The organism is Janthinobacterium foliorum (assembly GCF_978021625.1).
Window position 1 is genome coordinate 170,928 of record NZ_CDXDQE010000008.1, and the last position, 110,523, is coordinate 281,450.

Below are 110,523 nucleotides of genomic sequence, written 5' to 3' on the forward strand. Positions count from 1 at the left end.
GTTCGGACAAGCCGCAAAGTAGCTTATACTTTGACAATTGCGCAGGCAAATTCTGGTGTCAATTTAACATGAATGACCTTCTTGCCTGCTTCACGTCCGGACGTGCGCTCGTGGACGGCTGAAGCCACCTCAAATTCGATACCTGTTCTGAACAGCGGCCTCAAGCTCAGCCAGCGCCAAGCCTCCTCGCTGCCAAAACTCAAAAAAAATACTCTACTGTTTCGGCAGAAGGGCCACTATCCATGGGATGTAAGACGCAGATGGCAGTTCTTATTTTCAAAACGTCCGGCTCGTCCGATTGATCTCGCCCTTCAATTGCTCGCCAGAGGCGTACGCGCTCGCCAATGACTTCCTCAGCCGTCGCCGCGCCGTTGATGAAGCGATTCGCCACAGCTGCGACTGACTTGGCAGCCTCGGGCAATTGCGACGTCACTCGTCCTATCGCCTCAATCATGAATCGCTGAGCTGAAAATTGTTCTGCAGGATCATCCAGGTCCACCGCAGATGCAATAGCATCAAAACGTCTCTTATTTACCATTTGCATTCAGTTTCAGTGATTGCTCGCTGCCCACATCGGGACCCCGTTGCAGGCAATGAGGCCTATCGTCAAAAGTCGGCGAATTTTGCCCACATCATGCCTAAATACCCAAGCGCAGCGCCAATAAGGCTTGCGAGCGCAGCGCCTTCAAGCGGCCAGCCCCACAAAGCGGACAATATTAACGAAGCTATCACTCCGAATGACATCCGACCGACTGCACTGGACTTGATCATCAAGTCCGAATCCGGATCGAAGGCGTATATCCCCCCGAGTAGGAATCCGAGGCAAGAGAAGGAACCGGCCAAAAGCGACGCTTGCCGCCACGATATGTCCGTCCACGGTGCCGCATATGACAGCGCTGCGCCAATGCTTGTCACCGCAAAAAAGATTGCCAGGATAATTGCTTTACGCAATGTGGTCATGATCGGCCTGTGCGAAATACTGGTTTGAGGAGCTGCTCAACAGACAGAATTGGCCGCCAGCGGCCTATGAGCATAACGAATTAGCAAGCGAGAAAAACCACGCATTGTCACAGCAACGTGAAAGTCTGCTTCTGGCCAATTGTGTTGAAAACGCGGGTACGTGGACATTTGGATAGAAATTCTGCCTGTCTGGACTGGCCAGAACCGCCGCTATTGAGCGATCACCGACTGCCGGGAAGTCTGAGAGCGCCGAAAATGTTGCCGGCCGACTTATTCAACATAATAGGCCGATAGCGAACGGCCATAAGGGCTCAGCATATGGCGTTGTTACTCCTGTGGCACGAAAATGACTGGGTGAAGCGTTTTAAGGCAGCTGTCTGATGAAGTGGATGCGCTCCCTGGCCGGATCGCCAAAGTGCTCCACCAGCCGGACCTGATAGCCATTGCGGATCAGCAAGCGCAGCATGGCGGGATAGCGGTTCATCGATTTCACCGTGATGGCGGGGAAACCCTGCCCGCGCGCCCACGCTTCCTGGGCTTCCAGCAGGCGCTGCGCCAGGCCCGTCTTGCGGTGCGCGGGCAGGACGCCGCCGAGCCAGCTGTACAAGGAGCCATCCTCGGCGGCATATCCCAGCTTGCAGCCGACGGGCTGGCCGTCCGCTTCCGCGATCAGGATCAGCGCATCGGCTGGCAGCCGGTCCTGCAGCTGCGCCAGGCTGCGCGGGCGGTCGAATTCCGGGATCGCCTGCAGCACCTGCCAGGCTTGCGCGATGCTGCCGCTGCGTATCATGCGACCGCTGGTTCCCGGCCGGACGGGCGGATGATCATGCAGGTCGCCGTCGCATGCGCATACACTTTACCGGCTTCATCGCGGATCGTGCCTTCGGAAATGACCAGGTTGCGGCCTGCATTGATGACCTTGCCTTCCGCGTAGAGCGTCGCGTGGAAGGGCAGGGGACGGCACATCTTGATGTTCAGGTCCGTCGTGCCGTAGCTTTCGCCTGCCGGCAAGACCGTGTGCGTGGCGCAGCCCGTGACAGTATCGAGCACCGTGGCGGCAAAGCCGCCATGCACGCCGCCCATGGGATTGGCGTGGTTTTCATTGGCCGTCGCCGTGAACATCACGCGGCCGTGCTCGACCGTCTGCGCATCCATGGGCATGGTTTTTGAAATGCCGGGGCGGGGGAACAGGCCCTGGGCGAACGCTTGCATCAGCTGCAAGCCGGTCATGTCGTTGGGGTGCATGGTAACTCCTGTGGGGTGAGGGTAGGGTTAAACGTCTTGCAGCTCAAACGTCTTGCTGGAAACGCAGGCGCGAAGCGTGCAGCAGGAAGCGGGCGACGACGGCCAGTTCTTCCTCGCTGAAACCTTGCTTCAGTTGTTCATTCAGGCTGTCGAGCAGGGGCAGGGCGGTGGCCAGCACCTCGGCGCCCCTGGACGACATGTGCAGGGCGCCGGCACGGGCATCCTTCGCCGACTGGCCGCGCACGATCAGGCCGTTTTCCTCCATGCGCGCCACCAGGCCCGTGACGGCGGAATTTTTCAGCTGCAATTGCCGCCCCAGATCCTTCAGCTGGCAGCCTTCCTCGTTCTGCAGGGCAAACAGGGCCACCACTTGCGTGCCGGAATAGCCCAGTTCGCTCGTAAATACGGCATCGGCAGAGCGGAACAAATTCTGGCGCGCCAGGCTGAGCAGGTTGAACAGACGTGGCGAACGTTCGCCCAGCGGGCAGGCGGCCGTCGTCTCGGGCATGTCTGGTGATAAGGAAGGTTTGGTACGCATGCGGAGTATACTACTACGTATGCGTATTAAATCAAGCGCTGTTTGTCAATCGCGCGGATGCCGCCCCACATAGCGGGCGCGGGGGCGTATCAGGGCCGCGCTGGCAGCTTGCTCGGCCGCGTGGGCGATCCAGCCTGCCGAACGGGCCAGGGCAAACAGGCTCATGCTTGCGTCGGGCGGCCAGCCGAACGCCAGTGCCATGGCCGCCAGCGCCAGGTCGGCGTTTGGCTTGGCGTCGAGCACCTGTTCCGCCGTGGAGCACGCGGCCAGGATGGCGGGCAGATGCGGGAGCGCGGGCGACAGCAGCGACAGGCGCTCCAGCAGAAACGCGGCGCGCGGGTCGCCGTGCGGATACAGCGGGTGGCCGAAGCCGGCGAATTCCGGCGCGGTGTTTGCGTAATAGCTGCCGATGGCTAGCCTGGCGTCTGGCGCGTCCAGCGCCATGGCCAGCATGCGGCGGGCCGCCGCCGCGCCGCCGCCGTGCCTGTGTCCGGACAGCGCCGCCAGCCCGGCACCGAGCGCGGCCGGCAGGCTGGCGCCCGTCGAGGCGACGCAGCGCACGGCAAAGGTGGAGGCATTCAGTTCATGATCGGCCAGCAACACGAGCGCGGCGCGGATCAATGCCGTTTCCTCCGGGCTGGCCTGCCACGCATCGGCCAGCTGCCGGTGCAGCGGCAAGGCGGATGGCGCCGTCTGCAGCAGGGCGGCAGCCAGCGCGCGCATCAGCAGGGGACCGGCGCGCAGCAGCGTTGCCGGTGCGGGCATGGCTGCCAGCATGGGCAGGATGGCCATGGCGCGCGCCAGCGGTGCCGCGTCCGGCATGCAGGCGCCTGCGCGTTCCAGCCAGCCGGGCGGCAGCGCGGCGGCATCGCCAGCAAAATAATCGGCCGCGCCATCGTCCCACAGCAGGCCGGCAACGGACTCCAGCGAGGCATGGCCGGCCAGCGCCGTGGCATCGCAGCCCCGGTACAGCAGCCGGCCATTGTCGATCTGGGAAATGCGCGTTTCCAGCACGGGCAAGCCCCAGTGCATGGCGGCCGCTGCCGCCTGGCCGCCGCGTTTGGCATCGTTCCTGCGCGCCGCCAGGCACAGCACCTCCTCGCGCGGATAGCGCTTGCCGCGCGATGTCGCGCTGCTGCGCGAGGACAGCAAGCCGCGGCTCACATAGGAATACAGGGTCGGCAGGCTGACGCCCAGCAGGCGCGCCGCATCAGGGGCAGACAGGTCATTGTGCATGGCCGCCATTGTAGCGCTTGCCTCTGCATTGCTTGTCTGTGCATCGCATGTCCGTTGATATTGATTGCGTGAATCAAGATTGACGGGAGCGGCCGCGCGTCCCTAGACTCATGCTTTCTTTACTCGGGCCGAGCCTTTACATGAGCACCTTGACGATACGCACGCTGCGCCCGGACGATGCCAGCCAGCTATTCACCTTCGAGCAAGGCAACCGCGCCTGGTTCGAACGCCATATCGAGCCGCGCCCCGATGACTTCTACAGCCCGGCAGGCATCGCCGCGCACATCGAACATTTCCTGCAGCAGCATGCGCAGGGCCGCATGCACCCCTGCGTGCTCCTCGACGAGCACGGCGCGCTGGCCGGGCGCGCGAACCTGAAGGATATCGACGTGGAATCGGGCACGGCCGAAGTGGGCTACCGCATCGGCCAGCGGCAAGCGGGCAAGGGCATGGCCACGGCTGCCCTGCGCCATTTGATCGACCTGGCGCGCGAGCAATGGCGACTGGCCCGCCTGCATGCCTACGCCATCGACGGCAATGCGGCATCCGTCCGCGTGCTGGAGCGTTGCGGTTTCACCCGCGGTGCGGCCGTGCCCGGGATTGCGGTGGTGGCAGGCAACACCGTGGACGGCCATGCGTTTGCGCGCGAATGCGCCGTCACGGCGTAGGCGGCGTACCCAGCAGCGGCAGCCTGGCCAGCATGTTTCGCAGGGCCAGGGCATGCACAATTGCCTCAGTTATGCTTACTATGGCAGCAAGCTGTGGCGATTTACTGCGGCGGGCGGCGATGTTGTCGTGCCCGTAACGGGCAACTTCAGCACCAATGAGGTCGCCGTGGTGGTGTGCGCCGCCCAAAATGGCACGGGCATCGCGCTGCTGCCGTGGTTTGCCGCGTCGCAAGCTGTCGCCGACGGCGCGCTGGTGCTCCTGCTGCCCGAGGTGCGCGCCCTGATTGAATTTCTGTCAGAACATATGCAGGCGCTGCGCATGGAAAGCGCGCCAGCATCGAATATATACCAAAGCAAAGGACCATAGACATGCAGCATGCAATACCCCGGCACATCATCGTCATCGGCGCCGGCATCGTCGGCGCATCGCTGGCCTACCACCTGGCAAGCAAGGGCGCCCGTGTCACCGTCGTCGAGGCGGACGGCATCGCGTCCGGCGTGACGGGCACTTCGTTTGCCTGGATTAATGCGTCGCATGCGGGGCCAGATCCCATCGCGTCCTTGCGCGGCGCGGCTATCGCGGCCTACCGCCGGCTGGAAACGCAAGTGCCCGGACTGGAAGTGCGCTGGACGGGGGCCTTGTCGTATGGCACGCAGGACGGACGCGTGTCGCCGTCGTCCCTGTGGCTGGACCGCTCCAGCATTGCACAGCTGGAACCCAATCTGAAGACACCGCCGGAACTGGCCGTGCACGAACCGGAGCAGGGCGCCCTCGATGCGGTGGCGGCCACGCACGCCTTGCTGGCGGCGGCCCGGGCGCATGGCGCAACCATCCGCACGCACACGCCGGTGCTGGGATTCAAGATGGCGGGCGCAACAGTGTCGGGCGTGGAAACGGCCACGGGCGTCGTCGATGCCGACCTGGTCGTGCTGGCGGCCGGCACGGGCACACAGGCGCTGGCGCGGCAGCTGGGCGTGCACCTGCCCATCCACGCCTCGCCCGCCATTTTCCTGCGCTACCAGGCGCCGCCGGGCCTCGTGCGCGGCATCATTTCCAGCCATGCCATGGAAGTGCGGCAAGCCGCGGACGGCAGCCTGCTGGCGGCGGAAGACTATGTGGACGACGCCCTGGAAAACCAGCCCGCCGCCATGGCGCGGCGCACGGCCAGCGCGATCCGGGAGGAGCTCGATGGCGTGGACTTTCTGGCGCCGGAGCTGGCCTGCGTCGGTCTGCGTCCCATGCCGCTGGACGGCGTGCCCGTCGTTGGGGTGCTGCCGCAGGTGGAAAACGTGTATGTGTGCGCCATGCATCCGGGCGTCGTGCTGGCGGCGATCGTAGGGCAGCTGGCCAGCGAAGAAATCATCGATGGCCAGGCGGCATCCGCCCTGGACGCTTGCCGGCCGGCGCGGTTCGTCGCGTAGATCGCCATGCCGGAGGGCACGGCGGCCCGGCCTGGCGCCGGCACTTACGGCAGCGGCACCACGAACACGGGCAGGATAAAGGGTTCCGGTTCCGAGGACGCCGTCTCCGGCGCGTTGTCGTCATCCTGCGGCGCCTGCATGACGTGTTCGTTGCGCCAGTCACCGTCCACCACGCGCGCGACGATCAGCGACAGGTCCTGCGTTGCGCGTATTTCGCGGCGAAACGGCAGGCGGCCATGCGCGCGCGAGACCAGGCTGAAGCGCAGCTGCCTGCATTGCGCATCGTGCCAGCAATAAAAAAGCATGTCCTTGCCCGTGACGGCACTGCCGCGGGCCGCGATCAGCTGGCGAATCAACGCGTCCACCGCGGCCGCATGGATCTGCGGCGTTTCCTCGTCCGTGGGCGAAAAGCACCACATATTGCTCACCGCTTCGTGATTGATGTCAGCTGGGTCGATCTCCACGGCATCATCTTTCGCCATGGCGAACCAGTCATTCAGGACGGTGGCGTGCATCACGTCTGTCTTTCTCTTCTCATGCATGGCGGCCCTTGGCGCTGATGGTGCCGGCGCAGCCATTCATCGGCAACGTCGCCCATGGTGTTGACGGCGCCATCGCGTATCCAGGCCATGAAATCACGGTCGAATGTGAACGACGGGCCACATTCTTCCAGCAGGAAGCGCCTGACGTTCTGCGTATTCTTGTAGCTTGCATCAACGACGGTGTGCCGGAAAATCGTGCCGCCGTGCCAATCGAACGCCATGCGGGTTCCCCTCAGGTCATCAGTAGCGTGCCATTCTAGAGGATGGCAGGCGGTTTGACGATTTTCCAGTCACCTCACCCCCTCGGCCCGTCGGCCAGCAACTCCGCCAGCCTGGTCGTCAGCCACAAGCTCGTTTCGCTGAGCTTCTTGCCATGGATGGCCAGGCGCCGCACGGGCAGCCTGGACAAGGCCAGCGCAGGGCAGGGCACTTCCTGCAGATAGCCCTTGTAGTTGTCGTAGTTGGCGATGTTCAGGGGCAAAATCGCCCAGCCCAGCTCGTCGGCGACCATTTCCGCGATACTGTAAAAACTGTCGGAAAACCACACGGCGGGACTGAACGCATGTTCGCGGTTCAGCTCGGAATCCATGATCAGCTGGCGGTAGCGGGTCAGCTCGTTGCGGGTGACTTCCTGGCCGTGGGCCATCGGATGGCCCTTGGCGACGAACACGCCTTGCGCCACGCTGCCGATATGCTGCTGCTCCAGCACGGGCGAGATGGGGCCGCGGTCGAAGTGAAACGCCACGTCCGCCTGCTGCTGCTCCACGTATTGCGCCACCTCGGATGCCGTGGCGTTGAGCATCACCAGTTCCAGCGCGGGGTAGCGCGCCGCCAGTTCCTTCACCAGGGTGCTGATGGCCAGGTAGGGCAGGGCTTCGTCCAGCGCCAGGGTCAGCTGCGCTTCGGGCGCGGCGCTCAAGAGCTGGGCGCGCAGCTGCAGGCGTTCGGCCTGGCGCAGCAGTTCGCATGCTTCCAGGTGCATGACCTTGCCCGCTTCCGTCAGCACGGCGCTGCGCCGCGAGCGGTCGAACAGCTCCACGCCGAATTCCGCTTCCAGCAAGCCGATCGAAGTGCTGACCACCGATTGCGCGCGGCCCAGCCGGCGCGCCGCGCCCGAGAAAGAACCGGCTTCGACCGCCGCCTCGAAGTAGCGCATTTGTTCCAAAGTCCATTGCATGGTATCCACCTATCTTTTTTACAGATGGATTTTAACTTGAATGCCATCCAGGGGCGACATAAAATGCATTTACATTTTCAACAACATGAGATCCGCCATGAAAAACGCTCAAGCCAGTACCCCCGCCATCCGCTTCAGCTGGTGCCACGACGCCACCGCCGAAGGCGCCCTGTGCAAGCTCTACCTTGACAACGTCAGCGCCGATTATATTTCCCATTCGGAACTGCAAGGCGAGCGCGCCGATGCGCCCGGCAATTGGCGCGCGGACTTGCCTGAGATCATACGTGGCGAAATCCGCGCCGCCCTGTCGCACGACTGGGAGCATGGCGATTCGACCCTGCTGGCCGTCGCCAGCGCCGGCGACGACATCGTCGGCATGGCCCTGGTCTCCATCGACACGCGCCAGCGCGCCTCGAAATCGTTCGCCGCGCTGGACGACCTGGTCCTGCTGCCTTCCGTGCGCGGCAGCGGCATCGGCAGCCTGCTGGTGGAATGGGTAGCAAGCGAGCTGCGCAGCCACGGCATCGCCCGCCTGTTCCTCGAGTGCGGCGCGCACAACCTGGCGGCACAGTCATTCTTCCAGGGCCGCGGCTTCAAGCAGGTATCCGTCGTCATGCTGCGCGAACTCGACGTGCCGGAAGTCACGGCCGCCGTGGATGACAAGGATGGCGACCGTGGCTGACGCCCGCCGCGCCCGCCCAGCCCAGGCCCGTGGCAGCCTGGAACGTAAATATTTGCGCAGCACTAAATTTATCCATACCGATAGTTGTTAAAAGTTACACTAAAATCCATGAGTTGTTTATGCATCCAATGAAAAAATGGCTGACGCTGGCCATCGTCTCCAGCGCCCTGTTCCTGATCGTGGTCGACATGACCGTGCTCTACACCGCCTTGCCCGCGCTGACGCGCGACCTGCAAGCTTCCGCTTCCGAAAAACTGTGGATCATCAACGTGTACGCGCTGGTCGTCTCCGGCCTGCTGCCCGGCCTCGGCACCCTCGGCGACCGCCTGGGCCACAAACCCGTATTCCTGTCCGGCCTGGCCGTATTCGGTATCGCCTCGCTGTGCGCCGCGTTTTCGCCGGCCGCCGAATGGCTGATCTTTGCCCGCGTGCTGCTGGCCATCGGCGCCGCCCTGATGATGCCGGCCACCTTGTCCATCATCCGCCTCACCTTCACCGACAACCGCGAGCGCTCCTTCGCCATCGGCGTGTGGGCCGCCATCGCCTCGGGCGGCGCAGCCTTCGGCCCCGTCCTGGGTGGTTTCCTGATGGAACACTACTGGTGGGGTTCCGTCTTCCTGATCAACGTGCCCATCGTCGTGCTGACCCTGGTGCTGGCCGCCGTCATCCTGCCGCAGCGGGCCGGCAACCGCGACAAGCCGTGGGATCTGAAGGGCTCCTTGCAAATCATGATGGGTCTGCTTGGCGGCGTGTATGCCATCAAGGAGCTGGGCAAGCCGCAACCGTCGTATGCGATTGCCGCCTTGGCCTTCGCCGTGGGCGCCATCTTCATGCTCGCTTTCGTGCGCCGCCAGAAGCGCCAGGCCAGGCCGCTGATCGACTTCGCCCTGTTCCGCGAACTGCCGTTTTCCAGCGCCGTGGCCGCAGCCATGGTGGCGTCCGCCGCGCTGATCGGCATGGAACTGGCGCTGAGCCAGCACATGCAGCTGGTGCGTGAACTGTCGCCGCTGGAAGCGGGCTTGCTGCTGCTGCCGCTGCCGCTGGCGTCCGTGTTTGCCGGTCCGCTGACGGGGTTCATGCTGCCGCGCGCCGACAAGGCCAAGGTCCTGTGGGGTTCGCTGCTGCTGTCGGGCATCGGCATGGCCAGTTACCTGCTGCTGCACGACGCCACCGTTCCGGCCCAAGTGGCCAGCCTGGTGATCCTGGGCCTGGGCCTGGGCGCCGTGATGACGGCCGCGTCCAGCGCCGTGATGCTCAACGTGGCGCCGCAGCAAGCCGGCATGGCCGCCTCGATCGAGGAAGTGTCCTATGAACTGGGCGCCGTGATCGGCGTGACGGTGCTGGGCACCATCCTGTCGGCCGTCTACAGCGCCACCCTGGTGATTCCGGAAAGCGCGGGCCTGCTGCCGAATGCCCATGACACCCTGGATGCGGCCCTGCTGGCCGCCGAGCAATTGCCGGCCGAACTGGGCCTGCAAGTGTCGGAACTGGCCCGTTCGGCCTTCGACAAGGCCTTTATCGTCGTGCTGGCCACGGCCTCGGGCATCCTGATGGCGGCCGCATTCGCCATCCGCCATCTGCACCTGAAGGCCCGTCGCGTCGCGTGATCGCCTTGCACCCACTGGCCGGCAAGCGCCGTTTCGCCGGACAGTGGGAGCATCTTGCGGATCGCCGCGACGACGACGTCCGGCGACGTCAGGGCCATCTGGTGGCTGGAATCGGCCGCCACCCTGATGGCCTGCGGGTACAGGCCGCGCACCGCATCGCGCGTAGCCTGGTCCATCCTGAAGGCGCCAAAGTCGACGGCAATCGCCGTCTTCGACACGGGCTTGCTTCCAGCAGCACGGGCATCTCGGCAAGCGTCGGTAGTGCGAGTGTCATCTCGCCCGTCGCGTCGATCCATTCGATTTCGCGCCATACCGTGCGCGAAAAGGCCAGCCGCCCCCCGGTCCCGGGAGGATGGCGGCCAGCGACAGCGCAACCAGCGCTCGGCCAGGCGCAGCGCGCCGAACAGGGTATGCACGATGCACAGGCAGATGCCGATGTTCGGCAGCAGCGAGGCCCACCACCAGCCGGGCCGCTCGACCCGGGCAAAGATGGCGACGATGGCCATCAGGCCAGCGCCAGGGCGATGCCGATCAGGGAAATGACCAGCAGGCGGGTCGGGAAGGGGGCGGGATGGCGGGCACGCCGCTCCCATAACGGGCGCCAGCCTTGCAACAGGGTTGTTTGTTGGATCATGGCCGTAGTGTACTGGCCCGTTGCCATCTTATCCATCGTGCAACTTGCCATTCGTCGGCCCCCCCTGTCGATTTGTCGCATGGGCACCGCAAGGGCCGGCCCGGCGGGCAATCCGTGCTGCCACCCGTCGATGGCCAGGAAGCTCCTGAACATGGGGCGGGCGGGCGCCCGGCGCCGGGCGTGCGGGCAGGCGCGCCTAGTCCATGACGATGAGTTTTCCGTTCATCTCCTCGTGGCCGCTGCCGCAGAAATTGTCGCACAAGAAGGCGTATTCACCGGCCTTGCCCGGTGTCAGCCGCACTTGCGTAAGCTGGCCCGGCATCAGGTCGGCGCGGATTTTCATGTCCGGTATGAAAAAACCATGCATGAAATCGATGGCCGTGAAGGCCAGCACGACCGGCACGCCTTTCTTCAAGGTGATCTCGTTCGGCGTATAGGCGAATTTCCGGGCCTGGATGGCGATGACCCTTTCCTTTGCAGTAAATTTTTTCACGCCCTGGGCGTCGATGGTGGCTACCGCGAGCAGCGTCCCGATGCCGCAGGCGCACCTGATGCAGAACTGTCGTCTGGCGCGGTGCATGGCTTATGTCCTCGTGACGGGAAATTCCGCCAGCTTGTAGTCCTTGCCCGCTTCCACCTCGCGGAAACCGAGTCCCTTGTTTGGCGCGGCCGGGTCCCACGGCAAGGGCGTGCGCTTGTCCTGCGAACCGGGCGCCGGCAAGGGAAAGATCAGCGACTTGGCGGCGTGGTGCGCGATGTGCCCCGTCATGTGGTGATGTTCCTGGTGGATATGGCCATAGAACACCGTGAGATTGCTGTATGGCATCAACAGGGCAATGGCCTTGTCGCCGTCGCGCGTGGCCCAGTCCCACTTGGGCACGAGGTCGAACAGGGGGCGGTGGGTGAAGACGACGATGCGAGCATCCTTCGCCTGCTGGTCCAGGTCATTCTTGAGCCATGCCAGCTGGGCGTCGCCGATGCGCGCGCCGGGGTCGGACACGTTATCGAGGGCGATGAAATGCACGCCCTTGTGCCCGAACGCGTAGTTGGACGGGCCGAAGTGTTCCTGGTAGGCGGCGCCATTGTCGAGCGAGGCATCATGCTCGCCGGGAATGAAATGCACGTTTTTCACGCGCAAGCCAGCCGCGATATCCTTGAACTCGGCCATGCGCTGGCGCCGCTCCTTCGGGTCGTCCGTCGTATGCGTCAGGTCCCCCGTGAAGATGATGAAGTCGGGCTGCGCCGCCAGCGCGTTCACGGTGGCGACAGCCTTTTTGAAGGTGTTGCGGGCATCGGGATTGGCGGCGCCGGTGTATCCCCAGTGCACGTCGGACAGCTGGACGAAATAGAAATCCTCGTAGGGAGCGGCCGTCTTGCCGGCCGCCATGGCCGGCGCATGTCCGTACAGCCCTGACATGAACACGGCGCCGCCGCCGATGGCGGTCAATTTCATGAAACTTCTGCGATCCATCATGATGAGTCTCCTTGAGTGCCTGGCATGGCTGGCAGGCGGTGGTACAACGGTCACTAACGGTCTCTATTTGGCGGCCGGGGCCGGGCCGGCGCGCGCGGCATCCTGCCGCAGGTAGGCGATCAGGTCGGCGCGCTCTTTCGCGTCCGGCACCATGTAGCCCATTTTTTGGCCGGGAATCAGCTTTTCCGGATTCGCCAGCCATCGGTCCAGCGTCTTCTCGTTCCACACGATGGCGGACGCCTTCACGGCGGGCGAATAGCTGTAGTTCGCGGCGCTGCCCGCCTTGCGGCCAAAGACGCCCTTGTGCGCGGGACCGACGCCGTTGTAGTCGATCGAGTGGCAGGACATGCACATGGTTTTGTAGAGCACCTGGCCATGAGCGGCGTCGCCGGCGCTGGCGGCGCCGCCGAACGCCATCAGCATGGCCGCCGCCAGGCAGGGGAGGGAGTGCGGGTGGTTCATGTCGAGTTCCTTTCGCTTTGCAGTGCCTGGCGCCGGTCCGATGCGATCGGCGCCAGCAAGTGCTATAACTCCGAACGAACAGAAAATATTCCCGGCCATGCCGCTGACATGGCTAAAAAAAAGTCCGGACAGCGGGAATAAAGGGCGGGCAAGACGAGTCTTACTAAAAGCGACGAGCGACACAGACGACAGACAGGCTGACGGGTGTTCATTTGAGTGACATCGATAAAACCGGGCGCTTTGAAAAAATGGCCTTGCCTCACCTGGACGCTGCCTACAACCTGGCACGGTGGCTCACGCGCAATGACCAGGATGCTCAGGATCTGGTGCAGGCGGCGTTCCTGCGGGCCTACCGTTTCATGGACGGCTACCATGGCGATGGCGCGCGCGCCTGGCTGCTGACCATCGTGCGCCACACGTATTACACGTCGCTGCGCGACAATCGCGCGGAACACGACGACGTCGGCTTTGACGAGGACATCCACGGGCAGGACGAGGCGGGAGGCGGCATGGCCGCTGCCACCGTCGGCAACCCGGAAGACATCCTGGCCCGCAGCGACGTGAAGGAAGTGGTCGATCACGCCCTGCAGGCACTGCCGCGCCATTTCAGGGAAGTGCTGGTGCTCAAGGAAATGGATGACTGCTCGTACAAGGAGATTGCGGACATCGTCGGCATTCCGCTCGGCACGGTGATGTCGCGCCTGGCGCGGGGACGCAAGCTGCTGCTCGATTATCTGAAACAACATACCGATGAGAAATGAAATGCAGTGCAAGGAATCCCACAGCAAGCTGTCCGCCTTTGCCGATGGCGAACTCGACGCCCCGGCGGCGGCGCAATTGACGCAGCATCTGGCCCAGTGCCCGGACTGCGCCAGAGCCTGCGCGCAGATGCTGGCCTTGCGCGCCGCCGTCAGGACGCAGGGCACGCGGCATGCGGCCCCAGCCGCCCTGCATCAGCGCCTGCGCGCGGCGTTGCAGGAAGAGGCGGGGGCGTCGAAAGCGGCGCGGCGGGCGCGGCGAGGCCGGCAATGGGGGCGGCTGCCGTGGGCGTGGATCAACTTCGGCGTGGCAAGCGCCAGCACGGCAGCCCTGGCCGTCACCTTGCTCCTGTACCTGTCCCAGCCTTCCGCAACGGAACGGCTCGACCAGGAAATCGTCGCCAGCCATTTCCGTTCGCTCATGCCCAATCACCTGGCCGACGTGGCATCATCCGACCAGCACACCGTCAAGCCCTGGTTCAATGGCAAACTCGACTTTTCACCGCCCGTCGTGGACCTGGCGCAGGAAGGCTATCCTCTGGTGGGCGGGCGCCTCGACTATATCAGCCAGCGTCCCGTCGCCGCCCTCGCGTACCGCCGGCACCAGCATGTGCTGAACCTGTACGTCTGGCCAGGCAGCGCAGCAAGCGACGCGCCGCCGCGCCTCAGCACGCGGCAGGGTTTTCACCTGATACGCTGGCGCCGCGCCGGCATGGATTATCAGCTCATCTCCGATCTCAACGCTGCGGAACTGCTGGACTTCGAGCGGCGGCTGGCGGCGCAGATCGACAAGGACGCCATGCCGTAAAATGGCGCCTGAAGCGGGCGCCGCCCGGCAGTCTACCCGGCAGTCTACTTGAGCAGGGGCGCCACCTGTTCGCGCAAGACCGTCCATTGCGCGTCGAGCACGGCCTGGTTCGGATCGTGCCCGGCCCGTTTCACGAGGGTAAAACCCTTCCGCGGCGCCGCGATGCCGTCGAAATAGGCGCGCGCGATGGCGGGCGACGTCAGCAAGTCCTCCTCGCCCATGATGAAGAAGACGGGCAGCTCGAAGCGCGTGCCCAGCGCGGGCAGATCCACGCTTGCAAACATGCCGTCGCCGTGCAGGCCGATGAACTGGAGATAGGAGTAATCGTCGGCCGCCTCGGCATCGGCCAGCGCCTGCGGCGTGGCATAGAACGGCGCCGCTTGCCACCAGTGCCGGGGCGGCGCATCCGTTGCCAGCGCCTCGTACTTGCGGTCGAAGCGGCGCAGGATGCCGAAATTGCGCGGGTCCGTCCATGGCGGCGCCCCCAGCGCCGTCAGCCTGTCGACGGTGGCGGTGTCGCCGGCCGCCTGCGCCAGCGCCATGACTTGCCGGTACATGCCCGCTTCGTTCTGGCGTGCATTGACCACCTGCGCCGTGCCGACATACGCGTGGAACAGGTCCGGCCGCAGCTTGGCCATGTGCACGCCCAGGATCGAGCCCCAGGAACTGCCCATCAAAATGACTTTATCCTGGCCCAGGTGCCGGTGCAGATAGCTGGCCACGGCGATGCCGTCGTCGCGCATCTGCGCCACGCTGAGCGTCTCATCATCGCCGGGCCGGTTCTTTGCATACGTCATGCCCGCGCCGCGCTGGTCCCACTGCACCAGCGTGTAGTCCTGCTGCCAGCTGGCATAGAGCGCGTCCGCAAACGGACTCAGCGCATTGCCCGGACCGCCATGGATGAACAGGACCACGGGATTGCCGCAACGGGCGCCCGTGATGGTGATCCATTGCGCGATGCCGTTGATGGGCACATAGCCTTGTTCCTGCACGGCTTGCCCGGGCGTGGCGCAGGCGGCGGCAGCAGCGGCCGCAGATGCTTGCAGGCATGTCAACGGCAGCAGCAGGGCGGACAGCAGGGTCAGGCGGAGCAAAGGAGGCATCGGCTACCTTGGGACGGTTGTGGACAGCCCACAAAGTAGCGTTTTTCATACGAATTGTCCAGATGGAAATATTTCCAAGCGGGACTATGTTTGTTTGCCCTTGCGCAGCAGCCTGAGCCCGTTCGCCACCACCAGCAGGCTGGCGCCCACGTCCGCGAAGACGGCCATCCACAGGGTGGCCATGCCGGCCAGCGCCAGGCCGAAGAAGACGGCCTTGATGCCGATGGCAAAGCTGATGTTTTGCACGAGGATGGCGCGCGTGCGCTGGCTCAGGCGTATGAATTCGGGCAATTTGCCCAGTTCATCATCCATCAGGGCCACGTCTGCCGTCTCGATGGCCGTGTCGCTGCCGGCCGCGCCCATGGCAAAGCCGATATCCGCCTGCGCCAGGGCCGGCGCATCGTTGACGCCGTCGCCCAGCATGGCGACCACGCCGAATTGCTGCTGCAAAGCCTTGATTTCATCGAGTTTATTTTCCGGCAGCAATTCCGCCTTGACCAGGCTGACGCCGACATCCTGCGCGATGCGCTGCGCCGTCAGCACATTATCGCCCGTCAGCATGACGGTGGTGACGCCCAGCGCATTCAGGCGGGCGATGGCGGACGCTGCCGTCGGGCGCAGCACGTCGGCCACGGCAATGACGCCCAAGGCACCCGTTTGCGTGGCCAGCACCATGGCCGTGTAGGCTTGCTGTTCCAGCCGCGCCAGGATGGCTTGCAGCGCCGGCGTCAGGACGTTCAAGTCCGTCATCAGGCGCGCATTGCCCAGGTAATACGTCTGGCCATCGATGCTGCCGCGCACGCCGCGTCCGTGCAGGGCGGCAAACTGCGTCACCGGCAAATGGCTGCCGGCGGGCGGCCCCGCCTTGACGATGGCGGCGGCCAGCGGGTGGGCTGAATTGGCGTCCAGGCTGGCGGCCAGCAGCAGGACGGCATCGCGGCCGGTGCCGTCCAGCGCCACCACGTCCGTGACAGCCGGCTTGCCCATGGTCAGGGTGCCCGTCTTGTCGACGGCGATGGCCTTGATGCGGTAGCCCGTTTCCAGGAATTGCCCGCCCTTGACCAGGATGCCGCGCCGCGCCGCCGCCGTCAGGCCGCTGACGACCGTGACGGGCGTGGAAATGACCAGCGCGCACGGGCAGGCGATCACCAGCATCACCAGCGCTTTATATAGCCAGGCCATGAAGGGCGCGCCCGTCAGCAGGGGCGGCAGCACGGCCACGAGGATGGCGAAGACGACGACGGCGGGCGTGTAGTAGCGGGCGAACTGATCGACGAAACGCTGCGTGGGCGCCTGCTTGCCCTGGGTTTCCTCGATGACCTTGACGATCTTGGCCAGGGTGCTGTTGCCGCTGTTGGCCGTCACGGTGACGTCCAGCACGCCCCGCTCATTGATGGTGCCCGCATACACGACATCGCCTATGGTCTTGTCCACGGGCATGCTTTCGCCCGTGATCGGCGCCTGGTTGACGGACGACTCGCCGCTTGCCACGATGCCGTCGAGCGCAATGCGCTCGCCCGGCTTCACGCGCAGGACGGCGCCGATGGCTACCGTGGCCACGGGCACTTGGCGCCATTCACCCTGCGCATCGGCGACGGTCGCCACGTCGGGTGCCAGCTGCATCAGGCTTTGCACGGCATTGCGCGCGCGGTTCAGCGACAGGCCTTCGATCAGTTCGGCGATGGCGAACAGGAAGATGACCATGGCCGCTTCCGGCCACTGGCCGATGGCGATGGCGCCGAAAACAGCCAGGCTCATCAGGAAATTGATGTTCAGGGTAAAGCTTTTCAGGGCGATCCAACCCTTTTTCAGGGTCGGCCAGCCGCCCGTGGCAATCGACAGCAGGGCCAGGGCGATCACCAGCGGCGCGCTGTCCTCGTGCGTCGTCCAGGCCAGCGCTTCTGCGCCCGCCGCGGCCAGGCCGGAGACGACCAGCAAGCCTTTTTGCAGGCCGGACAGGCTGCCTTCAGCGGAATCGCGCACGATGGCCGCGCCCGCTTCCATGGGCAAGGCTTGCATGCCGATGCCGTGCAGTGCCGCCTCCACCGCGGCCAGCGAGGGCAGGGTGTGGTGCACGTCCAGGACGCGGTTCATCAGGTTGAAATCCAGGCCCACCACGCCGGCCATGCCGCCCAGCTTGTTGCGGATCAGCCGTTCTTCCGTCGGACAATCCATGTTGGCGATGCGGTACTTGGCCGTGCTGGCGCCATCGATGGGCGCGCTGCGCAGGGAGGGCGCCGTGCCGGCGGCCGGCGTGGACGCGCAAGCGTGCTGGCCGGCGCAGCAACTGGCGGCCTTGGGCGCGGCAGCCGGTGCCGGGTCGTGGGCATGGTCGTGCTTGTGGTCGTGATCGTGGCTATCGTGCGGCATCGCATCATCCTTCAGGATTCGTGTATGCTTCCATTAGAAACCCTGTAGCCGCTACAGGGTCAAGCAGAATTTGCATGTTGGAATGAAAAGAGGATGCCATGCGTATCGGAGAACTGGCCAAACGGACCGATTGTGACGTGGAAACCGTGCGTTACTATGAAAAGGCGGGCTTGCTGCAAGAGCCGGGCCGCAACAGCGCCGGCTACCGCGAATACCGCGAAGAGCACCAGGAACGGCTGCAATTCATCCGCCATTGCCGTTCGCTGCAGATCGGCCTGACGGATATCCGCGCCTTGCTGGAGTTCAAGAACAACCCGGCGGAAGGCTGCCAAAGCGTCAATGAATTGCTCGACCACCATATCCTGCGCATTGCCGAGCAGATGGCGAACCTGCAGACCCTGCAGCAGCAGCTGGTGACCCTGCGCCACCAGTGCGACCAGCCGCAGCCGTCGCAAGACTGCGCCATTCTGCAAAACCTGTCCGAAGCGGCCAGCGGCCACGACTGCGCCTGCCATACCGACCTGCCGCATTGACAGCGCCGCAACTGCCATCCAGCAGGACGACGCGCTGGCAGCGGCGGACGCTGGCCAGCGCCAGGACGGTAAACACGCAAGGGCAGTCGTTGCGATGATGGGCAAGCGGCGCCAGCGACGCCTTACCAGTCTGCCGGGTCTTCCGCCGCCGCCCTGGCCAGGTCGTCGCGCCAGTCGTGCCGCGCCAGCTGATAGATATCCGCAAAAAAGGCGCGCGGATCGTGCATGTCATCCCACCGGGCGGGCAGGGCATGCGTGCTTTCCGGGTCATGCGCGAGGATGGCGGCAAAATCGTAGGCCGGGTCTTGCAGCGCCTGTTCCAGCACCTGCACCAGCATGTAGCGGTGGCGGTAGCTGAGTTCCTTGTATTGCGAGGTGATATCGCGGCGTATCAGGGCAGCGCGCCGGACGGCGTCATTCATGTCCCAGGTGTCCAGCTCCACGCCCAGGGTTTCTTCGCGGTCATAGACGTCGAAGGGACCGAGGAAATGGTGCAGGGTGGGGACGTAGGGCGCCTCGCTCCACGGCCCCCGCAAGCCTTTTTCTTTTTGCATGATTGGTACGCTCACGCTCATGCGCACTCGGGCAGGGTCCAGCCCTCGTAGCCCAGGTCGGTCGGGTAGATGGCGCGGTTCTCGGCCCAGCGGGCATAGTCGAGGATGCCGTCTTCATGCATGTCCAGCACCCATTCCGTGCTTTCCAGCAAGGTCCCATCCTTGTGGTACACGCGGAAGAAGGTGGATGTGCTGAAGGCGCGCACGATGTTCTGCGGCACGCCACTGCCGTAATGGGGCACGAAGGTCTTGATCACGCACGTGCCCTTGTCGTTCCATTGCTGCGCATACACGGTGGCATTGCGGGCGGCGGCCACCTTGATGAACAGCCAGGCGCCCAGCACGATGATGAACAGGATGGCGGCGGAAATCAGGCCGGTTTTCTTGAGTAGCTGCATGGAGTCATGGCGTCGCCAAAAACGAAGTTGCCGCATTGTATGCCAAGAGGGGACAGCTTGCCGTACAGCACGTACGGCAAGGATCTCGCTGGCTAATCAGCGCATTGTCGTCCTATTTGGCCAGCGCCGCATGCAGGGCCGTGGCCATTTCCAGGTGATGTTGCAATGCCGGCAAGGTCTTGGCCGCGAAGGCCTTGATGTCAGGATCGCTGGCTTTCTGGCTGGCATCCGTAAACAGCTTCACGGCATCCTTGTGCGCCGCCACGCCGATGGTCGATGCGTATTCCTTGTCGAACTGGGCCCCTTCCAGCCGGCTCAGCTTGTCGATCTGCGCCTTGTGCCTGGCGCCGGGCTGGTCGCTGACGTCGATCTGCTTGCTGCTGGCCAGCTGCTTCAGCTCATCGGCCACCTTGCCGTGGTCCGTCACCATGGAGTCGGCGAATTTCTTCACTTCCCCATTGCTGCTCTTGCTTTGCGCCACCTTGCTGGCGGCGATTTCCGTGCTGCCTGCATCGGCAGCCTTGCTGAGGAATTGCTTGTCGTAGGCGCCAGGCGCGGCGGCCGCGATGCTGTTGATGGCGATGCCGCTCAATAGCGCCACGGCGGCACCGATGGCAACGCTTTTCAGGGAAGGGCCACGGGAACTGGTGGTGGAAATAGGCATGGGAAATCCTTTCATGTCGTGAGTGGTGTTTTCTGCAAGCTGGTGACAATGTTAAGCCGCCAGCCAGCGCACACCCATAGGCCACGCACGATGCTTCCCGTAGGACTAGTCCTGTTCGCTAGCGTACAGTTGCACTTGTTTAAGCGCAAACAAGGCCGTGATGCCGGCATCCCGGCGCCAGTCCGGCATGCCGATATCGAGCCATTGCGCCATGGCCGCCAGGTGCGATGGCGCCGAGACGCCGTGTTCGAGTTCCTCGAGCACCGTGTCGCGGTCGATATACAGGCTGTCCAGCCAGGCATCGAACGATGGCGCCAGCTCGATGAAGCCATGGGCACGGCTGCCCGTCCAGCCCGGCAACTCCTGCACATAGCTCATGACCCGGCCGGCGCCTTCGGGCGTCAGGTCGAGAAAGACCATGGAATTGCCGCCATCGCGGGCAAACGGCAGGATGTTGACGGGCATGGCCATGTGCTGGCGCGCCGCGCGGATCTCGCCGACCAGGGTTTCATCGCAGAAATCGCCATCCTCAGCACTGAAAAAGGTATTGAAACCCATCTTTTCCACGCCACCTTCGCCATCGGGCACGTCGCAGACATAGTCAAGATAGGCGCCGTTGGCTACCTGCAAGAATGCCAGGAAGGCGGGCGGCAGGGGCGCTTCCAGCAAGGTTTCGATGGCGGCGATCTGCTGCGCCGTGGGCGGCGGCTTGGCGCCGTCGAGCGCCAGGTGACGGTACTGCGTATAGTAATTGCCGATGGCCTGGCCGATTGCATTGCGCGTTGAGTTGCTCGTTGAGTTGCTCATTGATTATCCTTGTCTCTGTCCTGGCGCCACGTCGTCGCAGCCCGTCTCCACCTTTGCCAGCGCATCGACGAGACCGGCGCGCAGCACGGCCATCGAGCGGGCCTTGTCATCGATCTGGGCAATTTTCGTTGCCAGCATGGCACGCTTGGTGTTACCGGCAAGGGCATTTTCCTGCCACACGGCAATCACTTCGGCGATTTCCTTCAAGGTGAAGCCCAATGCCTTGGCGTGCCCGATCAGCTCGATGCGCCGCAGGGCCTGCGCCGGGTACTCCTTGTAGTTGTTCGTCATGCCAGGCTGCGGCGCCGCATCCAGCAATCCCTGGCGCTCGTAGAAGCGCACCGTGTCCTTCGATACGCCCGCCAGGCGGGTGATTTCTCCGATGCGCATGATTTCCCCTTGACCGTGGACTAAGGTCGACAGTTTACAGTGAAATTCCTCTTCACTACGACACCGTTGCCATGCATCCATATAATTTTACCAAGCAAACCGTGCTGATCACGGGCGCCTCGTCCGGCATTGGCCGCGTCTTTGCGGAAACCCTGGCCGCGCGCGGCGCCCACTTGCTGCTGCTGGCCCGCTCGGGTGCCGTGCTGGCGCAACTGGTCAGCGACCTGGCGGGACGCCACGGCATCCGCGCCCACGCGCTGGTGGCGGACCTGGGCCGGCCCGGCGCCGCCGAGGCGGCCTACGCGCAGGCGTGCGCGCTGGGCATGGCGCCGGACGTCCTCATCAACAGTGCGGGCTTCGCCACGCATGGCAGGTTCGACGGCATCGAGCGCGCGCGCCAGTCGGCCGAAGTGGCCGTCAATTGCACGGCGCTCATGGAACTCGCGCATTGCGCCTTGCCGCACATGCTGGCGCAAGGACGTGGCGCCATCATCAACGTGGCGTCCACGGCCGCCCTGCAGCCCGATCCCTACATGGCCGTGTATGGCGCCAGCAAGGCCTTCGTGCTGTCGTTTTCGCAAGCCTTGTGGGCGGAAAACCGCCGGCGCGGCGTGCGCGTGCTGGCCCTGTGCCCGGGCGCGACGGATACGCCCTTCTTTGACGTGGTGGACGCCCCTGAAGCGGCCGTGGGCAGCCGCATGGCGCCGCAGGCCGTCGTCGGCGAAGCCTTGCGCGCGCTGGACCGGGGCCGCAGCTGCCATGTGGCGGGGCGGCAAAACCGCCTGCTGGCCTGGCTGCCGCGCCTGCTGCCCTGTGAAACCGTGCTGGGCATCGTGGCAAGGATGCTCCAGCCCGGGAAGGCGTAGGCGTCAGAAGGCCATCGTGGCAAACATCGCCAGCACGGCCGCGGCCATCACGCCCGTGCACAGCCAGCCCAGCCAGCGCAGGCGGCGCGAAATGGTCAAGGTGCCCATGATGGCGGGGCGCGAGGCCATGCTCATCATCAGGGCCATGATGGGCACGGAAATGACGCCGTTGATGACGGCGCTCCAGTACAGCGCCTGGATGGGATTGAGCGGCGTGAAGCACAGCGCCACGCCGATCAGGGTGGCCGTGATGATGATGCCGTAGAATTTCTTCGCGGCCCGTGGCGCCAGTTCCAGGCTGCTTTTCCAGTGGAAGGCGCCCGCCATGGCGTAGGCGGCCGAGCCGGCCAGCACGGGAATGGCCAGCAAGCCCGTGCCGATGATGCCCAGGCTGAACAGGGCGAAGGCGAAGTCGCCCGCGATGGGACGCAGGGCGGAGGCGGCCTGGGCCGATGTATCGATGTGCGTGATGCCTTGCGCGCCCAGGGTGACGGCCGTCGTCAGCATGATGAAAAAGGCGACGAGGTTGGAAAAGCCCATGCCGATGGCCGTGTCGGTCTTGATGCGCTGGAATTGCCGTGGCGCCTGTTCCGGCGTGCGGCGCAAGGCTTGCGCGCTGGCGTCGGCCTGCAAGTCTTCGACTTCCTGCGAGGCTTGCCAGAAAAACAGGTAGGGGCTGATCGTCGTGCCGAACACGGCCACGATCATGGTGACGGCGGCGGCCGACCAGGCCAGCTTAGGCCAGACGGTGCGCACGGCCACTTCGCCCCATGGAATGTGCACGGTCAGCACGGTGGCCACGTAGGCCAGCAAGCCCAGAGTCAGCCATTTCAGGATGCGCACGTACTGCTGATAGGGAATGAATACTTGCAGCAGCAGCGACAGCAGGCCGAAGCCCAGCGCATACAGGTGGGTGGGGCCGCCGATGATGAGGGCCAGCGCATCGCCCATGGCGGCCACGTCGGCGGCGATATTGATGACATTGGCCAGCATCAGCAGGCCGACAATGGCGTACAGCAAGGGGCGGGGATAGTGGCGGCGGATATTCGTCGCCAGCCCATGCCCGCTGACCCGCCCGATCTTGGCGCTGATCACCTGGATGCCCAGCATCAGCGGATATGTCAGGCACACCGTCCACAGCATGCCGAAGCCGAACTGGGCACCGGCCTGCGAATACGTGGCGATGCCGCTGGGGTCGTCGTCTGCCGCGCCCGTGATCAGGCCCGGCCCCAGCTTCCCCAGCCAGGTGTCGGAGGTGGCGGGCTTGCCGTCGGCGGGGGTGTCCTTGTCCATGGCGCTCAGTTCACGGGAAGGTCGTCCAGCGTGCCCGGCTCGCGCGCGACGTGGCCCGTGCGCTCGAAGCGGAAGCGGGCGGACATCGCATACGCGGCCTTGCGCACGCGCATGATGGAACCGAGGGGACGGTGTGCCAGCACGCCATGCCAGGGGCTGAACGCCATGCCGTCATCCACGGCGCGCGACAGGGCTTCGCTCCAGCCCGCCTGTGGCGGGGCCGTGATGCGCGCCACGGACAGGTATGGACTGTCTTCTTCCGGCCAGGGGACGGACGAGTCTTCCAGCGGCATAGTGTCGATGTCGCGGCACAGCTGGATGCGCACTTCCCAGGTGGCCGCATGGCGGGCAAAGAAGGCGACGACGGCGTCGCGCAAGCCATTCGGCTTGCCGTCGAGGTCCACATGGGCGCCCGTCAATGCCGCCAGTTCCGGCGAGACGGGCACCAGCGCCACCTTGGCCATGTAGGCGCCATATAAGATGGGCGCCTGGCTGTAGTAGGTTTCGCCCAGCACATGGGTTTCCGGATGGCCGCCCAGGCTTTTCAGCGTGCCGCTTTCGCCGCCCACGGCTTCGAGCGCCTTTTCCGCGCCCTGCAGCACGGTCGACAGCGCCTGCTTCAGGCGCGGCGCCTTGTCCGTGGTACTGGCCAGCAGCTTCAAGCTGCCAAGGAATTTTTTCGCCGTGGGCGCCAGAAAGGCGGGGCCGTTCACCAGCACGAAGTCCTGCGTGCTGGCGGGCGCTGCGCCATCGCCTGGCTCCAGGCTGGACAGCTGCGTGCCGGGCACGCCGATGACCTTGATGGCCATGCCACGCGGCACGGAGACATTATCGTCGAGCACGTCGCCGGGAATGGTCGAGATGCGCATCACCACGTCATAGCCGGCCGGCGTGCTGAATAAACCCTGCGCCAGCTCGGGTGCCAGGTTGTCGAGCACCTGCAGGCGGCCGCGCAGCAAGCCGTGGCTCTTGGCATGCACGCTGCGCGTGGCGTGGCCCGTATCCTCGTACGTGGTGGTGGAAATGCCGCGCAGGGTGTGCAGCAGCTGCGCGCACGTCTCCTGTTCGCCTTCCTCTTCAAATTCGTAGCGCGGTTCGTAGGGCAGGGGCGGGCGTGGAATGGCGGACATGGCTTTTCCTTATGATGGGTGAGTGTGCTCCATCATTGCCGCCAATGCCACATCCTTCTGTTTGCTGGCATACACTGCCGCACAAATAAGCGCTAGGCGAGCTTTTGCGCCACGAAGGCGGCCGTCGCGTAGGGCACGCTGATGGCGGAGCGGCCGCGCAAGGATGGCTCGGACGCGATCAGCCGGCCGATTTCCTCATCGATGCGCTGGCGTTCCTGCGGCGGCAGGGCGGCGATGAAGCTGGTGGAGCGCACGCGGTTGAACAGCACGTCCTCGGCCGTGCCCGTATGCGCGTGGGAAAAATGCGTTTCCTGCAAGTGCGTCAGGCCCGCATGGGGAAAGACCCGGCGCCAGGCGCCCGTGTAATAGCGGGGCGTGTCGCCTTCGGCCCGGTTGACGATGGCGTCCAGCCTGGCTACCCAGGGCACGCCGGCATCGCGCAAGTTCCACACCAGGCCCAGCTTGCCGCCGGGCTTGAGCACGCGCAGGATCTCGTCGAGCGCAGCGGCGGAGGCAAACCAGTGGAAGGCCTGGGCGCAGACGACGGCGTCGACGCTGGCATCGGGCAGGGGAATGGCGGTGGCCGTGCCCGCCACTGCCCGGACCTGCGGCAGGGCGGCGGCCAATTTCGCCAGCATGGCGGGCACGGGCTCCACGGCAATGACCGTGGCGCCCGTGTCGACCAGGCGGGGCGTGAACTTGCCCGTGCCTGCGCCCAGGTCCAGCACGGTTTTGCCCGGCCCCAGGCCCAGGGTCGCGCGCAGCCAGCTGGACACTTCAGGCGGATAATCGGGCCGGCCCTTGACGTAGGTATCGGCCGTTGCCGTGTAGCCAGTTGCTGCCGCGTGATGGATATTGCTGCTCATGCAAGACTCCTCGTATGCTCATGGCATGAGCGTAACAGATTGCGCCATCAGCGCAGGATCAGTAGCGCGCATCCTTGGGCTTGCCGCCGTGCGGCCAGTCCTTGACCTTGTCCGGGAAGTCCGGGCGCGGCATGTGGCTGAAGTACTCTGCCACGTCGACGGCATCCTGGTCGGACAGGCTGCCTTGTCCCAGCGGGAACTTCTGGCCGTGGCCCATCACCATATTGGCCTTGACGAAGCCGGCCGCCGTGTAGGTCCTGGCCATGCCGGCGCCGATATTGAAGGAGCGTTCTCCCCACAGCGGCGGGAAGGCCACCGCGCCGTCGGCACCCTTGATGCCTTCGCCATTCGCGCCGTGGCAGACGGAGCATTGCTCGGCATACACTTTCTTGCCATTCACGGGATTGGGCAGCAAGCTGCGGTCGATCTTCGCCACGCCGCGCCCGGGTACCTTGTCATGGGCTTGGGTGGCGCCCTTCATCCATTCGATGTAGGCGACCATGGCTTGCAGGTCGGGCCCGTCCGCGGGCAGGGGCTTGCCATGCATGGAGCGCCTGAAGCAGCCATTGATGCGCTCGCCCAGGTTGATCACCTTGCCCGCGCGCGGCGCTTCGGCCGGGAAAAATGCCGCGATGCCCAGGAACGGCGAGCCGTTGGCCACCGTGCCGCCATTCAAGTGACAGCTGCTGCAATTGAGGTCGTTGCCCACGTTGTTCGGCAGGCGCGTCCGCGTTTCCGTCATCAACTGCATGCCGTGGATCAATTGCTTGGCGTTGGGGGCGGCCATCAGGGCGGCGTAGCGCGGCGTTTTGAAGTCGGACTTCTGCGCGCCGGCCAGCTGGATATCCTTGCGTACCTTGGCGACCTGCGCGGGCGTGACCGGCGCGCCCTGGTTGCCCCACTTGCCGCGTACGAAAGTGAGGATGTCGGCCAGTTCGCCGTTCGACAGCTGGTCATAGGCGGGCATGCCGAAGGAACGGGGCGAATGCTGCGTGACGGCCGACTGCCAGCCCGTCAGCGCGATGTGGATGACGGTGGTGGGATCTTTCGACTGCACGGAGTCATTCTGTGCCAGCGTGGGAAAGATGTTGTCCACGCCACGGCCATCGCGGCGGTGGCAGGTGGCGCAGAACTGCAAATAGCCGAGGCCGCCGCGCGTGTTGTACAGCGCCTGGTCGCTGGCCGCCACCACGGGCGCCGGCGCCTTTTGCGTCACTTGCGCGCCAGGCTTGGCCGGCAGGCCATGCAGGTACTGGGCCAGGGCGTCCAGGTCGCCGTCCGTGAAATACTGCGTGCTGTGCGTGATGACTTCCGTCATGCTGCCGGCCGCCGTGCCGAAACTGTTGCGGCCCGTTTTCAGCAGGCGCACGATTTCCTCCGGCGTCCACAGGTTGCGCAAGTTCACCGCGTGCCATCCGTCAAAAGTGAAGCCGGACAAATACTGCTTGCCGCTGCTGCCGTCCTGGCCCATGGTTTTTTCCTGGAAGGCCACGCCGCGCGGCGTATGGCAGGAGCCGCAATGGCCCAGCCCCTGGGCGATGTAGCTGCCGCGGTTCCACACGGCCGATTTGCTGGCGTCCGGCTTGAATGGCGCGTCGTCGAGGAAGACGGCATTCCACAGCGACAGGCCCCAGCGCATGCTGAACGGCCATTTCATGTCCGTGTCGCGGTTTTTCTGCACCACGGGCGCCACGCCCCGCTGCAAATAGGCGTACAGGGCCTGCATGTCGGCGGGCGTGATCTTGGCGTAGGAAGGGTAGGGCATGGCCGGATACAGGTTGTGCCCGTCCGCCGCCACGCCCTTGCGCATGGCGCGGTCGAATTGCGCGAACGAGTATGTGCCCAGGCCGGTCTGCGCGTCCGGCGTGATATTCGTGCTGTAGATGGTGCCGAAAGGCGTCTTGAGTTCCAGCCCGCCGGCCATGGCGGCGCCGTTCGGGCTGGTATGGCAGGCAACGCAGTCGCCCAGGCGCGCGACATATTCGCCGCGCTTGATCAGCTCGGCTGACGTGGCCGGGACTGCGGCCAGGGCCGGCAGGGCGCCGAACAGCAGACTGGCCAGTAACAGCGATGCAAGGTGAAAGGAGAACAGGCGGCGCGCGCCGGCATGCAGGACGGATGTGAAATTGGCGTTCATGGTGACCCTTTATTATTGGGCCCAAGCATACGCATCCACCCGCGGCGCGGAAATTGGGAGTTTCTTTCGATCAACTAGGTAATCTTGCCTAGTGCAGCATGGCGCGGTTTCGTGTATGGCCCGCCGCGAGCCGCCGCATACCGGCCAGGATGGGGCCAGCAGGCGGTCCGCCACGGCGATGCCGGCCGGGTCAGGGGGCGGCGCGCGCCAGGCGCGCGTAGTCGGGCAGCGCGATGGCATCGGCCTTGGGCGTCAGGAACCTGGCCAGCAGCGGCTTGATGACGGGAAAATTACTCATGCGCAACATGGCATGGCCCACGGCGATGCCGGCGCGGGAGTGCGGGGAGGCCAGGCGCGGCGCGAACAGCGGCACATTTTGCGCCTGGTCTACATAGGGGCGCATGATCTTTTCATAGGCCGCAAATGCCTGCGCGTGATCGTCGTGCCGTCCCAGCTCGCCCGCCAGGACGTAGGCGCCGCACATGCCCAGGCTCGTGCCCATGCCGCTGATGGGCGAGGCGCAGTAGGCGGCATCGCCCACGAGGGCTATCCGGCCCTTCGACCAGCGGGGCATTTTTACCTGCGAAATCTGGTCGAAATACAGGTCGGGCGCGGCGTCCAGGGCAGCCAGAATGCGCGGCGTTTCCCAGCCGAGGCCACCGAATTTGTCCTTCAGCAGCTGCTTTTGCCGGGCCGGCGGGAGTTTTTCGTAGCCGCTGGGCGGTTCATGGAACGACAGCAGGGCGCGCGTGGTCCCCAGGTTATCGGGACGCAAGCAAACGCACAGGCCGCCAGGGACATTGAACCAGCGCATCTGGCCCGCGTCGCCGGGGGCGCGCGGGATGGTGAAATACGCCGTGTAGAGGTCGAACGCGCGGCGCTTGGCTTCGTCGCCGAACACCAGCTTGCGCGTATGCGAGCCGACGCCTTCGGCCCCGATGACAAGATCGTACAGTTCTTCGCCGCCCTGTTCGAAGCGCACCTTGACGCCATGCGGCAATTCCTCCAGCGCGGCAATGCTGTCGCCAAAGCGGTAGTCCACGCTTTCACGGCCATGCCCGATCAGCAGCTTGGCCAGTTCCCCCCGCAGGATTTCCAGCTCGGCCACAGGACCGTTGCCGCCAAACGCCCCGACGCCGAATTCCGCCTGGGTGCGATCCCGGGCGTCGACAAACCTGATGCCGTCTTCATGCGTGCTTTTGGAACGGATGGCGCTCTCGAGTCCCATGCGTTGCGCCACCAGCTTGCCGGCGCCGCGCACGTCGATGGTTTGTCCGCCGTCGCGAAATTCGGGCGCCCGTTCGACCACCGTCACCTGCATGCCCTGGCGCGCCAGCCACCAGGCCAGGGTGGGACCGGCAACGCTGGCCCCCGTGACAAGAATTTTTCGTTTGATCGTCATTTGTTTTTCTTTTCTGATGCGAGCGGTAAAGTGCTCTGGTAAACAGCAATCACTTGCTGGAGAAAATGTTCAATCGTCGTGCGCTCGTTGCCGGACAGAGCGCTCAGCACGGCATCGAGGCCATTCAGCATCGGTGCGATATGCCGGTACGTTTGCGCCACGGAGGCTGGCACGGGATGGACGAGCACGCGGCGCTTGTCGTCCTGCTGGCGCACGCGCGTCACATGGCCGGCGCGTTCCAGGCGGTCGATGACGAGCGTCACGCCCGCCGTCGTGACGGACAGGCGCGTGGCCAGTTCGTTCGGAGACAGGGGACCGTGCGTGATCAGCTGCTCCATCAATGCCAGATCCGTCTGGTTGATGCCCATCGCGGTGCTCAGGTGCAGGGCCGTTTCGCGCGTGAGGATCGCGATCTGCTGCAGCTGGCGGCCGATGACGTCGCCGGCGATGTGCATGCCGCGCGGGTCTTCTGCCGCGAAGGCGTCGATATGTGTTTCCTGGTCATGCATGGTTTACCTCGAGTTCAGCTTTTGCAGCAGTGGGAAAAAAGAAAGTGACGCCCATGAAGGCGACGAGTATGCAGGCTTGCAGCGTGAGCGCGGCGCCCAGGGCCAGGTCCGGCGCGATGGCGGGATTGGCCGCAAAAAATGCGCCGCTGAACAGGGCCACGCCGATCGACGCGGCGATCGATTGCACGGCAGACAGCACGCCGGAGCCCGAACCGATCTGCTTGTCGTCGAGGGCGGCCAGAATGATGCTGAAGAGCGCAGCAATCACCAGGCCGGCACCGATGCCGCACACCAGCATGCCCGGCACCATATGCCACGTCGAAAATGCCGCGGTATTGCCGAGTTCAAACTGCAGCAGGGCCACGCCGGCCAGCTGGACGCCGGCCCCCAGCTGCAGCACCTTGCGGCCGAAGCGGGCCGCCAGCACCGCGCCGCTCAAGGTGGCGCCGCATGCCGTGCCGATGGCGAACGGCAGATTGGCAATGCTCGCTTCGCCCGCCGTCAAGCCATGCCCGATCTGCAAGAACAGCGTCAGGACCAGTTGCATGCCGATGAGCGAACAAAAGAACAGGGCAATGCCGGCCAGCCCGGCCGTGTAGGCGGAGCGCTGGAAAATCGACGGCATGATGAGCGGCGCCTGGCCGGCGCGCAACACCGACGCCTGGCGCAGGGCAAACAGGCCAAAGCCCAGCACGGCCAGGGCCAGGCAAGGCCAGCCCCAGTCTGGCCACGCTCCCGCCTCGCCCAGCGGCAAGACCAGGAGGACGGAGGACAGCACCAGCAGGCCGGCGCCGGGGATGTCAATGTTGACGGAGCGGTCTCCCGGGCGGTGCGGCAGGTAGCGCCACGCCACCAGGAAGCAGGCGACGCCGATGGGAATATTGATCAGGAACACGGCGCGCCAGCCAAGGCCGAACGGGGCCGTTTCCAGCAGCATGCCGCCCAGCACGGGCCCCAGGATGCCCGCCAGGCCCAGGATGGGGCCGAAGATGCCAAATACCTTGGCCAGGTCCGGTCCCTGATAATTTTCACGCAGCAAGCCCAGGCCCTGCGGCAGCAGCATCGCGCCGGCCAGTCCTTGCAGCAGGCGAAAGCCGATCAGCGAGGCAATGTTCGGCGCCAGCGCGCACAGCAGCGAGGCGGCCGTAAACGCCGCCAGGCCGTACAGGAACATATTGCGCCGCCCGAAACGGTCGCCAAGCCGGCCGCCGAGCACCAGGCCGGCACCGAGGGCCAGCGCATAGCCGCCGATGACCCATTGCATCTGGGCGGCGCTGGCGCCCAGCGTATCGATCAAGGCAGGTCCGCCGACGTTGACAATGGTCGATGCGGCAAGGTCCATGATTTCGGACACGATCATGACCAGTAAAATCGGCCAGCGAGGCAGTGCGGCAGTCTTCATCAAAATAAATAGCTAACTTAGTTAGTAATAAAATGAGACGATATACGGCCTGATGCGTTTTGTCAACCATGACGGCGCAGGCGGGCGGCCGCCTGGCGCGCCCAAACGTTACCTCGCCACCTCCATGATGCGCTCGCGCAGCCAGCGGTGGGCCGGCTCCAGGTGCATGCGTTCGTGCCAGACCATGGCCATCTCGTAATCGGGCAGGGCGACGGGCGGCTCCCAGGTGCGCAGGGTGCCCAGCGCATTTTTCAGCAGGCGCGATGGCAGCAGGGCCACCATGTCGGAGGCCGCCAGCAGGGGAGGGACGATGAGGAAATGCGGCACGGACAGCACCACCTTGCGCGTGCGTCCCAGCTGCCGCAGCGCCGCATCGACGGCCGTGCGGAAGCCGCCGCCGTTGGGCGAGACGACGATGAATTCCAGGGCGCAGAACTGCTCGAGGTCGGGCGGCGCCTGCAGCAGCGGGTGGTCGTGCCGGCCCGCCAGCACGTAGTGCTCCGTAAACAGGGTGCGGTGGCGCAAGCCGGACGGCGCTTCTTCCTGCGCCAGGAAGCCCAGGTCGACCTGGCCCGTTTCCAGCGCATGCGCCATGCGCGCCGGCACGGCCTCGAAGACGGCCATGCGCGACAGGGGGGCCTGCGCGCGCAAGGCTGGCAGCATGGGCAGCAGGATCGCATACTCGGTGGCATCGGCGGCCGCCAGGTTCCAGCATACCTGGGCCGTGCACGGATCGAACGCCGATTCCGGCTGCAGCACGTGCTCCAGCTGCGCCAGCACGGCTTGCAACGGTGCAAACAGGGCCAGCGCGCGCGCCGTAGGCAGCATGCCGCGCGGACCGGGCAGCAGCAGCGGATCGTCGAAGGCGGCGCGCAGCTTGCCCAGCTGCACGCTGACGGATGGCTGGCTCAGGTGCAGCCGTTCGGCCGCCCGCGTGACGTTGCGCTCGATCAGCAGCGCATTCAGGGTCAGCAGCAGGTTCAAATCCAGCGTACGCAAATTAATCATGGCTATACCTAGTATTTACTTTATTCATTTCTGCAATGATAGCGCAAGCTATACAGTAGTTCCTGTGATTTTCATTCTTCATCTTTTACAGGAGCAAACTGATGCAACTCCATGAATATATTGGCTTTGATGGTTTGGGACTGGCCCAGCTGGTAAGGGACGGCGCAGTGAGCGCAGCGGAACTGCATGCCGTCGCCGTGCGCGCCATGCACGCCGTCAACCCGCAGGTGGGCGCCGTGGTCGAACACTGGCAGGAGGACCAGGCCGGTCTCGACGGCAGCGCGCCGTTCGCCGGCGTGCCTTTCCTGATCAAGGACGTGGCCGTCACGATGGCGGGCAGGCGCAGCGAATATGGCAGCCGCCTGGGCGCCGGCCACGTGGCCGCCGTCGATTCCCATCTGATGACGCAGCTGCGCCGGGCGGGATTCACCACCTTTGGCCGCACGGGCACGCCGGAAATGGCCTTTGCCACCACCACGGAACCCGTGCTGTACGGCGCGACGCGCAATCCCTGGAACCTGGCGCTGAGCGCGGGCGGCTCCAGCGGCGGCGCGGCGGCGGCCGTGGCGGCCGGCATCGTGCCGCTGGCGCATGCGACGGATGCGGCCGGTTCCATCCGCGTGCCGGCCGCGTCGACGGGCCTGTTCGGCCTGAAGCCGAGCCGTGGCCGGGTGTCGAACGGTCCCGCCATGGACGAGATCTTCAGCGGCCTGGGCGTGCAGCTGGGCGTGAGCCGCACGGTGCGCGACAGCGCCGCCTTGCTCGACTGCGTCCAGGGCGTGCTGCCGGGCGAGCCGTATGTGACCAGTGCACCGGGCCACAGCTGGCTGTCGCAGGTGGGCATGGCGCCGGGCAAGCTGCGCATCGGCGTGCAGCGCGCCGCCGCGAATGGCGCCCGTCCCGTGCCTGCCATCGATACCGCGCTGGCGGAAACGGTGCGCCTGCTGGAGCAGCTGGGTCATCACGTGGAAGCAGCGGCGCCCGCGCTGGGCGTGTCCTGGGATGGCTTCGTGCAAGCCAATGCGCGCATCTGGTGCGCCAACCTGGTACCGTGGATCGATGCCCTGGCGCAGGAAAGCGGGCGCGCCATCTCGCCAGCCACCCTGGAAGCGTCCACCCTGGCGTGCTACCACTATGGCCAGACGGTGTCGGCGGTGGATTTCGTCGCCGCACTCGACGCGCGCAACACGGTCACGCGCCACGCCGGCGCCATCTTCGGCCAGTATGACGTGCTGCTGACGCCCACCTTGCCGGACTTGCCATGGCAACTGGGACGCTACGGGGAGAATGAAGCGGCTCTTGACGGCCTGGGCTGGACGGCGCGCCTGTTCGAGCACTCGCCGTACACGCCGCTGGCCAACGTGGCGGGCTTGCCGGCCATGTCCGTGCCGCTGGCGCAATCAAGCGATGGCTTGCCGATCGGCATGCAATTCATGGCAGCGTATGGCAATGATGCAACCTTGCTGCGCCTGGCCGGGCAGCTGGAGCGGGCGGCGCCATGGGTGCAACGGCGGCCGCCCGTGTGGGCAGGGACTAGGGAAAACTGATTACAGGGCGGCAAGGCGGGCCGCGCCGCGGCTTTCCATGCGGACACGCACCCGCTCCCACAGGCGGTCGTGGAAGGGCAGGACGATCACGTTGCAGATCGGCTCGACCACGGCCAGCAGACCGCCGAAGGCCATGGAACCCGTGGCCCAGTACATGACGCCAAAGGCGACGCCCATGTGCAGACAGGTCTGGCTGATTTTTTCTCCCGCCAGCGCGGCAAAGCCGAGGCGGCTGGCCGCATAGCGGCGGCGCAGCGCATGCCAGGCTTTTTCATGCCAGGGCAGCAGGGCGACATTGATGACGGGTTCGAGAATCGCCGCCAAGCCACCGAGAGCCAGCGAGCCCGTCAGCAAGTAGGCGAGGCCGAAGGCGATCGACATGTGCGTGAGAACCTGGCTGAATGTTTTGATGGCTGTAAACAAGGGATGCTCCTTTCTGTTGAATTCGCTTATCCTTGGAACAGATAGTAACGATTCTCATTTACAAAAGGAAGTAAAATATTTCAACCGAATCAATAGATATTGACTATCAACAATCAATACTTCATTGTTGCGAGAACGGGCGTCCATGGCGCGCCCGGTTGCCACCCGGCGGCACATCTCAGCGGGTGCCGGCGCCCGGGCGCGCCGCCAGCCCCCGCAGCAGCAGCCACAGGCCGGTGAGCGGATAGACCAGGCCCAGCGGGAGCAGCAGGATGGGCATGACCGGCAGGCCAAACAGCTCGCGTCCCACGGCGAGCCACTGCAGCAGGCAGGCCGCCATGCCGGCGACGGCCAGCGGGCGCGCAATCGCATGGGCACGGTACAACAGCGCATACATCAGAAGCGCGCCGAGGCCGCCCAGCAGCTTGTCCGGGAAGTGCACGCCGTTGCGCAAGCCGCGCAGCAAGGCGCGCGCCGGCTCGTACACGGCGCTGTCGGCGCCGGAGGCGAGGAAGTCCGCGCTCAGGCTGCGCATGGCCAGCACCAGCGTGCCCTCGACCAGGCTGGTCGCCAGGGCCGCCGCGGCCAGCGCCATGTAACAACGGCTCAGCAAGGGCTGCTGCTGTCCGTAGCTGCCGCGCAGGAAGGCGGCGATGGCCAGCGTCGTCAAGGCCATGGCCAGCCCGATCAGGACGATCATGCCCACCTGCAACGGCATGCCCACCGCCCGGAGCATAAAGCCTGGCGCGGCAAACACCTGTTCCTGAAGCTGGAAATTGGAATAGATGCCCAGGCCAAAAGTGCATAGCAGGCCCAGGCCCAGCCACCGTCCGGACTGGAGCGGGTGCGGGATGGCCACGGGGGCGTCGCGTCGCGTGGCAGCGGGGGAAATCGTCTCGTACATCGTGTCACCTTTGTCGAAGTGGAAGCCGGCGGTCCATGCAGGACCTGTCCGCGCAGTGTCGGCAAAGGGGCGCGCCGCGGCAAGGACGATCCGACGCGCCACGCGCGCAGGGGGCCGAAGCGCGCCACGGCACGACGAATGACGCGGCCGCAGCCGCGTGCAGGGTCTAGTCCGCCTTGAACAGGTGGAGGAAGGTGCGGCTGACCGGCAACACCTCCGGCCGGTGCTTCAAGGCCAGTTCGGCCGTCTCATGCGTGCCCCGCACGACCTGGCGCACGGCGTGCAGGTTGACCACCACGGCGCGGTGGATCTGCTGGAACTGCTGTGGATCGAGTTGCACCAGCAATTCCCTGAGCGAATTGCGCAGCAGCGCTTCGGCCGGCTTGCCGCCGTCGCGCCATGCGACGAGCGTGTACTTGTCGTCCGACTTGAGGTAGTCGACATCGTCGACGGGAATCAGGCGCACGGCCGCGCCCACGGAAGCGCGCAGCCAGCGCAGCGGGGCCGGCGCCACGGCGGGCGGCGCGCGAAGATAGCTTGCCAGTTCTTGCAGCAGGGCCACGTCGGCCACGCCAGGACGGGGCGCCGCCAGGCGTTCGCGCACGCGGGTCACGGTGGCGGCCAGGCGGGCCGCTTGCACCGGCTTGACGAGATAGTCGAGCGCGCCCTGCTCGAACGCCCGCACCGCATACTGGTCGTAGGCGGTGACAAACACCAGGTGGGCGCGGCGGCCGATCTGGCTTGCCACGTCGACGCCGGACAGGCCTGGCATGTGCACGTCGAGGAAGCAGATCGCTGGCTGGTGCCGCTCGAACAGCGCGAGCGCCTCCGGCCCGTTGCGCGCTTCGGCGACCACGGCCAGTTCCGGCCAGCACGCGGCCAGCTGGCGGCGCAGGCTGGCGCGCAGCAAGGGTTCATCGTCGGCAATCAGGGCGGTCGGGGTCATGGGCAGGCGGGACAGTCGATGGAAACAAGGAAACCGTGGGGGGCAAGCTCGCTGATGCGCAGGGCCGCCTCGTCGCCAAACATCAGCGCCAGGCGTTCGCGCAGGCTGCCCAGCCCCGTGCCCAGGCCCGGGCTGCCCGCTTGCAGGCCCACGCCGGTATCGCTCACCTCGATATGGCAGCGGCCGTCCGCCTCGCGGATGAGCACATCGATGCGCCCGCCGTGCAGGCTGGGATCGATGCCATGGCGGACTGCGTTCTCGACCAGGGTCATCAGGGTCATGGGCGGGCACTGCAGGCTTTCGCACCCGGGCGCGACGGCGATGTCGAAGGCCAGGCGGTCGGGCATGCGCATCTGCATCAGCACCAGATAGGCGCGCACCATCTCCAGTTCCTGCTCCAGCCGGGTGGCGGTTTCGTTCAGGCGCGGCACGGCGGCCCGCAAATACGTCACCAGATGCGCCAGGACGGGTCCCGCATGGGATGAGCCCGCATCGAGCAGGGCTTGCAAGCTGGCAAGCGTATTGAACAGGAAATGCGGCTGGACCTGTGATTGCAGCAGCCATACACGGGCATCGCGGGCCTGGCGCTCCAGCTCGCCGCGCTTGCGCTCCGCTTCGCGCACGCGGGCGTCGCGCTGGCGCAGCAGGGCCGCCATGGCCAGCCACGGCCCCAGCAGCAGACCCAGGAAAGCGAGGGCGACATAGCTCTGCAGCCGCTCCGGCACCTGCCAGAACGGCGGCGCACCGGCCGGGGTATTGACCTGATACAGCGTGGCCAGGGTCAGCACGATCGCCAGCGCCACGCCCGCCACCTGCAGGACCCAGCGGGGCAGTCTGCCGGGCAGCCGGCGCGGCCGGTGCTCGAACAGGCCATAGGCCAGCAAGGCCGCCAGCGCCGGCAGCACGACCGCCATGCCCAGATACCCTAGCGGGTCCTGCCAGCTCAGGCTGAACAGGCCGAATTCGCACAGCGCAGCCAGCCCTGCCACGCACAGTCGCTGGACGGAGAGGCAAGTTCGCAAGCCATCGATGGCGCTGCGCAGTGTAAGCATGAATGTGTCGGCCCCGGGAATTGCCATAAGTGCAGCAGAATATGGCAAAGCCGGGCCAGCCGCAATAGCGCCGGGCATGAAGCACGGTTTTCGGGCCGCCAGCCGCGCCCAGCGGCGCCGGGCCGCGCTGGCTCGCCGCGCCATGCCGGCGATGCGGCAGCAGGCCGGAGGAGAGGCTCTCCCGCGGCCTGCCTGCGCCTTACGGCAGGGTTTTCAGCACGTTCTTCGTTGGCACCGAGAAGTTATAGTTGTCGTGACGGTCCCAGTTGATCGACCAGGTCATCACGCCGCGGAAGTCCGGATACGCCTGCAACGGCTTGATGGTGCCGCAGTTGAGCAGGCGCGTGAGGCAATTCAGTGCGTTGCTGACGTCGGCGTTGGTGGTGAATCCCGAGCCGGCCGAGCTGCGGCCGGATGGCACGCCGAAGCCCACCTGGTCCGGGCGCAGGCCGGCGAAGGTATTGCCGCCATAGTTAAAACCTTCGATCAGCATGCGCGCCGTGGCCACCAGCTGGTCGGCCGAACCGGCCTTGATGGCGCCCGTGGCGTACGGCGTGTAGATGTCGCCATTGTTGTAGTACTGCGGGTGCAGCACCGTCAGCTCGCTGCGCAAGGCGTTAATGATGGGAATGTAGGCTCCCCAGATGCTGCCGTAACTGGTGTAGCCGCCTTCCACGTAGACCCATTCCGGCGCCATCGACAGGTAAAAACTGTTACCGACCTTGGCTTTCAGGTTTTTCACGGCGATTGGCAGATAGGTCTGGATGGCCGCGCCTTGCGCCACGCCGTTTTCCAGGTCCAGGTCGATGCCGTCGAAGCCATATTTGGTGATGATGGCGTACAGGCTGTTGGTGAAATTGGTGGCTTCGGCCGTGTTGCCGACGGAAACGGAACCGTTTTGCCCGCCCAGCGACAGGATGACTTTCTTGCCCTTCGCCCGCTTGGCCGCCACGTCGGCGATGAACTGCGCTTCCGTGCCCGCGCCCGGATCGATGGTCAGGCTGACATTGCCGCCGCCCGCGTTGTCGCCGAACGAGACGACGATCACATCCCAGTCATCGCTGACCTGGCTGATCGGATAAGTGGCGCCGCTGGGGTTGGTGAAATTGTGCCAGTAGCCGATCAGTGCGTGCTTGGCCAGGCCGGTGGGCGTTGGAGTAGGCGTTGGGGTCGGCGTTGGAGTAGGAGTCGGCGTCGGCGTGGGGGTAGGTGTTGGGGTTGGAGTCGGCGTTGGGGTAGGTGTTGGCGTCGGCGTTGGAGTAGGTGTTGGCGTCGGCGTGGTCGTGCCGCATGCGCCTACCACTGTCCATGGCTGGCCGGTGCCGGCGGCACCGCTGCTGGTGGATGGGTTGTTCCCTTGCGTCCACCAGTTGGCGCTGTAATTCACATTGTTGTAGCTGGCCTGGCCGCCGCCGTTGTACACGGTGCTGCTGTTCCACGGCGTGTAGCAGGCCACGGCATCGGTCGCGCCGGCCAGCAGCTGGCTGGCGCCCGATCCTTCGCTGCCGCCGCCGCAGGCGGCCAGCGTTCCCCCGAAGAGGGTAATGATGAGGGTATTCATGACTGTCCGGTTCATCGCATCTCCTTGTGTGTTTTTTTTCATGGCCGGGCGGCTGGACACCGTCCGATTTTTCAGAGTGCAAGCATTGCAGGTGGTAGTCAACTGGTTTTATTCTTTGGCCAATATCACAATACCAGTCAAGCCATCATGCCCAAGGACTGTCATGCCGGAGCATACCAGTGGCGTATGTGCCTGCCGCTGGTATGGTCGCCCGTAACGGCCTCAGAACAGGTGGCGCGTGCCCAGCGCCAGGGCGCGCACCTGGGAGCCGGGGCCGGCGGGCGCCACAGCCGTATCGCCGGACAGCACGGAAAACGCGGCCGCGCCGTTATTGTTCATTTGGCCGTACGAGGCATACAGGGTACTGCGCTTCGACAGCGCATACATATAGGCGACGCCCAGGCCCGTGCCCTGTTTCGTGTCGCCCAGCACGGCTTGCTGGCGCAGGCGCTGCAGGTTCAGCGACAGCATTTCCGCACCCATGCGCATGGCGCCGCCCAGCCACAAGGCATCGCCGTCGCTGCGCGGCGTGGGCAGCAGGGTGCGGAAATAGCCTCCGCTGAGCGTATAGCCGCCCAGCACATATTTGGCCGCCACGGCCGTGTCGCTGCGCGTGCCCGTCCGGCCCGTGAAGGCTGGCGGCGCGCCGGCCACCAGGGGCAGGGCGATGCGCTGGTAGGCGCCCGAGACGGTCAAGCCACGTGCATCGTGGCTCAGCGACACGCCCCACATGCGGTTGGCGTCGCCGGGCGGGCTGCCTGGCGCGCCGCCGCTTTCCGAACCCAGGCTTGCCATCAGCCGCGCCTGCACGGTGCCGATACGCGGCGCCGTATAGAACAGGGCATTGCTGGCGCGGCCGAAGCGGTCGGAACCCGTGCCGGACAGCAGCACCACCGATTGCATGTTGCCGTAGGACCCGAATTTCAGGCTGTCGCCGTCCAGCACCGTGAAGTAGATGGGTGTGTAGTCGCGCCCCAGCGCGAGGCTGCCGAAGCGGCCTTCCAGCCCGACAAAGGCGCGCCGGTTGAACAGGCCCGTGACGGGCGCGCCGCCCGTGGCCGATGGCGTGGCCGTGGACGGGTTGCCGTAATACGTTTTCATGGCGCCCGTGTCCGATTCGTAGCTCGCTTCCAGCTGGAATACGGCGCGCATGCCGCCGCCCAGCTCTTCCTTGCCTTGCACGCCGAACAGCGAGCCGCTCATGATGCCCGAACTGAGCGACATGACCTTGGCGGACGCGGGACCGCCCTGGTCGGTGGCCGTGACGGCTGCGTCGACGATGCCATACAAGGTGATGCCGGACTGGCCATGGGCCGCGCCCGCCAGCGAACAGGCGGCCAGCAGCCATGTGCGGGGGGTGAATTTTTTCATGCTGTTGTCTCCTGCGATCGTTATTTTTATGTGGGGGGAGATGGCGGGCTCAGGCTGCGCCGGGCAGCTGGTAGCCGCGGTAGCTGGCCCGCAGCGCTTGCTTGAGGATCTTGCCGGTGGCGCCGATGGGCAGGCTGTCGACGAACAGCACGTCGTCCGGCGTCCACCATTTGGCGATCTTGCCTTCGTAAAAGGCCAGCAGCTGCGCGCGCTCCAGGCGGGCGCCCGGTTTCAGCACCACCAGCAGCAAGGGCCGCTCATCCCATTTCGGGTGGTGCACGCCGATGCAGGCGGCCAGGGCCACGGCCGGATGCGCCATGGCGATGTTTTCCAGGTCGATCGAACCGATCCATTCTCCGCCCGACTTGATCACGTCCTTGCTGCGGTCCGTGATCTGCATATAGCCGCCGGCATCGATGCTGGCCACGTCGCCCGTCGCAAACCAGCCATCCTGCGGCGCAGCATCGCCGTCATGGCCGTAATAGTGCTGCATCACCCAGTGGCCGCGCACCAGCAGGTCGCCGCGCGCCACGCCATCCCACGGCAGCTCGCCGCCGTCCGCATCGACAATCTTCATGTCGATGCCGAATGCCGCATGTCCCTGTTTTTCCAGGATTGCTGTCTGCTCTCCGGGCGCCAGCGCCAAGTGCCTGGCTTGCAGGGTGCTGGTGGTGCCCAGCGGCGACAGTTCCGTCATGCCCCAGCCGTGCACGACGTCGATGCCGTGCGCCCCGCGCATCAGTTCCATCAGGGCAGGCGGACAGGCGGCGCCGCCGATGATGGTGCGCCGGAAGGTGGAGAAGCGCAGCTGCTGCTGCGTCACGTAATTCATCAGGCCCAGCCAGACGGTGGGCACGCCCGCGGCGAACGTCACCGCTTCCTGCTCGAACAATGCATACAGCGCGGCGCCATCCATGGCCGCGCCCGGCAACACCAGCTTGGCGCCCGTCAATGGCGCGGCATACGGCATGCCCCAGGCGTTGACGTGGAACATGGGCACGACGGGCAAGGCCACTTCGCGCGCCGACATGTTCAAGGCATCGGGCAGGGCGGCCGCGTACGCATGCAGCACGGTGGACCGGTGGCTGTACAGCACGCCTTTCGGGGCGCCCGTGGTGCCCGAGGTATAGCACAGGCTGGACGCCGCGTGCTCGTCGAGCACGGGCCAGTCATAGCGTGCCGCTTGCGCATCGAGCAATTCCTCGTAGCACAACAGATTGTCCAGGCTGCTGGACGGCGACATATGGGCGCGGCCGCACAGCATCACGTAGCCCTTGACGCCAGGGCAGCGGGGCGCCACCGCCTCCACCAGCGGCAGGAAGGTCATGTCGAAAAACACATATTGGTCATCCGCATGGTTCAGCAGATAGGCGATCTGGTCCGCATGCAAGCGGGGGTTCAACGTATGGATGACCCTGCCGCTGCCGGACACGCCGTAATACAGTTCCAGGTGACGATAGCCGTTCCAGGCCAGGGTCGCGACCCTTTGTCCGGCGGCCACGCCCAGGGCCTGCAGGGCGTTGGCCAGCTGTTGCGCCCGCGCATGGCAATCGCGGTAGGTATAGCGGTGCATATCGCCCTCGACCCGGCGCGAGACGATTTCATTGGCGCCGTAATGGCGCGCGGCATGTTGCAGGATGCTGGAAATGAGTAGCGGCTGGCGCATCATATTGCCCATCAGGGCGGTGGAATGGTTCAAGATGGTCTCCAAAACGGGTGAAACACAGGTGCAGCGGGCGCACGGCTCCGCAGCGCAGGAAAAGCCGGCGCCGGGAGCAGGGCGGGGAAGGGAGGAGGACGCCTGGCGGCGCCCCGTCAGGTCAAGGCATCACGGCGCGGCCGGAGTTTCCTTGCGCAAGTCGGCGTACGGCACGCGCGACAAGTCCAGCAGCAGCTGCGTGAACGCCACGGTTTCGCGGTGCAGGCGCTGGAAATCGACCTTGTCAGTCGTCGGCACGCCATAATTGAGCAGATACGTCGGCCCCGTGATGTAGTTGATCGTCGGAATGCGCTGCAAGCCCCAGAAATACTGGCCTTCGCCGGGCCAGACAGCGTTGTTCGGACTGCCATCCCCCTTGGGATTGGTGGGCGGCATGACGAACGCGGGGGCCGCATTTGCGTGCTGCAGCATGGCATGCGCGGCGTCCATCAAGGCGGGCGTGCGCGGCGCAAACATGCCCGCCGGCTCGAACTTGCCCGTTGGTGCCAGGAAACCGTTGCTGTCGGGCAGCCATTCCAGCGCGCCCAGGTGCTCGATGGTGACAATCGAGGCGATGCGTTGCGTCAGGCCATCGTCCTTGTGGCTGTCAAGAAAGTGTTCGATGCCCACGCCGCCGGCGAAATGGCCGCTCGACAGCATCAGCATGATGCTGCGCGGCAGGCTGTCCTGTGGCAGGCGCGTCAGGTACTGGGCCATGTCGACGATGGCGTTCGGGCCATTGTCTTCGATGCCGTTCGTGCCATCCGTGTGGCTGTTGATCACGGTAAATTCCTCGGTCCTGCCGGGAATGATGCCGATCAGGTTGCGCGTCTGCACCTGCCGTACCTCGGCATCCATGGTCAGCTTGAGCAGGGGCGCCGTGCCCGCCAGCACCCGCTCGCGCAGGCGCTTGCCCATGTCGCGGTCGACAAACACGCCGGGCAGCTGGCGCACTTCGCGGTCGTAAGGCGCATACAGGCCGTGCGCCACCGAGCCTGGCGCATCGATGATGGCGATCACGCCGGCCGCGCCCACCGCCTGCAGGCGCTCCAGCAAGGTGACGAACGGCCCCAGCATCTGGAACGGGCGCGCATACGGCGCATCGGGCCCCAGGACCTGCTCGGGATCGTACACATGCACGGCCGACTGGTGGAAAAACTTGCCCGTCAACGCCACTTTGGGCAAGTCAACCAGGACCAGCTTGCCCGCCAGACTGGCATCGGGCCGGGCGCCGGGGGCCAGGTAGGCGATGCGGCCCGTGATGCCGGACGGTGGTGTCACGCCCGAATACGGGATGTAGCCGGCCGACGCCAGCACGCCGCTGCGCTCGCCGTCGATGAGCTCGAGTCCCCAGCGGTCCCGTTCCACCGACCACTGCTGGAAGCTGACGGGTTCGAAGCGCAGCTGTTTGACACCGGCGCGCGCCAGGCGCTCATGCAGCGCATCGATATACGCTTCATGCCGGGGCGAGCCGGTGGCGCGCAGGTAACGCTCATCAAGGTCCAGTTGCCAGTCGACAAGCTGTTTCTTGGACAAGAATTGTGTGGCATCCACCGTCACGGCGGCTTCCGGCGGCAGGGCGCGCGACGGCCACGGACCAGGCTTGCTGGCGCAGGCGGACAAGGCCGCCGCGATGGCCAGCATGCCGGCAAGGGGCAGCCAGCGTGCTGGCACGCATAAAGAGGGCGGTGGAACAGCGGTGCGTGGATGCGCCTGGGTCATGCGTGTCTCCTGTTTTTTATGATGTTTTGCTGTGCCTGGCTTGGCACTTGGCATGATTATCAGCCGGCCAAAGTCGGCCGGCCAGACCACCGTCAGGGGGAAAGCACCCCCGATCGGGTGGTTCAGCGCAGTTAGTGCGTCGTGGCGTGCCAATGAGATCAGCTGTCGTCCGTCAGCAGGCCCAGCTTGAGGGCGCAGGCAACGGCCTCGGCGCGCCGCCTGGCGCCCAGTTTCTGCATGATTTTCTTGACGCTATCCTTGACAGTATGCGGGCTGCGGCACACGACTGCCGCAATTTCACCGTTCGAGCGGCCTTTGGCCAGCAGCTGCAGGATGATCAGGTCAGCCGCGCTCAAACCGTGCTTTTCGGCCGCCACGCGGTTCAGGGTACTCTGGATTTCGCGCAATCCCGCCTCGCTGGCGCCAGGCAATTTGCCGCCATGCGCCGGCCCCAGGTCGTCGTAGACCAGCTCGGCAATGCGCGCATACATGCCCATGGCGATGCGGGTGCGTTCTTCGAGCAAGGTCATGCGTTGAGACTTCTCATGCACAATCGTCTGCAATGCCTTGATTTCATTGATATCACGCGCGATGCCTTGGCGTCCCACCAACACGCCATCACGCATCAGCATGCCGGCGCGTATCTCCAGGTGCACGATGGCGCCGTTGCGGTGGCGCGCCTCGACCTCGAAAAACGGCGTATGTTCCTGACCCGCCAAACCTTGCCGGTAATGCCGCGACGCCACGGCCGCGCCAGTCGGCGTCAGCAGCTCCGTGAATGGCCGTCCCATCAGATCGGCCGCCGCATACCCAAGAACGCGCTCGACGGCCTGGTTGAAGAAAGTGAAGCATCCTTCCAGATCAAGCGTGTAAATCAGATCGCCGGCCGCCTCGATCAACGTTTCAAAATCCGGCGCCTGTGCAGGACGGGCGAGTTTGCTACAAGTGGAAGAATTCATGCACGAAGCCTGGCCTGGCAAAAGTGGGTCATGGGCGGCAATAGTACACGAGACGCGCCGGTAGACATGCCAGCCGCGGCAGGTGATGCAGCAAAGCGCGGCTGACGCACAGTGGAATCGGGCGGACCGGCAGGCGTGAAAAAACAGGCAAAATCGCATATGCGACTGGTGAAGATGGAAAAATGGGGATTTCACCATAACGTCCTTAACTTCGCATAATTTATATTATGTAAAATAATGGCCAGCAGTAGAACAGCCTTCACGCACGAATACGCCGACGGCCAAGAGTACGCCGACACCATTCTAGGTACTATGGGCTTTCAGGCAGAAAAGGATCCACCTGCTGTCTCATAGATGCAGTCCTGCCCCGCCGACGCTCAAGATCAGGCAGGAAAAGCGCGGCACGAATAAGGCAGTGTAATAAAGCCGCGTCCCACGCTTGGCCGGAGCGTGGGACGCGGCTTGTATGCCATATTTATGGGCGGCCAATGCAACGACGTCCGTGGACGAGGCTTAGCTGCTCATTTTGCAAAATGAGGTGTAATGGTCCAGCGTATAGTAGCGTTCCAGCAGCTTGCGCTTGGCGCCCCCCGTCTGAACGAGCAACACCGCGCGATGCGATCCCGCGCTGCCATCGCCGCCGATGCCCAGATAGTATTCGTAATACACTTCGTCCTTGCCCGCAGCGGGGAGACGGCGTTCGTTATTATTAAATACGGTATTGCCCGCGCCACCTGCCACGGCCTTCACCTTGGCGTCGCGATACGCGTCATATTCGCTGATCTGCGGCGGCGGCGGAGCGGACTTGCTCGGCTCTCTCTTGCCGCAATCAGGAACTTTTGCCGCAGACGCAGGAAAAGATAGCAGCAAAGCGCTCGTCGCAATCAAACAAAACGACCAGGTTCCACGTTTAACTTGCATATATCACCTCTCGTTGGTGGTGCGTTCAATGGAATAGGCGCCGTGATCCGATGCGATGGCGCCCAGACGCCAGCCATCTTCATGGCTGGATTGATGCAGCAATGCATCTAAGAGCAGCAAACAAACAACCCTCTCATAGTCTCCTACCGGTACGCCGATTTGCGATGTCATCCCGGCATGCCTAATGTAATGATTTTTCCAAGAACCTTGCTATCCAATTGTCACCGCACGCATGCCGCCTTCAGCCGGCAAGGCAGCCGGAAGCAACTGCCGCCATTCGCGTAGCGACTTATTTGGGACGGTGTCAGCGAGCGAAAAAAAACGAAGCTGATTGACATGGATCAAGGGTATCCAAGCTGGCCGCCGGTAACGCCGCATGTCTGGCACACGCGTGGATGGTTCGGCGTCGGCAGCGCGGCGGCTGGCCAGCAGCCGGTCTTGATGGCAGGCCAAGCCAGGCCACGGAAAAAGCGGAACCGTGCGCGCGCGCCGTGCGGCTGGTAACTGACCCCTCGTCAGACAGGCTGTTGCGCAATGGCGCCGACATCCCCTGCCCTGCATCGACGCTCGATGGCCTTGCGGCTCACGCCCAAGGTTCGCGCCGCCGCCGTCTTGTTGCCGCCGGCGCGACGCAGCGCAAAGTCGACCAGGAAATGCTCGACCGCCTTCAGCTTGTTCTTCCCGTCCAATTGCAGGAGCGCCTCGCCCAGCCGCGACAATCCGCTGGGCTCTGCCTGCTGGCACGGCAGGAAAGCGGCAACCGTCTCGGCGTCGATCAGCGGCTTCTCGGCCAGCACCGACAAACGTTCGATGAAATTGCGCAGTTCGCGCACGTGCCCCCGCCATACATGGCAAGCCAGGCGCTCGACTGCCCCCGCCGTAAAAGTCAGGCGCCGCGCCTGGGCGGCGGCAAAATGCGCGACCAGCGCGGGAATATCCTCGCGCCGCTGATCCAGGCCAGGCACTTCCAGCACCAGCACGGCCAGGCGGTAATACAGGTCTTCGCGGAAGGTGCCGGCCTTAACCATAGCCAACAAATCGCGGTGCGTGGCCGCGACGATGCGGCCGGCGAAATGGCTGCGCTCGGCCGCGCCCACCGGCCTGAAGGTGCGGGTTTCCAGCACGCGCAACAGCTTTGGCTGCAGGGCCAGGGGCAGTTCGCCGATTTCGTCCAGGAACAGGGTGCCGTGCCGCGCCTGCGCGAACAAGCCCGTGCGGGCGTTCAAGGCGCCGGTGAAGGCTCCCCTCGTATGCCCGAACAATTCGGATTCGACCAGGTGCTCGGGGATGGCGCCGCAATTGAGGTCGACGAACGGCGCGTCACGTTCGCGCCCGCGATGGTGCAGAAGCTGCGCCACCACTTCCTTGCCCGCGCCGGACGGCCCGCAGATCAGTGCCGCGCTCGGCGATGGTGCGATCAGGTCGATCAAGCGGCCGAGCCGCTGGAATGCCGCCGAACCGCTGATGAGAACGGGACCGGCGCTATCGCATAAGGGCAGCAATTCCGACGGATCGGGCAGGCGGTTTGCGTACATATCGGGTCTCATCGTGTCCGTCTGGCAAGGCGAAACCGCCATGCTGTTCAAGCTGTTCATCCTTGTCGCCGTGCGCGGCCGAAACACCATAGAAGTCGAAGCATAGTAGCGTAAATTACCGGCTAAAATTTCACCAATAATCACTTCCTCCGGATCACAGCCAGGGTTTTGCGGCATGCGGACGCTTTCGTCCGGTCGTTGCCGGCACGGCAACATGCCGGATCCATCCACCGTTTCCGGGGAACTGGACGAATCCGTCCATGCCTGTTCCTGCTCCCTTGCGTCGTACCCTCGGCCATGCGCCGTTTGGCGATATGGCACGACATTTGCATAATGCCGTGCATGGGCCCAAAAGAACGACCTGTCGCATCGCCAAACGCCGCGCCCGGAACGCCGGACTGGCAAGGACTCCTGAAAACGGAGTGCTACGACCTGCTGCCCGCATTCCAGGACCCGCAGCTCTTTTTTGTCCTGCCCAAACTGGCGCGCCTGGCCACGACCAACGACGGCATGCCCGACTTCTTTCTGGAGTTCTTCTCGGACAGCAATGATCACAATGTCGACAATAGCCTGTATGCAATGCTGCACATGGGTTTCGAGATCGACAACAGCCTGAGCGATGCAAGGGCCGGCTTGCCCGCCCGCACAACGCTGCTGCCGTTTACTTTTACCACCGGCACTTATGTGCACATGGAGTCGGGCGACAGCCGCGCCTCGCTGCCATTTGCCTGGGAGAGCGCGAGGCGCGCCAGCATGGACGCCAGGGTGTCGCTGCTGACCGCGCGGCTGCTGTATGGCGCGCTGGCCGCCGACGGCATGACGCCGATGCGTGCAGCGATCGAATGCGCCGTGCCTGCCCTGCTGCCACGTCCGGAGTTGAGCGTGCGCGGCAATCTGGCCCAGCTCCGGCGAGCCGCATGCGACGCCTTGCGCGCGCCCGACGGCTGCCTGCCGTTTGCCGCCCTGGCCGACTTCTTTTCCCAGCCACGGCGGGGCCTGCTGCAATATGACGCCGATGCCAGCCCAGGCGCGGACCTTGGCCTGGCCATCGCCGGCCGCGTGTATCATGCGCTGGGCCGGTTTGCGCCATGCAAGCGCCTCTCCGACGGTCCCCATATTTACCTGGACATCCCCGCGCAGGCGGCGGCCGACATGAGCTGGGACTTGCGCACGCCGCTGCTGGCAACAATCCCCGTCCTGCTGCGCTACGACCCATTCAGATTCCTCACGCCAGGCATATCACGCGACAGGCTGACCGCCTTCACCCGCATTCCCTCCCTGCCCGATGAATTGCGCACGCGGCGCATCACGATCGCCTCCGGGCTGCCGGCCAACATCGTCAATTGCGCGCAGGCGGGACTAAGCCTGCTGGTGGAGAAAGACGTGGCGGAATCGGGCATGACGACCGTCTATTCCGTCGAAGTCTATCCCGCTGAGTGTCGTTCTGCCACGCTGGATCTGCGCTATGCGAAAACCGGCACGGCAAAACCCTACCGCGTCCTCCCGCAGCTGGTCCGCGATGACGAGGTCGTCACGGGCACACCCTTCGACGGCGCCACGGATTTCCTGCTGGTGGAGCCAGGCTTGTTCGCGGTGCAATGCCTGATGTTCCGCGCCAGCGAGAGCCTGCTTGGCGAGGCCGAGATCACGATCGCGTTCAGCGGCGATGCGGCGCTGGCCTCGTTGTCCGCCACGCTGACTGCCGCCAGCCCCAGCGCCGCCTTCCTGGTCGATCCCCCCGCCCCAGGCGCCAGCTGCGTCATTTGCGCGCGCGACCGGAAAAGTCAGGCGGACGCCGTGCAGCTGTCGCTGTCTTGCCGCTCGGCGGAACTGGAGCAGGCCGCGTTCCCCCAGTATGGTCCGCAGGCGGTGCATGTCAGCGTGCTGTTCGAATCAGACACGACACTGGTGCGGCTCGAATTCCAGCCAGAGGCGTTCGATACGGCGCCAGTGCTGCTGGAATTCTTTCCGGCCAGGCCTAGCGGTCAATACAACTATTTTTCCAACAGCATTTTCCATCACCGCTATCGCTATCGCAGGACCGGTGCCACGGCAACCGCGGATTGCCCGTGGTCGGCCCCGCTGTTGCCTGGCCAGGACCTGATCATCCACGCTTAACCCAGGAGTAACGATTACATGAGTAATTTACCCGCAGGTTTTTATGAAGGCGAACTGTACTGTTTTTCCACCGGCCCGGCCCGGGACAACAGCTTTGCAGTCATCCCTGGCCCGCCCACGGTCGAATTGAACCAGGGCAGGCTGGCCATCGATTTGATGGACGTCCCCGATGGCGCCGTATTCTCGCTCCAGTGCGTCTGGCAAGTGGATCCGCAGGCGTTGGAGCGCGCGCGCGCCGCGATTGCCGCACGTTATCCCGATGCCAGCGAAATTACGCTCGACGTGGCCGAGCTGCGCGACGTCCAGGCGACCCTCGCCATCGCCGATGCGGACGACACGCCGCACGTCATCGGTCCCAGGCCGGCATCCGGTTCCGCCGCGAACCGGGTGGTATTCAGCGAAACGCTGGCCGGCGTAAGGAAAGCGGCGGTAGCCCGCGCGCTCGGCGGCAATGCCGACATCCTCAGCCTGCGCTATGCCGGCTCGCTGATCTTGCAAGAAACGGTGGCGGTGGAGATCCAGGGCGACCTTGCCGCCACCCTCAAGTCGCTGGCCCCCAAGCCGCAGGAACAGCGCCAGGGACTGTTTGGCAAAAAAAAGCCCCCTGCTCCGCCGGTGTTGCCGACGCTTGAAGCCTGCGCCACGGCGGTCGACCACGCGATCATGCAAGGCCAGCTCCGCGTTACGAGCACGGCCACCGCGAATGTTTCGCAGCAAGCCTGCGACGATGCGGTGGCCGCGTTGCGCGCGCAGCTTGCCAACATGTTGGCCGATAAAATCGTGCAGCTGGGAGCGGACGCGGCGTATCTCACGTCCTTCCCTGTCATGCTCAAGCATGCCACACCGGAGCAAATGCAGTTCGACATCACGCGCAGCGCCGATCTGGGCGTCTGGGTACGCAGCAATGGGCACGTCGCCTGACCCGCCCCACCGAACCCGCCACTATCCTAGCCACGCACACAGGAGCATCGCATGCTGAAAATCTCGCCCGCAGTCACCGTCACCCGTCTTCCCGGCGCCTTCGCGGGGCACGCGGAAGACTATACCAACGACTATATCCTGTTCCCCGACAGTGAAGATCCGAACATGTACTACGCGCTGGCGGAAAATCCGACCTTTCTTGCCGACGGCAACGGCAATCCCAGCGTGAATCTCACCTGGTATTTTGGCTCGGGCGTGACTTCCGGCGGCATCTGCACGATGGCGGTCGCCTTGCCTATGCCCGATGGTAACAATCCTGTTGTCCGAAGCCGTATTTTGGAGGCGCTGCGGGGGGATAAATCGACATCGCGGATTGCCAAAGCGACTCTCGATCTGTGCAAGGCCATGGACGCCGGCGACTCCGCCAGGGTAGCTCAGCTGAAACAGGAACTGGGCATGAGTGATGCGATGGCAGACAGCAAGAAAGCCGCCTGGGACAATAAAGGCGATTGGGAACAGTTCCTGCCGAGCACTGAGAAGTTCGTGATACGCCCGATCCCGTTTAGAACCGGCAAGGTGACCGTCAAAGCCTTCGCCAACAAGGATGCCTACAAGGCCGAGGAAGCCCAATTCGCCGGCAGTTTCGAGACCACGCCGTCGCTGTTCAACAGTAATGCCGCCGTGGTGACGTTCAACCTCAGCGACCTCGGCGCCAACCTGTTCTGGCATGCGCTGGGCGGCTGGCAACTCGATCCGTCTTCGCCCAAGCCCACAGGTTATGATCAGGCCCGCGGTGGGAGCAGTGTCATCAGTGTCGTTTACCAAGTGGCTTTCGACGGCATGCTGCCCGAAGCCAAGGCTACGGTCACCCTCAATCATGCCGTGCTGGCCAAGCTGGATATCGGAACCAAGGTGACGAGAGGCACCTGGGGCAGCAGGCACGAAGATGTGATGCGCGGCAAGGAGTACAACGACGCCATCAACAGCGCCACCGAAATCGTCCTGCCGGCCGTGGCCTCCAAGGATGACAAGGACAGTGTGCAAAAGATGCTCACCGACTGGGCCGCCAAGCAGTTGGAAGATATGGTCAAGACCCAGTTCCCGCAGGTGAGCCTCAACGACCTGAGCGTGGACGGCGCGCGCACGATCCAGGCGGCGCAGCAGCAATCGCGCACGTACAAGCTGAGCCAGGCCGTCACGCTGCCCAAGCAGCCGCAGGCGCTGCTGCCCAAGATCGACGGCATCGTCAAGGCTGAAGCCCTGGGCAAGTTCTTCCAGCTGATCGACCTCAACGATGTTCCCTATGTGAATGTCGGCCTGACGGTGCGCCCCCCCAATCTCGGCTTTCTCAAAGCGCGCCAGGTTGACCGCTTTGTCGTCACCCAGCTGAAGTACGCCGACCAGAACTTGCTCGACGCGAACGGCAGGAAGGTGGAAAACATCGAGTACATCAGCGCAGGGCCGCAGAAGGACAGCCAGACCTACAGGGGCACCTTTGGCCGCAACAACCAAGACAGGTCCATCCATTACAGCTACCTGGTGACCTACGAGGACGGCACGCCGTCGTTCCGTTCCCAGGCGCTCAACCAGACCGATAACAACTATCTGGACCTGGGCAGCGTCGACATCGGCGTACTCAGCGTGTCGCTGAACAGCATCGACCTGCCCTGGGATGTACTGAGCAGCGCCGACGTCCTGCTACGGTATGGCGATTGGGAAAAAGCAGTGCGGCTGCCGAGGGACAGCGCACCGTTGCTGATCAGCAAGGCATTCGGGCAAGCCATGGACAAGGTCTTGAGCTATCGCCTGACGTTGAACCCGACCTCGGGTGCTCCCGTCACGAGCGAGAACATCGCCGTGCCGCTCGTGCGCGGGCAGGCGGAAATCACGCTGCGCTCGCCGCTGGGCAGCCGCACCAGCCAGATCCGGTTTGAACTTGACGATGCCGTGAACAAGGCGCAGCTGCGAACGGAGTACATATTCCGCGGCGAGGGACCGGACCGCGTGTTCTACCAGCTCATTCAGCTTGACCGCGCGGCGAAAACCAGCAGCTACGAGTGGAATGTGCCGGTCAGCGACGACAAGCCAGGCGCGCTGCGCGTCGTGAAAGCCCGCGTCAACGGCACCACGGACCTGAAGGACCTCAGTGGCGGCAATGTCGATCCCGTCAGCCAGGGCCTCGTCATTACGGTCCACGCCGACAAGCTCGATTCTTTTTAAAACGGGAAGAATGCGATGCTCGCAGACGATCAGCCCGTCACCGTGGAAAGCGCGCCCCACATCTTGGTCTACGGGGATACCGATATTCCCACGCGCTTTTACTATGCCTCCACCCGGCCGGCGGTGGCGCGCGGCAGCAAGGGCTACCAGCTCACGCTGACGCATTACGACACACCGGTGGACGGCATCGCCGGCATGCTGTCGCTGGTCGTCAACCTGCAGCCGGACCAGCAGGAAATGGACGCGCTGCGCAGTGAGCTGTCGGCGCGCAATCCGGGCGAGACGCTGCAGTTCGTTCCCATGCCGTGGACGGCAGGCACGGTGGCGGTGACCGTCGGCGGCGGCGCGCCATTGAGCGGCATGCCGTCCCTGCTGGGGGACAACTCGGCCGCGCTGTCCATCTCCCTCAGCATCGAACAGTATCAGTTGTTGCGGCCGCGTGAAGGCGCTGTCGCGGCGCCGCTATACGTGGTCTACAGCCTTTCCTATGATGCCATGCGTCCCGAATATGCCTTCTGGATCCATTTCGACGCAAGCCGCTTCCGCGACTGGATGCAAAAAAAATGCTCGGCCAGCTTTCTTTTCATATCAGTAGAAAAATCCGAGACGTTTGAAGAGCTGCGCCAGGCGGGCGTGCTGCGGGTGGAATCGGAAAACCGGACCGGCGAGGAACCGCCGGCCGGCTTCCGCCAGGCTTTTCTCTGCAGCTTGCGAAGCGTGCTGGTGCCCCTGCCCCGTTTTGCGCAGACGCCCCAGGCTGGCGGCAGCAGCTGGCTGGTCGGGGTCGACTGCGGCGCCGTGCGCGATATCGAGCTGCTGAGCAAGCGGCTGGACACGGACATGCGCATCAAGGGCGTCGTCGCCCGCAAGGCCTATATCCAGGGCGAGCTGGCGGAACTGGCGGAAGCCCTTGCGGAGCGGGGCGTGCAGGAACTGCCAACGCGGGTCAGTTTTACCCAGCCGCTGACGGTACGCTGCCACGACAGCTTCCAGGGCATGCCGGTCGAGGTGCTCAATGCTCAAGTGCTACCGGCGATCCTGCCCCGGTCCTTTCATTCCTTTGAGCGCAGCGGGGACGAGTGGCATATCTCGCTGACGCACAAGCCAGGCACGGATGCCGGTTATACCTGCCTGTGCACCCCGCATTTTGGCGGCGACCGTCCCGCCATGGCACCTGTTGCCATTCCCATCGCACGCGCGCAGGCCTACCTCGACATCGTACCTTCGGCCTATTTCAGCTACCGGAACTACAGCATCGGCACCGCCGATGATTTTCCATGGCAGCTCGTGCGCGAGGTACGGCTGGAGCTGCGCGGCCCGGTCGGCCTGGCATTCCGGCCTGGCAGGGCAACGCTGGTGAAAAATGCCCCGTCAGGCACGGTCGAAGCCTTTGCCCCGGAGCGCGTGGACCTCGAGCAAGTAGCCTTCAGCGCGCAAGTCACGCCCAATCCGCGCAAGGGACTGCCGTTTACGGTGGATGGCGTGCCGGCCGGCGCCACCGTCTTCTTCCATCCCCTGCGCCGGAGGGTCGTGACGTTTCGCGGCGCACCCGGCGGCAACTGGGACGATCTCGCGCGCATCGTCATCGTGGTCTCCGCCGTTGCGGGGCGGCCGCAGTTATGGGACAGCGAGCGGCTGGTCCTGCTGCCAGAGGCGCCGCACGCCAGGTTTACCTACTGGCATGCGGGCGACAAGACGCTGAGTTACCAGGTTCGCTACATCCGCGCGAACAGCCGCGAAATCACCGTGGCAGGCGTCGAGACGGCGCAAGCGGAAGTGGTTCTTTCAATTCCTGAAGAAATTGACCAACACTGAGGACACAGCCATGATCTATATCGACAAGAAAAAACTCACCGTGGACGGCGTCGATGTCTACCCCGACCATGAGTCGCCGACACAATTCTGGTATATCCCGGGCACGATACAGCTTGCGCACAAGGGAGACAGGAAAGCGCTGTCCTATCTCTGGTACACCGATTCCGACAGCGATACCGATGGCACCGGCTTCCTGAATTTCGAGGTCAATACGGCGCTGATGCCCGACACCCTGGAACGCATCCGCCGCGCAATCGCCTCGACCTGGGACGTCAACCCCAAAAAAATCACCGTTTCGACCGTGCCCTATCAGGCAGGCAGCGTGAATTTTTCAGTGCTCGGCCCGGTGGCGGCCCAGGCCGGCGACCAAGGCAAGGATGCGGCCGTTGTCTACCAGAGCAAGGAACAACTGGTGTGGAACGCCGGGTCTTCCTCGCTGGTGGGCGACAATGCCGCCGTCTGCTCCGTGAAGTTCAGCAAGGAGGGCAAGCTGGCGGCGGCCATGAAAGGCGCGCTGCAAAGCAGGAGCCGCCACATCGGGGCGCTGTACCGGCTGGAGTTTCTCGCCATGCGCCCGTCGGTCACCTTTACCGTCAAGGGCGAATTCAAGAAAACCATCGAAGACTTCAAGGCCAGCATCGGCCTGCAGATCCCCCTTGAAGCGCTGGTGCTCGACCTGGGCATCAACGCCCAATGGCAAAAGATCATGCAGAACACCGACTTGAAGATCGAGGTGGTCAATTACACGGGTGAAGGCGATGCAAATCTTGAAGGCCTCAAGTGGGCCAGGCAGCTCTTGCTGGACTATGTGCTGAAGAACTTCTTCGAAGTACAGCTGGGCGCCGACCCACATGCCTGGAGCCCGCTGGCGCAAGCGCCTCAGGCCGAAGAGGCCGTCATGAAAGCCAAGCAGGTGGAGGAGGCAGCCGCCGAACAGGTGGAGAACGAGAAGGACAAGACCGGCGAGCAGGACGGCAAGGACGAAGAAGGCGATAAGGAAGGCGGCAAGGGCACGCCAGCCGAAGGCGTCGCCACGGCCGCCGAAACAGTCAAGGAAATTGTCAAGGCGGCGGCCATTCCCATCCCCAAGGTCAACATCCGTGCCGCCTATTATTCAGGCAAGCAGGTCAATTCCATCGATTTCATCTACTCGGAAAGAAAGGCCACGCTGACCACGGTGCTGCCGCAGGCACTGATCGGCCTCGATGCCGCGGACCGGCCGGACGACTACATCACGCAGATCAACCGGGCGCAAGACCCGTTTGGCCTGCGCTACCCAGTGACCGTTTCGTTGCCAGGCAGCGACAGCCAGGCCAAGATCGGCCTGCAGACGCTGAACCTGCAGGCCCGCTACCCGGCCGGCAAGCCCCGGGGCCAGCAAGCGACCGTCAACCTGACCGTCAACGATGGCGTCAGCAGCGGCGTCAATCCCCTGCCCTTCCAGTACGACGCCAACGGCAGCGCCGGCGTGGAGTATGCGGCAGACTTCGTCTTCAAGCCGGACAGCGCATGGCAAAGCGACACCTTCCAGTACAAACTCAGCGGCACCAGCGAGAATGGCCTGATCGTTGCCATGCCCGAGTCCGTCGCCGAATTTTTAAGCATCGACGTCAGCCTGAGTGCCGACTTCATCTGGGATAACTGCGACTCTGCCGTGGTGATCCTCAGCAGCAAGAAGTGGAAAGGCGATAAACGCATTGTCATCCAGCAGGGCAAGGAAGAACCGCAAGTCCTGCGGGTGCGCGCCGAAGCGCAGTACAGGGATGAAGCCGTTCACTACAAGGTCGAGCTGCGCAAGAACAACAAGGTCGTCCACGCCTACGGCCCGCAGCCCGTCACGGACAAGCAGGTGACCGTGGTCGACCGTTTCCTCGGCCATGTCCCCATCTATTTCAGCGCCGGATTCAGCGACGACGTGGCCGACATCACGGTCTCCTACCAGGATGGCGACTACGTGTGGGAAGACCAGTTCCAGCTTGAACCGGGGCAGCGCAAAGTCCAGAGAATCGTTCCCACCCTCAAGGAATTAAAGCTCAAGAGCCAGTTGCAGGCCGACTATGTGGTCAGCTACGATTCCGGCGGCGAACTCAAGGGCACGATCAAAGGCGGTCAGACGGTGATCATCAAGGCCCCCGTGCTGGCGTCGGCGACATGACGCTCGCGGCGGCGCTGCCCAAAGATGCCGCTGCGTGGCGCGGCGGCCTGGAGCGGGCCTGGCGCATCATTGGCGGCTTCGACGATGCGGCCGCGCGCGAGTTTGCGCGCGTGACCGGCCAGGCCGCCGGACTCGCCGGCTCGCCATCGCACTGGGGCGGCGGCCTGCTGAACCAGTCCGGCGCGCCGCTGGAGTTCTCGTTTTCGACACGCAACAACGAGCTGCGCTACACGCTGGAGATTGGCGGCCGGGATACGGCTCCCGCGTCGCGCCTGGCATACATCAACGTGCTGCTGGAAGCGCTGGGCCTGGAAAGCGGCTGGCAAGGCGCGGCGCGCCAGTTTCCGGCGCTGCAACAGGAACAGGGCCTGGCCTGGGGCGCCTGGCTGGCAGCGCGCCAGGCGCATCCGGCTTGCCCGGGGCTGCAGCCCGGCACCTGCTACAAGGTGTATGCGGAGGTGCCGCGTGGACGGCTGCCAGCCGCGCACGCCTTGATGCAGCAGTACCTGGGGGCGGCCCCACTGGCCGACGCGCCGCTTGCACGGCTGGTGATGGTGGGCGCGGCGCCCGGGGCGGCGCGCTGCGAATTCTATTTTGAACTGGGCAGCCGTATATTTTCCCTGGCTTGCCTGCACGGCCTGATGGATCGCGTGGGCCTGGCGCACCGGTGCGACGCGCTGGCGCGCCTGATTGACAGATTCGAATTCCGGCGTGGTCGCCAGCACGACGCGCTGCCCAACGCGCAATACGGTTTCAGCTACGCCATATCGCCCGAACGGCAAGACGCCACGTTTTCGGTGATCGTTTTTGCGGCGGATCTCGCCGGCGGAGATGCCTGGGTGCGCCACCAGCTGTTGACGGACGCGAGCCGCCAAGGCATGGCGTTGCCGCTGTACGCCGCCTTGAGCGAACCGGTTGCCGGCAGCTACTTTTGTTCCGAGTTTCACAACATGCTCACTTTTTCCGTCGATGCGGCCGGGCCGCCCGCATGGCAGATTTCCATTTCTCCTCCGCCGGAGGTTCTGACTGATCCAACACTGAAAGGATCTGCTTGATGTTTCATATCGCTTCCATCTCCGTAGAGAAAGGCCGCGTGCGCAAGACTGAGCTTGGTAACGCCCTTACCTCGACGTCCACCGAGCTGAACGCGCCCGGCCTGCTCAGCGCGACATCCGGCGCGGGCTTGTATCTCCCCGCCTACCGCAGCGCTGCACAGCAGGCGGGCGGGCATGAAGCCTTCGCCACCACGCTGGCCGACAACGGCGGCCTGATCGTGTATCTCGATACTCCCGCGCTCGATGCGCTGCCGGTAGCCAGCCCGCTGGTAGCCGGGGCCGTCTTTACGCTGGTGATCGACGCCAGTGCCGGCGGCCGCCGCCTTCCCCTGCAGGCCACGCGCCACGGCAACACCGTGGAACTCAGGACGACGCTGGCGGGTGACGAGCTCAAACGCGTGCGCACCGCCCTGTTCGATGCCACGCCCAACGTGGCCGTGGAAGTGGCGCAAGCCGTGCCCCTCGCCGCCAGGCTGACCGAAGAGTTTGTCCAGCGCAACTGGGCCAACGCTACCGTGCGCGCTGGACTGCTGGGCCTGTTTGGCGGCATCCCGTTCGACAACCCGTCGACGTATTTTCGGATGGCCAGAAGCGGCGATCCGGATTTCCCCAACCAGTATCTGCTGCTGTCCTGCGTGTACACCACCACGGTGGGCGTGCCGTCCTTGCCAGGATATATACAATGGCAACTCAACTGGAACGGCCGCGCATACAACTATTACCAGGACAACCAGGAACGCGCGCGCGTGTTCTACCTGCCCGACGGCTTTGAATTTGCACGGGGCCCCAGCGGTTCGCCTTCCATCTCGCTGCTGCAGTTTTCCGTACCCAAACAGGCCAGCCTGGAAGTCGACATCAATGCCACCTTCCGCTACTTCGGCAAGCCCGTGGTCGATGCGGCGCGTATCCAGAATGCTGGCGACGTCTTGCGGGGCAAGATAGGCGCGGCGGTGCAGATGTTGAACATCGAGGATGGCCACACGATCAGGAAGACTTTTTTCCAGTATTTGCCCAACGTCCAGGCCAGCAGCGAAAGTGGCAATCTGCTGCCACAGCAAAACGCCAGTATCGACCTGGTCAAGGGCCTGCGCAACGAGCTCCAGCTGAACCTGCTGCAGTTCCGCGCGCTGTGGGCAGCGATTTTCAGCAGTGCCCCGGAAAAAAACCTGTTCCGCGGCTGGGTCGATGTCGAACTATCCGGCGGACGCTACCAGGACCGCATCGAATTCAACGGCAGGCTGCCTGCTGAAAAGCCTGCCTCCTTCCTGGACGATATCCTGGACGTGTCCGCCACCAGTACTTACCCGAAGGAATTCACCTTCAGGACTGCCCCCGCGGTCTTCGAGGCGCCTTCCAAGGTGTTGGAAATCAGCCTGACCTTTTCCGGCAGCCAGCACCTGACGCTCGATAAGGAAAACAACAAGGTCAGCATCCTCCTGGCACGCCCCATCCGTGACTTGATCCTCGGCAATCAGGCCCCGGACCACTACCCATACCGGATGCAGGTCGTCGACAACGACGGCACCATCCGCTGCGGCAATTTCACGGCCGACAGCAGCATTCCGCTGCAATGGATTAGCAAACCCATGATCGCATCCTGCGGCGACTGCCCGTAGCCACCACAACTTAGAGAGGTTCCTCATGGCAGGAAAGAAACTTTTTACCAATCGCACGCCCTATCTGCTGGCCGTGACCCTGGTGGTGCGCGCCAGCGAAGACCCGCGCAACCAGGCCGGCAGCAAGGATTTCATGCTCGGCGCGCAAGAGCACAGGTGGGAGGAATATGGCAACAACATCGATATCTATCTTAACGGCATCAAGCTGGTGGCCACCTACGACGGACAGATGGTGGCGCAGCAATATATTGTGATCTTGCGCAGCTCGCCGCTCGACAACCAGTTAAACATGCGCAATGCCGTCGATTTCGGCTATCAGAACGGCAGCTTCCAGCTCTCCACGCGCCAGGCGTAACACTGCGCGACGCCAGCACCTCGCGCACCGGGTGACTGGCCAGCTGCATCAGGCCGCAACGCCTTGCCATGCCTGCCGCCAGCGGCGCCTGCCTCAGGCTGGCAGCGCCAGCCGCATCTGCCCGGCGATTCTCGCGGCATCCTTGCCTGGCGGCAGGCCGAAGGCGCGCGCGTAGTCGCGGCTGAACTGGGTGGGACTCTGGTAGCCCACGGCAGCATTTGCCGCATCGATGCCAGCCTGGAATAGGCCCGGGCAGCGGCCAGGCCCGCGACGCCGGCCCTTCCCTCAGCCATTGCCGATGCCGATGCTGTGCATGACCCTGGCCGCGTTATCCTTGCAATCGACATCCACTGGCCTGGCGTCGATCAGCTGGATCAGCGACAGCAGATGGGCCTTGTTCTGGGCCAGGCGCACTTCCAGCGATTCGATATCCGCAATCTTCTTCCTGAGCGCCGCCATCAGTGCGTCATGCCGCCATGACGAAATATCTTCCGGCAAGACTTGCTTGATCTCATCGAGGGAAAAGCCCGCCTGCTGCGCGTCGCTGATAATGGACAGCACGGCCAGCGCTTCCAGCGGATAGTCGCGGTAGCCATTGGCTTGCCGGTTCACGGCTTTCAACAAGCCCTTGGCTTCGTAGAAGCGTATCGTCGATGCCGCCAGGCCGCTGCGCCTGGCCAGTTCGCCAATTTTCATCGTTCTTCCCATCTCCTGATCAGTGTGGCTCCCGCCGCCACGGGCAAGAGCGCCACATGGTGTCATCCACTATAAGCTTGAAGCCCGCTTCAATGTCAAGCGGCCACCGGGCGGCCAGGACTCGCGTGGCGCCGGCAATGTCGCCAAACCGAGACAAACGATATTTTTGCATTGTAGCGCTTGACCTTCAAGTTAGCTTAAAGCTTATTGTGAGGGCATCGCAACCCTGGAGATCACGATGCATCCCTACACCGCACTGACGCTGCCCAATGGGGCAGTCATTCCGAACCGCCTGGCCAAGGCAGCCATGGAAGAGAACATGGCTGACAAGGATCACGCCCCTTCGGCGGAACTGATACGCCTGTACCAGTCCTGGGCCGACGGTGGCGTTGGCCTGATGATCACTGGCAACGTGATGATCGACGGCCGCGCCATGACGGGCCCAGGCGGCGTGGTGCTCGATTCCGAGCAATTTGGCGCCCGCTTTGCGCAATGGTCCGCGGCTGCCCGTTCGCGCGGGGCGCACATCTGGATGCAGATCAACCACCCGGGACGCCAGATGCCGGCGGCGATGGGACAGGAAACCATCGCGCCGTCCGCCGTGCCCATGGACCTGGGAAATTTTTCCAAGCAGTTTTCCGCGCCGCGCGCCATGACGCCGGCCGACATCGCCGACGTGACGGCGCGCTTTGTCCGGGCCGCGCAGCTGGCGGAACAGTTTGGCTTTACGGGCGTGCAAATCCACGCCGCCCATGGCTACCTGATCAGCCAGTTCCTCTCCCCCATCACCAACAAGCGCACGGATCGCTGGGGCGGCCCGCTCGACAACCGGGCCCGCCTGCTGGTCGATATCGTCCAGGGCGTGCGGCAAGCCGTCGGCAAGGACTTTGCCGTGGCCGTCAAGCTCAACTCGGCGGACTTCCAGAAAGGCGGCTTCAGTCCGGATGATGCCAAGAAGGTGGTGGCCATGCTCAATGCCATGGGCGTGGACCTGATTGAATTGTCCGGCGGCAGCTACGAAGCGCCGGCCATGCATGGCCAGACGCGCGACGGCCGCACCTTGGCCCGCGAAGCCTATTTCCTGGAGTTCGCCAGGGACATCGCCCCCGTGGCCAGCATGCCCGTCATGGTGACAGGCGGCATACGCCGCTACCAGGTGGTGCAGCAAGTGCTCGACAGCGGCATCGCCATGGCCGGCATGGGCACGGCGCTCGCGCTTGAGCCGCGGCTGCCGGCGCAATGGCGTAGCGATCAATCGGCAACGCCCTTGCTGCGCGCCATCACGTGGAAAAACAAGGTGCTGTCGTCGATCGCGTATATGGCGATGGTGAAGTATCAGCTGCGGCGCCTCAGCCAGGGGAAACGCACCCAACCGGATGTGGCGCCCGCCCTGGCGCTGCTGATGCAGCAATGGGAAACGGCCATCAGGAATCGCCGTTATCGCCGCCGGATGCGCCAGCATGCGCTGCCGGCGCAATGAACGGGTGGTTAAGCCTGACTGATCGAACATGAAAGGTACAAGAGATGAGCATGAACATGGCCATGGCGGTGTTTCCATTACTGTTGAGCATTGCGGCAATCCCGTCCCGGGCCGCATCCCCCGCCCCCGGCCAGCAGGTCATCATCGATATCGCCGGCCATCCTGTGCCGGTGGCGGCTGGCGGCCTGTATGACCGCTTCCGCTCGAATCCGCCGTTGTCCGTCATCGCCGCGGAAGCGCCGGACATCGACCTGAGCTGGTTCGAGAGCATCAAAAAGGACAAGGTCGCCATCGGCTTTGACTCGTATTCCCCGAACTTCTATTATCGGAACAGCAAGATCACGGCGGTATTCACGGCGGACCTGGCGCGCCTGAAGGCGCTCATGCCCGAAGCCATCCTGAAGCAAGTGCAGCCGCTGCAAGTCTGGCCAGGCAGAGGCGCCGTGGCACTGACCGCGTACGCCTATGCATACTGCGACAACGACAGCTACCATGAAATTTCATTGGCGATCGCGACCAGCAAGCCTGGCAGCGCCAGCCTTGGCCCGTTCACGCTGATCGGCCAGTCACTGTCCCAGGATTTCTGGGGCTATGTGCTGAAGCTTCCCGTCGACACGGAACTGGCCAGGGTGCGTGGCGTCGTTGGCTACAATCTGCCCAAGTGGCGGACCGCCATCGACCTGCAGGAAACGCAGGAAACCATCTCCTTCGCGGTCACGGACAGCGAAACGGGCAAGCTGGATTTTGTTTTTACAGGCAAGAAACTGGGCGATCTGTCCCGCAAGGCTGAGCTGGTGAATAACAGCTTTATCAACCTGGGCCGCGATGGGCGGCTGACTTATGGCCATGCCGTTTCCCGGCAGCTCAGCCATGCCACCAGCAGCAGCGCGCATTCGGTGAGCCTGGCACTGGGAGAAGGCAGCTTTTCCGCCTACATCAAGTCATTGAAACTGGGGAAGATGTTGAAATATGAATACGTGCCGCAGTTCCAGAGTGCGCTGTATGCCCCGCAGCCGCTGAAGGCGCTGGGTGCCGAAGCAAGGTAAGCAGGCACCCTTGGCGGGTGCCCGTCATTGCCTTGCCCGTGTGCATGCTACTTGCCGGCCTGGTTGATCGCGCTGGCATACTGCTGCGTCAAGCCTTCCTTCTTGTAGATGGCGTCGAACAGCCAAAAGAATCCGCCCTGAATGCCGCAGGATTCGATCCAGCCGGACATGATGCCGTGCACGTCGGCCGGGGTGCTGTCGCTGTCGAGACCCGGGTAGACGGGAACGGCGCCGAAGTCCCAGCCGGAACAAGGCGACTGGCCCGCGCCGCCTGAATAGCATTGCAGGTGGACGGCCGTGACCGTGCCCGGCCGTTGCCCGTTGGCGCTGGCGGCGACGTCGATCCAGAAGCCGTTGTTGGTGTACGGGCACAGGTTTACTTCGTAGCCCAGGTTGCCGAGCATGACGGCGAAACTGACCATCGACGCCTGGTCATAGCAGTTTTCATCATCGAAATCGATGGCGTCGATCTGCGGGATGGCGGCTTTCAGGGCCTGGAAATTCCGGTACAGGATGCTGTCCGGTCCCGTGCCCTGCTGCTCGACCAGCGCCTGCACCGCCTGGAAGACGCCGTTGTTGCTGGAGCCGACTGAAAAGGTCAGGCGCGTCACGCTCGTGGGCGCCGTCTTGAGCGCGGCCATCTGACTGGCGAACTGCGGGTGCGTGGCAGCGCCCACATATTCGCCATTGCTGGCAAGCAGGAATTCGTAATTGAAATTGAGGTCGCCCTGCGTATTGATGGCGATATTCCAGACGATGACTTCCCGAAAGCCGGACGCCTTGAGCTGGGGGATGGCCGCCGCGCCCTGGTTGTAAACCGGGCCGCCGCCGTAAATGCCGGACATCATGCCGCCCTGCGCGGCGCCAGTGCTTGAGGATTGATTCGTCGACATAGCTGTAACCTCTCTGAAGTGTCATCGGATGAAGGACAGTGCCAGCGCATCATGCCTTAATTTTTGCTCAAAATTATCTCCAATAAACACGCCGGCACCGAAAGAATGGCCTTGCCTGCGCGGCCCTGGCCCTAAGCCGCGCCATCCAGGCGCGCCAGTTCGCCGTCAATGGCGAACTGCTCGCGCTGCCGCCCGGCGTCCGGCGCGACCGGCATGTACGGCAGGAAGTACAAGGTCAGTTCTTGGCCGTCCGGCTCGCTGACCCCGGCCACGGTATTGACGATATTGACCAGCGCCTCCGTCCAGGTGATGCCGATGGTCCCGGCCGTGGCCGCGGCGCGGATGGATAGCAGCGCGTGATGGCGCGAGCGCTGCATGTCGATGACGGTCACGATGTGCTTCCCGGAATTAATCGAGACAAAATAATCGAAGATGGCATGGTCAAATTGCGCAATGGCTTCGTCAGCCAGGGCAAGGGTTGCCGGGTCGGGCTGGCCCTCGCCCATCGTGATGAGTTTGATCTCTTCAGTCTGATTGCTGACCAGGCATGCGATACCGGGGCGCACGAGGACGCCGCAAAAGATGGCGTCGCCCGTGGCGATGGCCGGTTCGTGCACGGCATACAGGGCATCGTGCTGCCAGCGGGCCCCGTCCGGCGTCACCCACGCGCCCAGAAAAGCGCCGCCGATGCCCCGGTCCAGCAGCTGGTCGTGCACGCCGTAACTCTGCAACAGCGCGATGAGCGGCATGAACAGGCGTCTGGCGTTATCGGCGCGGCTGATGTCGTCGCGCCGCAATCCCGCAAGCCGGGCGACCATTTTTTCAGTCCAGCGTTGTTGCTCCCCTGGCACGCTGCCCGTCTGCACCAGCCCATCGACGTAAGAGATGGACTGCGACGCCGTGTCGATGCGCAGCAGCACCGGCTTCTTTCCCGCATAGCCGCCGATCAGGACGGTGGTATCGCTGATCTTGCCGCCGGCGCTGCGCATGGCCGCGTTCGCGGCGTCATACAGCGATCGCCCTGCCGCATGCGCTTCCTGAAAGCGTCCCAGCAGCCGCTGCCCCACCCGTACGTCGCCGGCAAAGCCCGCGACGAAATCGGCGCCGACGCGCAGCTTGAGCCCTTCTTCCGCCACGTAGGGAAAGTGCGGACTGTTGGTCCTTCCCTGCCGCTCGCCAAAAGTCGTGCGCGGTATGCCCTGTTGTTGATGCATGTCTGGGTGCTCCGCGCTAAGCAGGCTGTCGGCGACGATGACGACGCCGTCCTGCGTGCGCCAGCCGAGGCAATAGGTCATAAAGGCTCCTGTTTATGCTGTTTGTATAGCGGCCGCCAGATCCGGCGCCGTCCTGGCCCAGGCGTGTTGATTATTTCTAAATAGCAAGACTATCACAGCCTCATGGAGATACGCCACCCGCTCCTGCCCATCGTTTCATCCCGGTCAAAGACGGCGTGCGCCGTTGACACCCATCAGTGTCTGTCCTATAGTCGCCGGGTTAACAAGAAATGAGAATGAGAATCATGATCATCAATATGAAGAAATGGCTCGTCTGTTACCCCTTGCTGGCGGCCGCGCTGCTGCTGGCCGGCGGCGCGCACGCGCAAGCGACCGACGAGGGTGCGGGCGCCAAGCAGCTGTGGCAGCTGATTGACTACGTGGCCGTCGATTACGGCGGCGCTGTCGAGCATGGCAAGGTCGTCAGCGAGGCGGAATATGCGGAGATGCTGGACTTCACGGAAAACGCGGGCACGCAGATCACCGCCCTGCCCGCCCATGCCTCGAAGGCGGCCGTGGCCAAGGCCATCGCCGACTTGCGCGCCGCCGTGGTGGCCAAGGCCGATGCCGAGGAAGTCAAGCGCCTGGCGCACCACGCAAATGGCTTGCTGATCGCCGCCTACCCGATTCCCGTGGCGCCGAAAACGCTGCCGAACCTGGCGCGCGGCGCGGCCCTGTATGCGGCCCAGTGCGCATCGTGCCACGGCGCGGCCGGTGGCGGCGACGGGCCGCTGGCGGCCAGCCTGGAGCCGAAGCCGATCGCCTTCACGGATGGCGACCGGGCGCAGTCGCGCAGCCTGATGGCCCTGTACCAGGTCATTTCGCAGGGCGTCGGCGGCACGTCGATGGCCAGTTTCGGCCATTTATCCGAAAACGAGCGCTGGGACCTGGCCTTCTTCGTCGGCGGCATGTCGCATGACGACGCGGCGCGCGCGCGCGGTGAAAAGCTGTGGCAGGACGATGCGCGGGCCAAGGGTCTGTATGCGGACCTGGCCGCCGTGACGACCCTGACGCAGGAAGCGGCGGCCGCCAAGCTGGGCGCGCAGGAAGCCGCCGCGCTGACGGCCTACCTGCGCAGCCATCCGGACAAGGCCGAGGCCCACAAGCCGGCCGGCCTGGCCCTGTCGCGCCTGCGCCTGGCCGAAAGCCTGGCCGCCATGCATGCGGGCGACCGCGCGGCCGCCACGCGCCTGGGCCTGTCGGCCTACCTGGACGGCTTCGAACCGATCGAACCGATGGTCGGCGCGCGCAACAAGTCCCTGCTGCTGGCCGTGGAAAACGCCATGCTGGCCTACCGCTCCGCCGTGGCCAAGGGCACCGTGGCCGAGGCCAACGCTGCCGGCGACAAGCTGCAGCAGCTGTTTACCCACGTGGAAGCGGAGCTGGGCGACGCCCAGGCGGACCCGATGACGACGTTTATCGGCGCCCTGACGATCTTGCTGCGCGAAGGCGTGGAAGCGCTGCTGATCGTCATCGGCATCATCGCCTTCCTGCGCAAGGCCAAGCGCAACGACGTGCTGCCGTACGTGCACGCGGGCTGGATCAGCGCGCTGGGCGCCGGCGGCCTGACATGGGTGGCGGCAACGTATCTGGTCACCATCAGCGGCGCCAGCCGCGAAGTGAGCGAAGGCCTCGGTTCCGTGTTCGCGGCGCTGGTGCTGCTCAGTGTGGGGCTGTGGATGCACCAGAAGAGCAGCGCCGGGCGCTGGCAGGAATACCTGCACGAGAAACTCACGGCGGCCATGACGCGACGCTCGGCCTGGGGCCTGTTCGCCCTGGCCTTCATCGCCGTCTACCGCGAAGTGTTTGAAACGGTGCTGTTCTACTCGGCGCTGGCGGCCGATGGCAATGGCGGCGCCCTGCTGGGCGGCTTCCTGGTGGCGATCGTGCTGCTGGCCATCATCGCCTGGGCCTTGCTGCGCAGCAGCGCTCGCATGCCGATCGGCAAGTTCTTCTCCCTGACGTCCGCCTTCGTGGCCGTGCTGGCCGTGATCCTGATGGGCAAGGGCGTGGCCGCGCTGCAGGAAGCGGGCTGGGTGGGCGTGACGCCCGTCGACTTCATCCGCGTCGACCTGCTGGGCATCCTGCCGACCCTGGAAACCCTGCTGGCGCAGGCGGCCATCCTGGCCATCATCGTCGCCGGCTATGGCTGGAACCGCATCGCCGCAGGCAAGCGCAAGCCCGCCTAGTCGCTTGCGGCGCGCCGGTACGGGCCATGCCCGTGCCGGCGCTGTCCCTCGCTTTCACTGCCGTCCGGCGGTTTTTGCGTCGCCTCCCGCTGCCGGCAAGGCAAAACTGAAGACGGCGCCCTGGTCCGGCACGCTGTGCAATTCGATGGTACTGCCGTGCAACTGCAGGATGCGCCGCACGATCAGCAGGCCCAGGCCGCCGTTGCGCCCGTCCGGGCCGGGACTGAACGGCCGGCGGAACAAATCATCCAGCAGCGCGGGGGCGATGCCGGGCCCCGTGTCGCTGACGGTCACGCGCACCTGCGCGCCGTCGCGGCGCAGCGCCACCTCGACCTGCCCGCCCTGCGGCGTGTGGCGGATGGCATTGTCGAGCAGGTTCGTCAGCACGCGCTCGATCATGCCCAGGTCCGCGCGCACCATGGCCGCGTCGCGCGGCAGGCTGGCGCCCAGGCGCACTTGCCGTGCCTGCGCCGCCAGCTCGCACTTCTGGAACACATCCTGTATCAGGTCGCTCAGGGAAAACGCTTCCGGCACGGCTTCGACGGAACCGTGCTCCAGGCGCGCCAGCTCGAACAGCGATTGCGCCAGCCGTCCCACCTTGCTGCTTTGCGCCAGCGCGATGCCCAGGTAGCGCTGGCGCTCGGCCGCATCCAGGCTCGCGTCCTTGAGCAGCAAGGTTTCCAGGTAGCCATGCAGGGAGCCGAGCGGCGTGCGCAGGTCGTGCGAGATATTCGCCACCAGTTCGCGCCGCTCCTGGTCGTGCCGTTTCAGGGTGCGCCACTGCTCGCCGATGCGTCCCGCCATCTGCGCGTAGGCCGTTTCCAGCACGGCGATTTCATCGCGCCGGCCGGCCGCCGCGGGCATACCGGCCGCTGGCAGTGGCAAGGGCAGCTGGGCGGGATCGGCCTGCGTGTCGAAATCGCGCATGGTGGCCGCCAGCCGGTGCAGCGGCCGCGTGATCAGGCGCAGCGCCATCAGGCCCGCCACCAGGCCCAGCAGGGCAACCAGGGCCATCGACCACAGGGTGGTGCGCAGCACGGAACTGGCGGCCACGCGGGCGGCCAGCCGGTCGTGCTCCTCGCCCAGCAGCACAACATAAACATAGCCTGAAATGGCGCCATCCTGGCGCTGCCCCGCGCGCAGGGCGGCAGCGCTGAAGACCTTGCGGCCCGCGGCGCTGCGCGGATCGTCGCCGAGGATGGGCAGCATGCCGTTGTCGAGAAAGCGCCGGATGGGCGCCAGGTCCACCACGCGGCGCATCAGATGGCCGGCCGGCGCCGCATGGCCGACGATGACGCCGTGCGGATCGAGCAGATACACTTCCACGCTGGGGTTGACGGTCATCAGCTGGTCGAACATGCGCCGCACGGCGTCGGGCCGCAAGCCGTCCTCGCCCATCACCTGGGTGTCTTGCGCGATGCTGGCGGCCAGCCCCCGCGACAGGCCCTGCACGACTTCCTTCTCGTGCATGCTGTTGGCGCGGATCTGCAGCCAGGCCGACGCGCCGCAGCAGGCCAGCAGCAAGATGGCGAAGGCCAGCGACAGGCGCTGCGTGAGGGTCAGGTTCATCGCCACCTTACTGCGCCGCGTCGGCGCGGGGCGCGAAGCGGTAGCCCCGGCCCCAGACGGTGAGGATGCGCTGCGGCTCGGCCGGGTCGGCCTCGATCTTCGCGCGCAGGCGGTTGATGTGCGTGTTGACCGTATGTTCGTAGCCGTCGTGCTGGTAGCCCCACACCTGGTTCAGCAGGTCGAGCCGCGAAAAGACCTTGCCCGGCTGCCTGACGAAGAAATACAGCAGGTCGAATTCGCGCGGCGTCAGGTCCAGGCGCCTGCCGTCGACCCTGGCTTCGCGCGTCAGCGGGTCGAGGGCCACGCCATGCAGGTCCAGGCTGCCCTCCTCCCCTTTGCGCTGGCGCAGCATGGCGTCGCTGCGGCGCACGAGCGCCTTTACGCGTGCCACCAGTTCCAGCACGGAAAACGGCTTGGCCAGATAATCGTCGGCGCCCAGCTCCAGGCCCAGGATGCGGTGCACTTCGCTGGCGCGCGCGCTGGTGATGATGATGGGCGTGTAGACGGGCATGGCGCGCGCCTGGCGGCAGATTTCCAGGCCATCCACGCCGCCCGGCAGCATCAGGTCGAGGATCAGCGCATCCCAGCTGCCGCGCTTGAGCTGTTCCAGGCCGCTGCGTCCGTCGGCGCAGTGGCACACGTGGTAGCCCTCGTCCTGCAAGTGCAGGCGCAGCAGGTCGGCGATCGGCTGGTCATCCTCGACGATCAATACGCGCTTGCCGCTGTCCTTGCCTGTTTCCATGCCATGCCCTGATAGGTGGCCCGCGCGGGCCCGTCGAACGTCATTGTGCCGGAAAACCCGCTGGCAAAGTATCACAAATCATTTAACTTTACGTGAGGACTTCGTCACCGGGCGGGGAACACAATGGCCGCATGTTTTCCATGAACGCCCACCGCATCGAGGAGGTTCCATGCCATCGCGCCGCACATTCCTGCTTGGCAGCGCCGCCAGCGCCGCCGCCCTGCTGATCGCCTCGCCGAACGGCCGCGCCAGCACCGTGTTTGAAGTCAGCCATTCCGAGGCGGAATGGCGCAAGCTGCTGAGTCCGCGGCAATTCCAGGTCTTGCGCCAGGGCGGCACGGAGCGCCCGTACAGCAGCCCCCTCAACGAGGAACACCGCAGCGGCCGCTTCAGCTGCGCCGGCTGCCAGCTGCCCCTGTTTTCCTCGTCCGCCAAGTTCGACAGCCATACGGGCTGGCCCAGCTTCTGGACGCCGCTCGAACGGGCCGTCATCGAGCGGACCGACCGCTCGCTGGGCATGGCGCGCACGGAAGTACTGTGCCGGCGCTGCGGCGGCCACCTGGGCCACGTCTTCGACGACGGTCCGCGCCCCACCGGTCTGCGCTACTGCATGAACGGCGTGGCCCTGGCCTTCACGCCGGGCGCCGCCTGAATCCGCCCCCTTATCGACTGATCCACCACCGACAAGAAAGACCGCCATGCTATTGCTCATCCTGTCCTACCTGGGCGGCGCCCTGACCATCCTAAGCCCATGCATCCTGCCCGTGCTGCCCTTCGTCTTCGCCCGCAGCGGCGCACCGTTCCGCCGCAGCGGCCTGCCCATGCTGGCTGGCATGGCGCTGACCTTCGCCGGCGTGGCGACCCTCGCTGCCGTGGGCGGCGGCCGGGTGGTGCAGGCGAACCAGTACGGGCGCTGGCTGGCCATGGCGCTGATGGCCTTCTTCGGCATCACCCTGCTGCTGCCGCGCGTGGCCGAACGGCTGACGGCGCCGCTGGTGGCGCTGGGCGGGCGCTTGTCGGACGCGGCGCGGCAGGCGCCGGGCGGCGGCATGGGCAGCTCCTTCTTGCTGGGCATAGCCACGGGCCTGCTGTGGGCGCCCTGCGCGGGGCCCATCCTGGGACTGGTGCTGACGGGCGCCGCGCTCAATGGCGCCAGCATCGCCACTACCTTCCTGCTGCTGGCCTATGCGGCGGGCGCGGCCACGTCGCTGGCCATCGCGCTGCTGATCGGCGGCAAAGTCTTCACGGCCATGAAGCGCTCGCTGGGCGCCGGCGAATGGCTGCGCCGCGGCCTAGGCCTGGCCATGCTGTGCGGCGTGGCCGCCATCGCGCTGGGACTCGACACGGGCTTGCTGGCCAAGGTGTCGAGCACGAACACGGCCAGCCTGGAGCAGTCGCTGCTGGACCGGCTGGCGCTCAAACCGGCTGCCACGCCGCCACTGGCCATGCAGGCCGGCGGCGCCATGATGGCGCAGAACGCCGCCGCCGTGCAGGCCATGCCGCCGCTGCCCGTGGAAGGCCTGCTGCCGCCGCTCGATGGCGCCGTCGCCTGGCTCAATTCGCCGCCGCTGACGGCGCAGGGGCTGAAGGGCAAGGTGGTGCTGGTTGATTTCTGGACGTATTCCTGCATCAACTGCCTGCGCAGCCTGCCCTACGTGAATGCGTGGGCACGGAAATACCAGGACCAGGGCCTCGTCGTCATCGGCGTGCACGCGCCTGAATTCGCCTTCGAACGCGACCTGGGCAATGTGCGCAAGGCCGTGCGCGAGCTGGGCATCGCCTATCCGGTCGCCATCGACAATGATTACGCCATCTGGCGCGCCTTCCACAACCAGTACTGGCCCGCCCATTACTTCATCGATGCCAGGGGACAGGTGCGCGCCCGCCATTTCGGTGAAGGCGAGTACGCCAAATCGGAACAGATCATCCGGCAGCTGCTGGCCGAAGCGGGCCACGGACAGGTGCCGGCAGGCATGGTCGGCGACGCCGCCGGCATCCGGGCCGGCGGCGTGCAGCTGGCCAGCAGCGGCGCCGGCGTGGGCTCGCCGGAAACCTACCTGGGCGCGGAGCGGGCGCGCAATTTTGCCTCGCCGGAACGCCTCGCCGCAGGCCGCAACCGGCGCTACAGCGTGCCGGCGCGGCTGGCGCTGAACCAGTGGGCGCTGGCCGGCGATTGGCAGGCCGGGCCGGAACACGCGGACCTGGCGCAGGCACCGGGCCGCATTGCCTACCGCTTCCAGGCGCGCGACGTGCACCTGGTGCTGGCACCGGGCAAGGATGGCAAGCCCGTGCGCTTCAAGGTCACGCTGGACGGCGCCGCGCCCGGCCCCAGCCACGGCAGCGACACGCAGGCCGACGGCAGCGGGCAAGTCACGGACCAGCGCCTGTACCAGCTGCTGCGCGCGGCCGGCCCCGTGGCCGGGCATACCTTCAGCATCGAATTTCTCGACCCCGGCGTGCAAGCCTACGCCTTCACCTTTGGCTGACCCGATTCCCTTCGCTTTGCATTGAAACGACTCACTGGAGACCATCATGACGACCATATTGATTCGCCGCGCACCGTTGCTGGGCAAACTGGCCGGCGGCTGCGCCCTCGCCACCGTGTTGCTGCTGTCGCAGCGCCCCGCCCTGTCCGCCGAGGACGCCGTCGCCATCGCCGCGCCCGTGCTCGACGAGCCGGCCACGGGACGGGAAGAAACGGCCGTGTTCGCCGGCGGCTGCTTTTGGGGCGTGCAAGGCGTGTTCCAGCACGTGCGCGGCGTCAAAAGCGCCGTGTCCGGCTACGCGGGCGGCGCGGCCGGCAGCGCCCATTACGAGGAAGTTGGCTATGGCAACACGGGGCATGCGGAAGCCGTGCGCGTGAGCTTCGACCCGTCCCAGGTCAGCTATGGCAAGCTGCTGCAAGTGTTTTTCTCCGTGGCCCACAACCCCACCCAGCTGAACCGCCAGGGGCCGGACCGGGGCACGCAATACCGCTCCGCCCTGTTTCCCGCCACGCCGGTCCAGCGCAAGGTGGCCGAGGCATACATTGCCCAGCTCGATGCCGCGCGCGCGTTTCCGGCCCGCATCGTGACTAGCATCGAGGATGGCAAGCGCTTTTATCCGGCCGAGGCTTATCACCAGAACTTCCTGGCCCTGCATCCGGACAATGGCTACATCGCCGTCAACGACTTGCCCAAGGTGGCAAACCTGCAGCGCATGATGGCGGCGCTGTACCGGCCCGATCCGGTGCTGGTGGCGGCCCCGGCCCGCTGACACCGCTAATCTACGGCCGCGTCTTCCTGCAGCACGCCGGCGTAGCTGGCGCCGCAAGCGAGCCGCGGGTGGCGCAGGTGCACTTCCAGGCGCCACTGCTGCATTGCCGGGCGGCTGCCGGCCGGTGCTGGCACCGGCTGCTGCAGACGGTGGCCGCACAAATCCAGGTACAGCTGCCAGCCCAGCCGTTCACTGGCGCGCTGCGCCACGGCGTACAGCTCCGTGCCGCACGCCTCGCCGGCCAGCCAGTGCCGGCGCACTTCATCGAAGATGGCGCGCGCGTCGCCCGCACAGCGCTGCTGCTGCGCATCGCCGCATGTTCCCTGCCGGGCTAAGGTTTCCACGCCATCCCCTGCTTGACCGGGCATCGTGCCGCGCCCCTCATGGCCGGGTATCGCGGGCATCCACGTAGGCCCACGCCTGCGCGCCCGACGCCAGGGTGACCCGCTCGCGCCGGTAGGCCGCCACTTCATAGCGGTCCGCCTGCCGCAGCTCATCTTGCGTGAGCGCCAGCACGGCACCGGCCACGCTGTCGGCAGGGTTGCCGCTGCGCGAGACGATGGGATGGTGGGTCTTGCCGCTGGTCGCCACCACACGCGCATCGTCGATGGCCAGCTGCGCCAGGCGGTAGCCGGGCAAGGTGTCGGGCCGGCCATCGAGCAGCCGGCCGAAGGTGGCCAGCTGCACGCCGGCCTGCTGCAAGGTGCCGTAGGAAAACAGATGCTCCGTCGCTGCTGGTGTCGCCATTGCCGCTCCTTGTGTGGTTGCACGATGTCCAGCGCTATATCCCAACAAGCATAGCGCCTTGCGAAATTATAAGCGATGCGCGCCGCGCGCGCCCTGCGCCAGGCAGTGCTGGCGATATAATGCTTTTTTTAACGGAAGAGTAACAATGACAGCAAGGATCGCCTTAAAACTGCGCCTGTACCGTGGCGACGACGTGGCCATGGGACCGGGCAAGGCCGACTTGCTCGAAGCCATCGGCCAGACGGGCTCCATCAGCGGCGCCGCGCGCAGCATGGACATGTCCTACCGCCGCGCCTGGACCCTGGTGGACGTCATGAACCGCAACTTCCGCGAACCGCTGGTGCGCAGCGCCGTGGGAGGCAGCCGCGGTGGCGGCGCGCAGCTGACGCAGGCCGGCGCCCGCGTGCTGGCCCGCTACCGCGCCATGGAAGCGTCCGCCCTGGCCACGGCGCAAGCCCAATTGGCCGTGCTGGCCGACGAGCTGGCACCGCAGTGCGGCAATAGCTGAGGAGCATTTGCCCTCGATTCAGATCTGATTGACACCACCACTCCACCTGACATTCAATGAAAATAGTCTTTATTGCCGCACTGGGCATCCTGTCGTTAACCCAAGCGTCGCGCGCCTGCGCGGATAATCTCAACGGAAAAAATCTGTATGTACAGCGATGTGCCGTGTGCCACGGTGCCGACATCCGGGGTACAGGCCCCCTGGCAAACAAAAGCAATCCCCCGACACCGGACCTGACCACCGCCGCTTTCAAGAAACGGCTGAAGGATTATCCGGGCGTGATCGTCTCCTCGGTCATCCTGCGGCCGAATGGCGACTTGATTCCCCGCACCTTGAAAGAAAATGGCGTCAGGGTCGCGCCGTACGCGTGGCGGGTCAATGATTTTCGCGACCTGAATCAATACATGCTGGGCGTGATTGCAAAGAGCCGCTAAAACGCGGGCCGTGGCGTGGGGGCGTGGCATGCGGCCGCGCCCTTGCCAGAACGGCCCGCACTCCTTACCATGCAGCTTGCCAACCAGGCAAACCAGTTCACCCGGAGGTAGCATGCTGACCAGCGCACGAAATCAACTCGATGGAACAGTCACCGCAGTGCAGCGCGGCGCAGTCAATGATGAAGTAGAAATTTCCCTGCCCGGCGGCCAGAAGATCGTTGCCGTGCTGACCCACAGCAGCACGGAATCGCTGGGCCTGGCGACCGGCGTGCCCGCGTTTGCCCTGATCAAGGCGTCGTGGATCGTGCTCGTCACGGACGCATCGGGCGTGCGCCTGTCGGCCCGCAATCAATTGCCGGGCACGGTGGACAAGGTCGTGACGGGCGCCGTGAATGCGGAAGTGCAGCTCAGGCTCGATGACGGGCAGGTGCTGGCCGCCATCGTCACGAATGAAAGCGTCGGCAAGCTGGGCCTGGTCGCCGGACAGCGCGCCAGCGCCATCTTCAAGGCGTCGAGCGTGATCGTCGGCGTCAAGGCCTGATCGTCCAGTAAATCAGATCGGCTCAAGGGCAGATCAAGCGGCGACGGCATCGCTGGCCATGGCCAGTTTTTGCATGAGCGCTATAAAACTGGCGATGCTGGCGCTGCGCAGCGGATGGCAATCGATGGCCAGGCGGGCGCACGCTTGCTTGGCCACCTGCATGGCGTTGTGGCTGATGCAGTCGATGGGGAACACCACCAGCTGGGCCCGCGGCAGCATCGCCGCCAGCAAGCCGCGCCGGTCTTCCAGGCCGCCGTCATGCGTGAGCAATTCACCGCCCGCCGCCGCCACCAGCTTGCCCAGCACGCTGGTGAGGTGCGGCCGGCCGCCCAGGTACAGGATGCTCTTGCCCGCCAGCCCCGGCAGCGGCGCGTTGCCGGAAGCGCCATCGACGCTCCCTGCCAGCGCCTGTTCCAGAGCGCGCAATTCCTGCCGGAGCGCAGCCGCGTCCTGGCTCGCCTGCTGCTGCGACAATTGCAAGGCTTCATGCTGCTGCTGCCGGGCCAGCCATTTCTGTTCCGCTTCGTGGCGGCGCGCGCCGTGCAGGGCCAGTTCCTGCTCCTGGCTGGCCAGCGCGGCATGCAGCCCTGCCCATTCGTCGGCACGGTGTTCCTGCAGCGCCGACGCCTGCTGCTCCAGCCGCAGTTGCTGCGCGTGCAGCTGCGCCTCCAGCCGCGCCACGGTGTCCGCGTGCCGGGCCGTCATCGCATGCAGGCGGCCCTGCTGGCGCGCAGCTTGCTCGCGCAGCCGCGCGCACTCGTCCTCCAGCGCCGCCAGGCGGCGGATATCGGCGCGGTTCGACGCCCCCACCAGGTGCGACAGCATGTGCACGTCGCCAAACGCCTGCGTGCGCAAGGCGATCGTCGAGGCTGGATGCGTCATCAGCGCCCAGTAGGCGCCAGGCACGTCGCCGTGCGCCAGCGCATCGCGCCACAGCAAGGTCAACGCCGCTTCGTCGCCGGCGGCGCGGAATTTTCTCAAGGCAAGCGCATGGCGCCCATCCATGGCCTTGTGCAACTCCTTGGCGACCTGGCCGCCCTGCGTCGACAGCTCCACCGCCGTATGGTGGATCTGCAAGTCGCTCGCTTGCCTGCGGTCCAGCTGCGGCGCATGGCGCGGTATCAACTTGCGCAATTCGCCCGTCGTCAGGCAAGTGCCGATGATGGAACAGTGCACGTTCGGGTCCATCTCGGCCAGCTTCGTGCGTTTCAGGGCCGCCCCCGCATCGCCCGCTGCCGGCATGGGCGCGCAGCAGCCATCGCGCGCCGGCGCCGCGCCGTGCGGATGGGGTTGCGTAGCGGCAAACACGGGCGGCTCGCGCAGCGGCTGGAAAATGTGGGGCAAGGCGGAAGGCATGGATGCATCCTGGCGAAATTCGTTATAGCCACAAGGATATAGCGTGCCGGACAAAACGGCAACCGCGCAGCATGGAAGGGGGCACAACAAGAAAGTTGCAAAAAATTTCAATACACGGGCACTTTCGGTAGAATCGCCGTATCCAACCCCACGGAGATCCGCCGCCATGGCTGTTCAATTAAACTTCATCAACCGCTCCAACGACAGCGGCAATGCGCAGGTCGTCATCTTCCAGAAGAACGTGGCCGTCAACCTTGACGACACGGCCGTCGCCTGGCGCGTGATCCAGCACAGTGGCGCAGGAGCCCCCCATCCGTTCACGTTTCCGCTGTCGATGGCCGTTTCCGCCAGCGATAGCTGGGGCAACGCCACGCCGCAGATCGCCGCCGCGCACGGCAGTTTGCACCACGTCGCGCTGACGCCCTCCGGCGTTGCCCTGTCGCCATGCGGCCAGGCCAGCAGCAGCCGCGAAGTCCAGCTGCGCAACGACCTGCCGGCGGGCGCCATCCATGCCGGCATCTACAAGGATGGCCGCCTGCTGGCCCTGAAAACCCAGCTCGCGCCCGGCCAGAAAGCCGTGTTCGGATTCAAGCCCAGCATCTGGATCGGCGTCGTGCCGCAGGTCGAGGCGGGCGACGTGCTGGATGCCGCCATGCTCTCCGGCGTCAACACGGAACTGTCGCTGCAAGGCATCGCCAGCGCCGACATCGTCATGACGGGCGGTGGCCCGGGCAAGGACGCGACGCCGTTCTCGTTTACACTGCAAAACATCCAGATGGCGTGAAGCGCCGCCTCACATCTGCCGGAAATGGCGCAGATGCATGGCCACGAGGTTGCCACGCATGCATGGCCAGGCTGGCCATGCATGAAAGGACGGCAATGACATCGATCGCGCAACGCCTGCAGGAACTGGGATACCCGGACAGCCAGGCGCAGGACCTGGCGGGGGCCGCACATGCCGGCACCTGCGGCCCGCTGCTGCAGCGCGGCGACTTGGCCCATTGCCTGGCGGCGGTGAAACGGCTGGCGCCCCGCCTGCGGGACGCCAGCGGGGCCCGTCACCAGTAGCCCAGCACCTTCCACCACGTGGTGCCGACGACGGCAAAGATCAGCAGTTCCACCACGCACATGATGAAGCCGACCCGCCACCAGTTGCCCATGGTGACGAAACCGCTGCCGAAAATGATGGGCGAAGTGCCCGTGGCGTAATGCGTCAGGGTCATCATGATGGCCGAACCGGCCGTCATCATGAGCATGAACGGCACGTGGTAGGCGGCCGGAATCAGGTGCAGCCCCACCGTCAGGAAGGCCAGCAGCATGGCGCTGATGTGGGCCGTGGTGCTGGCGAAGAAGTAATGCGAGAACACGAATACCAGCACCAGGACGCCGGCGATCGGCAGCCAGTCCATGCCGCTGGCGACGATGGCCGCCTTCATGCCGGCCGAGAACCAGGCGATCACGCCCGTCTTGTTCAGCTGCTCGGCCATCATCACCAGGGCGCCGAACCACACCAGCGTGTCCCAGGCGCTCTTTTCCGACAGCACGTCATCCCAGTCGATGGTGCCGGTGATAATCAGGATAAACAGGCCGACAAAGGCGACCACGGTCGCATCGAGCGAAAACGCGGGGCCGAACAGCATGGCGGGCACGTTGGCCCACAGCACCAGCAGCAGGCCGAAGGTGCCCAGCATGACTTTTTCCGACGGCGACAGCGGTCCCATGCTGTTCAGTTCCGCCTTGGCGTAGGTGACGGCGTCCGGCGTGGCCTTCAGTTCCGGCGGCGACAGCCAGTAAATGATCAGCGGCATGACCAGCAGGCAGGCGAGGCCTGGCAGCAGCATGCACAGGGCCCAGGTGGTCCAGCTCAGGTGAAAACTCTGGCCGCTGGCCTTGGCCACGAAATCGACCACCAGCGGATTGGGCGCCGTGGCCGTGAGGAACATCGCCGAGGTGATGGGGTTGGCGTGGTAATTGACGAGGGCCAGGTAGGTGCCGACCTTCTTTTCCGTGCCCTTGGCCGGGTCCGAATCGAAGGCGTTGGCGATCGATTTCATGATCGGGTGGACGATGCCGCCGCCGCGCGCCGTGTTACTTGGCGTAAAGGGCGCCAGCACCAGTTCGCAGATGGCCAGGCCATAGCCGATGCCCATGGTGCGCTTGCCCAGCAGCGAGATGAACAGCAGGCCGATGCGGCTGCCCAGCCCCGTCTTCTTGAGGCCGCGCGAAATCAGGATCGCCACGACGATCAGCCAGATCAGGGGATTCGAGAAACTGCTGAGCGCATCCGTGATGGCGCCCTTGGACGAGGTCGAGGTGACCTGCGACAGCGAGACGATGACGATGGCCATCATGGCCATCACGCCGATCGGCATGACCTTTAAAATAATCGCCAGGATGGTGGTCAGGAAGATCGCCACCAGGCCCCAGGCCTTCGGCGTCAAGCCTTCCGGCGCGGGCAGCAGGAGCATGCTGACCAGCAAGACCGTGCAGATCAGGGCCGGCACGAGCCGGAAGGGTACGGCTTCCTTGAAATGCAGGAACATGTCGCGCACTGTTTTATACATCATCATTACCTTTCACTGTGGGCCGGGCATCGTGGCAACACGCAATCGTGCACGCAGATTCATGGGGCCGGAAGGCCAAAAAAACGCCCCCGCAAGATGACAGATGCCCAACAATTCTGTTCGGCAATATCATACACGCAAGACTTCCCCGCCCCCGCTCCGTTACGGCAGCGCGCGTCCTTATCTTCAAAATCATTGACCGGCAAGCGACGGTTGTCGCATAATTGCCCCTTACGTCGCCAACCATCGTGCGAAGGACTCATATTGAATATCCGCAACTGCCATATCGACGCGCTGCGCGGCGCTGCCATCCTGTGCGTGCTGGTGCTGCACTTTGCGCTCGCCTACGGCTTGAAGAACAGTCCGCTCGAAGTCCTGCCATCCTGGCTGCTGCGCGCCGCCTACCAGGGCAATTACGGCGTGACCATGTTTTTCGTCATTTCCGGCTATCTGATCACCTCGACCTCGTTGCGGCGCTGGGGCGACCTGGCGCGCATCGAGCTGGCCGCGTTTTATCTCTACCGCATCGCCCGCCTGCTGCCCGCACTGCTGCTGGCCCTGACCATCATCGTGCTGCTGGGGGTGCTCGACGTGCCGTTCTTTAGCAATGCCGATGGCGGCAAGGATTTGCCGGCCAGTTATTTCATCATCGCCGTCGCCTCCATCCTGACCTTCTGGCACAACGTGCTGATGCAGAGCGCCGGCTATTTCAACTACTGCCTGAACGTGTACTGGTCCCTGTCCGTGGAAGAAATGTTTTATCTGCTGCTGCCCCTGTCGTGCCGCCTGCTGCGCCGGCGGCACGCGCTGTTGCTGCTGTGCGGCGCCGCCATCGTGGCCGGTCCCGTCTACCGCAGCTTCCACGCGGACAACGAGATAGCCTTCATGTACGGCTATGTCGCCTGCTTCGACGCCATCGCCATCGGCTGCCTGACGGCGCTGCTGACGCAAAACGCGCGCCTGGGCGCGCACAGCGGGCGCGGGCTGCGCCTGCTGTCGGGCCTGGCCCTGGCATTCGTGTATGTGCGCGGCATCGGCGGCCACGAAGTCTTCGGCTTCACATGGATCGCCCTGGCCAGCGCCGCGTTCATCGTCGGCAGCACGGCTTCCGGGACAAGCAGCCAGCGCGGGGCCAGTCCGCTGCAGTGGCTGGGCCGGCACAGCTACGAACTCTATTTATTCCATATCATCGTGCTGGCAGCCATGCGCAACGTGGTCGACAAGGCGGGCCTCGGCTACGCCGAACGCCTGCCGTGGCTGGCGCTATTTCTGGCCGCGACGGCCCTGGCGGCGGCGCTGGTGGCCCGTTACGTCTCCGAACCGGCGAACGCCGCCATCCGCCGGCACTTCCGGCGCACTGCCACGGCAACGCCTTCCTGCGTACAATAGGCCATGCGCGCAACGATCGAGAACCTCCCCATCCCCGCCCACCACTGTCCCCTGTGCGGCGGCGCGAACGACTGCGCGCCAGCCCGCTCAGGCAGTTTCGGCGCGCCCTGCTGGTGCCAGGCGCAGCCCATCGATGCGGCCGCCCGCGCCCGCGTGCCGCCCGCGCTGCGGGGAAAAGCCTGCCTCTGCCAGCGCTGCGGCACGGCACGCCCGGCAGCCGAAAAAGAGTAGCGCATTTCCTTGTGGCAATGGCAAACTATGCTTTCCGCCACTCTCCCACGACGCCATGACGCTTTCCCAGACAGCACGTGCCGATGCCTATTTCCAGGCGCACACCGGTTGTTCCTTCGAACAGCTCCTCGCCCCCATCGCCGCCGGCGCGCCCGCAGGCAGGTCCTTGCGCGGTTCGCCCGTCTATGCCGGCATACGGCAAGCGCGCGTCCAGGACGACGCCAGTTTGCCGCTGGGCAGCTGGGAGCGCGAGCTCAGGCGACCGGACTGGGCCGGTGTCACGGCGATGGCGGCGCCAGCCCTGGCGCTGCAGAGCAAGGATCTGCAGCTGGCCGTCTGGCTGCTGCAGGCGCAATTGCATGGCACGGGACTCGATGCCCTCGCCCCCGGCTTCTGCCTGATGCAGCAGCTGTGCGCCCGATACTGGGAAACGCTGTATCCGCCCGCACCTGACGGCGACAACGCGGCGCGCGCGAACCTTTTCCACTGGCTGAATGAAAAACTGCTGCGCGACGTGCGCCTGCTGCCCCTGGCCCGCGACGAGCACGGCAACGAATTCGGCTGGGCTGACTGGGAACAGGCGCAGCGCAATGCCACGCTGCAGATCCACGCCGACGAGCAGGACGGTCCTTCCACCGCCGCCTTCCTGGCCGCGCTGCGCGCCACGCCGCCAGCCAGCCATGCGGCCATGCTGGCGGACCTGGCCGCCGCCCGCGACAGCCTGGAGGCGCTGGCCGCCAGCCTGCCGCAGCACTTCGGCGACGCCGCACCCGGCCTCGGTGCGCTGGGCGCGCTGCTGCAGAAAATGCACGCCCTGCTGGCGGCGCAGCCGCAGGCGCGCGGCGCCGCTGAAAAGTGAGCCAGGTCAAGAGATGGCATGCCGCCCGGGGACCGGATGCCGTGTTTTCAGCCCAATCTTGCCAGCCGCACTATAATGTCGGCACCGCGTGCGGCAGCAATGGCGGCGATAGACGGTAACAATTTCGTGTGGAGGCCAGTACAATAGCGTCTGGGCCTACACAGGGTTTCACTTTTGCCAGCAGTTGCCAGCAACTAACCATTTTTTTTGACCAGCCTACAAACACTATGAGTTCGATGAATGAAGAGCGCGTATTAAGCGTGCACCACTGGACGGATACCCTGTTCTCCTTTACCACCACGCGCGACCCGTCGCTGCGTTTCTCGAATGGCCATTTCACGATGATCGGCCTGCGCGTCGATGGCAAGCCATTGCTGCGCGCCTACAGTATCGCCAGCGCCAATTACGAAGACCACCTGGAGTTTTTCAGCATCAAGGTGCCGGGCGGTCCATTGACGTCGCGCCTGCAGCACTTGCAAGTGGGCGACACCGTCATCGTCGGCCGCAAGCCGACGGGTACCCTGGTGTCCGATTACCTGCTGCCAGGCAAGCGCCTGTACATGCTGTCGACGGGCACGGGCCTGGCGCCATTCCTCAGTATCGTGCGCGATCCGGATATCTACGAGCGTTTCGACGAGCTGATCCTCGTGCACGGCGTGCGCCAGGTCGACGAGCTGGCCTACCACGATTTGCTGGAAGAGCACCTGCCGAAGCATGAATTCCTCGGCGAAATGGTCAGCGACAAGCTGCGCTACTACCCGACCGTGACGCGCGAAGATTTCCGCAACATGGGCCGCATCACGGAACTGATCGAGAACGGCAAGCTGGCCGAAGACCTGGGCGTGCCGGCACTCAATCCGGCCGAAGACCGCGTGATGATCTGCGGCAGCTCGGAAATGCTGCGCGACCTGAAAGAGATGCTGGAAGCGCGTGGCTTCAAGGAAGGCAACACGTCGACGCCTGGCGACTTTGTTGTCGAGCGCGCGTTCGCCGAGAAGTAATCTGCAGCAATTCCGTAGTCAATCCAGGGGCCCGGCCCCGCCGCTTCCCGCGGCGGCGCCGGGCCCCTGTCATTGGCGCGTCAGCGGGCCAGCGGCATGGCGCGCTGGTATTGCAGGCCGTTCATGAAACGCTGCACGGGCGTAAACGCGCTGCTGAGAATATCGTCCTGCGCCGCGTAGTAGCTGGTCTCGATCTTCAGCAGGCCCAGCACGGTGGCGTCGAGCTTGTCCGTCTGGTACGGCCGGCTTTCCAGCGCCGTGCGCGCGGCCGCCGATTGCGGCAGGAGCTGGTTACTCCAGAGCAGCATGGGAATTTCATAACCGCTCTTGTCCGACGCGGAATGGCCCGCATGATTGCGGCTGTAGCCCACTTCCTGCCCGTGGTCGGAGACGAACAGCAGCGAGGCGGCACGGCCCGGCTTGGCCTTCTCGGCCATGCCGATCAGGTTGCCCAGCACGTAGTCGCCATAGCGGATGGCGTTGTCGTACTCGTCGCGCTGGTTGCGTATCCACGCGGAACGGCCCTGGCTGGCCATGTGCGCGCTGACGGCATCCTGCCGGTTGTCGAAATATGAAAAGCGGCTGGGGTAGCGCATGTCGTAGCTGGGATGCGCGCCCAGCAAGTGCACCACGATGAGCTTTTTCGGCGCCGCGTCGGCCAGCGCTTGGCCAAATGGCTGGAACAGGTTGGCGTCAAAATTGTTCTCGCCGCGCCCCGTGCCGTAATTGATGAAGTCGCTTTCATCGGCTTCGCCCGCCAGCATGCCGATCCAGCCATCGTTGCGCGTCTGGTTCGAGACCCAGAACGTCTTGTAGCCGGCCGCCTCGGCCAGCATCAGCAGGTTGGGCTTGGCCATCCACGCATCGGGATTGCCCAGGTCGGCCGGCGTCAGCATGGACATCATCGATTCCACCGTGCTCGACGCGGGCGAGATCACATCATTGAAGACCAGCAGCCTGGCCCGCATGGCGTCGAGGTGGGGCGTGGTCGCGCGCGGATAGCCGTACAGCGACATCGAGGCGCGGTTGGTGCTCTCGCCGATCACCAGGATGACGGTGCGGGCATCCTCGCCCGCATAGCGCACGTTCCAATCGCGCGGCGCGGCCATCGCCGCCGTCAGCGCCTGCTGCATCGAGTGCATGGCCGCCAGTTGCGTACTGTACTGCTGGTAGCGCAGCGGCCAGAACAGGACCGGATTTTCCCGCCGCATGGTGGTATTCACATGCAGCATCAGCAGAAACACGGCCATGCCGGCGGCAAAGCTTTTTTGCGCCAGGCCCGGCACGCCGGCGCGCGCCGGCCGCCAGCGCAGCAGCGCACGGTCGGCCAGCAGCACGGCCGCCGTCACCAGCAGGAAGCAGCCAGCCGCTTGCGCCAGGGCCACGCCGTTGTGGACGAAAAACTCGGCCGTCTCGGCTTGATCTGTCGCAAACATCGATTGCAAAACCGCATTGGGATTGGGCCGCATGCCAAAATAGCCACGCAGGAAGCCCTTGACGGCGGCATCGAGGTAAAACACGGGCACGACGATGCGCACCAGCACGGTGATGGCGGCCGGGCGGCAGCGCCAGGCGTGCAGCACGCCGCCGATGCCCAGCAGGAACGCCGCCAGCAAGACGCCCAATTTGAGGCATTCATTCGCGCTTAACTGGTCGAAGAGAAAGAACAGCAGCAGGCCGGCTATGCTTAACAGGACGCGGCAAAACAGTATCAGCATGGAACAATAGACAGTCAGAATCAGCGTTGAATGGAACTGCGTGGCCCGGCCCGTTTGGACGGGCCAGCGATTGTAGCGCAGTCCATTGCAACTGGTATCATCATTTTGGCACTACATGATGTACGAGAAGCAATGCATGCTCCTGACAGAAACTGTCAGTCCCAGTCATTATGCTGTCGCCATTGCGGGCCCGCAGCGCGGCCCGTACCATCCCAACACAACAGGACATTGCCATGACACGCGCCATCACCATCCTTACTGAAAACTTTGCCGACTGGGAAACCGCCCTGCTCAACTCCACCGCGCGCTTGTACTACGGCTTTTACACGCAGTTCGCCACGCCGGGCGGCTTGCCCGTGACATCGTCGGGCGGCATGCTGGTCACGCCGCAGCTGGCGCTGGAAGACATTTCTGTCGACGAGCTTGACTTGCTGATGGTGTGTGGCGGCAGCATCTGGCAAAGCGGCAAGGCGCCCGATCCGACCGCCCTGCTGCGCGCCGCGCGGGACAAGGGCGTGGTGCTGGCCGGCATCTGCGACGGTACGCGCGTGCTGGCGCAGGCAGGCGTGCTCGACAACGTACGCCACACTTCCAACAGCGCGGACAACTTGAGCAGCCTGGGCCGCGGCTACGCGGGCGCCGCCCTGTACCAGGATGTGCCCTGGGCCGTGGCGGACGGCCGCGTCGTCACGGCGCCCGGCACGGCGCCCGTCAGCTTCACGGCAGAGGTCTTGCGCTCCCTGGGCATCGACGACGACAACCTGGCCAGCTACCTGGCCATGCACGGCGCAGAACATGGACAGGCAAGCCGGGCGCCGCTGGTCGCCTGATTCCGCTTTCTGGCGGCCAGTTTCTACGGCGCGTCGCAGATGACTGGCGCCGTGCGCCGCACTTGATTACAGTGCATCCTTCACCGCGACCCCGAAAGGATGCCATGAAACACCTGAAATACCTGTCAGCCTGCCTGATCCTGGCGTGCTGCGCGCCCGTGGCGCTGGCCCAGGCCATGCCCCCGTCCCTGCTGACGCCGGAACAGCTGCGCGCCGACTTGCGTTTTATCCAGGAATCGATCGCCGCCACGCATCCGGAGCCGGGCTTTTCCGCCGATCCCGCCGCCGTGCGGCAAGCCTACGCAGCCATTGCGGAGCAGATGCAGGCGCCGATGTCGCCCGACCAGGCATGGCGCTTGCTGGCCACGCTCAATCCCCTGTATGCCGATGGCCACCTGGCCATCACGCCGCCCGCGCCGCTGGCGCAAAGCCAGGCCTTCCTCGCTGCGGGCGGCCGTTTCTTTCCATATGAAGTGACGCTGGACGCGGCTGGCGGCCTGCGCATCCGCGCGCAGCTGGGCGGTGCGCCGTCGCCGCTGCAAGGCGCGCGCATCACGCGCATCAACGGCATGCCGGTCGGCGCCATCGTGGCCGACTTGCTGGCCCGCTGCCATGGCGACACGGCCGCGTTTCGCGCCAGCCTGCTGTCGCTGCGCTGGCCATTCCTGTACTGGAAACTGCTGGGGGCAGTGCCGCAATACACCCTGGAACTCGACGACGGCCAGCGCCTGGCGGTCGATGGCGCCGCCACCTTGCCCGCTTATCTGGAAGGCAACGACAATTTCGCCCGGCAATTCCGCTTCGAGCTGTTGCCAGGCAAGGCCGCGTTGCTGACCCTCAACACCTTCGGCTGGCGCGACAAGGCGCAATTCCTGGCATTCACGGCCGACGCCTTCCGCCAGGTGCGCGACACGGGCGTGCAAACGCTGCTGATCGACGTGCGCGCCAATGGCGGCGGCAACGATGACCTGTGGATCGATGGCGTGCTGCGCTATATCGCCGACAAGCCCTACCGCTGGGCCTCGACCTACCGCAAAAAAGTCATCCAGGGACGCACCAGCGCTAGCGAAAAGCTGGGCGACGTCATCGATGGCGAAATCGGCTCCTGGCAGCAGCCGCAACTGGACGATCCGCTGCATTTCGCGGGTGCCACCTATCTGCTGGCGGGGCGCCGCACGTATTCTTCCGCCATCCTGCTGAGCAATGTCATGCAGGATTTCCACTTCGGCACGGTAGTGGGCGCGGCCGGCCAGGCGCGCACGCGCCAGAGCGGCGGCACGCAGACCTTCACGCTGCCCAACAGCCGTATCGAACTGGGCGTGCCGCGTGTGCTGTTCCAGCGCCCGTCCGGCGCCGCCACGCCCGTGCTGCTGCAGCCCGATATCGTGCTGCCGGACAGCCCATATAATGAACGGGAACTGATCGACGCCGTGCTGACGCTGCGAAGTTAAGCGCCGGCCAGGCTGCGCAGGCGCTGCGCGGCATGCGTGTTGCCGGGGTCCAGTTCCAGCGAGCGCCGGTAGTGCGTGATGGCCAGCGCCGTGGCGCCGTCCGCCTCATGCGCTTCGGCCAGGCTGTCGTGGCCATTTGCGCTGTTCGGCGACAGCTGCACGGCCAGCTGCAGCACGGCAACAGCCCGCTTGGGCTGCTGCTGCGCCAGCAAGCGGTAGCCCCAGGCATTCAAGTCGCTTTCGGCGGGGTCGGGCAAGCCGTGCCGGCGCCGGATGGCGGCCAGCTTCTCGCCCAGGCCGGCGTAGCCCGTGCTGGCCAGCTCCCGGCGCAGCAATTGCATGGCGTAGGCGCCGCCCCGCTGCTGGCGCAAGGCGGGCAGGTAAAAGCTGGCGACCGTGTCGATCAGCTGTTCCGGCTGGCCGCCCGCCAGGTTGCTCAGGATAATGACCGCCAGGTCATCGTCGGGATACACATAAAAAGCCGAACGCCCGCCGCCAATGCCGGCCACGGCGCGGTGCGCATCGCGCCCGATGGCGGGCCAGCCCAGCGCCCACGGCGCCGGCTTGCCGTCGCTCAGGCTGGCCGGCTGCCACAGGCGCCGCACGCTGGCCGGTGTCAGCAAGCGCCCCGCCTGCAGGGCGACGAGCCAGTTGGCCAGCTCGCCCACGTTGCTGTTGATGCCGGCACCGGCGCGCATGAAGACGGGAAAATCCTCGATGACGTTGCGGTAGCCCTTGCCGCCAGTGCCCAGCACATACGAACTGGCCTTGCCCACGACCACGTCCTTCGCGTCGCCAAACCCGCTGTGCGGCATGCGCGCCGCGTCGAATTGCCCGTGCTGGATGAAATCGACGTAGGACTGGCCGCTCTGGCGTTCGATCAATTGCGCCAGCAAGACATAGTTGGTCTGGTTGTAGCGGTAGCGCTGGCCTGGCGCCGCTTCCACCGGCAGCGCCTGCACCGCCTTCCACGCGGCCTCCGCATCGTCCGGCAGCGGGCCCACCAGCTTGCCGCTGCGCTGGTCCAGCACGTCGGGCAAGCCCGATGTATGGCTGAGCAGCTGCGCCACCGTCACCCCTTGCCATGCTGGCGGCAGGCCCGCCAGATACCGGCTGACGGGCGCGTCCAGATCGACCTTGCCCTGCTGTGCCAGCTGCATCACGGCCACCCCCGTAAACGCCTTGGTGGCCGAATTGATGGAAAACAGGGTGGCATCCGTCACGGGCACCCGGTATTGCAGGCTGGCCAGACCAAAATTGCGCGACAGCACGATCTTGCCCTGCCGGATCACCGCCACCTGCATGCCCGGGATCTGGCGCTCGCGCATCTCGTCCTGCAGGAAGGCGGCGAGCTGCTGGCCGGCATCGGCGGCGGCGCCCGCCGGCGTGGCAGTAGCGGGCCCTGCTGCTGCAGCGCTCCCTGCCAGCGCTGAGGCGAGCATGAAAACGCACAGGACTGACTGCGTGCGGATAAGCATGGCAAAGCTCCTATTCATATGTAAAAAGCAAGCTTACCCTATTCGCGTGTTGCCGCAATGCATTTTCCTCGCCGGCCCGGCCGCGGCATGACGACGCTGGCGTGGCCATCGCGCGCCAGCCTATTGATCCAGATCGAATCCCGGCCCGTGCGCGCGCACATGCGGGGGGCGGCGGCTACACTGAAAGCCTGGCTGGCGCGGGTAGCCGAACGCCATGGCGGGTGTTGCAGGGAATTGCGGGGGAGCATCATGGCTGATTTGGTGTCTGGCAACAATGCCCATGTCTTTGGCCTGGCGCGGCCCCATGCAGGCGGACAGTCGTCGCTGCACCAGGCGCCGCCCCGCAACACGGCGTTCCGCGACTTGCCGCCGCCGACCGGCAGCGCGCCTTTCCGCCTCGACCTGCAGGAGATCGTGGCGCCGGCCGTCTACGAGGCCATCGTCAGGAACAGGAAGCTCGTCTTTCATCTCAATGGCGACATGGGCGGCATCCAGTACGCGGTGCCGCAGGAACTCGTGGCGAAAGGCATGGAAGACGATTTCCAGGCCGACGCCAGCCAAGTGCCGGCCTTTCTGTACATCACGGGCGACTGCGTCTATTTTAACGGCCAGGTCAGCGAGTATTACAAGCAGTTCTACCAGCCCTATGAGTTCTACCTGGCGCCCGTGTTTGCCGTGCCCGGCAACCACGATGGCGAAAACCTGCCGGACGACCAGACCCTCGACGGCTTCGTGCGCAACTTTTGCGCGCCCCAGCCCGTCAAGATGCCGGAATCGGGCGACTCCAGCCGCACGGCCATGGTGCAGCCGAATGTGTACTGGACCCTGCTCACGCCGCAAGCCAGTATCGTGGGGCTGTACAGCAATGTGCCCGCCGGCGGCGAAATCCGCACACCGCAAAAGGAATGGCTGGCGTCGGAGCTGGCCACCCTGCCGCGCGACCTGCCCCTGCTGCTGGCACTGCACCACCCGATCTATTCGGCGGACGACCACCATTCCGGCAGCACCTACATGAAAGAGCTGGTCGCGCAGGCGTCCGCCGCGGCGGGGCGCCATCCGGACGCCATACTTGCCGGCCACGTCCACAACTACCAGCGCCTGACACGTGACAGTGCCGACGGCGGCAAGACCCTGTTCCTCGTCACGGGCGCCGGCGGCTACCATAACCTGCACCAGATCATGAAAGTCAATGGCCAGCGCCTGATACCGCCGGCCGTCTTCCATGACGACGCAGGTGACGCCGTCACGCTGGAAAACTACTCGGACGACCACCACGGCTACCTGCGCGTGGAATTGTCCGACGGCGTCATGCTCGGCAAGTACTACGAAGTACCGCGGCCGCAAGAGCCTTTCAGCAAGGGCAGCCATTTGCTCGACTACTTCCGCTTCGATCTCAAGCAGAAGGCGTATCTGCCCAACACCCTGTCATGAACAGGGAGCCGGCGCGGCGCGGTCAGCCTTCCCGCCACACATCCTCATAGCCTTCACGGTCGAGGATGAACTTCGCGCCGCTGGGCAAGGCCAGGTAATCAAGCACTTGCGGCAGCATTTCCTGCAGGTGCGTGGCATGCAGGGCCTGATAGAAATCCGGCGCATCGCTGTGTTCTCCACAATGGATGAACCAGCTGATGGTGCCGTTTTCCGGCAAGTCGATGCGCGTGCCGTAGATGGGGGACTGTGCCAGGCTGCCGATGGCCAGGGCCACCATGGCTTCCGGCGGCTGCGCCGGCAAATGGTACTTGTCGCAAATATGCCGCTGCTTTGCGTTGATCGACTCGTCGTTCATCTATTTTCTCAGGAACCAATGTAGTTGTAATGCAGGCGCAAATCGCCATCGCGGCCCGCCACGTCCAGGTGCAGGATGGCTTCCCCCGGCCTGCCATCGGCAAACAGCAGGCATTCGAGGCCCAGCGAACCGGCGCTGGTGGCATACACATCGACGGCTGGACGCCCGCCCCTGCCCGGCCCGAACGCGTCCGCCAACGGCGCCAGGGACAAGGCTTGCTCCGCCGTAAAATAACTGCCCAGCATGCCGGCAATCTCGTCAGCCAACGCCGGCGACACCGCCCAATCGCGTTGCAGCGCAACAGGATCGCGCCTGTCCAGCGTACTGAGGAACGCGGTAGCCAGCGCATAGGCCTGCTGCCGCAGGCTGTCGGTAACGGTTCTTTCCATGCTTGTCCCCTTTGTTTCAGCAGGCGCCATTATAGTGCGTGGTTGCGCGCATCAGCCATTCCTTTTCCCGATACTCGCCCCGCATGCACCGCGATAGTGCAGCGCAATAATATGCCAATCCAAAAATATTTAAAAAGTGCAATAAAAATTTATTGCATGTCAATAAACCCGTACCGCGCGTGATATTTGGAGAGTATTTTATTGGCATATGCGTTCCGCACACGCCACAATTTCAAGTTGACGCATATTTATTCAGGCGCTACTATCGAACAGCCATACACCATGGCATACAGCGCAAGCAGTACTTAACCATCACAAGAGGATAGTACAATGCAAAAACAGAAACAACCCAAATTGTTCGCGTTCAAACTGGCTGAAAAACAGGTGGAAAAATAGGCATTGCCGCCGACAGCCTGGAAAGTACGCGACGGCGTTGCCGTTGCCGGCTGCAGCGAATTTATCATTGGCAGCGGAAACTTCCGCTACGAATCGCGCCTGCAGCCAAACGATAGCGGCCAGTATTGCTGATCCGGGCCGCGCGGCATAACCTCGCCACTGGCGGGGTTCCCTCTTTTTTTTTGATTCCCTTTTGCTTCCATCCGCTTGGCGTGTAAAGCCGTGCCTGCGTGCGCGGCGTGCAGCGGCATGCCATCCGGTGAATATGCGGTATCCGCATCCATTTCACCCGGCAATCAGGCGGCATTACATCATCACGCGAGGATCGTACAATGCAAAACCAGGCAAAATTGTTTGCTTTTAAGCTTGCTGAGAAACAGCTTCCAACCCCGCCCGCGCCGCCCGCCGAATGGCAGGCACGCGATGGTGTCGCCCTCGCCGGTTGCAGCGAGGTCGAGCGTTTTCAGTATCGTTATTCGTCCACGGTCAATTCCCGCGACACCGGCCAATTCTGCTGATCGCGGCATAGCCATTCGCTTCGCCCGCGGCGGGGTTTTATTTCATTCCATATGAATACCTTGCACCGGGGCGTTGCGGCCTTTTCTTGTCCGGCATATTAATTCCAGGCGATTTTAAATATATTTCATTCATTGATTGACTCAATATTTTTTTGAACTTAATATTTAAAAGCCGAATCACCGGCAAACAAGTAAAGCAGTACTTAACCATTACAAAAGGATAGTACAATGCAAAATCAAACCAAGTTATTCGCTTTCAAACTGGCTGAAAAAGAAGTCAAAAAAGAAGTCAAGCAGCCATGGCAGGTGCGCGACGGCGTCGCCACGGCAAGCTGCACGTATTACGGCAACCCTGAAGATTACAATCTGCGCGATAACTCGCGCCTGAATCCGAACGACACCGGCATTTATTGCTGATCGTCCGCGCATCATTCATCCCGCCCCGCGCGGGATTTGCATACATTCCCACAATTCAACCTCGCGCCGATTGTGGCACGGCTTTACCGTGCGCGCGATGACTATGCGGGATATTCACCACTACGATAGGACAGAAAACATGCAGAAGCAAAATCAAAGCAAATTGTTCGCATTCAAGCTGGCGGAAAAAAAGGAACAGGAAAAGCCTGCCCTTCCTGCGCAATGGAAGGTACGCGATGGCGTAGCCGTGGCCGGCTGCACGGCCGTCGACAGCGAAGAGCAATACCGCTATTCGCGTATCGGCTCGAGTGATGGCGGCGATTTCTGCTGACACGTGCACCACCTGAAAGCCTTGCCGTGGCAGGGCTTTTTTATTGTCGTTTGCCGCAGGGTACTGAATGCATAAAAAGATTTTGATTATCAGCCATAGCGGCGATTTGCATGCCGACCTGGTCACTGCAATCCTGGCGCAGCGGGGCCATGCCCCCTTCCGCATCAACCTCGACGCCTTTCCCCGCGATTACCAGCTGAGCCAGACGATGCTGCATGGCCAGCCCGGCGCGCGCCTGCGCCTGCTGCCTGACGGCGACTGGCTGGACCTGCGGCAAGTGGGGGCCGTGTGGCTGCGCAAGGCGGCCGACTACGCCTACGCCAGCGCGGACCTGACGGCGCAGGAACGCGCCTATGCGCAAGTGGAAACGGAACAGGCCATGTTCAGCATGCTGTACGCGCTCGATTGCTACTGGCTCAGCCATCCGCTGGCCCTGCGCGGCGCGCAATGGAAAGGCGAACAGCTCGTACGGGCCGCGCGCCTGGGCTTTCGCGTGCCCGCCACCGTGATCACCAACGTGCCCGACGACGTGCGCGCGTTTCGCGCCGCCGTTGGCGGCCCCGTCATTTTCAAGGCCATGTCCACGCCGACCCTGGCGGCCGACAGCGTGGACGAGGCGCAGCGGGTCAGCCACGGCATCGGCACGACCATCGTCGACGACGCCATGCTGGACAGCCTGGACGCCGTGGGCGAATTGAGCTGCCAGTTCCAGGAATACATCGCCAAGCAATATGAACTGCGGGTCACCGTGATCGGCCTGCGGCTGTTTGCCGCGCGCCTGTATTCGCAGGACGATGCCCGCACGGCCGTCGATTCACGCGACATGTCGGCCCCCATCCGCTACGAAGCATGCACCTTGCCGGACGAGATACGGCAGCGCTGCCTCGATTTCGTGCACAGCTATGGGCTCGAATATGGGGCGCTGGACCTGATCGTCACGCCCGGGGACGACTATGTCTTCCTGGAAAATAATCCCGTCGGTCAATTCCTGTATGTCCAGCAACTGGTCCCCACCCTGCCCCTGCTGGAAAGCGTGGCCGATGCACTGATCGAAGGAGCGCTATGCCGCAGCCAGACCTGAATCTGATTCCCCAGCACCTGCGCGCGCTGGAGCAGCAGCGCGACAGCCGCGCCATCGTCCTGGCCGCCTCGCACCTGGACATGGAACTGCTGCCCGCCCTGTACGAACTGTGCCAGGGCATCGGCCAGGTGCCACGGCTCGACGTGGTGCTGCACGGACGCGGCGGCATCGTCAACGCGGCGCGCCGCATCGCCCTGGTGCTGCGCCAGCATGCGCGCCACCTGCGCTTTATCGTGCCCTTCCACTGCGAATCGGCCGCCACCCTGCTGGCCCTGGGGGCGGACGAGATCATCGCGGGCGACCTGGCCCTGTTCTCGCCCATCGACCCGCAGCTCGACGGCGCCGAAGGCGGATCACTGTCCAGCCTGGACATCAAGCGCTTCGGCGACATGGCGCAGCAGTGGTTCGGCGTCGATGCGGGCGAAGCGCGCCAGCAATCGCTGTCGCTGCTGTGCGGCAGCATCTTTCCGCCGTCGCTGACAGCCTTTTACCGCACCACGCTGGAACTGGCGCAGATCGGCGAGGAATTGCTGGCGTGGCAATTGCCCGATGCCACGCCCGAGGCGCGGCGCGCCATCGTCGAGCAGCTGGTGTCGGGCTATCACTCGCACAACTATGCGCTGACGCGCGACGAGCTGGCCGGCCTGGGTTTGCACATGGCGCGCGATGCGCACGCCGAGCGCCTGGGCTGGGCCATTTCGACGCAGTTGCAGTCGAGCATAGGCGGCGCCCTGCGCAGCGCGCCCGACGAACCGTGGAACGACGCCCTGCTGGCCTCGCGCGATGGCGTGCAGCTGCGGCGCCAGCGTCCGGGCGGCTTCGCGCCCCTGTGGTCGACGGCAGGACAGCCGCCATGCTGACGCTGTTGCTTGCCGACATGGCGCGCTATGTGATCGCCTTGCTGCTGCTGGCGGCCAGCGTGGGCAAACTGCGCAGCTACGGCGATTTTCGCGCCAACCTGGCCACGTCGTTCGGCTTGCCGCCTGCCGCCGCGACCTTTGCCGCGCCGGCCCTGGTGGCGGCCGAGCTGCTGCTGGCCGGCTGGCTGCTGGCCGGCGGCGCCCAGCTGCCCATGCTGCTGTCGCTTTTGCTATTGAGCACGCTTACGGGCGTCTTGATGCACCGCTACTTCACCCACAGCGTCGTGCGCTGCAGCTGCTTTGGCGAGGCGGCGCGGCCCGTGTCGCACTACGACCTGCTGCGCAATGGGCTGGCCATCGCCATCAACGGCGGCTATTTTGCGCTGGCGCACGATGCCGCCTTGCCCCTCGCGACCTCGATATTGGCGGGCGGACTGGCGGCCATCGTCTGCGTGGCCACCATTTCCCTGCACGACATCGCCACATTGGCAAAGGCCCGCTGATGGATACCACGACCTTGCAATGGGTGCTGGCGGGGCTGGCGTTTGCCATCGCCGGCAATATCTGGCTGAGCCTTGCCATCCTGCGGGCCAGCCGCCGCGAACGTCTCGCGCCCACGGCGCTGGCGCCGGGCGAGCCGCTGCCCGCCGTGCAAGCCCGGCCGCTGGCGGGCGGCGCGCGTTTCCAGCCGGGCGCCGGCGGCCAGGCGGCCGTACTGCTGTTCCTGGCCAGCCGCTGTCCGAAATGCCAGGAAAAACTGGCCGGCATCGAAGAATTGCTGCCGCTGGCGCGCAGCGCGGGACTGGACCTGTGGCTGCTCAGCGAAGAGCCGGCCCGCCGCCTGCGCGCCTTTCTGCCCGGCGGCATCCTGCAGGGGGCGGCAGCGCGCCTGGCGCTGCGCGACTACCGGCGCGTGAATCCCCTGATGAGTTCACCGTCGTACGTGTTCGTCAATCACGAGGGCATCGTCGAAGCGGCCGGGCTGGTCGGCGATGCCGACTGGCTGGCCCTCGTCGGGCAGCTGCATGGCGAGATGGCCGGGGAGCGCGCCGCATGAACCGCATGAACATCATCGTCCCCCATCTCGAACGCCTGCGCCTCCTGTATCCCGTGCGCTGGCGCATCGCCGCCGGGCTGCTGTGCATGGCCTTGACGGTGGCGGCGCAGCTGGCCTTTCCGCAAGCCATCGCGTACTTCATCGACAACGTGGCCGCCCTCACGCAGCGCGGCATCACGCCGGGCATGGTGGCCGCCATGCTACTGTTCAGCCTGCTGTATGCGCTGGCCTCGGCCGCGCGGTTCTACTTGCTGCAATCGGGCGGCCACATGATCGTCATGGACGTGCGCCGCCGCCTGTTCGACGTGGTGATCAACCAGCCCATCGCCTTCTTCGACAAACATCATGGCGGCGAACTCAATAGCCGGCTGACGTCCGACGTCTCGTCGCTGCACGAAAGCCTCACCATCGGCGCGGCCAATGCCCTGCGCTCGCTGTGCGTGTTCGTCGGCGGCATCGCCATGCTGCTGCACCTGTCGCCCATGCTGAGCTTGCCCCTGGCCCTGTTCATTCCCATCAGCCTGTATTTCGGCAAGTTGACCGGCAGCAATTACCGCCAGCGCGCGCGCGCCATCTCCGCCAGCCTGGCCGCCAGCGGCAAGGTGGCGCAGGAATACTTTGCCCATGCACGCCTGGTGCAGGCGTTCAACCAGCAAGGCGGCGCCATGGCCCGCTACGCGCAAGCCATGCGGGAACTGCTGGGCGTGTCGCTGGCCGGCACGCGCCTGCTGGCCATCTTCCAGGGCGCGCAGGGCATGCTGGCCTTCGTTGCGCTGCTGACCACGCTGTGCTTCGGCGGCCACCTGATCGGCCAGGGCCGCCTGACGGTGGGCGAGCTGACGGCCTTCGTCATCTATGCCAGCATGGTAACGGACACGGCCGGTTCCATCAGCGAATTCTGGAACACCTGGATGCGCACCATGGGCTCGACCGACCGCATCTTCGAGATCCTTCGCAGCCACCGGCCCGTGCCCGCCGCCGCGCAGCAGCCGCCGCTGGCCGGGCATATCGCGCTGCGCGATGTGCGCTTTTCCTACCCCGAGCGCACGCAGGCAACGGCCCTTGGCGGCGTCAGCCTGACCATCCGCGCGGGTGAAAAAATCGCCCTCGTGGGGGCGTCCGGCGCAGGCAAGTCCACCATCGCCAGCCTCGTGCTCGGCCATTACCAGCCGGATGCGGGCAGCCTGCTGTTCGACGGCATCGACGCGTCCGCTTTCGGCGTGGCCCAGCTGCGGCGCCAGATGGCCGTGGTGGAACAGGAGCCGGCGCTGTTTTCCGGCAGCATCGCGGACAATATCGGCTTTGCCGTGCCGGACCGGGTGGTGACGCGCGACGAGATGGCCACGGCGGCGTGCCTGGCGCATGCCCACGATTTCATCACGGCCTTTCCGGATGGCTACGACACCCTGGTGGGCGAACGGGGCGTGCAATTGTCGGGCGGACAGAAACAACGCATCGCCATCGCCCGCGCCATCCTGCGCGCGCCGAAGATCCTGATCCTGGACGAAGCCACCAGCGCACTCGACGCCGCCAGCGAACAGCTGGTGCAGCAAGCCCTCGATACCCTCATGCAGGGACGCACCACCATCATCATCGCGCACCGCTTTTCCACCATCGTGAAGGCGGACCGCATCATCGTCATGGAGGATGGCAGGATTTGCCAGCAAGGCACGCATGCCGAACTGCTGCGCGCCGGCGGCCAGTATGCGCGGCTGATGCAGCAGCAGCTGTCGCAGTTCCAGCAGTTGCACGAGAGCACGGCAACCCTGTAAAGTGGGGACGATGAAAAAACACTACCATGGCAGTTGCCACTGCGGCGCCGTGCGCTTCGCGGCCGAGATCGACCTGGCCGCGCCCAGCCTGCGCTGCAACTGTTCGTTCTGTTTGAAAGTGCGCTGCTGGGCCAGCCTGGTGCCGACCGCCGCCTTCCGCCTGCTGGCCGGCGAGGGCGACTTGAGCGAGTACCGCTTCGGCGCCCGCCGCGAAACCCATTATTTTTGCCGCCACTGCGGCGTGCGCCCATTTGGCCGCGGAGACTCGCCCCGCAGCGGCCCGTTTGTCGGCATCAGCGTCAGTTGCCTCGACGATGCATCGAACGCCGAACTGGCGCAGGTGCCCGTCACCTTTGTCGATGGACGGCATGACGCCTGGGATGCGCCGCCGCAGGAAACCCGGCATTTATAAAAATGAAAATGAGAAATGGTTTGCTGGCACCACGGAGTTTTCCTACGTGGCGACAGGTGCTATCCCTATGGTTATGCCGGCTGCAGGCAGGGAAAATGGCGTCAACGGTGCAACACAGCGCCGGATGTCAGGCAGGAGCATCCGTCACGCCACCATGCACGCGGATGATAGTTCATCTCAACCATAGAGGAAACGACCATGACTTCGAACAGCAACGACCGCAACGAACGCACTGGCAGCCCATCCGGCAAGCAGCCGTCGCAGCAATCGGGCAGCCAGCAATCGGACAAACAGTCCGGCAGCCGCCAATCGTCGGGCGGCACCCAGGGCGGCACGCACGAGCAGCACGTGGAAGCGGGCCGCCAAAGCCACAAGAATGACGGCGACAAGCAATCCCGTTCGCAACAATCGGGGCAGTCGGGTTCACAGCAGTCCGGCCAGCAATCGGGACAGGGCCGCAGCGGCAGCGAACAATCGGGCGCCGGCGCCGGTTCGCGCGGAGGCACGCATGAGCAGCACGTGGAAGCGGGACGTCAAAGCCACAAGAATGACGACAAGACCTGATCCCCGATAAATGCAGCATCAGGCATGCGGCCGCGCCGGGGCAGTTCCCGTCGCGCCAGCGCAGCCGCATGGCACAAACCCCGTTGTCTGGATCGGGATTCTAGGCGATAATGACGCCCATGAACGATACCACCACCTTACCCCCATTGCCCGATCGCCTGTCGATCGACCCGAGCAGCCCTTACCACGTTGCCGCCGTGTTCGAAAACGACGTCGGCATCCGTTTCAACGACAAGGAACGCCTTGACGTGGAAGAGTATTGCATCAGCGAACGCTGGATCAAGGTCGCTTCCACCAAGTCCCTGGATCGCCGCGGCCGTCCTTTGCAAATCAAATTGAAAGGCAAGGTCGAAGCGTTCTACCGCTAAGACTTGCCGTCCCGGCCAGGCGCCATGCGCCCTGGCCGGCGTTTCCCGCCCCGCTTTCCCTGTCTTTCTTCCCCCTGCAGCTCCTGCCAGCGCCTGCTTATCCTCCGCTTTGCACAGCGCGCCCGCCGCCCTCACCCTCGCCTTTTTCACCGCGCTGCAACTTTTTCGCAACTTTTTTCATTTAGCCAAACAAGTTGTTTGACATCTGATATCTTACTCTGCAATACTTGCTTCATCGGTTCAGTCATTCCGAACCGCAACAGCCCAGCCGAGAACATTCACGATGCTTCAGCCAGACGCTACAACGATGACCGCGCCGTTCGACCTGCAGTTCGACACCAGCTGGCCCGCCTTCCCCGTGGCCCTGCGCGACGCGGCCGGCGCCGCGCTGGACGGCCAGCTGTATGCGGGCCTGGGCAGCGCGGGTGCGGCCTGGTACCGTCTCGACACGGCCCGGCGCGCTGACGGCTGGCAGCGCATGGCGGACTTTCCAGGCACGGCTCCGGCTGGCGCCGCCTGCGCCGCCAGCGGCCAGTTCCTCTATGTGTTCGGCGGCGCCATCACGCCTGCCGGCCACAGCGCCCGCCAGTCCGACGCCGTATGGCGCTACGACGCCACGCTTGATGCCTGGCAGCGGCTGGAGCTGCAACTGCCGCTGGGCTTGCTGGGTGCCTCGGCCCTGGCGCAGGCGGATGGCAGCATCATGCTCTTCGGCGGCTATCACCGCGGCCAGTTCGACGCATTTTGCCGGGCCCATGCGGCAGCCGGCGAGCTTGAGCGGCCCCTGCTGCTGCGCGCCTACATGTCCCGTCCCGTCGCCGCCTTCGCCTGGAACCGCCACCTGTGGCGCTTCGACCCGCACAGTGCAACCTTGCAGGATGATGGCATGCTGCCATTTGCCGGCACCTGCGGCGCCGTCGCCATCGCTGCCGCAGGCGGCCCCATCGTGGCCAGCGGCGAAATCAAGCCGGGCCTGCGCACGCCCTGCACCTGGCATGCACGGCACGACGCCAGCGGCTGGGAGCAGCACGCCTTGCCGGACACGGCATCCGGCGTGCCGCAGGAAGGCGTGGCGGCCGCGTTTGGCGGCCTGTGCGGCGGGATGCCCATCCTCGCCGGCGGCACGCATTTCATCGGCGCCAGCACCAACTATGCACAGCAGCAACTGCACGCCCATGCGGGCCTGGCCAAGTCCTGGCGCCGCGAGCTGTACGGCTTTGACGGCGGGCAATGGCACCTGCTGGGCCTGCTGCCGGCGGCGCGCGCGCATGGCCTGTCCTTCCAGGCAGGCCAGGCCCTGCTGCTGGTGGGCGGCGATACCGATGCCGGTGCTGCCACCCTGGAAACCTTGGCAATAACGTTATCGAACGGTCCCGGCCGTGATACCGTGTCGTACCCTGCTTAATTAGTGAGAAAACAATGGTCACAAAGATACCGGCTTACCGCCACGCGCAAGTCAAAATCAAGGAATTCATCGAGCAGAACAACCTGAAGGCGAACGACGCCCTGCCGCCCGAAGCGCGCATGGCCGAGGAGCTCAACATGAGCCGCCCCAGCCTGCGCGAAGCCGTCAAGGCGCTGGAATCGCTGGGCGTGATCGAATCGCGCCACGGCGAAGGCATCTTCGTCAAGGCGTTTTCCTTCGATTCCATTCTCGACAACCTGCCGTATTCCATGGTCGCCAACGACGACCAGATCACGGACTTGCTGTACGTGCGCACCTATCTGGAAATCGGCGCGATTCCGTCGGTGGTGAAAAACATCACGCCCAAGAATATCGCCGTGCTGCGGGAACTGGCCGACAGCATGCTGGAAAAGGCGCTGCGGCAGGAAACCTTCCCCGCCGAAGACCGCGCCTTCCATGCGGAAATGTACTCGTGTCTGAACAACCGCTTCCTGCTGGCCCTGATCGACCTGTTCTGGAACGTCTTCAACAACATGCACAAGGCGTCCACGGCCGCCAAGCTCGATCCCTGGGCCATGGAAGCGACGGCGCGCGACCATATCGCCATCGTGGAAATGCTGGAAAACAAGGATGAAGCGGGCCTGATGCGCGCCTACACCGAGCATTTCGATTCCATCTTCAAGCGTTACCCGAAAGACACCGCATAGCCTGCAATACGCGGCGTCACCTTTTTTTGTTCATCACATAGAGGTTAGAAATCCATGTTTGCGTCCCGTTCCTCCGTCAAGTTTCTGCTACCCGCGGCCTTCGCCGCCCTTGCCTGCCTGTCGGGAGCCGCCCGGGCGGCCGACCAGGTCTTCGTCGGCGCCTTCGACGTGGGTCCGTCCGGCAACGCGCAGAAATTCAATCCGCTGACGGCGGCCGCAGGCTTCAGCTTCTACAACAAGTATTTTTCCACCCTCACCCTGTACGACGTCAGCCTGCAAAAGATCTCGGGCGACCTGGCCGAGGGCTGGACCTATGCCAAGGATGGCAAGACCCTGACCCTGAAACTGCGCAAGGACGTCAAGTGGCATGACGGCAAGCCATTCACGTCGGCCGACGTGAAGTTCACCCTGGAACTGATCCGCAGCCCGGAACTGGCCAGCGTGTTTGCCCCGCGCCTGGCCGACGTCAGCGCCGTCAGGACGCCGGACGCGAACACCGTCGTCATCGAACTGGCGCGCCCCGACGTCACCCTGCCCGACGCTTTCACCAGCATCATGATCGTGCCACGGCATCTGTTGATGAGCGTGCCCATCACGGAACTGCGCAACGCCGCCTGGTGGAAGACGCCCGTGGGCACGGGCCCGTTCAAATGGAGCAAATACCTGCCGGACCAGTATGTGGAACTGGTCGCCAATCCCGACTACTACCGCGGCAAGCCGAAACTGGACAAGCTGATCAACCGCTACTTCAAGGATGCCAGCGCGGCCGCCCTGGCCCTGGCCTCGAATGAAATCCAGTTCACCTACCTGACGATGGACCAGGTCAAGGAAAACCAGGCCAGCAAGGCCTTCAATGTGATTTCCGGCCCGTCCCACGTGCTCAACTACCTGGGCGTGAACCACACGGACCCGCGCTTCCAGGACGTGCGCGTGCGCCAGGCGATCCTGTACGCCATCGACCGGCCCGCCATCGTCAAGAGCATCTACAACAACAGCGCCACCATCGCCAACTGCGCGCTGACCCTGCCGAAGTTCCAGCCGTCCAAGCTGGACAAGTATGAAACGAATGTCGCCAAGGCGAAAACGCTGCTGGCGGCCGCCAACTGGGAGCAGCTGAGCAAGGGCCAGCCCGTGGAACTGCTCACGTATTACAACGACCAGGTATCGAAGGATGTCATCGCCAGCCTGCAGTCGATGCTGGCGCAGGTGGGCGTCAACCTCAAGCCGCGCTTCGTCGACAGCCCCACTTACGGCCAGCTGGTCGATGCCAACCGCTTCAGCATGGTCTTCGCGGGCGGCGGCGTGGGTCCCGACCCCAGCGCCCTGACGCCCATGCTGCACTCGTCGTATGCGCCGCCCAAGGGCGTGAACCGCATGCGCGTCAAGCTGCCGCAGCTCGACGCCCTGCTCGACGCGGGGCAGCTGGAAACGGACGACGCCAAGCGCACGGCCCTGTACCGCGACGCCTGCGGCATCACGAATGCGCAGCTGCCCTGGATCCCCCTGTGGAGCGCCAACCGCTTCGGCGGCTTCGCCAAAAATGTCGAAAACATGATCTGGACCCCGGCCCCGGCCGGCGGACGCTACCAGGACAAGCCGGAGCTGTGGCAGCTGCGCTGAGCGGCTCCCCCCCCCTCACCGCCACACGTCATCCCGTTGGCGGGCCACGGCCCGCCGGTTTTTGCATAGCTGAGAAGGCAGGGGGCCATGCCGCCTGGAAGAAACATGTTCAAGTACCTCGTGAATCGCCTGCTGGTCAACATCCCCACCCTGCTGGCCATTTTGGCCACCGTCTTCGTACTGGTCAACATGGCGCCGGGCGACCCCGTCGACGCCTTCGTGCCGCCCAGCCAGGCCCTGACAGACGTGCAGAAGGAGCAATTGCGCCACACCCTGGGCCTGGACCGTTCCGTGCCCGTGCGTTTCGCCCTGTGGCTCAAGCAGACGGCCAGCGGCGACCTGGGCTACCGCTACAAGGACGGCGCCCGCGTCATCGATGAGATCGCCAGCCGGGTGGCGCCCACCCTGCTGCTGGCCCTGTCCGGCCTGGCCCTCGGCTCCGTGCTGGGCATTATTTTCGGCGTGGTCTCGGCGCGCCGCGCCAATGGCAAGCTGGACCACGTGCTGTCGCTGTTCGCCTATGTCGCCATCAGCAGCCCCGCGTTTTTAGTGGGCATCGTCGGCATGTATGTGTTTTCGCTGCAGCTGGGCTGGTTTCCCAGCGGCGGCTACAGCACGCCGGGCAACGAAAGCGCGGGCGACATCCTGTACCACCTGGCCTTGCCGGCGGCCGTGCTGTCGGTGCAGTTCATCGCCATCACCATGCGCTACACGCGGGCCGGCCTGCTCGACACCTTGAACCAGGATTACATCCGCACGGCCGTCGCCAAGGGCGCCAGTCCGAACCGCGTCATGCTGCGCCATGCGCTGCCCAACACCCTGGTGCCCATCGTCACCGTGATCGGCGCCAGTTTTGGCGGCCTGATCGGCGGCGCCGTGTTCGTCGAGACGGTGTTTTCCTGGCCGGGCATGGGCATGCTGTTCCTCGACGCCATCGAAAGCCGCGACTATCCGCTGATCATGGGCATCGCCCTGTTCGTCTCGCTGGCCATTCTCGCCGTCAACATGCTGACCGATCTCGTGTACTCCTGGATCGACCCGCGCATCACCCTGAAGTAGCGCCACCCGCAAGCGTAGCAGGCAGTGCCCCCTGGCGACAGGCGGGGCCGGGACCCGTGCAGCCCGCCGCGCCAGGAAAGTTATAAAAAAACAAGATACAACCAAGAGGATATTTATGACGCAAGCTCCCCTCCCGCCCTCGCGCTGGAAGCAATTTCGCTCCAGCAAGGTGGCCTTCGCCGGCCTGTGCCTGTTCGTGCTGATCGCCGTGCTGTGCACCGCCTCCGGCCTGCTGTTTTCCTACGACCCGAACGCCATCGACCTGGGCGCGGCCCTGCAGGCGCCGTCGCGCCAGCACTGGCTGGGCACGGACCAGACGGGCCGCGACATGCTGGCCCGCACCCTGGCGGCCGGGCGCATCTCGCTGGCCGTGGGCGTGTCCAGCGTGGCGCTGGCGCTCGTCATCGGCACCTTCCTGGGCGCCATGGCCGGCTACTTCGGCGGCTGGATCGACAATCTGACCATGCGCTTCGTCGACATGGTGATGACCTTTCCGCCCGTCATCGTGCTGATGACCCTGGCCGCCGTGCTCGGTTCCGGCACGGGCAAGACGGTGATCGTCATCGGCTTGCTGTCGTGGCCGCTTGCCTGTCGCCTGGTGCGGGCCCGCATCATGAGCATCCGCGAAATGGAATTCGTCGCCGCCGCGCGTACCCTGGGCGCCGGCCACACCTACATCATTTTCAAGCACTGCCTGCCCAACACGATCGATGTGCTGGCGGTGTTCGCTTCCCTTGGTTTCGTCTCGGCCATCATGGCCGAAGCGGGACTGAGTTTTCTCGGCCTGGGCGTGCAATTGCCGGACGCCAGCTGGGGCAGCCTGATCAGTATTGCGCGGGAGGCTTCGGTCCTCAAGCAATACCCGTGGATCTGGCTCCCCTCTGGCGTGCTGATCGTTGTTACCGCCCTGGCCGCCAACTTTATCGGCGATGGCTTGCGCCAGGCCTTTGACCCTAAACATAGCAAGGAATAATCATGTCAGCACTGAAATTACACGGCATCATCCCTCCCGTCGTCACGCCGCTGGACCAGCATGGCAAGATCGACGAAGCATCGCTGCGGCGCGTAATCCGCCACCTGATCGATGGCGGCGTGCACGGCCTGTTCCTGATGGGTTCGACGAGCGAAGTGATTTTCCTCAACGGCGCCCAGCGCGCCGAAGCCATCCGCATCGCCGTCGATGAGGCGGCCGGCGCCGTGCCCCTGGTGGCCGGCGTGATCGACCCCACCACCGAGCGCTGCATCGAACACGCGAAGCAGGCCAAGGAACTGGGCGTGCAAGGCCTGGTCGTCACGGCGCCGTTCTACACGCGCACCAGCCCGGCGGAAACCATCGACCATTTCCGCTACATCCAGCAAGCCGTCGACCTGCCCATCATCGCCTACGACATTCCCGTCTGCGTGCACAGCAAGCTGAGCCGCGAAACCCTGCGCGCCATGTACGACGAAGGCCTGATCTGCGCCGTCAAGGACAGCAGCGGCGACGACGGCAACATGCGCATGCTGATGCGCGACTTCGCCGACGCGCCCGACTTCGCCATCCTGACGGGTTCCGAAACGACGGTCGACTACGCCTTGCTGGGCGGCGCCCACGGCTGCGTGCCCGGCCTGGGCAACGTCGACCCGGCTGGCTACGTGCGCCTGTACGCGCTGGCCCGCGCCGGCGACTGGGCGGGCGCGCGCGCCGAGCAGGAACGCCTGATCGCCCTGTTCGACATCGTCTTCCACGGCGTGCCGTACACCAGCCCCAACGCGTCCGGCGTGGGCGGCTTCAAGACGGCCATGCAGCTGATGGGCATCATCGACCACCGCTTGATGAGCAAGCCGAACCGCCTGTTGCCGGACGCCGCCGTCGAGCGCGTGCGCACCATCGTGGCCGCCGCCGGCCTGCTCTGATTTCAATATAGCAAGGAGATGTGATGACCGATGCTGAAGTATTGCTCGATGTACAAGGGCTGACGACATCGTTCCCGACGCCCGCGGGCGTCGTCAAGGCCGTCAACGGCCTGTCGTTCTCGCTGCGGCGCGGCGAAACGCTGGCCATCGTGGGCGAATCGGGCTGTGGCAAGTCGGTCACCTCGTTCTCGCTGATGGGGCTGCTGTCCAGCCGCGCCAGGATCGAAGGCCAGGCCTGGCTGACGGCGGCCGACGGCAGCCGCTTCGACGTGCTGGGCCTGGCGCCGCAGGCGCGCCAGGCCGTGCGCGGCAACCAGATGGGCATGATTTTCCAGGAGCCGATGACCTCGCTCAATCCCCTGCAGCAGGTGGGCCGGCAGATCGCCGAGGCCATGACGGTGCATGGCGCGTGCGGCAAGCAGGCGGCGCAGGAACGCGCCGTCGAGCTGCTGCGCCTGGTGGGCATCTCCGCGCCCGAGGTGCGGGCGCGCCAGTATCCCCATCAATTGTCCGGCGGCATGCGCCAGCGCGTGATGATCGCCATGGCCCTGGCGTGCAAGCCGCAAGTGCTGATCGCCGATGAGCCGACGACGGCGCTCGACGTGACGATCCAGGCACAAATCTTGCGTCTGCTCAAGCAGTTGCAGCAGGAAGTAGGCATGGGCGTGCTCTTCATTACGCACGACATGGGCGTGGTGGCGCAGGTGGCGGACCGGGTGGCCGTGATGTACGGCGGGCAGCTGATGGAGACGGCGGCCACGGCCGACCTGTTCCGCCAGCCCGCCCACCCGTACACGCAGGGCTTGCTGGCCGCCGTGCCCCGTCCCGGCCAGGGCGGACGCCTTGCCGGCATTCCGGGCCAGGTGGACACCGTGTACGGCGAACCGGCCGGCTGCCGTTTCGCCGGGCGCTGCCCCATGGCGCAGGCGCGCTGCACCAGCGAGGTGCCCGCCCTGCGCACGCTGGCGCCGGGGCAGCAGGTGCGCTGCCATTTTGCAACTATTACAACAGGGAGCGCGCATGAAGCCGCCATCGCATGAAGTAGGCAAGGAGATTCTGTCCTTCGAGCACGTGGGCGTGGCCTTCCACAGCCGCGCGGGACTGCTGGGCAAGCGCCAGTCCGTGAAAGCCGTGCAAGAGGTCAGCTTCGGCCTGCGGCGCGGCGAAGTGCTGGGCATCGTGGGCGAATCGGGCAGCGGCAAGTCGACCCTGGCCAAGCTGGCGATGCAGCTGCTGCGCCCGGACAGCGGCGAGATCCGCTACGAAGGCCAGCCGCTGGCCAGCTACCGGGGCGAGGCGCTGCGGCGCCTGCGCGGCGAAGTGCAGATGGTGTTCCAGGACCCGAACGCCAGCCTGAACCCGCGCCTGACCATCGAGCAGTGCCTGCGCGAACCGTTTATCTTGCACCGGCGCGGCAGCAAGGACGAGCAACTGGCCGAAATCACCCGCCTGCTGGGCGTGGTGGGCTTGCCCGTGACGGCCCTGCGCCGCTATCCGCATGAATTGTCGGGCGGCCAGAAACAGCGCGTGGTGATCGCCCGCGCCCTGGCCCTGCAGCCGAAAGTGCTGATCGCCGACGAAGCCGTCGCCGCGCTGGACGCTTCCGTCAAGGCGCAGATCATCAATCTGCTGCTGGACTTGCAGCAGCAGTTTGGCCTGTCCATCATTTTCATTTCGCACGACCTGCCCATGGTGCAAGCCATGTGCGACCGCGTGCTGGTGCTGTACCTGGGCCGGCTGATGGAAGCGGCGCCGCGCGCGGCCATCGCCACGGGCGGCGCCCATCCGTACACGCGGGCCCTGTGGAAAAGCTCGCCCGCCGCCGACCCGGCCTGCCGCATGGCGCCCGAGGACGTGCTGGGCGGGGAAATCCCCAGCCCGCTGGCGCCGCCGCCGGGCTGCGTCTTCCATACGCGCTGCCCGCAGGCCCAGCCGGCCTGCCGGCAGCAGGTGCCGGCCCTGCGCACGATCGAACCCAACCACGACGCCGCCTGCCTGCTGCTGGCGCCGTCCCCTGTCCACGCCTTAGTGAATTGATCCATGACTGATTTACACCCGACGCAATTATTTACCCGCCTGCAAGGCGGCCTGGTCGTATCGTGCCAGCCGCTCGACGACAGCCCCATGGATACCCCCGAGATCATCGTCGCCATGGCGCGCGCCGCCATGGACGGCGGCGCCACGGCCCTGCGCATCGAAGGCGCCGACCACGTGCGCGCCGTGGCGCAAGCCTTGCCGCACGCCATCATCATCGGCATCGTCAAGCGCGACCTGGCCGACAGCCCCGTGCGCATCACGCCGTATATCGAGGACGTGCACGCCCTGGCCGACGCGGGCGCCGCCATCATCGCCTTCGACGGCACGGACCGCCCCCGGCCCGTGCGGGTAGCCACCCTGCTGGCGGCCGTGCGCGCGGCCGGCAAGGCGGCCATGGCCGACTGCTCCACCCTGGAAGACGGCCTGGCCTGCCATGCGCTGGGCTGCGACCTGGTGGGCACGACCCTGTCCGGCTACACGGAAGACACGGCCTACCTGCCGGAAGACCGCCCCAACGCGGCGCTGATCGGCCAGCTGGCGCAGCGCGGCGTGCGCGTGATGGCCGAAGGCCGCATCCGCACCCCGCAGGACGCCGCCGACTGCCTGCGCGCAGGCGCCTGCTGCGTCACGGTCGGCTCGGCCATCACGCGCATCGAGCACATCACCGAGTGGTTCGCCACCGCCTTGCACAGCGCGCCGCTGGCGGGCGAGGCCTGAGATGCTGCTGGCAATCGACATCGGCGGCACCAAGCTGGCCGCCGCCCTCGTGCGCGAGGGCGTGATAACCGCGCGGCGGCAAGTGCCCATGGCGCGGGACGCGGCAGGATTTGCCGCCGCCATCGAGGCGCTGGTGGACAGCTGGCCGGCGCCTGACCGGATCAGCGTGGCCACCACGGGCTACATCGACGGCGGCAAGGTGTATCCCGTGAACCGCGCCATCATCTCGTTCTGGAATGGCTTTCCACTGGAACAGTTGCTGCGCGAACGCTTTGCCTGTGCCGTGGCCCTGTTCAACGACGCCCAGGCGGCCGCCTGGGGCGAGTATTGCGCGCGGCGCGACATGGGCGAGGCCGGCTATCCCGCCAACCTGCTGTTCATGACCTTGTCGACAGGCGTGGGCGGCGGCCTGGTGCTCGATCACCGCCTGCGCGCGGGACCGCACGGCCTGGCCGGCCACGTGGGCCACGCACCGGCCAGGCTGGCGCCCGCCGACGGCGTCAGCCTGTGCGGCTGCGGCAGGCTGGGTTGCCTGGAAATGCTGGCGTCCGGCACGGCGCTGGCGCGCCAGGCCAGCGCCGTCTTCCAGCGACCGCTGGACAGCGCGGCCCTGTTCACCCTGGCAGCGACGGAACCGCGCGCCGCCGCCATCGTCGACAACGCGGCCCTGGCCGTGGCCGAGGCCATCGCCGGCTTGCACATGAGCATAGACCTCGATGCCGTCGTCATCGGCGGCAGCGTGGGCCTGGCGCCGGGCATGCTGCGGCGTATCGCCAGCGCTCTGGCGGGGCTGTCCCTGCCCTGTCCGCCACCGCTGAGCGCGGCCCGGCTCGGCGCGGATGCGGGCTTGCTGGGAGCGGCCGCCTGCCCCGCCTGAGCTGCCCGTAATGCTGGAAAGGCCCGCGCCATGCGGGCTGCAGCCGTTCGCCCCGATGCCGACCACACCCCGATCGCACAAAAAAGCAACAAGCTTATAACTTGTTTGACATTAGATATCATATATCTTTACACTGATTTTCGAGCCAAGCAGCAACCCACCCAAATGCTCATGTATTGAAATTCTTTCCAACAAAAACAAGTAACAAACAACTGGAGAAGTCAATGAAAGTTAAGCGCACCCTGCTCATCGCTGTCCCACTGGCGGCCTGCACCATTTCCGCCTCGGCGCAGGTGACACTGCCGCCCATCAACATCAGTGGTCAGTTCGAGTATTCGATCAGCGATCGCCAGGGTTTGACGGAGCAAGGCGACAACGAGCACCGCCAGCGCAGCCATCCGGGCGTGCTGCTGGCCTTTGGCAGCGTGCTGCCGCTCGACAATTCCGGCCTCAGCGCCGAACTGTTCGTCTCGACCAAGCTGACCACGGGCGACGCCACCCCGGCCTGGAGCAATTCCTTCGGCAACCGCGAAGCGTGGGGCGGCATCAACAGCCAGTACGGTTCGGTGCGCTTCGGCCGCCAGTGGCTCGACAGCTACATCAACGTGCTCGATCCCTATGCGTCGGGCGGCAACATCGGCGAAATGAGCGAACTGGGCACGGGTGCCGGCAAGGGCTATCCGGCCGGGCTGACGCGCATCTCGAATGCCATCTGGGCCGACAATTCGCTCACCTACACGAGCCCGAAACTGGCGGGCATGGCCACCTTGCGGGCGCAGTTCTACTGGAATGGCAGCAGTTTCACGGATGAAAAGCTGGTCTCGGCCACGGCGCCCAATATCGCCCCCAACACCAAGGCGGCCAACGGCTACATCCTGGGCGCGCGCATCGACTACCCGGCCGTGCGTATCGACCTGAACTATGGCTCGCAGCAGCAGAACCTGAAAAACGCCCTGGCCACCAGCGACAACAGCCCGCTGGCCGACGGCGTGTATGACACGAAGCAAATCATGATCGGTGGCATGGTGCCGCTCGGCACCCACTCCGTGCGGGCGCTGCTGGTGCAGGACAAGACGCAGCGGCCGAACGGCAGCAGCATCAAGGATAACGAGCTGATCCTGGGCGGCCAGTACAGCGTCACGCCGAACTTCCACCTGCGCCCCGTGTTCATGATCCACAAGGTCGACACGGTGCCGAACGACGCCAACGACTACAAGCAGCTGCGCGTGGAGCTGGCCTACAAAATGAACCTGGGCATGTCGCGGGGTTCGACCTCGTTCTGGTTCCGCCCCACCTACCGCAAGTGGGATACGAGCGGCAACAAATTCACGGAGCTGCGCGCCGGCTTCACGACGAATTTCTAGGCCACGCCACCGTCCCGTTCCCTTCCACTCACTCCAGACCGACGATCATGAAAAAACTCAGCTGTGCATTGCTGCTTTGCGCCACCTTTGCGCTTTCCTCCGCCCAGGCCGCTGACGCCGCCCCGCGCTGGCCCGACTTCCCCGCGCCCATCAAGAACGGCGCCGGCGCGCGCATCGGCGCCACCATCTACGCAGGCCTCGGGTCGGCCGGCAAGGCCTGGTATGCGCTCGACACGGGCAAGCCGGGCGCATCCTGGGTGGCGCTGGCGCCGTTCCCCGATGCGCCGCGCGACGCTGCCAATGCCGTCGCCATCCATGGCCTGGTCTATGTCTTCGGCGGCTCCGGCAAGAACGCGCCGGACGACAAGGCCCTGACCGTCTTTGACACGGGCTATGTCTACGACCCTGCCGCGAATAGCTGGCGCCAGCTGCCCACGCGCGCGCCGCTGGGCATTTTCACGGCCAGCGCGGTCTCCGTCGACCAGCAGAACATCGTCTTCTTTGGCGGTGTCAACAAGGCCATCTTCGACGGCTACTTCCAGGACTACGCCGTGGGCGCGGCCGACAGCAAGGAACGCCAGGCCTTGGTGGCCGGGCACTACTTCGACCAGCGGCCGCAGGATTATCTGTGGACGGCGCAAGTGATGAGCTATAACCCGCAAACGAACCAGTGGCGCAACCTGGGCACGGACCCGCAACTGCCCACCGTGGGCGCGGGCGTGGCCGTGCAGGGCAACGTGCTCACCATGGTGAACGGCGAAATCAAGCCGGGCCTGCGCTCGCCGCACGTCAAGGAAGTGGCCATCGCGGGCGACAAGCTGACGTGGAAGCAAGGCGGCAAGCTGCCCGCGCCGCCGGGCGCGGCGCGCCAGGAAGGCGTGGCCGGTGCGTTCGCCGGCTACAGCGGCAAGGTGCTGCTGGTGGCGGGCGGCGCCAACTTTCCCGGCGCCTGGCAGCAGTTCGACGCGGGCCAGAATTATGCGCACAAGGGATTGAAGAAGACCTGGCGCGATGACATCTACGCGCGCCGCGACGGCAAGTGGTCGCACGTGGGCAAGCTGCCGGCGGGCCTGGGCTACGGCACCGGCATCCAGCTGGACGACGGCGTGCTGGTCATCGGCGGCGAGCTCGACGGCGGCGCCGCCAGCAAGGACGTCTTCCTGCTGCAGTGGGACGGCAAGGCCGTGCAAATCCTGCACTGACATCGCCTGTGGTGCCTGGCCCGGGCCGCACGGCCCGCGCCAGGCGCGTTTCCCCGCATTTATTGAGAAAAATCATGACTGAAGCTTACCGGCAACATCACGGCCGCATCCTGTGCGATGCACACTGGATAGACGGCACCCTGACGGTGGCGCCGGACGGCCGCATCGCCGCCATCGAGGAGCGCGCCGGCGCGCCCGGTCCTGGCCCCGCCGCCACCCTGCTGCCGGGCTTCATCGACCTGCACGTGCATGGCGGCGGCGGCGCCGACATCATGCAGGGCGGCGACGCCTGCGCGCGCATCGCCGCCGCCCACGTGCGGCACGGCACGACCTCGCTGCTGGCCACCACCATGACGGCGCCGATGGCCGAACTGGAAAGCGTGCTGGCGGGACTGGGGCAAGCCTGCGGCGCGCGCCAGCCGGGCGCCGCCCGCGTGCTGGGCGTGCACCTGGAAGGCCCGTTCATCAACCAGGAAAAGCTCGGCGCCCAGCCCGACCATGCCTGCGTGGCCGTGATCGACAGCCTGCGCCGCCTGCGCAGCCTGGCGCCCATCCGCGTCATCACCATCGCGCCGGAAATCGCCGGCCACCTGGCCATCATCCGCGAACTGAGCGCCGACGGCGTGCGCATGCAGATCGGCCACACGAGCGGCAGCTACGCCGATGGCGTGGCCGGCCTGCGCCACGGCGCCACCAGCTTTGCCCACCTGTTCAACGCCATGACGGGCTTGCACCACCGCCAGCCCGGCATCGTCGGCGCCGCGCTGGCCCATGCGCGCTACGCGGAAGTCATCCCCGACCTGCTGCACGTGCACCCGGGCGCCCTGCTCGCGGCCCTGCGCGCCATTCCGCACCTGTATTGCGTCACCGATTCCACGTCCGCCACGGGCATGGCGG

112 protein-coding genes and 2 pseudogenes (1 of these 114 cut by a window edge) are annotated in these 110,523 nt (G+C 65.0%); 60 read left to right on the forward strand and 54 right to left on the reverse strand.

Annotation, left to right across the window (positions count from 1 at the left end; translation table 11 throughout):
* Positions 1–199: 199 nt before the first annotated feature.
* The 6 genes from ACZ92H_RS17460 to ACZ92H_RS17485 form a co-directional block, all read right to left on the reverse strand.
* Positions 200–544: a hypothetical protein gene (locus tag ACZ92H_RS17460; protein WP_465050374.1), complete on the reverse strand. Its 345-nt coding sequence runs from the start codon at positions 542–544 to the stop codon at positions 200–202.
* A 62-nt stretch (positions 545–606) separates the two neighbouring features.
* Positions 607–960 carry a hypothetical protein gene (locus tag ACZ92H_RS17465; protein ID WP_465050375.1) on the reverse strand — a complete coding sequence of 118 codons (354 nt, stop codon included), beginning with the start codon at positions 958–960 and terminating at the stop codon, positions 607–609.
* A 364-nt stretch (positions 961–1,324) separates the two neighbouring features.
* On the reverse strand, positions 1,325–1,750 hold the full coding sequence (locus ACZ92H_RS17470; protein ID WP_465050376.1) for a GNAT family N-acetyltransferase: 426 nt from the start codon (positions 1,748–1,750) through the stop codon (positions 1,325–1,327).
* On the reverse strand, positions 1,747–2,205 hold the full coding sequence (locus ACZ92H_RS17475) for a PaaI family thioesterase (protein ID WP_131369500.1): 459 nt from the start codon (positions 2,203–2,205) through the stop codon (positions 1,747–1,749). The genes ACZ92H_RS17470 and ACZ92H_RS17475 overlap by 4 nt, the downstream gene beginning before the upstream one ends.
* Positions 2,206–2,248: 43 nt before the next feature.
* Positions 2,249–2,743, reverse strand: a complete 495-nt coding sequence (locus ACZ92H_RS17480; protein ID WP_465050377.1) for a MarR family winged helix-turn-helix transcriptional regulator — start codon at positions 2,741–2,743, stop codon at positions 2,249–2,251.
* 45 nt (positions 2,744–2,788) lie between these two features.
* Positions 2,789–3,988 (reverse strand): citrate/2-methylcitrate synthase, encoded by a 1,200-nt coding sequence (locus ACZ92H_RS17485; RefSeq protein WP_465050378.1) that lies wholly within the window; start codon positions 3,986–3,988, stop codon positions 2,789–2,791.
* A 131-nt stretch (positions 3,989–4,119) separates the two neighbouring features.
* Between ACZ92H_RS17485 and ACZ92H_RS17490 the strand changes: the two genes are divergently transcribed.
* From ACZ92H_RS17490 to ACZ92H_RS17500, 3 genes are read left to right on the forward strand one after another with little or no spacing between them, the layout of a single operon-like run.
* Positions 4,120–4,647: a GNAT family N-acetyltransferase gene (locus tag ACZ92H_RS17490; protein ID WP_465050379.1), complete on the forward strand. Its 528-nt coding sequence runs from the start codon at positions 4,120–4,122 to the stop codon at positions 4,645–4,647.
* Complete coding sequence (locus ACZ92H_RS17495) at positions 4,613–5,014, forward strand: LysR substrate-binding domain-containing protein (protein ID WP_465050380.1); 402 nt, start codon at positions 4,613–4,615, stop codon at positions 5,012–5,014. The genes ACZ92H_RS17490 and ACZ92H_RS17495 overlap by 35 nt, the downstream gene beginning before the upstream one ends.
* A 2-nt stretch (positions 5,015–5,016) precedes the next feature.
* Positions 5,017–6,069 (forward strand): NAD(P)/FAD-dependent oxidoreductase, encoded by a 1,053-nt coding sequence (locus ACZ92H_RS17500; protein WP_465050381.1) that lies wholly within the window; start codon positions 5,017–5,019, stop codon positions 6,067–6,069.
* Positions 6,070–6,113: 44 nt separating this feature from the next.
* Here ACZ92H_RS17500 and ACZ92H_RS17505 read toward each other — a convergent pair whose 3' ends face one another.
* From ACZ92H_RS17505 to ACZ92H_RS17515, 3 genes are all read right to left on the reverse strand, one after another.
* Positions 6,114–6,584 carry a hypothetical protein gene (locus tag ACZ92H_RS17505; RefSeq protein WP_465050382.1) on the reverse strand — a complete coding sequence of 157 codons (471 nt, stop codon included), beginning with the start codon at positions 6,582–6,584 and terminating at the stop codon, positions 6,114–6,116.
* Complete coding sequence (locus ACZ92H_RS17510; RefSeq protein WP_465050383.1) at positions 6,584–6,832, reverse strand: DUF6434 domain-containing protein; 249 nt, start codon at positions 6,830–6,832, stop codon at positions 6,584–6,586. The genes ACZ92H_RS17505 and ACZ92H_RS17510 overlap by 1 nt, the downstream gene beginning before the upstream one ends.
* Before the next feature lie 74 nt (positions 6,833–6,906).
* Complete coding sequence (locus tag ACZ92H_RS17515) at positions 6,907–7,788, reverse strand: LysR family transcriptional regulator (RefSeq protein WP_465050384.1); 882 nt, start codon at positions 7,786–7,788, stop codon at positions 6,907–6,909.
* 97 nt (positions 7,789–7,885) lie between these two features.
* Between ACZ92H_RS17515 and ACZ92H_RS17520 the strand changes: the two genes are divergently transcribed.
* Entirely contained in the window at positions 7,886–8,470 is a 585-nt protein-coding gene (locus tag ACZ92H_RS17520) for a GNAT family N-acetyltransferase (RefSeq protein ID WP_465050386.1), read from the forward strand.
* A 128-nt stretch (positions 8,471–8,598) separates the two neighbouring features.
* The gene (locus tag ACZ92H_RS17525) at positions 8,599–10,077 is read left to right on the forward strand and encodes an MFS transporter (RefSeq protein ID WP_465050481.1); all 1,479 of its coding nucleotides are present in this window, start codon (positions 8,599–8,601) and stop codon (positions 10,075–10,077) included.
* A 505-nt stretch (positions 10,078–10,582) separates the two neighbouring features.
* Here ACZ92H_RS17525 and ACZ92H_RS17530 read toward each other — a convergent pair.
* From ACZ92H_RS17530 to ACZ92H_RS17545, 4 genes are all read right to left on the reverse strand, one after another.
* Positions 10,583–10,711 (reverse strand): hypothetical protein, encoded by a 129-nt coding sequence (locus ACZ92H_RS17530; RefSeq protein WP_465050387.1) that lies wholly within the window; start codon positions 10,709–10,711, stop codon positions 10,583–10,585.
* 196 nt (positions 10,712–10,907) lie between these two features.
* Positions 10,908–11,291 carry a cupredoxin domain-containing protein gene (locus ACZ92H_RS17535; RefSeq protein ID WP_465050388.1) on the reverse strand — a complete coding sequence of 128 codons (384 nt, stop codon included), beginning with the start codon at positions 11,289–11,291 and terminating at the stop codon, positions 10,908–10,910.
* 3 nt (positions 11,292–11,294) lie between these two features.
* On the reverse strand, positions 11,295–12,182 hold the full coding sequence (locus ACZ92H_RS17540) for a metallophosphoesterase family protein (RefSeq protein ID WP_465050482.1): 888 nt from the start codon (positions 12,180–12,182) through the stop codon (positions 11,295–11,297).
* 66 nt (positions 12,183–12,248) lie between these two features.
* Positions 12,249–12,647 carry a c-type cytochrome gene (locus ACZ92H_RS17545; RefSeq protein WP_465050389.1) on the reverse strand — a complete coding sequence of 133 codons (399 nt, stop codon included), beginning with the start codon at positions 12,645–12,647 and terminating at the stop codon, positions 12,249–12,251.
* A gap of 248 nt (positions 12,648–12,895) precedes the next feature.
* On the opposite strand from ACZ92H_RS17545, the gene ACZ92H_RS17550 reads away from it, so the two are divergent.
* Both ACZ92H_RS17550 and ACZ92H_RS17555 read left to right on the forward strand, forming a co-directional pair.
* On the forward strand, positions 12,896–13,408 hold the full coding sequence (locus ACZ92H_RS17550) for a sigma-70 family RNA polymerase sigma factor (protein ID WP_465050390.1): 513 nt from the start codon (positions 12,896–12,898) through the stop codon (positions 13,406–13,408).
* A 1-nt stretch (position 13,409) separates the two neighbouring features.
* Complete coding sequence (locus tag ACZ92H_RS17555; RefSeq protein ID WP_465050391.1) at positions 13,410–14,213, forward strand: anti-sigma factor family protein; 804 nt, start codon at positions 13,410–13,412, stop codon at positions 14,211–14,213.
* Positions 14,214–14,257: 44 nt separating this feature from the next.
* Here the strand turns inward: ACZ92H_RS17555 and ACZ92H_RS17560 are convergent, their stop codons facing one another.
* Positions 14,258–15,316 carry an alpha/beta hydrolase gene (locus ACZ92H_RS17560; protein ID WP_465050392.1) on the reverse strand — a complete coding sequence of 353 codons (1,059 nt, stop codon included), beginning with the start codon at positions 15,314–15,316 and terminating at the stop codon, positions 14,258–14,260.
* An 84-nt stretch (positions 15,317–15,400) separates the two neighbouring features.
* Positions 15,401–17,686, reverse strand: a complete 2,286-nt coding sequence (locus ACZ92H_RS17565; RefSeq protein WP_465050393.1) for a heavy metal translocating P-type ATPase — start codon at positions 17,684–17,686, stop codon at positions 15,401–15,403.
* A gap of 98 nt (positions 17,687–17,784) precedes the next feature.
* Between ACZ92H_RS17565 and cadR the strand changes: the two genes are divergently transcribed.
* Positions 17,785–18,219, forward strand: a complete 435-nt coding sequence (cadR, locus tag ACZ92H_RS17570) for a Cd(II)/Pb(II)-responsive transcriptional regulator (protein WP_131369443.1) — start codon at positions 17,785–17,787, stop codon at positions 18,217–18,219.
* Between the two features lie 122 nt (positions 18,220–18,341).
* Here the strand turns inward: cadR and ACZ92H_RS17575 are convergent, their stop codons facing one another.
* The 5 genes from ACZ92H_RS17575 to ACZ92H_RS17595 form a co-directional block, all read right to left on the reverse strand.
* Entirely contained in the window at positions 18,342–18,773 is a 432-nt protein-coding gene (locus ACZ92H_RS17575; RefSeq protein ID WP_465050394.1) for a hypothetical protein, read from the reverse strand.
* A gap of 17 nt (positions 18,774–18,790) precedes the next feature.
* Complete coding sequence (locus ACZ92H_RS17580; protein WP_465050395.1) at positions 18,791–19,171, reverse strand: hypothetical protein; 381 nt, start codon at positions 19,169–19,171, stop codon at positions 18,791–18,793.
* A 112-nt stretch (positions 19,172–19,283) separates the two neighbouring features.
* A complete protein-coding gene (locus ACZ92H_RS17585) occupies positions 19,284–19,835 on the reverse strand; it encodes a DUF4142 domain-containing protein (protein WP_131369437.1) in 552 nt (183 codons plus the stop codon).
* Positions 19,836–19,940: 105 nt separating this feature from the next.
* Positions 19,941–20,642, reverse strand: coding sequence for an SMI1/KNR4 family protein (locus tag ACZ92H_RS17590; RefSeq protein ID WP_465050396.1), 702 nt, complete (start codon positions 20,640–20,642; stop codon positions 19,941–19,943).
* 3 nt (positions 20,643–20,645) lie between these two features.
* A complete protein-coding gene (locus tag ACZ92H_RS17595; protein ID WP_131369432.1) occupies positions 20,646–21,032 on the reverse strand; it encodes a MerR family transcriptional regulator in 387 nt (128 codons plus the stop codon).
* 71 nt (positions 21,033–21,103) lie between these two features.
* On the opposite strand from ACZ92H_RS17595, the gene ACZ92H_RS17600 reads away from it, so the two are divergent.
* A complete protein-coding gene (locus ACZ92H_RS17600) occupies positions 21,104–21,898 on the forward strand; it encodes an SDR family NAD(P)-dependent oxidoreductase (RefSeq protein WP_465050397.1) in 795 nt (264 codons plus the stop codon).
* A 3-nt stretch (positions 21,899–21,901) separates the two neighbouring features.
* Here the strand turns inward: ACZ92H_RS17600 and ACZ92H_RS17605 are convergent, their stop codons facing one another.
* From ACZ92H_RS17605 to ACZ92H_RS17640, 8 genes are all read right to left on the reverse strand, one after another.
* The gene (locus ACZ92H_RS17605; RefSeq protein ID WP_465050398.1) at positions 21,902–23,191 is read right to left on the reverse strand and encodes an NRAMP family divalent metal transporter; all 1,290 of its coding nucleotides are present in this window, start codon (positions 23,189–23,191) and stop codon (positions 21,902–21,904) included.
* A gap of 5 nt (positions 23,192–23,196) precedes the next feature.
* Positions 23,197–24,321 carry a catalase family protein gene (locus tag ACZ92H_RS17610; protein WP_465050399.1) on the reverse strand — a complete coding sequence of 375 codons (1,125 nt, stop codon included), beginning with the start codon at positions 24,319–24,321 and terminating at the stop codon, positions 23,197–23,199.
* Between the two features lie 92 nt (positions 24,322–24,413).
* Positions 24,414–25,187 (reverse strand): class I SAM-dependent methyltransferase, encoded by a 774-nt coding sequence (locus ACZ92H_RS17615; RefSeq protein ID WP_465050400.1) that lies wholly within the window; start codon positions 25,185–25,187, stop codon positions 24,414–24,416.
* 58 nt (positions 25,188–25,245) lie between these two features.
* A complete protein-coding gene (locus ACZ92H_RS17620) occupies positions 25,246–27,324 on the reverse strand; it encodes a c-type cytochrome (RefSeq protein WP_465050401.1) in 2,079 nt (692 codons plus the stop codon).
* A 190-nt stretch (positions 27,325–27,514) separates the two neighbouring features.
* Positions 27,515–28,726, reverse strand: coding sequence for an FAD-dependent monooxygenase (locus ACZ92H_RS17625; protein WP_465050402.1), 1,212 nt, complete (start codon positions 28,724–28,726; stop codon positions 27,515–27,517).
* Positions 28,723–29,235 carry a MarR family winged helix-turn-helix transcriptional regulator gene (locus ACZ92H_RS17630; protein WP_131369408.1) on the reverse strand — a complete coding sequence of 171 codons (513 nt, stop codon included), beginning with the start codon at positions 29,233–29,235 and terminating at the stop codon, positions 28,723–28,725. The genes ACZ92H_RS17625 and ACZ92H_RS17630 overlap by 4 nt, the downstream gene beginning before the upstream one ends.
* Positions 29,228–30,595, reverse strand: coding sequence for an MFS transporter (locus ACZ92H_RS17635; protein WP_465050403.1), 1,368 nt, complete (start codon positions 30,593–30,595; stop codon positions 29,228–29,230). Before ACZ92H_RS17635 ends, ACZ92H_RS17630 begins: the two co-directional genes overlap by 8 nt.
* 150 nt (positions 30,596–30,745) lie before the next feature.
* Entirely contained in the window at positions 30,746–31,645 is a 900-nt protein-coding gene (locus ACZ92H_RS17640; protein WP_465050405.1) for a LysR family transcriptional regulator, read from the reverse strand.
* Between the two features lie 101 nt (positions 31,646–31,746).
* Here ACZ92H_RS17640 and ACZ92H_RS17645 point away from each other — a divergent pair, with 101 nt between their 5' ends.
* Positions 31,747–33,192: an amidase gene (locus ACZ92H_RS17645; RefSeq protein ID WP_465050406.1), complete on the forward strand. Its 1,446-nt coding sequence runs from the start codon at positions 31,747–31,749 to the stop codon at positions 33,190–33,192.
* Here ACZ92H_RS17645 and ACZ92H_RS17650 read toward each other — a convergent pair whose 3' ends face one another.
* The 13 genes and pseudogenes from ACZ92H_RS17650 to ACZ92H_RS17710 all read right to left on the reverse strand — a co-directional run bounded on the left by ACZ92H_RS17650 (position 33,193) and on the right by ACZ92H_RS17710 (position 46,462).
* Positions 33,193–33,615 carry a DUF2061 domain-containing protein gene (locus tag ACZ92H_RS17650; protein ID WP_465050407.1) on the reverse strand — a complete coding sequence of 141 codons (423 nt, stop codon included), beginning with the start codon at positions 33,613–33,615 and terminating at the stop codon, positions 33,193–33,195.
* 178 nt (positions 33,616–33,793) lie between these two features.
* Positions 33,794–34,519 carry a DUF4386 family protein gene (locus ACZ92H_RS17655; RefSeq protein WP_465050408.1) on the reverse strand — a complete coding sequence of 242 codons (726 nt, stop codon included), beginning with the start codon at positions 34,517–34,519 and terminating at the stop codon, positions 33,794–33,796.
* A gap of 166 nt (positions 34,520–34,685) precedes the next feature.
* Positions 34,686–35,465, reverse strand: a complete 780-nt coding sequence (locus tag ACZ92H_RS17660; protein ID WP_131369391.1) for a LytR/AlgR family response regulator transcription factor — start codon at positions 35,463–35,465, stop codon at positions 34,686–34,688.
* A complete protein-coding gene (locus tag ACZ92H_RS17665) occupies positions 35,462–36,517 on the reverse strand; it encodes a sensor histidine kinase (protein ID WP_465050409.1) in 1,056 nt (351 codons plus the stop codon). The genes ACZ92H_RS17660 and ACZ92H_RS17665 overlap by 4 nt, the downstream gene beginning before the upstream one ends.
* A 199-nt stretch (positions 36,518–36,716) precedes the next feature.
* On the reverse strand, positions 36,717–38,093 hold the full coding sequence (locus tag ACZ92H_RS17670; RefSeq protein ID WP_465050410.1) for a chitinase: 1,377 nt from the start codon (positions 38,091–38,093) through the stop codon (positions 36,717–36,719).
* 207 nt (positions 38,094–38,300) lie between these two features.
* Complete coding sequence (locus ACZ92H_RS17675) at positions 38,301–39,449, reverse strand: porin (RefSeq protein WP_465050411.1); 1,149 nt, start codon at positions 39,447–39,449, stop codon at positions 38,301–38,303.
* Positions 39,450–39,498: 49 nt separating this feature from the next.
* On the reverse strand, positions 39,499–41,127 hold the full coding sequence (locus ACZ92H_RS17680) for a 3-(methylthio)propionyl-CoA ligase (protein ID WP_465050483.1): 1,629 nt from the start codon (positions 41,125–41,127) through the stop codon (positions 39,499–39,501).
* Positions 41,128–41,277: 150 nt separating this feature from the next.
* Positions 41,278–42,870, reverse strand: coding sequence for a zinc-binding metallopeptidase family protein (locus ACZ92H_RS17685; protein ID WP_465050412.1), 1,593 nt, complete (start codon positions 42,868–42,870; stop codon positions 41,278–41,280).
* Between the two features lie 158 nt (positions 42,871–43,028).
* Complete coding sequence (locus ACZ92H_RS17690; RefSeq protein WP_465050484.1) at positions 43,029–43,400, reverse strand: response regulator transcription factor; 372 nt, start codon at positions 43,398–43,400, stop codon at positions 43,029–43,031.
* Positions 43,401–43,487: 87 nt separating this feature from the next.
* Positions 43,488–44,027 (reverse strand): annotated as a pseudogene (locus ACZ92H_RS17695) (PAS domain-containing protein); the annotation flags it as partial.
* A gap of 315 nt (positions 44,028–44,342) precedes the next feature.
* Positions 44,343–44,750, reverse strand: a complete 408-nt coding sequence (locus ACZ92H_RS17700; protein WP_465050413.1) for a ribonuclease domain-containing protein — start codon at positions 44,748–44,750, stop codon at positions 44,343–44,345.
* 3 nt (positions 44,751–44,753) lie between these two features.
* Positions 44,754–44,921, reverse strand: coding sequence for a hypothetical protein (locus tag ACZ92H_RS17705; RefSeq protein ID WP_465050414.1), 168 nt, complete (start codon positions 44,919–44,921; stop codon positions 44,754–44,756).
* Between the two features lie 344 nt (positions 44,922–45,265).
* Positions 45,266–46,462 carry a sigma 54-interacting transcriptional regulator gene (locus tag ACZ92H_RS17710; protein WP_465050415.1) on the reverse strand — a complete coding sequence of 399 codons (1,197 nt, stop codon included), beginning with the start codon at positions 46,460–46,462 and terminating at the stop codon, positions 45,266–45,268.
* Positions 46,463–46,627: 165 nt separating this feature from the next.
* On the opposite strand from ACZ92H_RS17710, the gene ACZ92H_RS17715 reads away from it, so the two are divergent.
* Genes ACZ92H_RS17715 through ACZ92H_RS17750 form a run of 8 tightly spaced genes read left to right on the forward strand, consistent with a single transcriptional unit; the run spans position 46,628 to position 58,540 of the window.
* Positions 46,628–48,403, forward strand: a complete 1,776-nt coding sequence (locus ACZ92H_RS17715) for a hypothetical protein (protein ID WP_465050416.1) — start codon at positions 46,628–46,630, stop codon at positions 48,401–48,403.
* A gap of 18 nt (positions 48,404–48,421) precedes the next feature.
* Positions 48,422–49,324: a hypothetical protein gene (locus ACZ92H_RS17720; RefSeq protein WP_465050417.1), complete on the forward strand. Its 903-nt coding sequence runs from the start codon at positions 48,422–48,424 to the stop codon at positions 49,322–49,324.
* 51 nt (positions 49,325–49,375) lie between these two features.
* Complete coding sequence (locus ACZ92H_RS17725) at positions 49,376–51,544, forward strand: hypothetical protein (protein WP_465050418.1); 2,169 nt, start codon at positions 49,376–49,378, stop codon at positions 51,542–51,544.
* Positions 51,545–51,559: 15 nt separating this feature from the next.
* Positions 51,560–53,359, forward strand: coding sequence for a hypothetical protein (locus ACZ92H_RS17730; RefSeq protein WP_465050419.1), 1,800 nt, complete (start codon positions 51,560–51,562; stop codon positions 53,357–53,359).
* Positions 53,360–53,369: 10 nt separating this feature from the next.
* A complete protein-coding gene (locus ACZ92H_RS17735; RefSeq protein ID WP_465050420.1) occupies positions 53,370–55,514 on the forward strand; it encodes a hypothetical protein in 2,145 nt (714 codons plus the stop codon).
* Positions 55,511–56,569 (forward strand): hypothetical protein, encoded by a 1,059-nt coding sequence (locus tag ACZ92H_RS17740; RefSeq protein ID WP_465050421.1) that lies wholly within the window; start codon positions 55,511–55,513, stop codon positions 56,567–56,569. The genes ACZ92H_RS17735 and ACZ92H_RS17740 overlap by 4 nt, the downstream gene beginning before the upstream one ends.
* Positions 56,569–58,185 (forward strand): hypothetical protein, encoded by a 1,617-nt coding sequence (locus ACZ92H_RS17745; protein ID WP_465050422.1) that lies wholly within the window; start codon positions 56,569–56,571, stop codon positions 58,183–58,185. Before ACZ92H_RS17740 ends, ACZ92H_RS17745 begins: the two co-directional genes overlap by 1 nt.
* A gap of 25 nt (positions 58,186–58,210) precedes the next feature.
* Positions 58,211–58,540: a hypothetical protein gene (locus tag ACZ92H_RS17750; RefSeq protein WP_131369364.1), complete on the forward strand. Its 330-nt coding sequence runs from the start codon at positions 58,211–58,213 to the stop codon at positions 58,538–58,540.
* Between the two features lie 285 nt (positions 58,541–58,825).
* Here the strand turns inward: ACZ92H_RS17750 and ACZ92H_RS17755 are convergent, their stop codons facing one another.
* Positions 58,826–59,236: a MerR family transcriptional regulator gene (locus ACZ92H_RS17755; RefSeq protein WP_465050423.1), complete on the reverse strand. Its 411-nt coding sequence runs from the start codon at positions 59,234–59,236 to the stop codon at positions 58,826–58,828.
* A gap of 238 nt (positions 59,237–59,474) precedes the next feature.
* On the opposite strand from ACZ92H_RS17755, the gene ACZ92H_RS17760 reads away from it, so the two are divergent.
* Both ACZ92H_RS17760 and ACZ92H_RS17765 read left to right on the forward strand, forming a co-directional pair.
* Positions 59,475–60,716, forward strand: a complete 1,242-nt coding sequence (locus ACZ92H_RS17760) for an NADH:flavin oxidoreductase/NADH oxidase family protein (RefSeq protein WP_465050424.1) — start codon at positions 59,475–59,477, stop codon at positions 60,714–60,716.
* A gap of 50 nt (positions 60,717–60,766) precedes the next feature.
* Positions 60,767–61,762: an acetoacetate decarboxylase (ADC) gene (locus ACZ92H_RS17765; RefSeq protein WP_465050426.1), complete on the forward strand. Its 996-nt coding sequence runs from the start codon at positions 60,767–60,769 to the stop codon at positions 61,760–61,762.
* 47 nt (positions 61,763–61,809) lie between these two features.
* Here the strand turns inward: ACZ92H_RS17765 and ACZ92H_RS17770 are convergent, their stop codons facing one another.
* Together ACZ92H_RS17770 and ACZ92H_RS17775 are read right to left on the reverse strand one after the other, a co-directional pair.
* The gene (locus ACZ92H_RS17770) at positions 61,810–62,655 is read right to left on the reverse strand and encodes a hypothetical protein (protein WP_465050427.1); all 846 of its coding nucleotides are present in this window, start codon (positions 62,653–62,655) and stop codon (positions 61,810–61,812) included.
* Between the two features lie 131 nt (positions 62,656–62,786).
* Positions 62,787–63,950, reverse strand: coding sequence for an Ntn hydrolase family protein (locus ACZ92H_RS17775; protein WP_465050428.1), 1,164 nt, complete (start codon positions 63,948–63,950; stop codon positions 62,787–62,789).
* A gap of 224 nt (positions 63,951–64,174) precedes the next feature.
* Between ACZ92H_RS17775 and ACZ92H_RS17780 the strand changes: the two genes are divergently transcribed.
* Complete coding sequence (locus ACZ92H_RS17780; RefSeq protein ID WP_465052363.1) at positions 64,175–66,118, forward strand: FTR1 family protein; 1,944 nt, start codon at positions 64,175–64,177, stop codon at positions 66,116–66,118.
* A 54-nt stretch (positions 66,119–66,172) separates the two neighbouring features.
* Here the strand turns inward: ACZ92H_RS17780 and ACZ92H_RS17785 are convergent, their stop codons facing one another.
* Positions 66,173–67,687 carry a sensor histidine kinase gene (locus ACZ92H_RS17785; RefSeq protein ID WP_465050430.1) on the reverse strand — a complete coding sequence of 505 codons (1,515 nt, stop codon included), beginning with the start codon at positions 67,685–67,687 and terminating at the stop codon, positions 66,173–66,175.
* Between the two features lie 7 nt (positions 67,688–67,694).
* Positions 67,695–68,429 (reverse strand): response regulator transcription factor, encoded by a 735-nt coding sequence (locus tag ACZ92H_RS17790; protein ID WP_465050431.1) that lies wholly within the window; start codon positions 68,427–68,429, stop codon positions 67,695–67,697.
* 169 nt (positions 68,430–68,598) lie between these two features.
* On the opposite strand from ACZ92H_RS17790, the gene msrB reads away from it, so the two are divergent.
* Genes msrB through msrA form a run of 3 tightly spaced genes read left to right on the forward strand, consistent with a single transcriptional unit; the run spans position 68,599 to position 71,684 of the window.
* On the forward strand, positions 68,599–69,081 hold the full coding sequence (gene msrB, locus ACZ92H_RS17795) for a peptide-methionine (R)-S-oxide reductase MsrB (protein WP_465050432.1): 483 nt from the start codon (positions 68,599–68,601) through the stop codon (positions 69,079–69,081).
* Between the two features lie 46 nt (positions 69,082–69,127).
* A complete protein-coding gene (locus ACZ92H_RS17800) occupies positions 69,128–70,915 on the forward strand; it encodes a cytochrome c biogenesis protein DipZ (protein ID WP_465050433.1) in 1,788 nt (595 codons plus the stop codon).
* A 46-nt stretch (positions 70,916–70,961) separates the two neighbouring features.
* Complete coding sequence (gene msrA, locus ACZ92H_RS17805; protein ID WP_465050434.1) at positions 70,962–71,684, forward strand: peptide-methionine (S)-S-oxide reductase MsrA; 723 nt, start codon at positions 70,962–70,964, stop codon at positions 71,682–71,684.
* 5 nt (positions 71,685–71,689) lie between these two features.
* On the opposite strand, the gene ACZ92H_RS17810 is transcribed toward msrA, so the two are convergent.
* Both ACZ92H_RS17810 and ACZ92H_RS17815 read right to left on the reverse strand, forming a co-directional pair.
* Complete coding sequence (locus tag ACZ92H_RS17810) at positions 71,690–72,028, reverse strand: hypothetical protein (RefSeq protein WP_131369345.1); 339 nt, start codon at positions 72,026–72,028, stop codon at positions 71,690–71,692.
* Between the two features lie 37 nt (positions 72,029–72,065).
* The gene (locus ACZ92H_RS17815) at positions 72,066–72,431 is read right to left on the reverse strand and encodes a gamma-glutamylcyclotransferase family protein (protein WP_465050435.1); all 366 of its coding nucleotides are present in this window, start codon (positions 72,429–72,431) and stop codon (positions 72,066–72,068) included.
* 145 nt (positions 72,432–72,576) lie between these two features.
* Here ACZ92H_RS17815 and ACZ92H_RS17820 point away from each other — a divergent pair, with 145 nt between their 5' ends.
* From ACZ92H_RS17820 to ACZ92H_RS17830, 3 genes and pseudogenes are all read left to right on the forward strand, one after another.
* The gene (locus tag ACZ92H_RS17820) at positions 72,577–72,939 is read left to right on the forward strand and encodes a winged helix-turn-helix domain-containing protein (RefSeq protein WP_131369340.1); all 363 of its coding nucleotides are present in this window, start codon (positions 72,577–72,579) and stop codon (positions 72,937–72,939) included.
* A gap of 56 nt (positions 72,940–72,995) precedes the next feature.
* Positions 72,996–73,373 carry a c-type cytochrome gene (locus ACZ92H_RS17825; protein ID WP_465050436.1) on the forward strand — a complete coding sequence of 126 codons (378 nt, stop codon included), beginning with the start codon at positions 72,996–72,998 and terminating at the stop codon, positions 73,371–73,373.
* A gap of 118 nt (positions 73,374–73,491) precedes the next feature.
* Positions 73,492–73,914, forward strand: a pseudogene (locus ACZ92H_RS17830) (TOBE domain-containing protein); the annotation flags it as partial.
* Positions 73,915–73,947: 33 nt separating this feature from the next.
* Here ACZ92H_RS17830 and ACZ92H_RS17835 read toward each other — a convergent pair.
* Entirely contained in the window at positions 73,948–75,270 is a 1,323-nt protein-coding gene (locus ACZ92H_RS17835; RefSeq protein WP_465050437.1) for a DUF2325 domain-containing protein, read from the reverse strand.
* A 166-nt stretch (positions 75,271–75,436) separates the two neighbouring features.
* On the opposite strand from ACZ92H_RS17835, the gene ACZ92H_RS17840 reads away from it, so the two are divergent.
* Positions 75,437–76,054, forward strand: a complete 618-nt coding sequence (locus ACZ92H_RS17840) for a hypothetical protein (RefSeq protein ID WP_465050438.1) — start codon at positions 75,437–75,439, stop codon at positions 76,052–76,054.
* A gap of 77 nt (positions 76,055–76,131) precedes the next feature.
* The gene (locus ACZ92H_RS17845) at positions 76,132–76,338 is read left to right on the forward strand and encodes a hypothetical protein (protein WP_465050439.1); all 207 of its coding nucleotides are present in this window, start codon (positions 76,132–76,134) and stop codon (positions 76,336–76,338) included.
* On the opposite strand, the gene ACZ92H_RS17850 is transcribed toward ACZ92H_RS17845, so the two are convergent.
* A complete protein-coding gene (locus tag ACZ92H_RS17850) occupies positions 76,329–77,834 on the reverse strand; it encodes an anion permease (protein ID WP_131370607.1) in 1,506 nt (501 codons plus the stop codon). The genes ACZ92H_RS17845 and ACZ92H_RS17850 overlap by 10 nt on opposite strands.
* Positions 77,835–78,098: 264 nt before the next feature.
* Here ACZ92H_RS17850 and ACZ92H_RS17855 point away from each other — a divergent pair, with 264 nt between their 5' ends.
* From ACZ92H_RS17855 to ACZ92H_RS17870, 4 genes are all read left to right on the forward strand, one after another.
* Entirely contained in the window at positions 78,099–79,223 is a 1,125-nt protein-coding gene (locus ACZ92H_RS17855) for an acyltransferase family protein (RefSeq protein WP_465050440.1), read from the forward strand.
* A 3-nt stretch (positions 79,224–79,226) separates the two neighbouring features.
* Complete coding sequence (locus tag ACZ92H_RS17860) at positions 79,227–79,454, forward strand: cysteine-rich CWC family protein (RefSeq protein WP_131369329.1); 228 nt, start codon at positions 79,227–79,229, stop codon at positions 79,452–79,454.
* Between the two features lie 55 nt (positions 79,455–79,509).
* The gene (gene tssA, locus ACZ92H_RS17865) at positions 79,510–80,313 is read left to right on the forward strand and encodes a type VI secretion system protein TssA (RefSeq protein WP_465050441.1); all 804 of its coding nucleotides are present in this window, start codon (positions 79,510–79,512) and stop codon (positions 80,311–80,313) included.
* A gap of 227 nt (positions 80,314–80,540) precedes the next feature.
* Positions 80,541–81,314 carry a ferredoxin--NADP reductase gene (locus ACZ92H_RS17870; protein WP_131369325.1) on the forward strand — a complete coding sequence of 258 codons (774 nt, stop codon included), beginning with the start codon at positions 80,541–80,543 and terminating at the stop codon, positions 81,312–81,314.
* Positions 81,315–81,394: 80 nt separating this feature from the next.
* On the opposite strand, the gene ACZ92H_RS17875 is transcribed toward ACZ92H_RS17870, so the two are convergent.
* Entirely contained in the window at positions 81,395–83,032 is a 1,638-nt protein-coding gene (locus ACZ92H_RS17875; RefSeq protein WP_465050442.1) for a phosphoethanolamine transferase, read from the reverse strand.
* 233 nt (positions 83,033–83,265) lie between these two features.
* Here ACZ92H_RS17875 and ACZ92H_RS17880 point away from each other — a divergent pair, with 233 nt between their 5' ends.
* Entirely contained in the window at positions 83,266–83,862 is a 597-nt protein-coding gene (locus ACZ92H_RS17880; protein WP_465050443.1) for a type 1 glutamine amidotransferase family protein, read from the forward strand.
* Between the two features lie 104 nt (positions 83,863–83,966).
* Positions 83,967–85,313 (forward strand): S41 family peptidase, encoded by a 1,347-nt coding sequence (locus tag ACZ92H_RS17885; RefSeq protein WP_465050444.1) that lies wholly within the window; start codon positions 83,967–83,969, stop codon positions 85,311–85,313.
* Here the strand turns inward: ACZ92H_RS17885 and ACZ92H_RS17890 are convergent.
* The gene (locus tag ACZ92H_RS17890; RefSeq protein ID WP_465050445.1) at positions 85,310–86,755 is read right to left on the reverse strand and encodes a serine hydrolase domain-containing protein; all 1,446 of its coding nucleotides are present in this window, start codon (positions 86,753–86,755) and stop codon (positions 85,310–85,312) included. The genes ACZ92H_RS17885 and ACZ92H_RS17890 overlap by 4 nt on opposite strands.
* Positions 86,756–87,040: 285 nt before the next feature.
* Here ACZ92H_RS17890 and ACZ92H_RS17895 point away from each other — a divergent pair, with 285 nt between their 5' ends.
* Positions 87,041–88,222, forward strand: a complete 1,182-nt coding sequence (locus tag ACZ92H_RS17895) for a metallophosphoesterase family protein (RefSeq protein WP_465050446.1) — start codon at positions 87,041–87,043, stop codon at positions 88,220–88,222.
* 22 nt (positions 88,223–88,244) lie between these two features.
* On the opposite strand, the gene ACZ92H_RS17900 is transcribed toward ACZ92H_RS17895, so the two are convergent.
* Together ACZ92H_RS17900 and ACZ92H_RS17905 are read right to left on the reverse strand one after the other, a co-directional pair.
* Positions 88,245–88,577, reverse strand: coding sequence for an immunity protein Imm33 domain-containing protein (locus tag ACZ92H_RS17900; RefSeq protein WP_465050447.1), 333 nt, complete (start codon positions 88,575–88,577; stop codon positions 88,245–88,247).
* An 8-nt stretch (positions 88,578–88,585) separates the two neighbouring features.
* Positions 88,586–88,966, reverse strand: a complete 381-nt coding sequence (locus ACZ92H_RS17905; protein WP_465050448.1) for a hypothetical protein — start codon at positions 88,964–88,966, stop codon at positions 88,586–88,588.
* Positions 88,967–89,694: 728 nt separating this feature from the next.
* Here ACZ92H_RS17905 and ACZ92H_RS17910 point away from each other — a divergent pair.
* From ACZ92H_RS17910 to nagA, 24 genes are all read left to right on the forward strand, one after another.
* On the forward strand, positions 89,695–89,880 hold the full coding sequence (locus ACZ92H_RS17910; RefSeq protein WP_465050449.1) for a hypothetical protein: 186 nt from the start codon (positions 89,695–89,697) through the stop codon (positions 89,878–89,880).
* Between the two features lie 228 nt (positions 89,881–90,108).
* Positions 90,109–90,297, forward strand: a complete 189-nt coding sequence (locus tag ACZ92H_RS17915; protein ID WP_131369304.1) for a hypothetical protein — start codon at positions 90,109–90,111, stop codon at positions 90,295–90,297.
* Between the two features lie 139 nt (positions 90,298–90,436).
* The gene (locus tag ACZ92H_RS17920; RefSeq protein ID WP_465050450.1) at positions 90,437–90,628 is read left to right on the forward strand and encodes a hypothetical protein; all 192 of its coding nucleotides are present in this window, start codon (positions 90,437–90,439) and stop codon (positions 90,626–90,628) included.
* A gap of 67 nt (positions 90,629–90,695) precedes the next feature.
* Positions 90,696–91,709 (forward strand): ATP-grasp domain-containing protein, encoded by a 1,014-nt coding sequence (locus ACZ92H_RS17925; protein WP_465050451.1) that lies wholly within the window; start codon positions 90,696–90,698, stop codon positions 91,707–91,709.
* Positions 91,691–92,569 (forward strand): SDH family Clp fold serine proteinase, encoded by an 879-nt coding sequence (locus ACZ92H_RS17930; RefSeq protein ID WP_465050452.1) that lies wholly within the window; start codon positions 91,691–91,693, stop codon positions 92,567–92,569. The genes ACZ92H_RS17925 and ACZ92H_RS17930 overlap by 19 nt, the downstream gene beginning before the upstream one ends.
* The gene (locus tag ACZ92H_RS17935) at positions 92,563–93,072 is read left to right on the forward strand and encodes a MauE/DoxX family redox-associated membrane protein (protein ID WP_465050454.1); all 510 of its coding nucleotides are present in this window, start codon (positions 92,563–92,565) and stop codon (positions 93,070–93,072) included. The genes ACZ92H_RS17930 and ACZ92H_RS17935 overlap by 7 nt, the downstream gene beginning before the upstream one ends.
* Positions 93,072–93,626, forward strand: coding sequence for a TlpA family protein disulfide reductase (locus ACZ92H_RS17940; RefSeq protein ID WP_465050455.1), 555 nt, complete (start codon positions 93,072–93,074; stop codon positions 93,624–93,626). The genes ACZ92H_RS17935 and ACZ92H_RS17940 overlap by 1 nt, the downstream gene beginning before the upstream one ends.
* Positions 93,623–95,398, forward strand: a complete 1,776-nt coding sequence (locus ACZ92H_RS17945) for an ABC transporter ATP-binding protein (protein WP_465050456.1) — start codon at positions 93,623–93,625, stop codon at positions 95,396–95,398. Before ACZ92H_RS17940 ends, ACZ92H_RS17945 begins: the two co-directional genes overlap by 4 nt.
* Positions 95,399–95,408: 10 nt before the next feature.
* Positions 95,409–95,810 carry a GFA family protein gene (locus tag ACZ92H_RS17950; protein ID WP_465050457.1) on the forward strand — a complete coding sequence of 134 codons (402 nt, stop codon included), beginning with the start codon at positions 95,409–95,411 and terminating at the stop codon, positions 95,808–95,810.
* Positions 95,811–96,008: 198 nt separating this feature from the next.
* Entirely contained in the window at positions 96,009–96,374 is a 366-nt protein-coding gene (locus tag ACZ92H_RS17955; RefSeq protein ID WP_465050458.1) for a hypothetical protein, read from the forward strand.
* Between the two features lie 119 nt (positions 96,375–96,493).
* Positions 96,494–96,742 (forward strand): DUF3297 family protein, encoded by a 249-nt coding sequence (locus ACZ92H_RS17960; protein ID WP_010398340.1) that lies wholly within the window; start codon positions 96,494–96,496, stop codon positions 96,740–96,742.
* A 307-nt stretch (positions 96,743–97,049) separates the two neighbouring features.
* Entirely contained in the window at positions 97,050–98,147 is a 1,098-nt protein-coding gene (locus ACZ92H_RS17965) for a YjhT family mutarotase (RefSeq protein WP_465050459.1), read from the forward strand.
* A gap of 14 nt (positions 98,148–98,161) precedes the next feature.
* Complete coding sequence (locus ACZ92H_RS17970; RefSeq protein ID WP_131369288.1) at positions 98,162–98,854, forward strand: FadR/GntR family transcriptional regulator; 693 nt, start codon at positions 98,162–98,164, stop codon at positions 98,852–98,854.
* A 54-nt stretch (positions 98,855–98,908) separates the two neighbouring features.
* On the forward strand, positions 98,909–100,474 hold the full coding sequence (locus ACZ92H_RS17975; protein WP_465050460.1) for an ABC transporter substrate-binding protein: 1,566 nt from the start codon (positions 98,909–98,911) through the stop codon (positions 100,472–100,474).
* 105 nt (positions 100,475–100,579) lie between these two features.
* Entirely contained in the window at positions 100,580–101,533 is a 954-nt protein-coding gene (locus ACZ92H_RS17980; RefSeq protein ID WP_465050461.1) for an ABC transporter permease, read from the forward strand.
* Between the two features lie 115 nt (positions 101,534–101,648).
* Positions 101,649–102,506: an ABC transporter permease gene (locus tag ACZ92H_RS17985; RefSeq protein ID WP_465050462.1), complete on the forward strand. Its 858-nt coding sequence runs from the start codon at positions 101,649–101,651 to the stop codon at positions 102,504–102,506.
* Positions 102,507–102,508: 2 nt separating this feature from the next.
* On the forward strand, positions 102,509–103,429 hold the full coding sequence (locus tag ACZ92H_RS17990; protein WP_465050463.1) for a dihydrodipicolinate synthase family protein: 921 nt from the start codon (positions 102,509–102,511) through the stop codon (positions 103,427–103,429).
* A gap of 23 nt (positions 103,430–103,452) precedes the next feature.
* Entirely contained in the window at positions 103,453–104,469 is a 1,017-nt protein-coding gene (locus tag ACZ92H_RS17995) for an ABC transporter ATP-binding protein (RefSeq protein ID WP_465050464.1), read from the forward strand.
* Entirely contained in the window at positions 104,450–105,466 is a 1,017-nt protein-coding gene (locus ACZ92H_RS18000; RefSeq protein ID WP_465050465.1) for an ABC transporter ATP-binding protein, read from the forward strand. The genes ACZ92H_RS17995 and ACZ92H_RS18000 overlap by 20 nt, the downstream gene beginning before the upstream one ends.
* Before the next feature lie 3 nt (positions 105,467–105,469).
* Positions 105,470–106,183 carry an N-acetylmannosamine-6-phosphate 2-epimerase gene (locus ACZ92H_RS18005; RefSeq protein WP_465050466.1) on the forward strand — a complete coding sequence of 238 codons (714 nt, stop codon included), beginning with the start codon at positions 105,470–105,472 and terminating at the stop codon, positions 106,181–106,183.
* A 1-nt stretch (position 106,184) separates the two neighbouring features.
* Positions 106,185–107,060: an ROK family protein gene (locus tag ACZ92H_RS18010; protein WP_465050467.1), complete on the forward strand. Its 876-nt coding sequence runs from the start codon at positions 106,185–106,187 to the stop codon at positions 107,058–107,060.
* Between the two features lie 224 nt (positions 107,061–107,284).
* Complete coding sequence (locus ACZ92H_RS18015; protein ID WP_465050468.1) at positions 107,285–108,424, forward strand: porin; 1,140 nt, start codon at positions 107,285–107,287, stop codon at positions 108,422–108,424.
* Positions 108,425–108,471: 47 nt separating this feature from the next.
* Complete coding sequence (locus ACZ92H_RS18020) at positions 108,472–109,626, forward strand: N-acetylneuraminate epimerase (RefSeq protein WP_465050469.1); 1,155 nt, start codon at positions 108,472–108,474, stop codon at positions 109,624–109,626.
* Positions 109,627–109,700: 74 nt separating this feature from the next.
* Positions 109,701–110,523 carry the 5' portion of an N-acetylglucosamine-6-phosphate deacetylase gene (gene nagA, locus ACZ92H_RS18025; RefSeq protein WP_465050470.1) on the forward strand. Its footprint extends 305 nt past the window's final position, so only the first 823 of its 1,128 coding nucleotides appear in the window; the start codon lies at positions 109,701–109,703; the stop codon falls past the right edge of the window.

Bases quoted from the DNA above. Each gene is read 5' to 3' on its own strand.
- ACZ92H_RS17635 (WP_465050403.1), bottom strand. From the start codon at position 30,595: ATGATCGTGTCCGAAATCATGGACCTTGCCGCATCGACCATTGTCAAC.
- ACZ92H_RS17780 (WP_465052363.1), top strand. From the start codon at position 64,175: ATGATCATCAATATGAAGAAATGGCTCGTCTGTTACCCCTTGCTGGCG.
- ACZ92H_RS17825 (WP_465050436.1), top strand. From the start codon at position 72,996: ATGAAAATAGTCTTTATTGCCGCACTGGGCATCCTGTCGTTAACCCAA.
- ACZ92H_RS17575 (WP_465050394.1), bottom strand. From the start codon at position 18,773: ATGCAAAAAGAAAAAGGCTTGCGGGGGCCGTGGAGCGAGGCGCCCTAC.
- ACZ92H_RS17980 (WP_465050461.1), top strand. From the start codon at position 100,580: ATGTTCAAGTACCTCGTGAATCGCCTGCTGGTCAACATCCCCACCCTG.
- tssA (WP_465050441.1), top strand. From the start codon at position 79,510: ATGACGCTTTCCCAGACAGCACGTGCCGATGCCTATTTCCAGGCGCAC.
- ACZ92H_RS18000 (WP_465050465.1), top strand. From the start codon at position 104,450: ATGAAGCCGCCATCGCATGAAGTAGGCAAGGAGATTCTGTCCTTCGAG.
- ACZ92H_RS17495 (WP_465050380.1), top strand. From the start codon at position 4,613: ATGCGTTTGCGCGCGAATGCGCCGTCACGGCGTAGGCGGCGTACCCAG.
- ACZ92H_RS18015 (WP_465050468.1), top strand. From the start codon at position 107,285: ATGAAAGTTAAGCGCACCCTGCTCATCGCTGTCCCACTGGCGGCCTGC.
- ACZ92H_RS17700 (WP_465050413.1), bottom strand. From the start codon at position 44,750: ATGCAAGTTAAACGTGGAACCTGGTCGTTTTGTTTGATTGCGACGAGC.
- ACZ92H_RS17505 (WP_465050382.1), bottom strand. From the start codon at position 6,584: ATGCACGCCACCGTCCTGAATGACTGGTTCGCCATGGCGAAAGATGAT.
- msrB (WP_465050432.1), top strand. From the start codon at position 68,599: ATGCCATCGCGCCGCACATTCCTGCTTGGCAGCGCCGCCAGCGCCGCC.
- ACZ92H_RS17535 (WP_465050388.1), bottom strand. From the start codon at position 11,291: ATGCACCGCGCCAGACGACAGTTCTGCATCAGGTGCGCCTGCGGCATC.
- ACZ92H_RS17940 (WP_465050455.1), top strand. From the start codon at position 93,072: ATGGATACCACGACCTTGCAATGGGTGCTGGCGGGGCTGGCGTTTGCC.
- ACZ92H_RS17850 (WP_131370607.1), bottom strand. From the start codon at position 77,834: ATGTATAAAACAGTGCGCGACATGTTCCTGCATTTCAAGGAAGCCGTA.
- ACZ92H_RS17480 (WP_465050377.1), bottom strand. From the start codon at position 2,743: ATGCGTACCAAACCTTCCTTATCACCAGACATGCCCGAGACGACGGCC.
- ACZ92H_RS17645 (WP_465050406.1), top strand. From the start codon at position 31,747: ATGCAACTCCATGAATATATTGGCTTTGATGGTTTGGGACTGGCCCAG.
- ACZ92H_RS17900 (WP_465050447.1), bottom strand. From the start codon at position 88,577: ATGAACGACGAGTCGATCAACGCAAAGCAGCGGCATATTTGCGACAAG.
- ACZ92H_RS17840 (WP_465050438.1), top strand. From the start codon at position 75,437: ATGGCTGTTCAATTAAACTTCATCAACCGCTCCAACGACAGCGGCAAT.
- ACZ92H_RS17860 (WP_131369329.1), top strand. From the start codon at position 79,227: ATGCGCGCAACGATCGAGAACCTCCCCATCCCCGCCCACCACTGTCCC.
- ACZ92H_RS17710 (WP_465050415.1), bottom strand. From the start codon at position 46,462: ATGCCGCAAAACCCTGGCTGTGATCCGGAGGAAGTGATTATTGGTGAA.
- ACZ92H_RS17620 (WP_465050401.1), bottom strand. From the start codon at position 27,324: ATGAACGCCAATTTCACATCCGTCCTGCATGCCGGCGCGCGCCGCCTG.
- ACZ92H_RS17960 (WP_010398340.1), top strand. From the start codon at position 96,494: ATGAACGATACCACCACCTTACCCCCATTGCCCGATCGCCTGTCGATC.
- ACZ92H_RS17720 (WP_465050417.1), top strand. From the start codon at position 48,422: ATGAGTAATTTACCCGCAGGTTTTTATGAAGGCGAACTGTACTGTTTT.
- ACZ92H_RS17920 (WP_465050450.1), top strand. From the start codon at position 90,437: ATGCAGAAGCAAAATCAAAGCAAATTGTTCGCATTCAAGCTGGCGGAA.
- ACZ92H_RS17885 (WP_465050444.1), top strand. From the start codon at position 83,967: ATGAAACACCTGAAATACCTGTCAGCCTGCCTGATCCTGGCGTGCTGC.
- ACZ92H_RS17755 (WP_465050423.1), bottom strand. From the start codon at position 59,236: ATGAAAATTGGCGAACTGGCCAGGCGCAGCGGCCTGGCGGCATCGACG.
- ACZ92H_RS17565 (WP_465050393.1), bottom strand. From the start codon at position 17,686: ATGCCGCACGATAGCCACGATCACGACCACAAGCACGACCATGCCCAC.
- ACZ92H_RS17610 (WP_465050399.1), bottom strand. From the start codon at position 24,321: ATGTCCGCCATTCCACGCCCGCCCCTGCCCTACGAACCGCGCTACGAA.
- ACZ92H_RS17815 (WP_465050435.1), bottom strand. From the start codon at position 72,431: ATGGCGACACCAGCAGCGACGGAGCATCTGTTTTCCTACGGCACCTTG.
- ACZ92H_RS17935 (WP_465050454.1), top strand. From the start codon at position 92,563: ATGCTGACGCTGTTGCTTGCCGACATGGCGCGCTATGTGATCGCCTTG.
- ACZ92H_RS17725 (WP_465050418.1), top strand. From the start codon at position 49,376: ATGCTGAAAATCTCGCCCGCAGTCACCGTCACCCGTCTTCCCGGCGCC.
- ACZ92H_RS17530 (WP_465050387.1), bottom strand. From the start codon at position 10,711: ATGATCCAACAAACAACCCTGTTGCAAGGCTGGCGCCCGTTATGGGAG.
- ACZ92H_RS17775 (WP_465050428.1), bottom strand. From the start codon at position 63,950: ATGACCTATTGCCTCGGCTGGCGCACGCAGGACGGCGTCGTCATCGTC.
- ACZ92H_RS17475 (WP_131369500.1), bottom strand. From the start codon at position 2,205: ATGCACCCCAACGACATGACCGGCTTGCAGCTGATGCAAGCGTTCGCC.
- ACZ92H_RS17685 (WP_465050412.1), bottom strand. From the start codon at position 42,870: ATGACCCAGGCGCATCCACGCACCGCTGTTCCACCGCCCTCTTTATGC.
- ACZ92H_RS17510 (WP_465050383.1), bottom strand. From the start codon at position 6,832: ATGGCGTTCGATTGGCACGGCGGCACGATTTTCCGGCACACCGTCGTT.
- ACZ92H_RS17730 (WP_465050419.1), top strand. From the start codon at position 51,560: ATGCTCGCAGACGATCAGCCCGTCACCGTGGAAAGCGCGCCCCACATC.
- ACZ92H_RS17600 (WP_465050397.1), top strand. From the start codon at position 21,104: ATGCATCCATATAATTTTACCAAGCAAACCGTGCTGATCACGGGCGCC.
- ACZ92H_RS17520 (WP_465050386.1), top strand. From the start codon at position 7,886: ATGAAAAACGCTCAAGCCAGTACCCCCGCCATCCGCTTCAGCTGGTGC.
- ACZ92H_RS17540 (WP_465050482.1), bottom strand. From the start codon at position 12,182: ATGGATCGCAGAAGTTTCATGAAATTGACCGCCATCGGCGGCGGCGCC.
- ACZ92H_RS17765 (WP_465050426.1), top strand. From the start codon at position 60,767: ATGAACATGGCCATGGCGGTGTTTCCATTACTGTTGAGCATTGCGGCA.
- ACZ92H_RS17990 (WP_465050463.1), top strand. From the start codon at position 102,509: ATGTCAGCACTGAAATTACACGGCATCATCCCTCCCGTCGTCACGCCG.
- cadR (WP_131369443.1), top strand. From the start codon at position 17,785: ATGCGTATCGGAGAACTGGCCAAACGGACCGATTGTGACGTGGAAACC.
- ACZ92H_RS17615 (WP_465050400.1), bottom strand. From the start codon at position 25,187: ATGAGCAGCAATATCCATCACGCGGCAGCAACTGGCTACACGGCAACG.
- ACZ92H_RS17735 (WP_465050420.1), top strand. From the start codon at position 53,370: ATGATCTATATCGACAAGAAAAAACTCACCGTGGACGGCGTCGATGTC.
- ACZ92H_RS17485 (WP_465050378.1), bottom strand. From the start codon at position 3,988: ATGGCGGCCATGCACAATGACCTGTCTGCCCCTGATGCGGCGCGCCTG.
- ACZ92H_RS17875 (WP_465050442.1), bottom strand. From the start codon at position 83,032: ATGCTGATACTGTTTTGCCGCGTCCTGTTAAGCATAGCCGGCCTGCTG.
- ACZ92H_RS17680 (WP_465050483.1), bottom strand. From the start codon at position 41,127: ATGGGCAATATGATGCGCCAGCCGCTACTCATTTCCAGCATCCTGCAA.
- ACZ92H_RS17690 (WP_465050484.1), bottom strand. From the start codon at position 43,400: ATGACCTTGCTCGAAGAACGCACCCGCATCGCCATGGGCATGTATGCG.
- ACZ92H_RS17965 (WP_465050459.1), top strand. From the start codon at position 97,050: ATGACCGCGCCGTTCGACCTGCAGTTCGACACCAGCTGGCCCGCCTTC.
- ACZ92H_RS17560 (WP_465050392.1), bottom strand. From the start codon at position 15,316: ATGCCTCCTTTGCTCCGCCTGACCCTGCTGTCCGCCCTGCTGCTGCCG.
- ACZ92H_RS17930 (WP_465050452.1), top strand. From the start codon at position 91,691: ATGCCGCAGCCAGACCTGAATCTGATTCCCCAGCACCTGCGCGCGCTG.
- ACZ92H_RS17760 (WP_465050424.1), top strand. From the start codon at position 59,475: ATGCATCCCTACACCGCACTGACGCTGCCCAATGGGGCAGTCATTCCG.
- ACZ92H_RS17820 (WP_131369340.1), top strand. From the start codon at position 72,577: ATGACAGCAAGGATCGCCTTAAAACTGCGCCTGTACCGTGGCGACGAC.
- ACZ92H_RS17545 (WP_465050389.1), bottom strand. From the start codon at position 12,647: ATGAACCACCCGCACTCCCTCCCCTGCCTGGCGGCGGCCATGCTGATG.
- ACZ92H_RS17800 (WP_465050433.1), top strand. From the start codon at position 69,128: ATGCTATTGCTCATCCTGTCCTACCTGGGCGGCGCCCTGACCATCCTA.
- ACZ92H_RS17910 (WP_465050449.1), top strand. From the start codon at position 89,695: ATGCAAAACCAGGCAAAATTGTTTGCTTTTAAGCTTGCTGAGAAACAG.
- ACZ92H_RS18005 (WP_465050466.1), top strand. From the start codon at position 105,470: ATGACTGATTTACACCCGACGCAATTATTTACCCGCCTGCAAGGCGGC.
- ACZ92H_RS17945 (WP_465050456.1), top strand. From the start codon at position 93,623: ATGAACCGCATGAACATCATCGTCCCCCATCTCGAACGCCTGCGCCTC.
- ACZ92H_RS18020 (WP_465050469.1), top strand. From the start codon at position 108,472: ATGAAAAAACTCAGCTGTGCATTGCTGCTTTGCGCCACCTTTGCGCTT.
- ACZ92H_RS17655 (WP_465050408.1), bottom strand. From the start codon at position 34,519: ATGTACGAGACGATTTCCCCCGCTGCCACGCGACGCGACGCCCCCGTG.
- ACZ92H_RS17595 (WP_131369432.1), bottom strand. From the start codon at position 21,032: ATGCGCATCGGAGAAATCACCCGCCTGGCGGGCGTATCGAAGGACACG.
- ACZ92H_RS17925 (WP_465050451.1), top strand. From the start codon at position 90,696: ATGCATAAAAAGATTTTGATTATCAGCCATAGCGGCGATTTGCATGCC.
- ACZ92H_RS17525 (WP_465050481.1), top strand. From the start codon at position 8,599: ATGAAAAAATGGCTGACGCTGGCCATCGTCTCCAGCGCCCTGTTCCTG.
- ACZ92H_RS17870 (WP_131369325.1), top strand. From the start codon at position 80,541: ATGAGTTCGATGAATGAAGAGCGCGTATTAAGCGTGCACCACTGGACG.
- ACZ92H_RS17500 (WP_465050381.1), top strand. From the start codon at position 5,017: ATGCAGCATGCAATACCCCGGCACATCATCGTCATCGGCGCCGGCATC.
- ACZ92H_RS17950 (WP_465050457.1), top strand. From the start codon at position 95,409: ATGAAAAAACACTACCATGGCAGTTGCCACTGCGGCGCCGTGCGCTTC.
- ACZ92H_RS17985 (WP_465050462.1), top strand. From the start codon at position 101,649: ATGACGCAAGCTCCCCTCCCGCCCTCGCGCTGGAAGCAATTTCGCTCC.
- msrA (WP_465050434.1), top strand. From the start codon at position 70,962: ATGACGACCATATTGATTCGCCGCGCACCGTTGCTGGGCAAACTGGCC.
- ACZ92H_RS17580 (WP_465050395.1), bottom strand. From the start codon at position 19,171: ATGCAGCTACTCAAGAAAACCGGCCTGATTTCCGCCGCCATCCTGTTC.
- ACZ92H_RS17515 (WP_465050384.1), bottom strand. From the start codon at position 7,788: ATGCAATGGACTTTGGAACAAATGCGCTACTTCGAGGCGGCGGTCGAA.
- ACZ92H_RS17995 (WP_465050464.1), top strand. From the start codon at position 103,453: ATGACCGATGCTGAAGTATTGCTCGATGTACAAGGGCTGACGACATCG.
- ACZ92H_RS17785 (WP_465050430.1), bottom strand. From the start codon at position 67,687: ATGAACCTGACCCTCACGCAGCGCCTGTCGCTGGCCTTCGCCATCTTG.
- ACZ92H_RS17970 (WP_131369288.1), top strand. From the start codon at position 98,162: ATGGTCACAAAGATACCGGCTTACCGCCACGCGCAAGTCAAAATCAAG.
- ACZ92H_RS17835 (WP_465050437.1), bottom strand. From the start codon at position 75,270: ATGCCTTCCGCCTTGCCCCACATTTTCCAGCCGCTGCGCGAGCCGCCC.
- ACZ92H_RS17905 (WP_465050448.1), bottom strand. From the start codon at position 88,966: ATGGAAAGAACCGTTACCGACAGCCTGCGGCAGCAGGCCTATGCGCTG.
- ACZ92H_RS17705 (WP_465050414.1), bottom strand. From the start codon at position 44,921: ATGACATCGCAAATCGGCGTACCGGTAGGAGACTATGAGAGGGTTGTT.
- ACZ92H_RS17955 (WP_465050458.1), top strand. From the start codon at position 96,009: ATGACTTCGAACAGCAACGACCGCAACGAACGCACTGGCAGCCCATCC.
- ACZ92H_RS17975 (WP_465050460.1), top strand. From the start codon at position 98,909: ATGTTTGCGTCCCGTTCCTCCGTCAAGTTTCTGCTACCCGCGGCCTTC.
- ACZ92H_RS17660 (WP_131369391.1), bottom strand. From the start codon at position 35,465: ATGACCCCGACCGCCCTGATTGCCGACGATGAACCCTTGCTGCGCGCC.
- ACZ92H_RS17845 (WP_465050439.1), top strand. From the start codon at position 76,132: ATGCATGAAAGGACGGCAATGACATCGATCGCGCAACGCCTGCAGGAA.
- ACZ92H_RS17555 (WP_465050391.1), top strand. From the start codon at position 13,410: ATGCAGTGCAAGGAATCCCACAGCAAGCTGTCCGCCTTTGCCGATGGC.
- ACZ92H_RS17670 (WP_465050410.1), bottom strand. From the start codon at position 38,093: ATGAACCGGACAGTCATGAATACCCTCATCATTACCCTCTTCGGGGGA.
- ACZ92H_RS17880 (WP_465050443.1), top strand. From the start codon at position 83,266: ATGACACGCGCCATCACCATCCTTACTGAAAACTTTGCCGACTGGGAA.
- ACZ92H_RS17740 (WP_465050421.1), top strand. From the start codon at position 55,511: ATGACGCTCGCGGCGGCGCTGCCCAAAGATGCCGCTGCGTGGCGCGGC.
- ACZ92H_RS17550 (WP_465050390.1), top strand. From the start codon at position 12,896: ATGGCCTTGCCTCACCTGGACGCTGCCTACAACCTGGCACGGTGGCTC.
- ACZ92H_RS17605 (WP_465050398.1), bottom strand. From the start codon at position 23,191: ATGGACAAGGACACCCCCGCCGACGGCAAGCCCGCCACCTCCGACACC.
- ACZ92H_RS17625 (WP_465050402.1), bottom strand. From the start codon at position 28,726: ATGACGATCAAACGAAAAATTCTTGTCACGGGGGCCAGCGTTGCCGGT.
- ACZ92H_RS17590 (WP_465050396.1), bottom strand. From the start codon at position 20,642: ATGAGCAACTCAACGAGCAACTCAACGCGCAATGCAATCGGCCAGGCC.
- ACZ92H_RS17890 (WP_465050445.1), bottom strand. From the start codon at position 86,755: ATGCTCGCCTCAGCGCTGGCAGGGAGCGCTGCAGCAGCAGGGCCCGCT.
- ACZ92H_RS17675 (WP_465050411.1), bottom strand. From the start codon at position 39,449: ATGAAAAAATTCACCCCCCGCACATGGCTGCTGGCCGCCTGTTCGCTG.
- ACZ92H_RS17490 (WP_465050379.1), top strand. From the start codon at position 4,120: ATGAGCACCTTGACGATACGCACGCTGCGCCCGGACGATGCCAGCCAG.
- ACZ92H_RS17585 (WP_131369437.1), bottom strand. From the start codon at position 19,835: ATGCCTATTTCCACCACCAGTTCCCGTGGCCCTTCCCTGAAAAGCGTT.
- ACZ92H_RS17750 (WP_131369364.1), top strand. From the start codon at position 58,211: ATGGCAGGAAAGAAACTTTTTACCAATCGCACGCCCTATCTGCTGGCC.
- ACZ92H_RS17465 (WP_465050375.1), bottom strand. From the start codon at position 960: ATGACCACATTGCGTAAAGCAATTATCCTGGCAATCTTTTTTGCGGTG.
- ACZ92H_RS17790 (WP_465050431.1), bottom strand. From the start codon at position 68,429: ATGGAAACAGGCAAGGACAGCGGCAAGCGCGTATTGATCGTCGAGGAT.
- ACZ92H_RS17470 (WP_465050376.1), bottom strand. From the start codon at position 1,750: ATGATACGCAGCGGCAGCATCGCGCAAGCCTGGCAGGTGCTGCAGGCG.
- ACZ92H_RS18010 (WP_465050467.1), top strand. From the start codon at position 106,185: ATGCTGCTGGCAATCGACATCGGCGGCACCAAGCTGGCCGCCGCCCTC.
- ACZ92H_RS17640 (WP_465050405.1), bottom strand. From the start codon at position 31,645: ATGATTAATTTGCGTACGCTGGATTTGAACCTGCTGCTGACCCTGAAT.
- ACZ92H_RS17665 (WP_465050409.1), bottom strand. From the start codon at position 36,517: ATGCTTACACTGCGCAGCGCCATCGATGGCTTGCGAACTTGCCTCTCC.
- ACZ92H_RS17715 (WP_465050416.1), top strand. From the start codon at position 46,628: ATGGGCCCAAAAGAACGACCTGTCGCATCGCCAAACGCCGCGCCCGGA.
- ACZ92H_RS17770 (WP_465050427.1), bottom strand. From the start codon at position 62,655: ATGTCGACGAATCAATCCTCAAGCACTGGCGCCGCGCAGGGCGGCATG.
- ACZ92H_RS17745 (WP_465050422.1), top strand. From the start codon at position 56,569: ATGTTTCATATCGCTTCCATCTCCGTAGAGAAAGGCCGCGTGCGCAAG.
- ACZ92H_RS17460 (WP_465050374.1), bottom strand. From the start codon at position 544: ATGCAAATGGTAAATAAGAGACGTTTTGATGCTATTGCATCTGCGGTG.
- ACZ92H_RS17915 (WP_131369304.1), top strand. From the start codon at position 90,109: ATGCAAAATCAAACCAAGTTATTCGCTTTCAAACTGGCTGAAAAAGAA.
- ACZ92H_RS17895 (WP_465050446.1), top strand. From the start codon at position 87,041: ATGGCTGATTTGGTGTCTGGCAACAATGCCCATGTCTTTGGCCTGGCG.
- ACZ92H_RS17630 (WP_131369408.1), bottom strand. From the start codon at position 29,235: ATGCATGACCAGGAAACACATATCGACGCCTTCGCGGCAGAAGACCCG.